Genomic DNA, 115,343 nt, shown 5'->3' with positions numbered 1-115,343 from the left:
CTTCGCACTGCCTGTGAAAAGTAATCCATCGATGTCAGCATCTAACAAGGCTGCGCCTGTCTCACGTGCGCCTTGAACAAGGTTCAGCACGCCGTCTGGCAGTCCGGCTTCCGTCCAGCATTGCACCATAATATCGGCGACTTGCGGCGTCAGCTCGGAGGGTTTGAACACAACCGTATTCCCCGCCAAAAGCGACGGAATGATGTGACCATTGGGCAAATGTCCAGGAAAGTTAAACGGGCCGAAGACTGCCATCACGCCGTGCGGACGATGGGCCAAACGCGTCGCATCCGTGATGACCGTCGGCGTACGTTCATTATAGGATTTGATCGAAACAGCGACTTTACCCGCCATCGCGCCCGCTTCCGTACGGGCCTCCCAAAGCGGCTTGCCCATATCCCGCGAAATGGCGAGGGCAATGGCCTCACTATGCTCACGCACGCGCTCCGCATAAGCCAGCGCAATATCTGCGCGAAATTGAAACGGACGTAGGGACCAGTCTGCAAATGCGGCACGGGCCTTGGCAACAGCCGTTTGAACCTGTGCAGCGGAGGCAGGCGCGCCTTCCCAGACGACATCACCTGTCGCTGGGCAAATCGATTTAAAAGTATCGGACATATTCTATTTTCCCATCAGGGCTTTGATCGCTTTTGCATCGATGCGACCCTCGGCAATACGGTGAAGGATCAGCGTCGCAAGACCCGCCCTTTCAGACAAGCTGTCCGCGACCAAAAATTCTTCGGATGAATGGATGCGTCCACCGCGCACGCCGAGCGTGTCGATATTTGGCGTGCCCGCCGCGAAAACGTTGTTTCCTTCGCACACACCGCCAGTATCTTTGAATTGAATAGTTATGCCTAAGGCTTCAGCTGTTTCGGCGACGTCGCCAAATAATTTATTCTGCGCGGCATTGCGAGGTTTGGGGGGGCGGTAGAATCCGCCATGCGTATGAGCGGTAATTCCGTCACGTTTCAGAACTTCAGCCAGCGCCGCATCTACTTGGGCCTGCGCCCAATCAGCCGACGGAGCATCAGGCGCGCGTGCTCCGAGACGCACGACACAAAGCGCGGGCACCACATTCACAGCGTCTCCGCCATCAATTGAGCCAATGTTGAATGTCGTGCCTTCGCGCGCATCCGTTAAAGCTTCAATGCGTAAGGCGAAATCAGAGGCCGCCATGAGCGCGGAGCGGCCCTTCTCGGGCTCGCGGCCCGCGTGAGCGGATTTACCTTGGAAGATGACGTCCCAAACTGCGCTGCCTTTACGCGCGCCAGAAAAACTGCCGTCTTCCATACAGGGCTCAAATGTTAGGCCCAGATGCGCTTTGCGCGCCGCCTCCATGATCATATCATTGGACGCATGATTGCCTGTCTCCTCATCGGGGGAGAGAACAACGCAATAGCCAAGTTGGTCTTTTAGCGGTCCGGATTCAAAGGCTTTCAGCGCCTCCAACATCACGCAAATGCCGCCTTTCATATCCGTCAGGCCAGGACCGTTAAATCGCCCGTCGCCAAGGTCTGTGACCTCGGTGAATGTGCCTTTTGGGAACACAGTGTCGTAATGCCCTGTCATGACAATTTGATTGGGCGCGTCAGGGCGAGCCGTGGCCCGCAAAACAGGCCCAGACTGGAAGCCCTGCATATTGCCCTTGGCATCGACTTTCTCAATCGGAGCTGTCGGAACCAGCTCAACGACGGCTTCAGTTTCGCCAAAGACCTCGGCGAGAACTTTTGAGAAATCATTTAATCCCGCGGCATTCCAGCTGCCCGTATTGATCTTGGACCAGCCAATTGTCCGCGCCAACATGTCGTCTTGGCGCGCGGCAATTTTATCTAGCGCAACTTGGTCCGTTTCGGTCAACTTACCGAGGGGAATGTGATCGACATTCATGTGCCGCTCCTTTGGAAATCATACAGGTTGGGCAGGTTCAAGATTTGCGTCAATGCGTCAAGCGCGTCGCGGCTTTCCTGTAAGAACTTAGGATCGCCCAAATCATCACATGCAAGGCGGTCGCGATAATGCGCTTTCACCCAATTTTCTAAATGCGTGATCTTGTCATAGGTCATGATGACGCCCTCTTGAACAGCGGCAAATTGCGCGGGGTTTAACGCGACGCGTAAACGCAGACACGCGGGGCCTCCGCCATTGGCCATAGACTGCCGCAAGTCCAGATAATGTGCCTGCGTAATCGGATTATCCCCCGCCAGCGTTTGATCGACAAAGGCTTTGGTTGAGGCCGTCTCTTCGACTTGGCTAGGCAGGATCAGCGCCATGCCACCGTCGGGCAGAGTCACGAGCTGCGAATTAAACAAATAACTCGAAATCACATCAGGCAATGGAACGGCGTCTGCGCCTGCCATTAGGAAATAAGGGTCAAACCCCAATAAGTCTGTCTGCGCCGTGATTTTAGCTTTCAGCGCAGCTGGGTCATCAAAGGCGTTTTCATGGAAGAACAGAACCGTCTCATTCGAGACGCACACGACATCATTATGAAATGCCCCTGCATTGATGGCGGTGGCACTTTGGGGATGGAACACAGCGTTTTTAGCGTTGAGACCATGAAGCCGCGCAACAGATTCTGAGGCCTGCAATGTCTGCCGCCCCGGAAATTTGAGATCAGTTTTTGGCCCCAGCGCGTCGCGTCCATAGATAAAGACCTCAACGCCAGCGGTTCCATGGGACGCAGACAACCGATTATGGTTAGCGGCCCCTTCATCTCCCAATAGCGGTGTATGCGCCAATGGGGCGTGGACGGCGAAATGGTCTCGGTCGGCGAAAATCGCAGACAAGGTGAGACGGGTTTGCTGATCTTCAAGCGCGCGATGCGGCATGGCGGTCAGATTTGCGGGCGTGAAATGCACGCGACCATCGGAACTATCGGCGCTGGGCGTGACCGTCGCGGCATTGGCCGTCCACATGCAGGACGCCGAGCTGTAGTTCGCGACCAGCGCAGGGCTGTGCGCGAAAGCGGATTCTAAAACCTGACCGTCGGTTCCACCAAATCCCAAAGCACGAAGACCTGACACATAAGGGCGTTCTTGCGGCGGCAAGACGGCTTGAGGGATGCCCAAGTCTAGGAGCCTCCGCATTTTCGCCAACCCTTGCAAAGCGGCTGCCTTTGGATTGGCGGCATTGCCTTGATTGGAAGATGACGCGATATTCCCGTGGCTCAGGCCTGCATAATTGTGGCTAGGTCCAACGAGACCATCGAAATTCATCTCTACTGTTTTTGAAGTCGAAGACATAAACTAACCTCGACGATTCTGCGCGAGCGCAACAAGTGGTGTAATGGTGCCCAAGGCGTCACATGCCTCGCGACCCGCTTTCTCGGCACCGGGATAAGCCGCCCCAATTGCAGCGCGGAAATTTTTTCCCTCCCCCGTGAAATGCAGATACTTGCATTCGGACTCTGCGACGCCGCCGCCTGTGGCTTGATAAACAGTTTGAGAGATCAGCGTGCGATCCGTGCGACAGCGAATGGCCGGGCCGCCATCAAAAATGTCGCAGAGGTCTGTGTCTTGAAACCCTGCGGAAAGAAGCAAATTCATCGCGCCCGCTGAGAGGTCATGGGGCTTGCCCGCACAATTGGCAGCGGCTTCTGGTAGGAGGTTCATGAGGATTGGCAAAGCCGGGAGCAACTCGACGATAAAGGCGGCATCGCCAGCAGAATGATGATCGGCCTCATCGAAATTGGTTTGAATAAATCGCGACGTTAAATGTTTCCAGAATGGAGAGACACCGTCCTCATCGACCCAACCGCGAATATCGGCCATCAAGTCTTTCTCAAACCGATCACGATGAGCATGAATAAACCCAAGACGCCCGATTGAGAGCAGCCGCCCTGCGCCTGACCCTCTAGACTCGGGGTCGATAAAGATTGTCGCCAGTTCGGTGTAATCATCGAAATCTGTCGTGAGTTGCAGCGTGTCATAGCGGACAGACAGATCAAGCTGAGACGCTTTGCGGGCATGACGAGAGCGTTTGAACGAATAGAACGGGCGATCGACGCCCAACCGCGGGATAATGCCAGAAATTCCCAAGATTTTACCCTCACGCTCGGCAACGAACAGCAAACGGTTTGCACCAGGTTTGTGCGCGAGAAAATCCAAAGACTCCGAGACATATTCGGTCACGGCTTGTTTTGTTTTCGGAACGGTGGTCAGGCCAGAATCAGCCTTTGAGGTAAATTTGTAGATCGCCGAAATATCTTCGGCGTTCGCTGGTCTAAAGAGAGCGGTCACGGGCGGCCTTTCAAGATTAAAAGGTCCGGCAAGCCGTCCGCCCGATGCGCCAGCAGTTGCCGTGTAGGGCCAGTCTATAGCCAGACCCCATACCGAGTTCAAGACGAGAGCGCTCACCCCCAATTTCGATGTTGCGGTGAGATGGTGACACCTCTTACAATATTATGTGGGCGTCACAATTATGTGGGCGTCACAAAAAATCGCTTCCCAAAAACACATAACATGGTGTAATTTGAATTCGTGGCCCAGCTCTCAGGGGCCTCGTCGACGTATTATGGAGGCAATTATGTCCAAGCGTCATCGTAAAACTAAAGAGTTTATGTCCAGCCGTATGATGGCTTCGGACGGTCTGTCCCTCATGGATGCAGATGATTGGTATGAGGCCCCGAAGGGTCGCAAACCAAAAGGCCGCGAACGCCGCCGTATGCAAAAGCCCGCCTTTTACGACATGTAATGATCTTTTGGGATGAAGAGGAATCGAGTCCTTATGGCATTCCAGCAAGAGAATTTAGGTCAAAACCAAACCTAGCAGGTGTTCTCGCCTGCTAAGTCATCGGTGTGCGCAAGTGTTATATCCGCAGAGAATTTTTACAGATTCTCTGATCGGGTACTCTAACATTTGTTTTCGGTCGTCAGGGGAACCGTCATTCAAACACAGAACCGCAGCTATTGCCCGTTATCGGATGTTTCAGAAGACGACTTGTTAAGTGGTACGGGCGGTCGGAATCGAACCGACACTCCAAAGGAACGGGATTTTGAATCCCGCGCGTCTACCAATTCCGCCACGCCCGCATACCATACAAAACTCATGACGATGAGTAGTGAGCAGCCTTCTATTCATTTGGACGGGGCCGTCAACTGTTTTGGCCATAAAGCTGCCCTTAACCTACAGCAGATACAGCCCCCTGATGAAGGGTAAACTTGCATTTCTTGAAAAGTGGTATGACGCCACAAAACGGGCGGCTGGGCACAAGCGTGCGACGCCGATCTTGTGCGCGGTTTCCTTTGCCGAAAGCTCCTTTTTTCCTATTCCTGTGGACCTTATGTTGATGCCCATGGTGCAGGCGCGCCCTAAAGCGTGGTGGCGTCTGGCGCTGATTGCGAGTTTCTTCTCGGTTCTTGGCGGTATCTTTGGCTATTTTTTGGGCATGTTATTTTTTGATACGATTGCCGGCCCCGTTCTGGAGCGAATGGGGAAGCTCGATAGTATGAACACATTTAGTGATAAAGTGAATGAAGACGGGGCGCTTTGGGTCTTTGGCGCAGGATTTACCCCCTTCCCTTATAAAGTCATTACAATCATGAGCGGAGCCATCCCCGTTAGCTTTGGCATCTTCGTCACAGCTAGCGTTTTATCACGCACGTTACGGTTTTTGGCTGTGGCTGGAATCGTTCGCCTGATGGGCGAAACGGCCGAGCGGTGGATGAAAGAGCATTTTGCGATCTTCACATTTGGGCTGTTTGCCGTGCTGCTCGTATTATATTTCGGACTAAAAGCCGTCATGCCGCACTAGGCATTATTGGGGCAATAAGCCAATCGTGCGGTGGAACCCATAATCAGAAAATGCTTTCGCCCGCGCATCATCTGTGTCTGGGCCAATGAGAAAAGCAGTTTCTGGATGGTCTGGTAGTGTGCGCGCCACTATTTCAGACAGCACCGCGCTTAGGCGACGCGCGATGGCGGCGCCGCTATCGATCCATTTGACACTTTGTGTGACGCTGGCTTGCAGGTCCTCTCGCAGCAATGGGAAATGCGTACACGCCAGAACAACGGCATCCACATCTGCACCGATGCGACCCGCAAACAGCGGAGCGATTTCTTCGCGCAAGACCGCCATATCCACAGCTTGACCCGAAAGTTTCTTCTCAGCTTCCGCGACCAAACGCGTCGAGCCTTGCAACAGCACGTGGCATTCCGTGGCAAAATCCGCGATCAGCGTATCAACATAGGCGCGCCGTACGGTTCCGGGCGTACCCAATACCCCGATCGCCCGCGTGGCAGAGCGTTCAGCCGCAGGCTTGATCGCGGGCACAACCCCGATAACAGGTACGGACAGCGCCGCGCGGATAGGCGGTAGCGCTGTCGTTGATGCCGTGTTGCAGGCCACCACGACCGCATCGACGTCCAACATTTCAACAAGTGTGGCCAAGAGCCCTGGCAATCGCGCGCGCAATTGCGCTTCAGACTTATTGCCATAGGGGCGAAAGACATCATCGGCGACATAGGACAAAAAGGCGTCGGGCTGCCGCGCACGGATTTCCGCGACAACCGACAAGCCGCCGACGCCAGAATCAAAGACTAAAACATGATGGCCAAGAGGGGACATGTGTCAGCTTTTGCCAAGACAGGGTGAGGAAAGTATGAAGGGATTGCGGCGAAGCGGTGTTCAATCGCGTTTATCCGGCGCCGTGATGGGGTTTTAGGTTCCCTTTTCGATGCGTCTCGCCTATCCGCGCGCGCATGGCCCCACCCTTACTCACCTTAAAAGACATCTCCTTGACCTTCGGTTCAACGCCTTTGCTGGAGCGTGCCGATTTAACGGTTCACGCGCGGGATCGCATTTGTCTGGTTGGGCGAAATGGGTCGGGAAAATCAACTCTGCTGAAAATCGCGGCGGGGTTAGTGGAAGAAGATGGCGGTGAGCGTTTCATCAAACCGGGCACAAGCTGGCGTTACCTGCCGCAAGACCCCGATCTCTCGGCTTTTGCTAATGTAGATGCCTATGTGCGTGACGGGCTTGAAGGCGCGGATGATGCTTATCGCATTCCTTACTTGCTAGATGCCCTCGGATTGAACGGCACTGAAAATCCTGCGACCATGTCTGGTGGTGAACGTCGGCGCGCGGCCTTGGTGCGCACGCTTGCGCCAGAACCTGATATTTTAATGTTGGACGAGCCAACAAACCATTTGGATCTTCCGGTTATCGAATGGCTGGAAGGCGAGTTGGGCTCCATGAGCGCCGCGCTAGTTTTGATCTCGCATGATAGGCGTTTTCTGGAATCTTTGTCGCAAAAGACACTTTGGATGGATCGCGGCGAAACGCGAGAGCTCGACAAGGGCTTTGCTCATTTCGAAGATTGGCGCGACGAATTCTTAGAGCAGGAAGAACTCGACCGACACAAGCTGGCCCGCCAGATCGTGCGCGAACAACATTGGGTCGTCCATGGCGTCTCTGGTCGTCGCAAACGCAATGTCAAACGTCTCAAAGATCTTGGGAATTTAAAACAAGAACTAAAGTCCGCGAAAAAGGTCCAAGGCCTTGCGGATGTGACCGTTACCGAAGGTCGCGCCTCGGGCAAGCAGGTCGCAAAACTCACGAATGTTTCTAAAGCTTTTGACGGCCGCACCGTCATTGACGATGTAACGCTGCGCATTGGACGCGGTGACCGCATTGGTTTGGTTGGCCCGAATGGGTCAGGCAAAACGACGCTCCTGAAATTGATCATGGGAACGCTCGAAGCGGACTTGGGTCGTGTTGAACTGGGGACAAATCTCGACCCCTTGGTCATTGATCAGAACCGCGAAACATTGGACCCCGATTGGACGCTTGCCGACGCGCTGACAGATGGGGGCGGTGATAGCGTCATCGTCAATGACCAACCGCGTAATGTTATCGGCTATATGAAAGATTTCCTCTTTGCGCCTGAGCAGAAACGAACACCCGTTCATCGCCTTTCAGGCGGAGAACGTGGCCGTTTACAATTGGCCCGCGGTTTGCGCTTGCCCTCTAACCTGCTGGTTCTCGATGAACCGACAAATGACTTGGACTTGGAAACGCTCGACCTCTTACAAGAGATCGTTGCGGATTACTCTGGCACAGTCATTGTTGTCTCGCATGATCGAGACTTTTTGGATCGCACCGTGACACGTACCCTCGCCTATGAGGGTGACGGGAAATGGCAGCTTTATGCGGGTGGATACTCCGACATGGTCGCCCAACGTGGCGTAGGTGTGCAGTCGCGGAAAGCTGAGAAGCTCAGCGGAAAAGGTTCGAAAAACAAATCTAAATCTGGTCACGTCGCCCCGACGCCAGCCGGGGGCAAGCTCTCTTATAAGCATAAATTTCGTTTGGAGAGCCTTCCCAAAGAGATGGAAGCGATCAACGCGAAGATTGACACGTTGAATGTGGCGCTGACTGACCCTGATCTTTATGCGAAAGACGTGGACCTGTTTATGAAGAAATCCGACGCCTTAGTCGCCGCGCAAATGAAGCTTGGCGAATTAGAAGAAGAGTGGCTGGAACTCGAAGAGATGCGCGAAGCAGCAGGCGAATAATTCCTGCCGCAACGGCGGCCTTAACCCGCCAGCATCTTCTCTTTTGTCAAAACACGCGTCATGTCCCCATCGACATTAGCCAGCACGAGCGGATCCATGACGCGACGGAAGAGCGGCGGGAAATAGGCCATGAGGAACATCGCGCCATATCCCATCGGCAGCTCCGGCACGTCAGGGAAATTTCGTAGCTTCTGATAATGTCGCGACGGGTTCGCGTGATGGTCCGAATGACGCGCGAGATTATAGGTGATGAGGTTGGTCATCAACTTGTTGCAATTCCAACTATGTTCGGGCTGCGCGGGCAGATATTTCCCATCGGGTCGCTGATCACGCAGTAGACCATAATGGGCGACATAATTTTGTAGCGACAGGCTGTGCACGGAGAATATCCAAGCGAACAGCAAATAGGGCAGAATAACGAACCCAAAAATACTCAACATCACACCCCAAGCGGCGAGACCCAGCAAAGTTGCCGCGACGACTTCATTGCGCAGTGAAAAGCGTGAATACCCCTTTCGCGCCGCGCGTTTGGATTCGATCCGCCACGCCCGCTTCCAAGCGCCAGGGACTTCGCGGCCAATGAAGTGCCAGAAGCTTTCCCCGAAATAACTTGTCGCACTATCGCGCGGGGTCGCAACGTCGGAATGATGGCCGACATTATGTTCGATCCTGAAATGCCCATAGAGGCTCGGCGCGAGCATGAGCAATGACATCCATTTACTGACGCGGTCCGTTTTGTGGCCGACCTCATGCCCTGAATTAATGGCAAACCCTAGACCTAGACCGTGACCAATGCCGACCCCGATGAGTGTCAACAGGCTTGGGTTTTGCGTGGCGACATAGGCTGCGCCTAAAATCCAAGTCAAATATATGACGGGCAGTAGGCCATGGACCATATATTTATAGAAGGGCGACATTGCTGCCTCGGCATCCATTTGACCTAAGAGGTCTGTTGTGTCGTCCCCAGCCAGAACATCAAGAATGGGAAGGATCAGATAGGCCACGACGACGGTCAGCCAGACCCAGGCCCCATGTCCTGTGAACCAAGCCAGACCCGTCCCCGCCAAGGGAAACATGGGATAAGCGAGCGAAACCAGCCATAAATGACGTTTACGCGTCGGGTGTGCCGCGAAATGTTCCGATAAAAAGGCCATATTATTTGTCTCGTTTGAAATCCTTTGACCTTTAATGATAATATTGTCAACAACGTATCATGTCTTGTAGTTTTGGACATAAAGTCGCATGAGAACGCAATGCACGTCACCGATCCTTCCCCGGCTAAAACCCATGACGCCGATGCTGATGCACCACCACGACGGCGGTTGGATCCTGACGCCCGCAAAGCCCAGCTACTTCAACATGCGATATCAGCCTTTGCCGAAGGGGGCATTGAACGCGCCGTTCACGCCGATGTGGCCCAACGCGCAGGCGTTTCAACGCCGACAGTTTTCAAATATTTCCCGACCCGCGAAGCCTTGGTGGATGCGGTTCTGAGTCAAGTCGAGGTCAAAATCTTTGATCTGATCAAACAAGTGCCAAACCCGACCACGCTAAGGCGTGAAGAACTCATGCATGAATGGGCACTTAAACTATCTGCTCTCTGCGAGACCGACCCGGATATTATGAAGGTGTTGTTATCTTGGTCAGTTGCCTTTTCGTCTATTCGCGGCCGTTACCAAGCGTTTGAAAATCAGAAACTAGCCATGATGACGTCCAGCATGATCAATCCAGGACCCGATAAATCAGACGCGCGCATATTATTGGGGAGTGCAATGCTGTATATTCGATTGCATTTTGACGGATCGCCCAAGGACGTCAGACTCCGCTATGCTGACCGAATGGCCCAATTAGTCGCCGCTGCGCCCGACTATTAGTTAGAAATAAGTATTAAACCGGAACCTATTCGACGAGGCGGACACCATCATCAGCGCGCGGTTCAATCGGCGGAATTCCCGCTTTCACATGATCCACCGCCAATTCTACACGTGACCCACGCGCACCACGGAAACTAATTGTGTCAGCAATTAATCCGACCGCAGGCGATGAAGATCCAATATGGGTGTTCTCACCCGTGATGATGAGTGTTTGCTCTGGGAAATAAGCTGTACCGGACATAGACAGCTGCCCACCGCTTGCGATGCGATTGACGCCAGCCTCTGGCGCGCGATTACCCGCCGCGGATTGGTCGATCATTTGCATGAAGGCTAAGCCTTTACGGGGCCCATCCGTAGCCGCTTTAATCTTTAAGCTGGAACCGCTTTCAATGCTCATGGTGGCGCCACTACCCGTGAATCCGAAAGTCACATTGCTCGCTGTGGCTTGGCTTTCGTTCAAAAAGGTCAGCGGTCCGTCTTTAAAGATATAATCGCCGGCCGAGAAACGGACATTTAGTCCATCCACAGTCAAACCGCCGCAATAAGTACCTGGCGAGAGCAAGATGTTGCCGCCCGTCAGGTTGGCGGATACTGGCACAAGTTCGTTATCAATATTGTTGCGGCTGTAGAGCTGTCCATTGATCAGCTCGACAAGGCCCGTCGTCACAATTTCTGGCTCTGCCACGGGCGCTAAAAGCGCTCCATAGGAAATCTCAAAAATTTCAGCAACAAGCCCCACGGCTGGTACTTCCCTGAAACTGGTATTGAGAAACGGGTTATCAAAGCCATAACAAACGGGTTTTGGGTTCTCTAAACACTCCATCCACTCCCCATAAGGCTCGTAGGCCTCGAGGAGTTTCCGCATATCTTCGCCGCCCAAATTGGCGACTTTTTCAAGCGTGACCCGCTGCTCATCAATTGGACCTTTGTCAGTCCCGAATTGTGGGCCTGTATGAGTGAGTTTAAGTTGTGCGAGAACATCGTCTACCGGAATAGGGTTTATAGACGGCAGCGCCTGCACAATGTCACCAAGGGGAATGAGGCCGTTTAGGAGCGAGGTGTTTTCAACCAAAAACTCGCGTTTACATTCGCCAATCGCAGCGGGAGCAACGGAAACGTAAGGGTCCGCAATGGGGCTACATTCCCCTTTGGCATGGGGCTCAACCTCGCCTTTGATTCCACCAACGGCGCAGAAAGACTCAGCCGTCGGTTTATACAGATTTTTTTCCGCAAGAATGGCGCTTCCCGATGTCGAATTGGACTGAACAGAACAGCCATTGGCGACAAATTCTAGATCAGAGTCATAGGAAACCGCCCCATCGACCGTTTCTGAAAGCGCGAGAACACAAATCGTATTTTCGGTCATGAGTGTGGCGGCACTGGCTTCCTCAATGACTTGATCTTTAATTCCGATGACGTTCCCAAAGGTCAGCGGCAGTTCGCCTTTGGCGACGAGACGGACTTTTTCAGTCGTGACAGAGGATGTTAAGCCCAACACCAAATCACCATTATAATTCGAACGGAAATGTGTCGCCGCATAGGCGTCTTTTTCTTCAACTGGGATCGCATTGTTGTTTGCGGCAGCCAAGACAGCCGCATCCAGGGCGCTGGAAATCGAACTGCGCTCTTGGGTGACTCGCGAATAATCAATTGCGGCCGATGTCAGCGCCAATAGCGGCACCGCCATCAACGCAAAGATCACACCGATCTGCCCGCTCTCATTGAGGAGGAATTTTTTGCGTAAGTGTCCCATAGCAAGCACGATAACATCTAGCGAATTGACATTCCTTCAAGATTTAATGTGAATCAGACGTTACTATCACCTACGCTTGGCCGTCACTTTAATGTCCAATGTGACACTCCGAGAGACCCATTCATCCGTGTCCCAGGGGGACGACCCAACATCCCAAATGGTACGATCGATTGTGACGGTTCCGTTCATTACGGCGCGGTCGCCATCAACTTCTAAGGTAAACGGCAGCGCCACGGGCGCGCTCTTTCCTTTTAGGGTCAAGCTCCCTTTTGCAAGATAGCCTTGACCATCGCGGGAAATTTGATCCGATGTAAACACGGCCGTTGGGAAGGCCTTGGTCGAAAACCACACTTTTGCTGGCAAGGTCGAATTGCGATCTTTTGATCCCGCATCAACACCGCTTAAGGGAATAGAAATTGAGACTGACCCTGCTTCTGGTGCATCAGGGTCAAAAGCAATGTCACCTGTAAATTCGGCAAATGCACCTGTGAAATCCGCGCCCTCTTGTTGCGCTGTAAATCGAATATGAGATCCTTCCGCAAGGATGTCCCAGTTTGGTTGCATCATGGGAGTTGCGACACTTTTTTGCGTGGCTACCTGCGCGACAGCTTGGGCTTCGGTTTGCGATAGGCTTGGAGCTTGGTCCGACGATTGCGCGTCGGCACATCCACTAAACAGGACAGCGGCTGCCGAAACAGAGGCGATGAGGTAGGGTTTTAGAATATTTTTCATGCTTTTTATACGCATGATTTATGCACAAAGCGCAAATTAACTTCCCGTGATGCACCTTTTTTTAGCGGAGCGCATCCATTCGCGGCACCCATGACGTCTATAGGGTATAGAGATCAAAAGGAGACCTCATCATGGAAGACACACTCGTACCCATCGCATTATTTGCAATTGCCCCCCTTATCGTTTGGGCGGTTGTCGCCTATCGATATAAATCGAAAAAAGCCGTCATGACCGTTTTGGAGGCCATGACCAATAAGGGCGAAACGATTTCGCCGGCCACCATTTATGCGCTGGGCATTCGTCCCCGCAATCGGCACGCCGATTTACGGACCGGCATCATTCTCATCGCGCTGGCTTTGGCATTTTTCCTTTTCGGCGGCATCATCGGGGAAGAAGACGCTATTCGCGGCCTGAGTGGGATCGCAATGTTCCCACTATTAATTGGCGCAGCCTATGTTGGACTTTGGGTTTTTATTGGACGCAAAGCCTCTGATCCGCTGCTCTGACCCTTCGGTATTTTCAGAGAGCCAACATTTGATAAAATTGTCCGCACCCATCAGGGTGCGGTCCGTGCCTTTCTGCGCCGACTTTGCGGCAACCAAGCACTCGCAGATGATCTTGCGCAGGACACATTTATTAAGGCCCATGGGGCATTGAACGATTTGGCTGAGCCCGAGAAAATTCGGAGTTGGTTGTTCGGCATCGCCTATCGCAGGTTTTTAGATCACGCTCGCAAAGCCAAGCGGCGTCGTGAACTCTCGCAACATCAGGTCGTGCCAGACCTTGTTGCGGGAGGAATTGCGGCACCAAACGGTCAAGGCCTGGATGTTGAACGCGCAATGGACACGTTAACACCAGAGTGCCGCGCCGTTGTGATGCTATGTTTACTACACGGCCTGACGCACCCAGAAGCCGCCACGGCGACAGGCTTGCCATTGGGGACCGTCAAAAGTCACGTAAATCGCGGTAAAGCCAAATTGCGAACTGTGCTGGCAGATTATGCCCCGCGGCAAAAATCTGATACACGCCTAAGCCATAGCAAAGGATTGGTATGAGCCACGATCAAAATGAAGACATAGAATTCGCCGCGCTCTTGCAAGGTTACGCGGCGCCTATTGCTGATGGAGGATTTACTGTCTCGACCTTGGCGCGCATTGAAGCACGCTCCAAGCTGCGTCAGCCTATTCTGATCGGCGCAGCCTGTATTGGCGGCGCCATCGCGCTTAGCCAGATGCCGAGCCTTCTCACACTCGTGGACACGTTCGTCGTGCCAGAGGTGCAACCTTTCATTTTGACCGCTGTCGGTCTTTTTGGCTTTGTTGGATGGGCCGCACTTGATAGAGGTTGGGCCGACGCTGTTTGAATGACCTATTTAAACGGCATGGTTGACAGGAGCCCTCATGCCATCATCTGACTTGCCTCATTCGGAGTTTCTCGCGCCCACAAGTGGCGATTTTACTTTGGCCGACTGCTCAACGCGCGTGGATATTTACCGCGATAAATCTGCGGCGAAAGCGGCAATAAAAGAAAACGCCATCGCAATCTCCGACCTCGCTCACCGCTTTTATGGCGAAGCTGAGCGCAAGATCCTCATCGTTTTACAAGGGATGGACACTTCGGGCAAAGATGGCACCACTGCGGCCATCTTCCACCGGACTCCACCCCTCAATGTGAATGTCGCAAGTTTTAAAGCCCCGACAAAAAACGAACTAGCGCATGATTATCTCTGGCGCGTCCATAATGTCGTGCCGAAAAAGGGACAGATCACGGTCTTTAACCGCAGCCATTATGAGGATGTGTTAGTCGTCAAAGTTAAAAATTACGCCGATGCCGAAACCGTTGAACAACGTTATGCCCAGATCAATGACTTTGAACGTCTACTGGTCGAAAGTGGCACGACCATTCTGAAATTCATGCTTCACATCAGTCCAGACGTGCAGGGCGAACGCTTGCGCGACCGTCTCATAAATCCTGAAAAAAAATGGAAATTTAATCCCGCTGATCTGGACGATCGCGCTTTATGGCCTGAATTTATGGCGGCTTATGAAACGATGGTGCAGCGGACCTCGACCGAACACGCGCCCTGGTATGTTATTCCATCCGACCAACGTAAAACACGCGGGGCCATCGTTTCAGGCATCGTCCGCCGAACGTTGGAAAACATGGATCCGCAATATCCGGACCCGGGTTACAGGCCTGAAGACTTTGACATCCAATAAGCCCGTTCAAACAACAGAGATCGCCTTATCGCCAGGTGATATTAACGGTCCTGTTCCACGTGGAACGTCAAAATCGCATTTTGCCAAAATTTTGCGCAGAGGCTTTAATGGGCTGATCTGGGCGGTTTTGGCTGTGCACCTCTACGCGCTGGCCTTGCGCGTGGTTTTCGTGCCTGGGACTATTTTGATGGTGCAACGCGCAATCGCGGGTGAAACCATTCGCAAAGACTGGACCCCATTGGAAGATATATCCCCTTACCTGCCCCGCGCCGTCATGGGGGGTGAGGATTCCAAATTTTGCGAACATCGCGGCATTGATTTTGAAGCGATTGAACAAGCCCTGACAGACAACGCCCAAGGTGGTCGCCGCCGCGGCGGATCAACCATCACGCAGCAGACGGCCAAGAATGTCTTCCTTTGGAATGGCGGCGGATACGCCCGCAAAGCCTTAGAAGCGTGGGGCGCCCTTTATATCAACACAGTTTGGGGCAAGCGACGCACGATGGAGGTTTATCTGAACGTAGCGGAATGGGGGGACGGCATATTTGGCGCGGAAGCCGCGGCCCAAGCCCGATTTGGCAAAACCGCAAAGGATTTAACCGCGCGGGAAGCCGCGCTTTTAGCCGCTGTCTTACCCAGTCCCAACAAGTGGAAAGTCAACCCTGCCGGCCCCTACGTCAGTGGTCGCGCCAGCACATTGGCACAACGCGCGGAGGTTATTCGCACGAGCCAATATGATCACTGCCTTGCGCCGTAAGACAGGCGTCTAAAGAACGGATAAGATCGCTTCGGCCAGACGTGGGATATTTGTCTTATTCGCGCCTGCAATATTAATGCGCCCGCTATCGGTCATATAGATCGAGAATTCTGAGCGCAGCTTGCGCGCCTGATCAACAGATAAAGGCAATGTTGAAAACATCCCGTTTTGATCTACGACGGCGGCGGCCATGGTTTCGCCGCCCTGCACGTTTAGGGCTTCGGAAAGTTGCTTACGCAAATCGCGCATACGCTCACGCATTTCGGTCAGTTCCGCCACCCACATCTCGCGCAGAGATTTGTCACCGAGAATATCAGCGACGAGCTTAGCACCGTGATCCGGCGGCATAGAAATGATGCGGCGCTGAATGGAGCCAAGTTGAGAGCGCGCAATGGTCGCTGTGTCGGTATCTTTGCAAACAACGGCAACCAGGCCGACACGCTCTTTATACAGAGCGAAGTTTTTGGAGCAGGACGCTGCGATCAGAACTTCGGGACAAATATCAACGACTTTGCGTAGACCATAGGAATCCTCGCTCATGCCGCGACCCAGGCCGAAATAGGCCAGATCAACATAAGGCGTCAGCTGTTTTGCCAACATAAAGTCCGCCAATTGATCCCACTGCGCAGGCGATAAATCCGCGCCTGTCGGATTGTGACAGCACCCGTGGAGCAGAACAACATCGCCCACTTTGGCATGTGCGTCCAAATGGGCGATCATATCGTCAAAATCGACGCCCAAGGTTTCGCGGTTGTAATAGGGATATTTTTCCATCTTCAGGCCTGCGGAACTGATGAGGGGAATGTGGTTCGCCCATGTCGGCGTGGATACCCAGACGGTCGCATGAGGCGCTGCCGATTTGATCAGCTCCGCGCCCAGACGCAACGCGCCAGACCCACCTGCGGCTTGGGCGCTAGCAATACGGTCAAGCAAGCTATCGTCGATTTTGCCAGCATCACCCCCTAGAATGAGGTGCAACATGGCGTGGCGGAAATCATCATTGCCACGAATGCCGACATAAGATTTCGTCGTCTCTGTTTCCCAAAGCTGTTTTTCGGCGGCTTTGACCGCGCGCAAGATCGTCGTCCCGCCTGCCTCGTCTTTATATACGCCGACACCCAGATCGATTTTATCGGGATTCGTGTCAGCTTTACATTGCTGCATCAACGCGATGATAGCGTCAGGTTGGAGCGGGACGAGATATTCGAACATGATGAAAATGTGTTCCTGTGAAAGTAATGGCGCCCCGTTAACGGATTTTGTGCGGTTCCGCCACCACTCACACTGATTCTATGAGAAATTTTCCGTTGCCTTTCGGTTTACGGCGCGGAACAAGGCGCGCAGACAGAATTTCGTCCGAAAACGGGCAAGGGGAATACCTATGGAAAAGTTCAACTCGTTGATGGAAGCCCTGAATGGCTTCGTCTGGGGCCCACCAATGATGGTCCTTCTCCTTGGAGTTGGTTTCTTTCTCACCGTCGGATTGCGGTTCATCTCGCTAACCAAAATCGGATATGGCTTTCGTCAACTATTCAAGAAACGCACGGGTGAAGCCCATGAAGGTGATGTTTCTCCTTTTGCGGCCTTAATGACGGCGCTGTCCTCCACTGTTGGCACAGGCAACATCGCGGGTGTTGCCGCCGCCATTGCAATTGGTGGCCCCGGTGCAGTCTTCTGGATGTGGATCACAGCGATCTTTGGCACAGCCACCAAATTTGGCGAAGGTGTCTTGGCGGTTCGCTACCGCGAGATTGATGCCAATGGTAACCGCGTTGGCGGACCAATGTATTACATCAAAAATGGTTTGGGGCCAAAGTGGCTCTGGCTGGCAGGTGCATTTGCCCTGTTCGGCATTATTGGCTCACTTTCGACAGGTAACGCCGTTCAGGCCAACTCCATCGCGGATGCGTTGAAAAGTGAATATAATTTCGACCCACGGATTGTCGCGGTCATTCTTTCAATCCTCGTTGCGGGCGTGATCTTTGGCGGCATTAAGCGCATTGGCGCAGTGGCGTCCAAACTCGTTCCCTTCATGGCCATCATTTATATCTCTGCAGCCCTCATCGTGATTGCTGCAAATATCACAGCCGTACCGGCCGCATTTGGTCTGATCTTCAAAGGCGCATTTGGTCTGCAGGGTGCAGGTACAGGGATTACCATCGGCCTGATGATGCTCGCGATGCAGAAGGGTGTCGCGCGCGGCTTGTTCTCAAATGAAGCGGGTCAAGGCTCCGCCCCGATCGCACATGCGGCAGCCCAGAATAATGATCCCGTCAACCAAGGCATCATCGCCATGTTGGGCACAATCATTGATACGCTGATCATCTGCACGATCACCGCATTGGTTATTTTGACTTCGGGTGTGGTGTCCTCAGATTGTTTGGCCTCACCGGGTATCCTCTCCATTCTTGAATCTGGGACAACCCCAGCAGGATGCGAAACCGGCGTGCCTCTGACAGCGCAGGCTTTCGATTCTGTCCTGGTTGGATTTGGCGCGGACATCGTCACGATCTGCCTCTGCATCTTCGCCTTCACGACGATCATTGGCTGGTCTTACTACGGCGAGCGGTGTGCTGCGTTCTTGTTTAAAGAAAAGTCCATTCCCGTCTTCCGCATCTTCTGGATCTTGGCCGTATTTGCTTCGACCTTCGCAATGTCTTTCGAAACTGGCGAAGATAACTTGGTGGTCAACACGTTCTGGCTGATCGCGGATAGCCTAACAGGGCTAATGGCGGCTCCAAACTTGATTGCACTCATCTTGCTCTCACCTGTCGTGTTTAAATTGGCGAAAGAATATTTCGACAAGGACAAAATCGCGAGTGACGGCTTGGTCGATCAAGACGATCTGAAATAGGCCACCCCTATATGACTGAAGAAACACTTCCTCCAGCGGTCAAGCTGGAGGGCAAAAAGAAACTTCCGTTCTGGATTGATTTCGGTCCATTGCTGATGTTTTTCGCCGCGTTCCATTATTTAAAACGCAATAATCCCGATGACGCTCTGATATGGGCGGCTGGCGTCCTTGCCGTGGCCGCCGTGGCCGCACTGGGTTACGCTTGGCTTAAATATAAGCACACGTCACCGATTTTGATTTTTTCGACTTTTGTCATCGGCATTTTTGCGCTGGCGGCCTTTATCTTTGATGACAAGCGTTTCGTCTTCATGAAGCCAACAGTGATGAACGCCATCTTTGGCATGGGTATTTTGGGCGGTGTAGTTTTCAAAAAGAACGTCATAAAGATGTTTATGGGATCAGCCTTTGAGTTGCCCGATGATAAATGGAAAATCTTAGCCATACGTTGGGCGATATTCTTCTTTGCAATGGCCGTTTTAAACGAGGTTATTTGGCGGAATTTCTCGGAAAATTTCTGGGCCAATTTCAAAGTCTTCGGATTTCTTCCACTTACCATTCTCTTCACGGCCTCTCAAATTCCATTCATGACAAAATATGGTCACATGAAAACGGATGAATAGGTCGGTATAGCAGACTTTTCCCGACCGGCTTGATTTGACGAAAATTTTCTGCGACAGGCCGCAGCGGTCGAGGGGATTTCGGCTAAATGTCGACGACGTGGTGGGGCAATGCATACAAATTTACCGTTGAGCGGTTTTCCAGCCGTGGATGCCGTTCGGCAAGCCATAGAGAACGACTCTGATTGGGATGTCGCGGAGTCAGCAGAGAAACTGCACTTCTATATTCTTCTTGCGGCTCAAAATGTGGGTAGGTTTGAGCCCTTCACCGAACCCGAAATCGCGCTAAATGCTTATCTAACCGCTCGCATGGCCGGAAAGCGGCTGTGCGACTACGCTTGGCGCTTGCTCGCTGCGAGTCAAATGACGGTATGCGTCCGCAATTAACTGCGATTGATTATTAACTGGCTATGCAATTGGCTTTGCACGCTATCCATGTCTTCCGTCATTATCTGACATTGAAAAACGAGCCGCTCTTTGCCATAAGCCCCCCACACTTAGACCCCTTTTTTGAGGACCCCATCTGACATGGCATCATTGGACAGCTTTAACTGCGAACGCGAGATGGAAGTCCGCGGCGGCACATACACTTATTACGACCTGAAAGTCGCAGAGAAGAACGGCCTGAGCGGCGTTTCCAAACTGCCACGCTCCCTCAAGGTTCTTCTCGAAAACTTGCTGCGTCACGAAGACGGCAACACGGTCAAAAAGGAAGATATTCAAGCCATTGCAGACTGGCTCGGCCCGAAAACATCAACACATGAAATTGCCTATCGTCCAGCCCGTGTGCTGATGCAGGATTTCACAGGCGTTCCCGCCGTTGTGGATTTGGCCTCCATGCGCGACGCCATCGTGAAGCTCGGTGGTTCTGCCGAAGCGATTAACCCGCTCAACCCTGTTCACCTGGTCATCGATCACTCTGTCATGGTTGATTATTTCGGCACACCTGGCGCGGAAGCCAAAAACGTAAAACGCGAATATGAGCGCAATATGGAGCGTTATGACTTCCTCAAATGGGGTCAGACAGCCTTTGAAAACTTCGCTGTTGTGCCTCCCGGAACAGGTATTTGTCACCAAGTAAACTTGGAGCATTTGGCCCAGACCGTTTGGACTAAAACAACCGACGGCAAAACATATGCCTTCCCTGACACACTTGTCGGGACAGACTCGCACACAACCATGATCAACGGCCTCTCCGTTCTAGGTTGGGGCGTTGGCGGTATCGAAGCCGAAGCGGCCATGCTCGGCCAGCCGATCTCCATGTTGATCCCTGAAGTTGTCGGTTTCGAACTGACAGGTAAATTGCCAGAAGGCTCAACCGCAACTGACCTTGTCTTGCGTGTTGTCGAAATGCTCCGCATCAAAGGCGTTGTTGGTAAATTTGTTGAATTCTACGGTTCGGGTCTGGATCACTTGTCTCTCGAAGATCAAGCGACCCTTGCTAACATGGCACCGGAATATGGCGCGACATGTGGTTTCTTCCCTGTCGACCAAGACACATTGAACTACCTACAGGCCACTGGCCGTGACGAAGCCCGTATCGAGCTCGTCGAAGCCTATGCAAAAGCCCAAGGCTTCTGGCGTGATGACTCCACACCAACGTTCACAAGCACGATCAGCTTGGACATGGACAGTGTTCGCCCTGCAATCTCTGGACCCAAGCGCCCACAAGACCGCTTCGACCTGAAAGGGTCTAACGTTCAATTCGCAAAAATCTTGCGCGATGAGTTCAAGAAAACACCAGGCGGCGACAGCGCGATTGAAGTTGAAGGCGCAGGTTATGCGCTCGACCACGGCGATGTCGTTATCGCGGCGATCACCTCGTGTACAAACACTTCCAACCCATCCGTTATGATGGCCGCTGGCCTCGTGGCAAAGAAGGCGCGGGAAAAAGGTCTTCAGGTTAAACCTTGGGTCAAAACATCGACCGCACCGGGTTCCCAAGTTGTTGGGGAATATCTCGAAAAATCAGGTCTGCAAGATGACCTAGACGCGCTAGGTTTTGATGTTGTTGGCTATGGCTGTACGACATGTATCGGTAACTCGGGCCCACTCGCTGCGCCAATCTCCAAAGCGATTGCGGATGGCGATCTGGTGTCTTGTTCGGTCCTTTCAGGTAACCGTAACTTTGAAGGCCGTATCGGTCCGGATATCAAAGCTAACTTCCTTGCGTCCCCGCCACTCGTCGTCGCTTACGCGCTGGCTGGCTCTATGCATCATGATTTTGATGCCGATCCGCTGGGCGTCGATAAAGACGGCAATGATGTCTTCTTGAAAGACATCTGGCCAACATCTGCCGAAATCGCAGAGGTCGTCCGCAAGATCATCACACGTAAAATGTTCACCGAGCGCTATGCCGATGTCTTTAAAGGCGACAAGCAATGGCGCGACATCAAAGTGTCTGGCGGCAAGACTTATGACTGGAAACCAAAATCCACATACGTCCGCAACCCACCTTACTTTGACGGCATGAGCGCAACGCCAAAACCCGTCGAAGATATCCAAACTGCGAATATCCTCGCTCTTCTCGGCGATTCCATCACGACCGACCATATCTCGCCAGCTGGCGCGATTAAACATGACGGCCCTGCAGGTGATTACCTGACCGATAACGGTGTGCCGAAGAATGAGTTCAACTCCTTCGGGTCCCGTCGCGGTAACCACGAAGTCATGATGCGCGGCACATTTGCCAACATCCGCATCAAAAACTTGATGGCACCGGGTACAACGGGCGGCGTGACGAAATACGTCCCAACCGGCGACATCATGTCCATCTTTGCAGCGGCAGAGAAATACGCCGCCGACAAGAAGGACCTCGTGATCTTCGCGGGCAGCCTCTACGGAAACGGGTCCTCCCGTGACTGGGCCGCTAAGGGTACAATCCTTCTGGGCGTGAAAGCCGTTATCGCATCGAGCTTTGAGCGTATTCACCGTTCAAACTTGATCGGTATGGGTGTCCTACCTCTCGAATTCCAAGAGGGCGACAGCTGGGAAAAACTTGGCCTGAAAGGTGACGAGACCGTCTCTATCTCTGGCATCGAAGGCCTCAAGCCCCGCGGTACGCTGGATGTGAACATCACTTACCCAGACGGAAAAGTGAAAATAGTCACAACCAATGTTCGTATCGATACAGATAATGAGCACGAGTATTACAAAAACGAAGGCATCCTGCACTACGTCCTACGTAACCTCGCAGCAGAAGCCGCAGCTGCATAAGCTTCGGAACATATGATAAAGAAAAGGCCGCTTGGTGCATTTGCACGAGGCGGCCTTTTTATTTGGGAATTAAGGAATTTCACGCATACCGTCGAAATGAACGACAAAGGTGAAATAGAAAAACGAGAACCCATTAAAGTTTACCGCGTTGAAGACATTGAAAAATCCAAAACAACGGAAGGTAAATTCACGCTAGCGGATTCGGTTGCCTTATTGATTTCAAGACGGCCAGAAGATGAACGCTTTACCTATCGCTCGGAGGGTGGGTTAGAGTTCATGCAACTGCGGTATGTATCCCGCGGTACCTATGAAGACCCGTTTCAACTTCTTTTCAAACGTTGTCCTGAACTCAAGCCCTATTACGCTAAAATACGATCTTGGCTAAAGGACGAAAAAGTTGATTGGCAAGACATCGTCATAAACGGTGATAAATTCATTTGCGCACAATTGAATGCTTCAGAAAATGAAGTCATCGAAAAATTAGAACGCATACAACAAGAAGTCTTCGGTTTTGAAAACATTAAAATCCATACCCCAAACCCACGTCTTAGCATCGCGGTACATGGGAACCGCCATCCGTTGATAGGCGTTGTAGCGGGGTTTTCTTTCGTTATTTCCATCGTCGCGCTGGGTCTTTATGACCTCTATAAATTGCCAAGATTTTGCATGCCAAGTATCCTGAACTTAGAGTGGGTAGAGGCTTTCCTAGCTATCACCTTCTTCACTAGCCTAGCAGCAGTGCGCTATTGCATGAACTCATCTCTCAAAAAGAGAAGAGAAAAAAAGTTCTCATTTAAGCAAGTTTCAATGGGACGTTTGGCGTTTCTCATTATCCTAGTTATCCCGTTGTTCACAGCCTAAAGATTGCGCGTCGGGCGGTTACTCTCCACCGCTAGCGAGTGGGCGATTTTACGACCCAAATTGTCACCGATATTGTTTATTTACTGGCGCGCGGTTCAAGCGTAGCATTTCCGCCAAGGAGAAAACAATGGAACCACAGAGCTTATTCGTATTCTTAGTCATCGGCGCGATTGCGGGTTGGCTGGGATCGGCAATCGTAAAAAGCGAACGCTTAGGCTTGTTGGGGAATATTGTTGTCGGGATCGTCGGCGCATTTATCGCAGGCTATCTTTTGCCCATCGTGGGTTTTGCGTTTGGCAACGGGATTATCGGATCAATCCTAAACGCAACAATCGGCGCGATTATTCTGCTGGTCCTAATCCGCGTCATCAAACGCGCCTGACGCATTCCATCCGTTAAAGCCCATTCAAATAACCTTCAGAGAGCTTTTAGTCTTTCTTGCGATTTAAATAATCAGACGCGCTGGTTCGTCCGCCTGTATCATCACGTTCGATGGGATCGTTTTTGAGGCGTTCAAGCGGGCTCATAGTTTGATGATGTGCGGCGGCTTCGGCGGCCGCATTCGGCGCGGCGGCATCTGGAGCCGCGATTTGCGCTTGGTTCCGTGCATCGGCTTCTGCCGCAGCTTGTGCTGCAGCCTCCATATTCGCCTTCGTATCCGTTTGCGTTTCAGCCGCTTGGGGTTGGCCCGCTTGGGATTGACCTTGTGGATTTTCGGATGAACTTGGCGGTGTTCCCGACTGTGGTGCGCTGCCGCCACGACCTTTAATGCGGTCTAAAATAGAGGACGCAGAACTGGCCGACCCACCGCGTAACGGCGAGCTATTTGGACGCGTTTGCGAGTCGCCTTCTTGGCCAGCTTGACCCGTGCCTGATGGTCCAGAACCAGATTGACCAGATGCGGCTTGGTCAGACGCGGATTGGTCAGGCGATTGACCTGGATCGCCCGCGGGCTGGCCTTGGCCGCCACCTTGCCCACCACTTTGGCCTGTCGCCTCTGAAAGACCGCTATTGGCCTCTTCCATCATTTCTTTCCACGCATTGGCTTCCTGCCGCGCGGTATATTCATCTGTTTTGGCCGCTTCGGATGGCTCATAAGCCGCATCAATCGGTTCGCCGGGTTCGGCTTCAGCCAGCGCTTTGGCGCGTTGTTTATTCAGGTGACGACGGGATTCTTGGTCCAAGCGATCAATCGCCTTGACCTCGCGGCCTAATATGCCGCCACTGCCTGTGCTACCTTGATTGATACCGATATCTTCAAAAATATCGCCCGTATCACGGCGGCGTTGCGAGCGACGGTAATCGTCTTCGGACTGATCTGTCTGGCGTGTTTGCGGGTTCGTCGCAGGCGGTGTTTCTGGGTCAGAATCCTGCGCATAGGCTGGCGCAGCCATGACGGCCAAGAGGAGAGAAACTGTCAACGCACGTATCATCATGTCCTCCGCCTAGCACAAATGGCCTGAAAGTGGGATGAATGGCGCGTTTATCTCACGCTAGTTCCGCACGACCCGAAAGCCTGTGAAATCATTGGTATCGCCGCGACGTTGAACCGCTCGGGCCGAATAGCGCAGATCATCGGGCCCAGAGAACCACGATCCCCCGCGCACAATCCGTTGCGAACAAGACCCCCGCGCATCGGCGGAGCCATCAACTGGCGCATCCCGCAGGTTCAGCGTGTTACAATCCAACACCCATTCTCCCACATTCCCCAACATATCCGCGACGCCGAATTTATTCTTGGACAACGACCCCGCAGGCAGAGTGCGATCTCCCGCCAAATCCGTACAGGCCTCATTCGCCCAAGGGAGTTCTGACTCCTTGGCGGCGCCGTTGGCGAAGGCGCAGAGCGCTTTGGCAGAGCCGCCCGGATAGAGCCCTGTATCGCCGCCACGTGCCGCATATTCCCACTGCGCATCAGAGGGCAGGCCATAACGTTTACCCGTGGTGGTGGACAGCCACTGTGCATAGGCAACGGCATCGGACCAACTGACATTAATGACGGGGCGGCTACCCTGCCCCCAGCCATTGTCGGACGGCATGGATTTACAGCCGCCCGCGCTGACGCATGCGCCATATTGATCAAAGGTGACTTCGGTCACGCCAATCGCAAAGAGATTGGTAAAAGTAACAGGCCGTGCTGGCTTTTCATTCGGTTTCGCGTTGCCGTCCGTTTCCGCCGCGCCAAGTTCGGCTGTCCCCGCAGGGAGTGTCACCATCGTCGGACAAGCGGCGCAATCTTTGAAAGTTTTTCCTGGGCCTGGACGCAAAGTTTCAATTCGCGCAATGGCCTCGGCGACATGCGCGCCTTGTGGGAAGCTAGTGAGATATTGCTGATAGGCATCGGCGCTATCGACGGCCTTGGCCGCGGTCCATGCACCTTCATCAGCGGCGCTGGCGCGCAGGCGATCAATGCGGGCTTGCGCTTCTGGCGCGTTTTTGCCTGACGAAAATTTAGAGAGATAGCCCTCATAAGATGGAATTGTATTGGCTTGAGCCGCCGCTTTCCACGCAGCCGCTTCTTGGCGTGCGGCTTCGGCTGCGTTTTTGCGACGCGCCTCTTCTTCGGCCTTTATTTTCGCAATCCGGTCGCGGGCCTCGGTCGCGTGTAGGCCTTCTGGCCAGCTCGCGAGATAGTCTTCATAACCTTGAACCGTGTCGCGTTCCTCGGCCAATTGCCACGCGTTTTCGTCAAATTCATTGAGCAAGCGCTGCGCGTCTTCGACATGGCGACCATTCGGAAACGCGGCCAGATAATCACGATAACCTTCGACCGTGTCAGTTTCGAGCGCTTTCACCCACGCTAGATCATCGGCGGATTTCGGGGCTTGGGGTTGTTCAACCTCGGAAGGCTTTACATCCGAATTATCCGTCCGTTCGATCGTCGGCACGTCATCGGCGACAACCACTTTTGAGGCCAGCCAAATTGCCCCGCCGCCCACGAGAAGGAGGGCAAGGAGACCAACAGAGTATTTCAGCCAAGGCGCGCGTTCTTCGCGAACCGCAAATTGATCACGTTCATGCGGGGCTTGCCAGCCGTCATTGGGGTTAGTCATGATGTAACGTCCTGATCCGCGAATATCGCGTAATTTTTCTCTGACTCTTCAAAGAGAGCATAAGCGCGGTAAGTATTAAAGAGTTTTGCCAAATCAGCGGCCGCGTATCCAAAAGTGGCGTCAAAAGTTTTCGTCTTCTCATGCGTGTCAGACAAAAGGTCAAAGGACACGCTGGGACGCCCTTTTGTGAATTTACTGACGCGAAATTCAGAAACATCTAACCACGCATGGGAATAGGATTTCAGCGGATACCTAAACGCGAAGCCCGATGGGGACAGCTTGAGAGACGGAGAAAACAACATCATTGCAAAGCAAAAAACAGCCCCCAGTAATCCTGCAACGACAAATATCTCTGGGTTCCCAGCGCCGACGTCATTACCCTCTCTCGTCGGGACCGCCATGAATGCGGCATAAGTTAAGCTAATCAGCATAAACCCTGGCCAGAAATAACTCGCATGCTTCAGCTTTTGTATCGGAGGCCGTTTCATTCAGACGAAGTATTCGTATTGGCATCTGGCCCAGTGCCCAAACGCAGAATTAAATTATCGAGACAATATTGGCCGGCTTCATTTAGGGCGCGTTCTTCTTTGCTCTGCACAAGCGATTGGATGAGCACCAGTACGGCGGACATGATCAACGCAAGCAAGGTTGTCGTGAAGGCCACGCCCAAACGTGAGGTGACTTGATAGAGGAAATCATCAGCTTCGGCATTGGCGGGAACACCCGCATATTGCAGCGCGAACATAATCCCCATCACGGTCCCGATAAATCCAAGAGACGGGATCAACCATGTGAGGTAGCGCAACATGGAATAGCGCAAATCAATTTCGTGCATGTAAAGTTCCAGCGAGGAATTTAGAACGCTGATGGCTTGGTCTTCATTCCCGCTCATGCGGTATTGATCAATAGTTCGCTCGATCATGCGCGGCAGGAAAGCGGCGCGACCAAAGCGGCGGTCGGTAATACCTGTCTTGATCCGGCCTAATGTTTCGCCATCCAGCGCGCGCCCATCTGTCGGAAGGTAGCCGCGCTTGAGCTGGTTTTCTTCATCACTGGCAGCTGACCAACGTAAGAAAATTTCCCCGAAACCAATGAATAATGCGACCCACATCACATTCTGAACCGTGAACGGCCAGAAATCCGCATCCGCATCGAGGAGAATTTCTTGCAGCGCAGGAGATGCGGCCACGCGGATAATTCCGATGGTAACAATCGCGCCGACAAGGGCGACAAGGAAGACAAATAGTCGACGAATGAGAGAGGTATTATTCATGAGGTTTCTTTCTAATCCCAATCTTTAATCACAGACGCCAGCGGAAGTCGAAGCCAAGGCCATAAATTGTCCATTGTTCTTCGCCGCAAGGTTTTCCATGAATTCAACAGTTCCGCGAAAATCGAAATAATTGCCGACAACAACCGCGTGGATTTCTTTCCGTCCGGCGTTCCTGCGGGTGATCTCAGAGATCAAACGGTTTGGCGACAAGCCATCATTGGCCCGTGGATTTGGCAAGCCGTCACTGATCAAGAAAATCGCTTCGCCAGGCCCAGATAGCATTTTGTCAAACGCGTCCAACATAGAGGCTGAGCCCCCAAATTGCCGCGTTAGACCTTTGGCAAAATCAATCGCCCCCGTCTTTGTGCCGCCCGCATTAATTTGGCGAAGGCGTCCATTGGCCGGCCATTGACGGATACGTGGTCCCGCATCGGTTTGCTGAAAGCCTAAGACTTTGACGGCGTGATTATCCTGTAGGGAAAGTATGACGCGCTCCACGGCTTTATTCACCGAGGCCTCGTGACCGCCCATGCAACGGCTCATATCCAATGCGACAACAATGTCATCGGCCGTGGTATTCATGCCGAGAAAGCGGAAAGAAACCGTCGCCGGTTCAGGCAATGGCCCGGGGTCTTCTTCAATCGGCTCAGGAACAACAACAGCCGGTGGCGGGGTTGCGGCAGCCTGCTTCTCGAGCAGACTTTGTTCAGCGGCGCGCAACTTATTCAGCAACTCTTGTGCCTCGGATTTCACATCAGAGACATTTTGCGCCATCGCCGAGCGCTTAATTTCCAACGCTTTTTTCTTCTCTTCCGTTTCAACGGAGCTCTCTTCAGCTGCGCGCAGCAGCTCCGCAATCGCATTATCAGGTGTCTTTTCACGCAACTCATTCTGGTAATAGGGCAGCAAGATAATTGCGATCAGCGCGAAGGCCCCCATCGCCGCCGCGAAGAGATCAATCGCCGACATAGAGAAGACTTCGATTTGTCGATCAGAGCGGCGCTTCATCGGGACCGCCCCACAAATTCACCCTGATTCCGATTGGCCAGCTCTTGCAAAAAAATCGTCAGTTTTTTGTCTGACGTATAGTCGCCAATAGCCACGGTATGAATCTCAGCGCGACCGCGATTTCGGTTGGTAACATTGCGAATAATCGCACCGGGTTGTCCATCATCTGGCGCACCGTCACTGATCAGAATAATAGCTTCGGGCTTTAAATTGAGCGTTCGGATGAGCGCACTTTGGGTTGGTGTGCCACCACCAAAACGACTGGGCAGACGATCTACGAAATCTCGCGCACGCGCCAATGTTGCCGCATCGGCCCGCACCAATTGGCCATTGCTGGGAAAGCTGTCATAGGTTGGCCCACCTCGATACCCGATGATCGCAAAGCGGTTATCGGGTTTCATCTGCGAGATAATCTCGTTCAGAGCTTGCGTGACTTTGGACTTATGCGCCTGCATCGACCCTGACATATCGACCAAGATGACAACTTCACGCCTATCGGTTGCCAGACCCAAAATAGAAAATGGGACGCCGCGATTGATAGAACGAGGCGGCTCTGGTGGTTCAGGGCGCGGCGTCGGCATCGGATCGGGAATCGGCTCAGGTTGGGGTTGAGGATCGGGAATTTCAACTTCGGTGATCGCCTTCAACACTTCGGCAAGCTTGTCCTCTGTCTCGCTCATTTCCGTCTGCGTTGTGAGATACTGCTTATCCAGCAAGCGAATTTCGCTTTGTAAGGCGCGGATAACGGACATATCTGTGCGAACGCTTTCGGCCGCGAAACGCCGCTTGCGGACTTGCTCCTCAAGCTCTTCCATCGATACATCTGTGCCGCCCAATTTATAATAGGGGAAGAGCACCAGCACGATGAGAATAAAGGCCCCCAGCGCTGCGGCAAATAAATCCAACGCCGAGATAGAAAAAACGGCAATATTGCGCCGACGAGACTTCATCTGACCCTAGCGTCCGCCGCCGAATATTCTCAGCAAGCGATAGAGACGATCTTGGCGCGCTTGTTTCATCGCTGCTTCATTCATATCATTGGACAACTGCACAGAGTCGCCCAAAATTTCTCGGTCCATTTCTGAATTTATAACATCATTTGACCGCGCCAAGCGTCCATCCAGATCATCCATGAATAAGGTTTCCAGCTCGGCGATCTCACTTTCGAACGCCGCAAATTCGACGGAATCGCGTTGCGTGACGAGGCTTCGGCTATATGCACGCGTCGCGCCCGCCCAAATGGGGTCACTATCGGCACCAAGGCGGGAGAGGCTTTCGGACAGAATTTGACGCAAGAAAAGCGCGTCTTCGGCAATGGCAGTATTTAACTCTGGATTGGCAAGTGTCGGGTCGAACGCCGTCAAACTCTCTGTTTGGCCGGTTATATAGACATCGCAGGTTTGCGCAAAATCAACGAGATGGTTCATGCTCGCCACCACGATTTCAGGCGCGGCCTGACGTAGGACGGGGTTCGCGATGTCTTCAATAACTGACAAAACAGGGGTCCCTATTTCGACACTTGGCTGACCATAATGATTAAACAGCTGACGTGTTTCGACATCTGCGCCGAAACCAACATCACTGACCAATCTGAAAAACTGATAGCGCGCCGTTGGGTCATCCGTTGGGAAATCCGACATTTGCGCAATGCAGCGGTCTTGATTCTGCGCCGCGACGGGCACAGACGAAATTGCTGTCGCGCTATCGTCACCTGCATAAGCAAATGTCGGCAACAGCAAAGCCGCACTTATGAGGGCTGTGCGCAACATCAGTTAACAGCCCCGCCCGTTGAACCGGCAAAAGGTGAGGCCGCCGTTTGCGTTGACGCGCCACGGTCCATGCCATCGACATAAATACGTGTTTGATCTTCGCGACCAGATTGGCTGACGCGGACGGTTCCATCGGGGCGTCCCTTCGCAAAACTGCCCTCATAAGAGATGCTGCCCAGCGCCGTATGACGGATCATCAAGCCCGGACCATCCGCGAGACCCGCGCGGGCATAACCGTAATATTCCATGACATCGGCTTCGGTTTTCAACACGCCTGCCCCTGACCCATTGGCTAATCCATTTTCACAAACGCCCATCCAAGTGCCACGCTTTGTTCCGTCTTCGCCAACATAAGCACATTGGGTCGCGACAGTATCGAGGGCGCGTTGGCGAGAACTATAAAGCGACTGCAATTTGGCCTGTAAATCCTCATAGCGAATGGCCGTGATCGTCTCATTGGAATCCAGCAAATCCACTGTGACGGTTGTTTGCTGCTCTAGAGCCGGCACAATTGAATTGAGGTAATTGGTCCCAACTTGCTGTGAGAGCTGCGCCTTGGAATAAGCTTCAGTCGCAGCAAAGATACCCGCCTGCACCATGGCCGAACTGGCGGCGGTACGGGCGGTTTGACGCCGCATACAATCATCATATTCGCGTTGGCTGCTGGCACCGCGACAGTTTGTACTGCCACCTGCTGTCGCTGCGCCAGCCGCAACGCTAGCAATCGCCAGCACAGTCGCAAGGTTCTGCTGACGCGCCAAGGTGCGCCGCTTTTCCAAAACCTGATGTTCAGCGGCGATCATATCACGGACCTGCGCGCCCAACTCGCCATTGTGAATTCCATCGAAAATACGCAGGGATTGAACAGATAAATACTTCCGCTGCGCGTCCAAAAGGCGTGAGGCGTAAGCGGCGCGGGCGGCATAATCATCGTCATCGGAACCAACAAATGTTAGTGCGGCGAGGCTGGGGTCGAAATCTGCAATAGACGCTGCCTTGCCCATCATGATGGCTTTGTCGGGGTCGATTCCATTGATCAATGCGATGATGCGATTGGACAGCGCCTCCGTGTAAATGTCGTCAATGGGATCAACCGTGCCATCGCTGGCCCCGCGCAGCAGTGCCATTTCGGTCGTAGGAATGCGGATTTTTTCGACGGGCAAGACCATCGTTGAATTTGTATCCGAGCGGATAGACAAGCCTTCAACCGACACGGCCTGCGGTGTGTCATTGGTGATATAAGACACAAAATCTAGCTCAGGAATTACGGGCGATAAATCGCCTGACTGCATGGCAGTAATTGTTTCTAATGCTGCCTCGCGACCTTCTGCGGCCGCACGAGAAACAAGCGGACGTGAGGCGAGCAACAAGCCCTGCGTCGGCGCAGACGCGCGATGATCTGTGCGCACAGTGATCAGCGGCGTAACTAAATCCCCGAAGGTGAGCGGAACATCGCCCATCATCTTACGGCTATCGGGAAAGCTATACGTCGCAAAATCAATAGAAACGACAGAGGGCAAATCCTCCGCAGCGGTAATCGGTTCCGAGGTCAGCTCTCCGCCAGGGCCTAATTTGATGGCATGGGGCGAGAGCAGGACAGAATGTTCAGGCAAGCGCGCGGCGAGCTCCTTATAAAGCGAGAGCGCAAAGTAGTTAGATTTGACGATCGTGCTATCTGCGACAGCAACCGTTTCAATCGTATTGGTCACGCCCCTGCCCGTCTGACCCCCAATCGCCCGACTGGCATAGGCGCGATGGTAAATATCTTTGGCATCGGCTTCGACAATGGCGGGATAGCGGATGACAGCCAATACACCCCCTTCGGGAATTTCACCGCGCAAGTCTTCCGTCGGGACAGAGGTGGTCAGGACAGAGGCCTTCATACCTTGAGCGGTCGAAGCGCAGCCCGTGGTCAGGGCTCCGAGAGCTAAAAGGGTGGAGGCCAATAAAACACGTCTCATCATAGCGTCCCCTTATAGAATTGCGGATTAACCTTTGCTGAAGGAATTTCCACGCTCTGGCAAGCACTGGACTGTGGTCGGCGGATATCGACTGTTGCTCAAGCCGCTAGCTCGGCGCTTTAGCCTCTAGCGAAAACGCATGCAGACGGTCCACTTCTTCTGCGACCGCCGCCAGAACCGCACGATGTTTCGCCAATGTGTTCATGCCCGCAAAAACATCAGAGGTGATAACGACATGTACATGGGTTTCATCCGTCATGTCTTTTTCGGGAAAGGCCGCTTTATGTTCGGCTGCGCCCCCATGTGCAGCGTGTAAATGGGACTGGTCGATGACCTCCAACTGCGACGGAGTGAACGCTTCGGTCAGTTTTCCCTTGATTGCCTCTACCAAAATGCCCATCTTGCGCGGTCCCAACTCTTCAAACACGTTTCTACAAGATCTTATCTATGGCGTCCGGCTTCGAATACAAACCCAAAGGCATCGATATTCGCGCGGCGAAGTCGAAAAAAAAGAAAAAAGCGAAGGAGCTGCCCTGCGAATGGGCCGGCTGCGTAAGCTTGGGCGGGTGTAAGGCGCCAAAGTCCCAAGATCGTCTGCGGGATTACTTCAATTTCTGCACAAAACACGCGCGCGAATATAATAAGAATTGGAATTTCTTCTCTGGCAAGACCGATGAAGAAATTCAGGAATGGCAAATCGGCGCACGTCATGGTCATCGTCCAACTTGGGATGTCAAAAAGAATACGGGCGAACGCGCGTCGGCACAGAAAAAGCGCCGCGCGGGTGGCACGGCAACAACCGAAGAAGGGTATAATATCTTCGGCGATGGTGCAGAGCCGCAACAAAAAGCTATCCCGACGCGCCGCTTATCCAAGCTGCAACTTCGCGCCCTTAACGATCTAGGTTTGGATGACACAGCCTCTAAATCCGATGTGCGCAAACGTTACACGCAACTCGTCAAACAACTTCATCCTGATGCCAACCAAGGCAAGCGGAACACGGAAGAAAGTTTCCAGCGCGTTGTTAGTGCCATGAAAGTGCTCAAGACAACAAATCTCGGCTAATTTTTGCATGGAGGCGTGTTGGTTCTGTCGCTTGGCAAACGCATCGCGCCTTGGCATCGTAACAAACTCCGATATAGCTGACAAAATTCTACTCAAAGACCGGATAGCTCCATGACTGACGATAAGTTCCCCCTGTTCCAGCCGGACACCACAGTGTCGGCTCGCGAGGTCTTTGACGTTGATTTTGATATGGAGCTACCCGCCTTTTCCAAACGCTCCGATTATGTGCCTGCGATTGATGAAGCTTACCGTTTTGACGACCGTACAACCCAAGCGATCTGTGCGGGTTTTGCCTTTGACCGTCGCGTGATGATCCAGGGTTATCACGGTACGGGTAAATCAACCCATATTGAACAAGTTGCCGCGCGGTTGAACTGGCCCTTGGTGCGGATCAACCTCGACAGCCATGTCTCGCGCATGGATTTGATCGGCAAGGACGCGATTGTTATCAAAGACGGACAGCAGATCACAGAATTCCGCGAAGGCCTTTTGCCTTGGGCGTTGCAAAACCCTGTTGCGCTGACTTTTGACGAATATGATGCGGGCCGCCCCGATGTGATGTTCGTGATCCAACGCGTGCTTGAGGCGCAAGGGCGCCTGACCTTGCTCGACCAGAACAAAGTCATCACGCCGCATCCGTTCTTCCGTATCTTCGCGACGACGAACACGGTCGGCCTCGGCGATACAACAGGTCTGTATCACGGAACCCAACAGATCAACCAAGGCCAGATGGACCGTTGGTCAATCGTCTGCCAGCTTAACTATCTGGCCCATGACGAAGAAGAAAAAATCGTTCTTGCCAAAAGCCCAGATTACGACACGCCCGAAGGTCGCGATATCATCGCGAGCATGGTCCGCGTCGCCGATATGACGCGCAAGAGTTTCGTCGCTGGTGATATTTCCACCGTCATGTCACCTCGAACTGTCATGAACTGGACAGAAAACACACGCATTTTTGATGGCGACATCGCACAGGCCTTCCGCCTGACCTTCCTGAACAAATGCGACGAACTCGAACGTCCAATTATCAGCGAATTCTTCCAACGTGCATTCGGAAGCGATTTGGAAGAGAGCGCTGTGACGGCTGTCTTTGATTAGTCGCCAAAAGTGACTTCGCCGAGACAAGCCTGTCCAGACATAGCTTTCATGTCGATTGGATGGAGAATGGCCCCTGGCAAAGACTATGGGCACGAATGTTAGTCTTGGGTGAAGGGCTCGGCCAATTGACCGAACCCTCTGGTTACGCTCTCTAAGGCGTCGGCAGTTTGAACGCGGTGCGGAGGTAGTTCACGCCTTTGCTATTCTCCGCTTGCAACCCCGTTTGAATGGCCGCGTACATATCTTCATAGGCGGCCCAATGACCCGCTTTGAGAGGGGCCGTCTCAGCAGATGGACAATTGGCGGTGAAGCTGTGCAGCGTTCCTGAATAGCCCCCTTTGATCCCCATCATGTCATTTGCGACCGTTTGCACGGCATAGGGCGTGTAAATCAACTCGCACGGTTGGGACGTCCCAGTCTGCGTTGAGGCCCATCGCCAAAGCGTCGGAGCGTTCAATCCCGCCGAATTGAATATTTGCTGGCTGACTGTATTGGTTTGGGTCGTGACGCAATAGTCTTCCATGCACATGCCGCTGTCTTGGCCATTGGTGCCCGCGATGGGGGTATAGCCATAGCCAAACAAAAAAGCGAGATCGATGCCGATGTCTTGCGTGAGCGCGACAGGCGTCGCGCTGTTTCCCACACGGGTTGGCGCATAAGAATAAGTTTTCTGCACATTGTCAAAAGCCACAATTTCGAAGGGCACAGATGACCTATAATTGGCTTGGTGGAGCATCACCGAATGGGCGACCCCTGAATTATCCAACGCGCCGCCATCGGCGATTTTGATAATGCGGTTTTTTGCATTGTGATTAATATCCGCCCTTGGCGATGCCGCGCGGGTAACAGCTTTTGACGCCCCATTCGGATCAGGTAGATTGACGAAGACCGACAGATCGTCAGCTTCATAGGACGCATCCCAAATAACCCCTGATGGCAGTTTGAGAGCAGCCGCGTTTTTGGCGTTAATGGTGTCACTGGACAGAAATCCAATCGCGGCGCTAGAGCCAGCAGCTGCATGGATCACATTGATGCTGTCAGCATAGACTCCGCGCAAATTATTAGGTTCCTCTTGCGTGATGATGTCGCCTGTTTTTCCGTAGCTCAGGGTGAAGGACCCTGTGCCGCCCGAGAAAAACTTCGGTGCCGTCACATTGGCCTCGGCTGCGCTCCCGAAGGTCACGGGAACAATGTTGAGGGCCCCTAAATCTGGCGCATCGTAATAGAATTTTTCGTGTCCGCTGAGAAATCCATTTTCACCCAAAACCACGTCCCCCGTCAGCGCCGTCGCGGCCAACGAAATAGTTTTACGGTCGGTCCAAGCCTGCTTACCGTTCAAGCTGGTTCCAGCCAGATCGTTCGACATGGACAAGGGGCCAAAAACAATATCTTCAATTAAATTATCCCAATTCAAATCGGTCATGCAGGCAATGGCGAGCAGGTTCGAAAATTCATTGTCCACGCTGCACAGCAAAGACAGAGACTCGCCTGACAGCGTATTAAACAGCGTTTTCTCATTGATGTAATAGGCCGACGGATCCGTCAGATATTTCGTTGCGGCGGCAGGCTTTTCCAGACCCGCTCTGAAACTGTCAGAGTAAGATAGCATGACATTAAACCAACTGCCGCCCGAATTGGACGAGATCGCCGACACATTCGTAAATGCTTCATCCAAGCTCATATGTTGCGCCGCGATTGGTGGCGTATCTGGATCATTATCCAATAGCCCCACCATCCAAGCCGTGTGCCCCGTATGGGCGCGCCATCCGCCGCCCGCGAAAGCGACATAGATATCCTTGTTCGCATTTGTTGCCGTGAGCGTGTCGTCTTTTACAACGTCGGTTTTGGGTTTGGTTTCGGTCGTGCAGGCACTCAAAATCGCGAGCGTCGACACAGCGAGAAGGCCATGTCGCAGTTTTTTGGATGTTATTTTTAAACGTGAAAAAATGTCTACGTCTTTCACAGACGAATTAATTTGGGTTTGCATGGAAATGCCCCTTTAGTGTTGCCCCGTTAACACAAATTGGCTGTTAACGGCGTCACCCTATCAGAAAATCCAATCCAACGGAAATTTTTCCGAGAGCCTCGGCTTTGGGCTGTTAGATGCGACTGAACATCACGGCGTTCTGGGCTCACGGCGGGCTTTACCTCGCCTGCGGGCGGGCTTACATCACCCCATGACTTCTACGCCGATTGACAATTTTAAGCGCGCCCTAGGGGCGGCCACCAAAGCCATTGCAGGTGAGCCCGAGTTAGAGATTTCCTTTGGTGGAGATGTCGCCGGTATCGTGCGCGATCAAGTCATGTTGCCATCGCTGCCGCCTAAACCAAAGCCGCGTCTGATCGCCAAAGCGCGGGGCGAAGCGGACGCTCTGGCCTTGCGGCTCGCCCTTCATGACAAAGATATTCATTCTGGCAATATGCCCCAATCGGGCCCTGCGCGTCAGGTGTTCGAAGCGATGGAGCAAGCCCGCGTCGAAGCGCTCGGCGGACGGCATTTATCCGGATTGGGCGATAATCTGATGGCGGCGCTGGATGCGCGCGCTTTGAAACGCGGATTTGATAAACCCGATATCGCCAAGGACGACACAAGCTTTGCCGAGGCCGTGGGCCTTTTCGCGCGCGAACAACTGACAGGACGCAAACTGCCAAAGTCCACCAATGGTATCATGGGTGCGTGGCGCGAAGAGATCATGTTAAAAGCGGCAGGTCGCTTTGACGATCTGAAAACCGCGGTCGACGACCAAGATACTTTCGGAAAATTCGTCCAAGATTTAATCGCCGATTTCGACATGGCCGATGAACGCGCCAATTCCGAAGAAGAAGACAACCAAGACGACGAGTCCCAAGAGAACGAAGATGATCAGCAGAATGATCAAAGCTCAGAGGACGACCAAGAAGACCAACCCGGGCAAACCGAAGTTTCTGACGCCGACGCGATTGAAGACGAAAACTCCGAACCGCAGGATATGGTCGATGCGGAAAATATTGATGGCGAGCAGGATGATTCAGAACAATCCCCCGACGCCAACCCGCAACGTCCGCAGCCGACCAATATGCCCGATCCTTACACGGTCTATTCCACGGCGCATGATGAAGTCATAAAGGCCGAAGACCTGTGCGATACTGAAGAGCTGGAACGTCTGCGCGGCTATTTAGATGGTCACATGCAAGGCCTTTCAGGGGCGATTTCACGTCTGGCCAACCGCTTGCAACGTCGCCTGCTGGCCCAACAACAACGCTCTTGGACCTTTGAACTTGAGGAAGGGATGCTCGACACGGCGCGCCTGACCCGTGTGATCACCGACCCGATGTCAGCGTTGACGTTCAAGGAAGAAAAAGAAACCGACTTCCGCGATACGGTCGTCACGATCTTGATTGATAATTCAGGGTCTATGCGTGGGCGGCCGATTATGGTCGCCGCCGTCACCGCCGATATTATGGCGCGGACGTTGGAACGTTGCGGCGTGAAAGCCGAAATCCTCGGCTTTACGACACGCGCGTGGAAAGGCGGCAAGAGTTTCCAAGATTGGATGGCGGCGGGCAAACCTCCGCGTCCCGGGCGCCTAAACGATCTGCGCCATATCGTGTATAAGGCCGCCGACATGCCGTGGCGTCGCGCGAAACGAAACCTCGGCCTGATGATGCGCGAAGGTCTGTTGAAAGAGAACATTGATGGCGAAGCCCTAGACTGGGCCTATCGCCGCCTGATGGCGCGGCCCGAACAGCGCCGTATCCTGATGGTTATTTCTGACGGCGCACCGGTAGATGATGCCACGCAAAGCCAGAACAAATCCGGCCTCCTCGAAAGTCATTTGCGCGTGATGATCGACAAAATCGAAAACCGCTCAGAGGTCGAACTCGTCGCCATCGGCATCGGTCATGACGTCACCCGCTGGTACAAACGTGCCGTCACCATCATGGATGTCGAACAGCTCGGCGGGGTGATGACAGAAAAGCTGGCGGAATTGTTTGATGATGGCGGGCGGCGTTAAGATGATTGAACAACGGCTAGAATTTGAGGACTCATCGAAACAAAGAGCATTGATTCAAAGAGTGGTTTCAACTGTGCCAGACCGTGAGAAAGAAGCCCTTGTCTACTGGGCCGAACAGATGCTCGCTCTCAAACGATCAGATTTGAGTAAACGATCGAAAATTCGTGAATCCATTCTCGTCACCCAACGTGGTAAAATTATCGTACCTATACTCAAGATTTTCGCGCGCGAATTGAAACTTGATCAACTGAATATTTCGAAAATAGATACCTCTTCAGCAAATAAGTGCCTCTCTTTTATAAAAGGTTTTTGGCTTAAACGCTCGTTAGCTGCTCAAGTAGGTATGGGAGCCTCTGCGATTGGTCTTGCGGTTTTCGGAACTCAAGGGGCTGGCATCGCTGCATTAGGGACCGCCATTGGCCTACCGCTATGGATTGTCTTTGGGGCTGGCGCGATGTTTGCAACCAACTTGATTCAAGAAATCACTGGAAAAAAGCCCGACCTATCCATCTTATACATTATTCCGCGTAAGAGTAAGAAGTAGGTTTCTTCGTTTTAGTTCGGCATAGTTATCCTTGCACCGCACTGAATCTGTCCAAGAGTCCTATATTTCTGCCCTCTGTTTCACAGTCAGGCGGCGTTTTTGGGTAAGGGAGTTGAAATGAGTCCCGCATGACCAGTCATTGCCCTACCTAGAATTCACATCGATTTTTCCCCGATGTTTGCAACTTTATGGCCCAGATGCTGCTGATCTTTGTATTCGCGCTCTGGGTCTTTTTTTGCCGCCCACTCAGAGCCTCGGCTTATCTCTTGAAATCGAAATCCTTTGCAAATTTCAATCCTACCCGATCAGCGTAGCTGCTCGGCGCTTCACTGCATTTGATTCACAGGATCAAATGCGGACGTTGCGCGTCCACCGATGTTTGCAATTTTATGGCCCAGATGCTGCTTATCCTTGATCAGCGCTCTGGGTCTTTTTTTTGGGAAACTTTTTTCTAACACCGCCAAATTCTTCTCGTCATTGCGAGGCTAGCCCTTGCAAGCCACCTGTAGCGTCTCTTGGATCACACGGACGGGCCTTGTGATAACGAGGTATGTAGCGCTGACTTGTCACTTCAATTCGCGCTTCCGCCCCAACTTACCTGTTCATTTTCAACACCTTATAAAAATAACAAGAGATTGATCCCCGCCGCCTATTTTGCCCCTATATTTAAATGGTTCTCTCGGACATGGGACAGGCAAGTATACGTGGCTGGCTGGTATCGAGGGACGGTGTGCTTATCTATATGCGGTAACGCGGATATAGAGGGGCCTGAGGGTGTGAGCTGAACTGTCTGGAACGACAGGAAATAAATTCCGGCCGCCATCTGAGAAACACCGCCGCAGGATTTTTACTTGAGTAAAACATTTTTCTACTTCGGTATTCCGTCGTGAGTGCCGATCCTGCGGACGTCCCATTTTCGGAGGGCCGATGCCCCGTTGAATTGACCAACGGTTAGCCTCCACTTGATGGGCGGCAGCAGCCTTCGTTCGCCTGCGATTTGGCCTGTGCGCGACCACTTGATTTTTGAGCGCACAAGCATGATATAGCGCCCAATCCAATTTCGGATGCAGCAATAAGGTTTTCCATGATCCCCGGCCAGAATTTTAACGACCGCTTGAAAGAGCAAAAAGAGGCGAAACTCGCCATGCTTAAGCGCGCCAAGGAAAAGCAGCTGGACCCAGCCGAAAAGGCTCGCATCATGGAAGAACGCGCCAAGCGTAACGCCGCACGTGAAGCGCGCGACGCCGAACGTCGCGAAGAGCGCAAGCGCAAAGAGGCTGAAGAAGCCGCGGCCAAGGCCGAAGAAGAGCGCAAAAAGCTGCTCGCCATCGAAGCGCAAAAGAAAGCTCAAGAAGAATTGGTCCGCGCACAAAAGGCGCGTCGTGACGCGAAATATGCAGCCCGGAAAAACAAGCGCCGTTAATCGCCTTTGGGTTCCTAGCTAGATATGAGGCCGGCTCATTTGAAGCCGGCTTTTTTGTGGGGACTGCACCCTGAGAATCAGCGCGCGTTTTAGAGCTTCCAGCCCGTGTGCAAGGCCGCAATGCCGGTGCTGTAATCCTGATAGCTGACTTGGGCAAAGCCCGCTTCGCGGATCATCTCGGCGAAAACTTCCTGACGCGGAAATTTGCGAATAGATTCGACAAGATATTGATAGCTATCACGATCGCCTGTCAAAATCTGGCCCAAACGCGGGATGACGGCAAAGCTATAGGCGTCATAAAAGGCTTGGATAAACTTAGCGGGCGGCGTGGTGAATTCCAAAATGCCCAAACGCCCGCCAGGTTTCAACACGCGGCGAAACTCACGAAGGGCTTCCATGCGGTCCGTCACATTGCGAATACCAAAGGAGATCGTCACAGCGTCAAATTGACCATCCTCGAAAGGCAGGCACTCGGCGTTGCCACAAATACGCGTCAGGTTCAGGCCACGATCTTTTTCTGGGTCGATGCCTGCCAGCAACATTTGGTCATTGATATCGCAGACGACGGCCGATGCAGGCTCGCCCCCGCGACGCATCCGAACCTCATCCGCGGCACGAATAAAACGGCGTGCGATGTCGCCCGTGCCGCCAGCAACATCCAGTAAGCGCTCGCCGGGCTGCGGGTTCAGACGCGTGATTGTCATGTTTTTCCAGACGCGGTGAATGCCGACACTCATCGCGTCATTCATCAGGTCGTAATTGGAGGCTACAGAATCGAAGACACCTTTGACCCGACTGATTTTCTCAGCTTCGGGAATGGTTTCAAAACCGAAATCGATAGTTTTGTCAGACATAGCTAGCCCTATTGGCGGCAGGATTGGAGAGCAAAAGCTAGATCAACTTTTACTCCGCAACGATCTGCAGACCTTTATGCCGATGCACGCGTGGAGACAACATATTGTGCCCGCCGTTTTCGTCGCAGGCATCGCAATCATAATTGGAAGCGCTCAAACCTTGGAAGAACTCATCATCTTCGCGGAACGCCCCGACAAGATAATCGAAAACGGCCCGAATGCGCATGGAGCGTTTGAGGTCTTGATGCGCCACCAAATATAGAGATTCCATATGGACGATTTCTGGTAGAACACGAACCAAGCCGAGCGCCTTTGCATTGACGCCACACATGGGCAACACGCCGATTCCATATCCATGGACTAGCGCTTGGTCGAACGCCCAAATTGAATTGGTGTTAAAAGTCACGCGTTTTGGCTTGTAAATCATCTTGCCATCGTCATCCATCAACCAAAGCGACTTGCCGTCCATGATCTGCGCGAGAACGCCATCATGTTCGACAAGGTCTTCGGGTGTCGACGGCGACCCGCGACGCGACAGATAATCAGGAGACGCGAAGAGACCAAATCCCACCTCCGCAACTTTGCGGCCAATGAGTGAGTTTTGCTCACCCGGGCTACGCCAGCGCAAAGCGATGTCGGCTTCACGTTGGGCCAAATTAAAGCTTTGAAATCCGATGCCGATATCAATCAACACATCGGGATGCTCAGCACGAAATTTTTGCATCACGCCTGGCAACCAACTGGTTCCAATACCTTCCGTTGCCGAAAGGCGGACAACGCCGGACAAGGAATCTTCGAGCGTTGCAGAGGACCGATCAATCGCAGACGCCTCTTCTTGCATCCGTCGAATATGATCCAACATGGATTGCCCAAAGTTGGTGGGAACAAGCTGACCGTTCTCACGTTTCAGCAGAGGCGTTCCGAAATGATCTTCCAGCGCGCGGATGCGGCGACCGACTGTGGGTTGGCTCATACCCAAGGCGCGGCCTGCTGCCGTTAACGAGCCAGCCTCCGCAACTGCTAAAAAAATAGGATAGTCTGACCAATTCTTCATACATTTACGTATATAGGCATGACTGAATATGTCAATTTCATTCGGTTTTGTTTGAAATTAAAGACCAAATGTCAAACACAAAGGATACTGACATGACGATCCATCCCCTCAGAGTTGGGATTATCGCAGCCACAATATTTGCCGCATTAGGCCTCAGCGCGGCGCTATTGCCAGCGGGCGCGTCGGTTATTCAACCCAGCCAGACAATAATTGAAACCCCCACTGAATTTGTCGTCACGACGGCCTCTGGAAAATATGTAAAAGAAGGGATCGCAGCTTTTGAAAAACGCGATTACCCGAAGTCTGTTGCCATGAACAAGGCATCCCTTCGCCTGAAGCCTAAGGGTAAAACGGCAGCAGCAGCCTTGTCCAATCTTTGCGCAAGTTGGGCCATGCTAGATGAGGCATTCAGGGCAGAGGCGGCTTGTCAGGCGGCACTGACGATCAAGCCAAATTATGGTCCCGCCCAATCGAATCTTGAACGACTGGAATCAAAACGCGCGACGGAGTAGCCGCGCGTTAACAGTCTCAGATGGCCGTGGGCGCTTAGGCGCCTTGTTCAATCGCAAAGGTCAGACCCGCATGAGATTGTAGTCGACCTAGCAACGCTTCGCCCATGGCTGGCGCAGATGTCATGACGCCCCCTGAACCTTTGACGTCCTGAACAAGTGCAAGCGCCGCCTCGGCGATCATCTTTGACGTCGAGCCATAGCCTGGGTCTTTATCCCCCTTAACGGAGGAGATAATGCGGGTGCCATCTGGCGCATCGCCGACGAACATGACGTCATAGGAGCCATTCTCACGCTCTTCTTTGGACGGGCCTTCACCCGGCTTTGGCGGATTATCACCAAATGCATTGGATTTTGCCATGCCTCTGGCGAGTTGTTCACCTTTTTCACCTGGGCCCGTCAGAACCATCTCGCCATATTTGAAGTCCCGTCCGTACCGGTAATCGAGCAAGGCATTGGAGCGGTGGACGTTTTTCGTATTGATGCTGGCCATAATGAACGGCGTTGCCCAGCTGCCTAAATCGGCCTCTTCCATTGGCTTATGGATTGGCGGCTGCGGTGCACCCGATTCAGGCGAAAGTGAGAACGGGTCTTTGAGCCAATCAAGAATTTCCGGCTGTTTCTGCGCACGCTTCATAGTTTCCATAAAGCTGGCGGCTGTACCGCCAGAAAACGTCCCTTTCATCCCGCGCACACGGCACCGAATATTCTCACAGGCGCCGCCGTGTTTGGCAATCGAATGGTTTTGATGGAAGAGAACACCCAGGTCGAAAGGAATGGAATCAAAGCCGCAAGACAGCACAATACGTGCACCACTTTTTTTGGCGACGTCATCATATCGGTCGATCATATCTTTCATCCATGCGGGTTCGCCACAAAGATCAACATAATCTGTGCCGCCCTCGGCGCAGGCTTTGAGGAGTGGTTCGCCGTAAAGCTGATAAGGTCCGACGGTTGTGATCATCGCTTTGGTCCGCGCAGCCATCTCGGCTAGGCTAGCAGGATCATCAGAGTTTGCCGCGATGAGCGCGATGTCTTTTGAAACACCCATTTCATCACGCACCGCCGAAAGTTTTTCGACATTGCGGCCAGCCATTGCCCATTTCAAATTTGTGCCACCATATTCGGCTTGAAGATATTCAGCGACAAGGCGCCCTGTGAAGCCGGAGGCACCATAAATTACAACGTCAAATTCGCGATCGGACATAAATTTTCTTTCTGAATAATGTGTTGGTTTAGTTACGGAACAACGGGTCCAACAGACCGTTCAAGCATGCGGTGCCAGAGGACCAGTATGGGTGCGCCTAACTCCAGCGCCATGCCCAGCATCATATCCGGTGTCGGCGTGCCAACTTGCAAATAGCTGTAGAGACGCGCCAGACCTCCCAAAAATATAGCTAAAACGAGCCATCGAAGAACAGTGCCGCGCGTATCAATGTCGCCTAGGACGTACCAAATAAGGAAAAAAAGGGAGAGATAATAAGCGCTCAAATATCGGAATTGATTGTCCAAACTTGCGGCTACAGTGTCGCTGCCGTTCAAAACGCCAGCGCCGCCCATAACGCCCGTCACCGCAAAATAAAGCGGGATAAGAGAAAGAACAATAAGAACTATTTTGAATAAATTTCGCATAAGGCTTTATCACCGCGAATGGCGGCATGTTCAAGCGCTCTTATTTGGAAACAGGCAAAACTGACGGATCGGACAAACCCCGCATTGGGGCGTTCGGGATTTACAAACCCGCTTTCCAAATTGAAGAAGCCAGAAATGGGCCTCAGGCTTTGCCCAATCAGGCGCACGCTCATCCAACGATACCGCGATTTGCGCCTCCACTTTTCCAGCTGCAAGTCCCGTGCGTTGGCAGACACGTCGAATATGCGTGTCGACAGCGATATGGGCTTCACCAAAGGCAAAATGCGCTACGAGATCCGCACATTTTCTTCCAATCCCGTGTAGCTTTAGCAACTCATCACGCGTGGCAGGCACAACCCCATCATAGTCACGTAAGAGTTGTTCGCAGAATCTTCGGATATTTCGCGCCTTCATATTATACAGCCCGGCAGGACGGATCGCGTCGACAATTTCAGCGTCAGAAAGCTTCAGCATCCCTTTTGGGGAGCGGGCAAGTTTAAAGAGCGCTTTGGTGGCGGCAGCGGTATTCCGATCCAAGGATTGTGCGGATAGCATGCAAGACACGCAGGATCGAAATGGCGACGCGGCGCGTTTTGGGCCCCGTGCAGATTTACTGTCACCCGGCATAACGTCAGACAAAATGCGTAAGACCGCCTCGACATCGGATAACGGCATGAGTGGGGAGCTGGGCGTGACCATAGGCTAGATACGCCCGGCAACTTAAAAAGCTGCGATTTAATTCAATTCGGGATAAGTTCGATAGGCGAGGTCCGTTTCATGCAAACTTGTCACATAGAGAATGCCCTCATGTACAATGGCGCCCGTGGCGTCGTGATACGCACCTGTTGGGTCTTGAAACGTTCGGAGCACATTGCCCCCAGCATCAAGTTGAACAATATGACCATAGTGTTGGGCCTGCGGACGCATAGACGGGGGCAAGCGCATCGCAACTTTTCGCATATTCGGCTTTGCGGCATTTTCATCTAACCACGCCGATCGTGGAGAAATCAGACCTACGAAAAATGTACCCTCTGGGCCGCGATTAATATTGTCTGGAAAGCCAGGCATATTCACGATCCAGTCGGTCATGCGTCCATTGGCGGGGTCGATTTTCAAAACCCGGTAGCGGCCTGTCTCATTAACAAGAACACTTCCATCCGGATGCATCGCCACGCCATTGGGGAAGACCAAGCCATCGGCGATTACTGACGTTTGTTGTGTCCGCAAATTAAAGGCCAATACGCGCCCTGTTCCCCGGCTTTCCATAATTTCTAACAAAGATGCGGCCATGGTTTTGCCATTGGCTTTGGCGCCAAATTTGGTCGACGCATCAGAGAAATAAATCACGCCGTCGTCCGAAACATCGAGATCATCCGCATATAGGATCGGGGAACCATCGACCGTGTCAGTGAGCGTTTTAAGTGTTCCATCTGGTGTCAATGACAACAGACCTTTGTGGGCGTCGGCAATATAGATCACGCTGTCATGTGCTTCGATGCCCAGTGGAACGCCGCCCGTATTGGCAACTACACTGACGGTTTTCGTATTTGGATCAATTCGCGTGATGTCGCCCGTTTGTGAGGTCGCGTAAAGCATTCCATTCAAAACGGTCACATCCTCTGGACCGATACTTTCCCCCACAGCAATAAGGCTCAAATTCGCAAGCTCCGTATTGGGCGCAAAGACGCCTACGTGCCCTTCATCCGATAAGGGCTGCCAACTCACGGGGTCAATTGGGACAGGCGCGAGACTAAGGTATGCCACGCCAATTGCTATCAGAGCGCCCGAGCCAAACAGAATTTTCTTTATCATTTACGCGCTCGGTTCATACGTTTGGCAATCAAATCGTCGACAACCTCTGGATCAGATAATGTAGATGTATCGCCAAGCGCATCGAAACTGTTCTCGGCGATTTTGCGCAATATTCGACGCATGATTTTCCCAGATCGTGTCTTGGGAAGACCCGGCGCGAATTGAACCAAATCAGGCGTCGCAATCGGTCCGATTTCGCGCCGCACATGTTTGATAAGGTCCGAGCGCAAAGCGTCATCATCCGCACTGCCTGGGATAGTGGTCACATAGGCATATATGCCTTGCCCTTTGATATCATGCGGATAGCCAACAACGGCGGCCTCCGCGACGGCGTCGTGAGAGACAAGCGCGCTTTCGACTTCGGCAGTGCCCATACGGTGGCCTGATACATTGATCACATCATCGACGCGGCCCGTAATCCAATAGAACCCGTCTTCATCACGACGGCAGCCATCGCCCGTAAAATAATTGCCAGGGTAGGTCGAAAAATAGGTTTGAACAAAGCGGTCGTGATCGCCGTAGACTGTCCGCATTTGGCCAGGCCAGCTATCCTTGATGATGAGATTTCCTTCAGCTGCACCAAACAATTCATTGCCTTCGGCATCAACAAGGGCGGGTTCAATGCCAAAAAATGGCAGGCTTGCACTGCCCGGTTTCATGGGCGTCGTGCCCGGCAAAGGCACGATCATCGCGCCACCTGTTTCGGTTTGCCACCATGTATCGACAATGGGGCAGCGTGTTTCGCCGACGACGTTAAAATACCATTCCCAAGCTTCAGGGTTAATGGGCTCACCGACCGTGCCGAGCAATCGAAGGCTAGAGCGGGAGGTGGCTTTCACAGGCCCATCACCTTCACGCATCAACGCGCGGATGGCCGTTGGGGCCGTGTAGAAAAGGCTCACTTGGTGCTTGTCGCAGACCTGCCAGAAACGTGAGGCATCGGGATAAGTTGGAACGCCCTCGAACATTAGCGTTGTCGCGCCATTCGCCAGCGGACCATAGACAATATAAGTGTGCCCTGTGACCCAACCCACATCGGCCGAGCACCAATATACGTCATCCTCTTTTAAATCGAAGACCGCCTCATGCGTGAGCGAGGCCCAAACAAGATAACCGCCTGTTGTGTGCAACACGCCCTTTGGCTGACCTGTTGAGCCAGACGTATACAGAATGAAGAGCGGGTCTTCCGCATTCATGGGCTCTGGAGCGCAATCGTCGGAAACAGTCTGAACCGCGTCATCCAGCCAAACATCGCGATCCGCATCCCAATCCACATCAGCACCCGTACGGCGAACGCATAAGACCGTTTTCACGGGTTTGGCCGCTTTGGCCGCGATGTCACAGGCCGCGTCGCAATTGACTTTCAACGGTACGCGTTTCGTTCCGCGCAGACCTTCGTCGGCAGTAATGACGAATGTACTATCACAGTCGACAATGCGGCCCGCCAATGCGTCGGGAGAGAAACCGCCGAATACCACGGAATGCACAGCGCCAATCCGCGCGCAAGCCAGCATGGCGAAGGCCGCCTCTGGAATCATTGGCATATAGATCGTGATACGATCGCCTTTCTTGGCGCCGTTGGCTTTCATGACATTTGCAAAACGGCAGACTTCGCGGTGAAGCTCGCGGTATGTGAATGTCTTTGACTCCTCGGGGCTATCGCCTTCCCAGATGATTGCGACTTTATCGCCACGCGTCTTAAGGTGCCGGTCGAGACAATTTTCTGTGACATTCAAAATACCATCTGCATACCAACGCACATGGAGGTCAGACTTATCCCAAGAGACATCTTTGATCTGGGTTGGCGCGGTCATCCAATTCAGGCGTTTAGCTTGCTCCCCCCAAAACGCTTCTGGGTCCGCGATCGAGCGCGCGTAGGTTTCTTTATATTGCGCGGGCGAGAGATTGGCGAGCGCAGCGAATTTAGAAGGGACAGGATGAGTAATATCGGACATGCAGGCAGGATCTCTTTCTACAATCGGAGTTAAATGCGGAGTTGGCATTTGGATGATAGCATACGCGACGGGCGTCAAGAGAAAGACGCGAAATCTGGGTGCTTGACCCTGTATAAAAATGAACGCTATTCAAAAAAACTGAATAGTCCCTCAGGAGCGCCCCATTCCCGTCTTTTCGTCAAAAGCCCTACCCACCAGTGAAGTGTTTCAGAAAAATCGTGCTGAGATGTTAGAACAAATCGACGCGCTGAACGCCTTGAACGCCCGCGCGCCCGCGCTTTCGGCATCGAAAAAGGCGCGGTTTGAGAAACGCGGACAACTGCTACCGCGCGAACGCTTGGCGCGATTACTGGACCCAGGTTTCCCCTTCCTTGAGATAGGAAATTTGGCAGGATATTTGCTGGACACGCCGCATGAAGAAAAGTCTGTTCCGGGTGGCACCATCATCGCGGGCATCGGATTTATATCGGGAACCCGCTGCGCGATTGTTGTTGACGATAGCGGCATTCGCGCGGGCTCTCTCACAACGGCCGGTGGGTATAGGCTTGAACGTATGCAAGAAATCGCATTGCGTCAGAAACTTCCCTTTATTCATCTCGTGGAAAGCGCAGGCGGAGACCTACTGAATTATACTGTCGAAAGCTTTATCAACGGCGGAGCCCTATTCGCCAATCTCGCACGCCTATCCAAAGCTGGCATTCCCGTCTTGGCCATTTTACACGGATCCAGCACAGCGGGCGGGGCTTATATGCCAGGCCTCTCCGATTATGTCGTCGGCGTTAAGGGCGCTAAAGGCTATGGCGGGCAAGCCTTCCTTGCAGGGCCACCATTGTTAAAAGCCGCAACCGGTGAGATTGCGACTGCCGATGAGTTAGGCGGAGCTGACATGCACGCCTCCACCTCTGGCTTAGTTGATTATCTTGCCGAAGATGACGGCGAAGCGGTTCTGATGATGCGTGAAATTGTCGGGCGCTTAGGTTGGAAAAATCAAACGCCAGACAATGATTATTTAGAACCCGTCTTAGATACAGATGAAATAGCGGGTGTCGTGCCCATTGATTATCGCAAGCCCTATGACGTTCGAGAAGTCATTGCGCGGTTGGTTGATGGGTCCGATTTTACAGATTTTAAAACACGCTACGGCGTGTCCACTGTCTGCGCACAAGCCTCCATCCACGGACAAGCCGTTGGCATTATTTCCAACAATGGACCCATCGACCCCGATGGCGCGACGAAAGCGGCCCAATTTATTCAACTGATGAACCAAGCTGGAACGCCCCTCTTATTCTTGCAAAACACAACAGGCTATATGGTTGGCAAAGCCTATGAACAGGCGGGCATGATCAAACATGGCGCAAAGATGATCCAAGCCGTCACCAATGCCGATGTGCCCCGCATCACGCTAATGATCGGCGCCAGTTTTGGTGCTGGCAATTATGGCATGTGCGGGCGCGGGTATGACCCAGACTTCGTCTTCAGCTGGCCCAACGCACGCAGCGGCGTCATGGGGGGAGAGCAAGCCGCAACCGTTATGGAAATCGTGGCTGACGCCCAAGCCGCACGCGCAGGAGTCACACCTGACCCGGACCAACGGGCCGCAACCCGCGCGAAGCTAACAGATATTTTCGACAGCCAATCTAGCGCTTTTTATACATCTGGACATTTGCTGGACGACGGCGTCATCGACCCGCGCGACACACGGAACCTTCTTGGGCTTCTATTGCCGATTGTCATGGAGGCCAAAACACGGGGCCTCCGTCCAAGTTCATTTGGTGTGGCCAGATTATGATGTTCGATACAGTTCTCATTGCCAACCGAGGTGAAATCGCATGCCGCATCATGCGTACAATTCGGGACATGGGACTGCGGTCCGTCGCAGTTTATTCCGACGCAGATCGTGATGCCCCTCATGTGAGGCTCGCAGATGAAGCTGTTCATATCGGGCGGTCCCCTGCGAACGAGAGTTATCTTGTTGTCGACAAAATCATCGCAGCGGCGAAAACGTCTGGCGCGCAAGCCATCCATCCGGGTTACGGCTTTCTGTCTGAGAATGCAGATTTCGCCAAAGCCTGCGCCGCGGCAGGATTAATTTTTATCGGGCCGTCAGCAGAGGCTATTTCACTGATGGGCGACAAAGCCACAGCGAAACGTCGCATGATAGAAGCGGGCGTTCCGACGCTAAAAGGCTATCAAGCCTTAGAGCAAGATGATGAAATTCTAGTCAAAGAGGCGACTCAGATTGGTTTCCCATTAATGGTGAAGGCTGCCGCAGGCGGCGGCGGGCGCGGCATGCGTTTGGTCCAGAACGACAAGGATCTTCCGCAAGCCCTGTCGTCTGCCCGCGCAGAAGCGCTTTCCGCCTTCGGTTCTGACACGCTCATCTTGGAGAAAGCTGTCATTCGTCCACGGCATGTTGAAGTACAAATCTTTGGCGATCAACATGGCAATATAATCCATCTGGGGGAACGCGATTGTTCTGTTCAACGCCGACACCAAAAGGTCCTCGAAGAGACGCCCTGCCCGATCATGACAGCGGAGCTGCGCACGCGCATGGGTGCCGCGGCTGTCGCGGCGGCCAAGACGGTTGATTATGTCGGGGCAGGCACTGTCGAGTTTTTATTAGATGAAAGCGGGGAATTTTATTTCCTCGAAATGAACACGCGTTTGCAAGTTGAACATCCCGTCACAGAACTAATCACAGGTTTGGACCTTGTCGAATTGCAAATTCGTGTGGCGCAAGGGCGCGCCTTGGGCCTCACGCAAAACGACATCCACTTAAATGGGCACGCCATCGAAGCACGTCTCTATGCCGAAAACCCCGCCAAGGATTTTATGCCTGCGACGGGTCATATCTCTCATTTGGCGTACCCTGAAGGCGTCCGCGTCGATAGTGGCGTGGAAACGGGATCAGATGTGTCACCCTTTTACGATCCAATGATCGCCAAGATCACGGCTTGGGGCGCAGACCGTGACACGGCACGACGGAAACTTGTGCGAGCTCTAAAAGACACAGTGCTGTTTGGTGTTGAAACGAATAGGCGTTTTTTAGTCGACGCGTTGGAAACCCAAACTTTTTCCGCGGGTGAAGCGACCACGGCGTTCATCGCAGATAATTTCTCAAACGAAAACCTTGCACCAACGCCTCTCACGACCGACTTGGCGGCACTTTCCGCCGTCACACAATATGTCGCAGCCCGTGAGGCTTCGAACGCTATCGTGCCGAAAAGTCTTCTGGGGTGGTTCAGCGCTCAGGCCATTTGCACGCCTTTTCAATATAACGACACTCGGGTGGAGGTCACGGCGTTGGGGTCAAACGTTTTCAATGTGAAGGCGGGCGATGAAACGTTCCACATATCACTTGAGGCTTGGGACACCTCGACAGCGCGGTTCAAAGTAAATGATCGGCGGGCGGACCTCTCGTGGATGCGACCCTCACCATCACGCATCCAAATACAAATCGGCGCACAAAACTATGACTTGATCAACGCACTTGCTGTCTCAAAACAAAGTACGAAGACAATTGGCCAAGGTGATATTCGCGCCCCGCTTCACGGGGCTTTGACCGAAATTTTCGTGACGGTAGGGGACAACGTCAAGGTTGGCACGCGTCTGGCGGTGGTTGAGGCTATGAAGATGCAGCATGATATTTTGTCTGATATTGATGGAACCGTCGAAACGGTTCTGGCCACAGCAGGGAGCCAAGTCGCAGCTGATGCACCTTTGTTTAAACTGACGTCTTAGGAGGGGAACCTGCGTCCACGCGGAATACGGTCCGCCACTTCGGATGCTAAATCCACATCAGCCGGGACCAAATCAAGATCACGCAATTTATCGGGCCACACCCAGCGCGTGGCTTGCCCTTCTTTCGGGCGGAGAAAACCGTCCCATTGCCGACATAGATATAGCGGCATGAGCAAGTGAAAATCGGGATAGGCAAAGCTCGAAAAGCTGAAAGGCTGCATGCAGGTTTCGCAGGGCTCGATATTTAATTCCTCATATAACTCGCGTTGCAACGCGCGTTCAGGTGTTTCACCCGCTTCGACTTTGCCACCCGGAAACTCCCATTTCCCAGCATGGTCTTTACCGTCAGGCCGCTGCGCCATGAGAATGCGCCCATCCGTATCGATCAGGGCACAAGCTGCGACCAACAGCGTTTTAGGCTTCGCGTCGGACATATCAGGAACGGTAGTCCGCGTTGATGTCGATGTAGCTGTGGGTGAGGTCACATGTATAAACCGTGGCGGTCCCCTCGCCGAGGCCAAGATCAAGGCGAATAACAATCTCGTCCTGCTTCATATAGCTCGCGCCATATTCCTCTTTGTAACTCGTTGCGAGTTGACCGCCTTCGGCCAACACATGCGGTCCGATCCAGATGGAAAGCGTGTCGCGATCTGCGGGCTCACCCGCCTTGCCGACAGCCATGACAATACGCCCCCAATTGGCATCCTCACCCGCAATCGCGGTTTTGACGAGAGGTGAGTTTGCGACGCTCATGCCGATCTTATGAGCGGATGCGTCAGACACGGCGCCGCTAACCTTGATGGTTACAAATTTAGAGATGCCTTCGCCGTCTTTAACGATCTGCTGAGAGAGGTCGAACAACACATCATGCAGCGCACGGCGAAAGTCGGTCAGCGCAGCGTCGCTGGTATCAGATATTTCGGAATGCTCGGCCGCGCCGCTGGCCAACAAAAGAAGCGTGTCTGATGTCGACGTATCGCTATCGACCGTAATGGAGTTAAATGTTGGTCCGACGTCGGCGTCCAGCAGGTCCTGTAAGACATTTTGCGAGAGTTTGGCATCCGTTGCGACATAAGCCAACATGGTTGCCATATCAGGCGCAATCATGCCGCTACCTTTGGCGATACCATTGATCGTGACAGTCGTGTTCCCAATTTTAGCTGTTGCCGTGGCGCCCTTGGGATGGGTGTCCGTTGTCATGATGGCACGCGCCGCCGCTTCCCAACCATCACCGTCTAAGGTCATATTCGGGAATTGATCGACCAATTTGGACGCTTCTAAGGCCACGCCAATGACACCCGTTGAGGCCAAATGGATTGAACCCACATCCGAACCAAAGACATCAGCCGCGCCTTTCGCCGTTTCTGCCACCGCGTCGCGGCCAGCCTGACCCGCAAAAACATTCGCAGTTCCAGAGTTCACAACCACAATGCGTGGCCCCTCCGTATGCGCTGACAAGGCTTCGCGCGACCAATCGACAGGAGCGCCGGGACATTTGTTTTTTGTAAATACGCCCGCGACTTGGGTGCCTGGTTGACCGCGTAAAACCCACAAGTCCGTGCGACCTTTATATTTCACGCCCGCTTCAGCGGTTGCCATGGTGAACCCGGCCAAAGGTGGCAAAGTTGGAAATCGCGCAGGGGCGAAAGGGCTGATTGTCATGTCACTCATTTTCGGGCGTTTCACCTTGAATCGATTGTTCGGAGTCGGAAGTGTCTACATTCAGTTTAGGCTCAGATGTAACCTTAGCCGACGTTGCGGCGTGATCAACGATCACGACCTCCGCTTCATCTCGCAATTTGGTCATCAAATCCTGAATGGCGTCAAAGGTCATGAAATTTGCGATCTTCGGGCGTAATGTTTCAAAACTAGGCTGCGTCGCGGCACGGCGATCAAGAACTTCCGCGATGTGCCAACCAAATTCAGATTTCACAGGGCCAACATATTCGCCTTTTGCCGTATTAAAGACAGGTTTCGTAAAACGACCATTTAACATATCCCGCGTGAAATAGCCCAATTCACCACCACGATCTGCACTGCCCGCATCAATAGAGTGTTCAGCCGCAAGGGCGGCGAAATCCGCACCGTCTTTGATTTGCTTCAAGAGCTCATCAGCTTTGGCCTTATCCTCGACGAGAATATGTCTGGCCCGCACTTCATCCCCCCGCGCGACCAATTTGGCTTGCTCGTCATACATTCTACGGATCGAAGCCTCGTTCACCGTATCCTGAAGATGGCGCTCAAGTCGCAAATTACCTAGAATACGCTCCCGCGCCGCGGCCAGCCGAATTTTGGCCTCGCGCTCTGCATTTAACCCGGTTGCTTCGGCGTCCAAAGCCAGAAGACGTTGATCAATCAACTCATCCAAAAGTGGACGATACCGTTCATGTGTCGCCGGCAAGCTAACGCCCTCTGCCACCAGATTTTGCTCTTGCGCTGCCAAATCAATGTCGGAGGCGAAAATTTCGGTTCCCGCAACGCGCGCGACAACAATATCGCCACCGGCCCGAGCCACGTTCTCAAGTGCAGGGCGCGTTTCCTTGTCCTGCGGAGCGCAAGACATGACAAGAACAGCAGTGAGAAGGACAGAAATCAGGGTTTTCATGGCCATATCCTACTGCTGGGACCCCTGTTAGACGACACCGCGAAACAGCGTCTGTGCGTTGACTTAGCGCGGTGCCGTACCTAAGTCGACTGAAACCATAGCGGGGCTCGCATCAGGCGGCCCGCAATCGCCTTATCAGGACGTCCAATGCTCGGCATCGCCAAGAAGATTTTCGGCACGGAAAATGACCGTCAACTCAAGAAACTCCGCCCGCTGGTCGAGAAGATCAACAATCTAGAGCCCAAGTTTGAGGCGATGTCTGACGAAGCCTTGCGCGCGCAGACAGATGTTTACCGCGAACGCCATAAGGCCGGTGAGACTTTAGACGATCTTCTGCCAGAAGCTTTTGCAACTGTGCGCGAGGCCGCGAAACGGACTTTGGGCCAACGTCACTATGATGTGCAGCTAATCGGCGGTATCACTCTGCATCGCGGCGAAATCGCTGAAATGCGAACGGGTGAGGGTAAAACACTTGTTTCAACACTTGCGGCCTACCTTAACGCGCTAAGCGGCAAAGGCGTGCATCTGGTCACTGTTAACGATTATCTGGCCAAGCGCGACAGCGAATGGATGGGTCAGGTCTATACTTTCCTGGGCATGACCGTCGGCTGCATCAATAATCACGAAGCCTATGGCCCAGCGCGCAAGACCGCTTACGCCTGCGATATCACCTATGGCACCAACAACGAATATGGTTTCGATTACCTGCGTGATAATATGAAATATTCGGTCGAGGAAATGTCCCAGCGCGGACATGCCTATGCAATCATCGATGAAATCGACTCGATCCTGATTGATGAAGCCCGAACACCGCTTGTGATTTCCGGACCAACAGATGACAAATCCGACCTCTACCGGACGATCGACGCGATCATCCCCGAGATTGACCCGGAAGGTTACGACGTTGATGAAAAAGCGCGCACGGCCACCTTTAACGAAGGCGGTAACGAGCAGATTGAAAACATTCTCCGAGAAAAAGGTCTGTTAGAGGGCGAGAGCCTCTATGATGTGGAAAACATCACGGTTGTTCATCACATCAACCAAGCCCTAAAAGCGCATAAACTCTATACAGCCGACAAAGATTACATCGTCAAAAATGGCGAAGTCATGCTAATCGATGAGTTTACCGGACGTATGATGGACGGTCGCCGTCTATCCGAAGGGCTACATCAAGCAATTGAAGCCAAAGAAAACCTCGACATCAAGCCCGAGAACCAAACGATGGCCTCGGTAACTTTGCAGAATTACTTCCGCCTCTATGACAAATTGTCTGGCATGACAGGTACAGCGGAAACCGAAGCCTCCGAATTTGCAGACACTTATGGTCTTGAAGTTCTGATCATTCCAACGAACCGTCCGATCCAACGGATTGACGATCAGGACGTTCTCTACCGGACAGAGCGCGAAAAGTTCAAAGCCATCGTCGATGACATCGAAGAGGCCGCAAAAAAAGGCCAGCCTATGTTGGTCGGCACAGTTTCGATTGAGAAATCCGAAGCCCTGTCTCGTTACTTAAAAGAACGCGGCATTGACCATCGCGTTTTGAACGCACGTTATCACGAAGAAGAAGCCTCTATTGTCGCACAAGCGGGCGTCCCAGGGGCCGTGACGATCGCGACCAACATGGCAGGTCGCGGTACAGACATTCAACTCGGCGGTAATTTGGACATGCGTCTAGAGCAAGAGCTAACGCCCGAGATGTCGGACCTTGAACGCGAGGCCCGCACAGAAGAGATTAAAGCTGAAATTGCGGATCTGAAGGTCAAAGCCCTTGCCGCTGGTGGCCTCTATGTTCTGGGGACAGAGCGCCATGAATCCCGTCGTATTGACAACCAACTTCGCGGCCGTACGGGCCGTCAGGGCGACCCAGGTCGTTCGAAGTTCTATTTGTCGATGGAAGATGACCTTCTGCGTATCTTCGGCGGTGAAAAGCTGAAGACTATGATGACGAAGTTCGGCTGGGAGGAAGGCGAGCAAATTGAAAACCGTTTCATGACGAAGTCTATTGAGACATCGCAGAAACGCGTTGAGACCCGCAACTTTGACCAACGTAAGAACCTGCTGAAATATGACGATGTCATGAATGACCAGCGCAAGACGATTTTCGAACAGCGCATGGAATTCATGACGGACGAAAATGTCTCTGACGTCATCGAAGACTTCCGTCATCAGCTGGTTGCCGATTTGGTTGAAAAGCATGTTCCGAAAAAGGCCTATGCCGAACAATGGGATATTGAGGGATTGGATAAGGGCGTCAAAGAAGCCATCCTTATGGAGCTTCCGCTGAAAGCTTGGGCGGCCGAGGAAGGCATTGCCGACGAGGAGCTTGAAAAACGTATCCGAGAAGCCACGGATCAGGCCAATGAGCAGCTTACCCAAGATTTGGATCAAGATTCGATCAAGCAGGTCGAAAAACAGATCTTGCTACAAGTTATCGACCGCAATTGGCGCGATCATTTGCAGCAATTGGACGCGCTTAAGTCCGTGATTGGTATGCGGGCCTATGGTCAGCGCGATCCGCTTAACGAATATAAGTCTGAAGCCTTCACATTGTTTGATGGTTTGCTGACCAGTCTACGTGAAGACGTCACAAAAGATATGATGCGCGCTTTGCTAAACGTCCAAATGCGACGTCAGGAACAAGCGCAGCAGGCTCCAACGCCTACGCAAAATCAGCTAGAGCAAGCCCGCGCAGGTCTGGCAAATATGCAGGCCCAAGCCGCACCGCCACGCTCGCCCATGGATATGGTGACGCAGGGACAAGGCGCAGCCTCACAATTGCCAGAAGGCGCTCTCGTCGGCGTCTCGCGCAATAGTCCCTGCCCTTGTGGATCCGGGCTGAAGGTCAAACAGTGTCATGGCAAAATCGCGTAACACATGATATGGTGTGGCAGTTACGCCACACCCTTTTAAAAAATACCCAGATGAGCGATTTTGCATCGCTCGCCCGACGACGCATCATTTTGGTGCATCGCGCGCACTCGTTTGCGTCAAACGGGCCTTTTGATCGTGTTTGGTCCTCTGACGCTTTGCAATACCCTCTCTAGTCAGCGCAATCACGAGTCATCGGATTTCATGAAGCGCGTCGAAAATGACGGGCTGCACTACAGAGGAAAAACCCATGAAGCATCTCACACTTGCTGCCGCACTTCTTTGCGCCACGGCGATGGCACCAACCGCCGCCTTCGCTCAAGACTCTGACTTGTCGGTCAGCACGGGCGTGGATTTTGTGTCCCAATACGTCTTTCGCGGCGTTTCATTGGCTGACGATGCCGTCCAGCCCTATGTTGAAGCCAGTGTTGGCAACTTCACTGTTGGTGGATGGTTCTCAACCGGGATTGGAGAAAACTCCGTCTTCGCAGGCGACGAATTTGATCTGTACGCAGGATATTCCGTACCGCTCGACAGCTCCATCTCACTGGATCTCGGCGCTACATATTATCACTATCCACAAGGTGGCGACTTCTTTGAAACCAAAGATGGCGGAGCCGGGACATATGAGGTGTCTGCATCCGTTGGATTTGGCGATGTCGCCTTATCGCCCTCCGTTTCGGCCTATTATGACCTCACGCTCGAAGCCTTCACCCTAGAAGGTGGCGTTGGGCATTCAATTGCCGTCAGCGACAATCAAAGCGTAGATCTCGGCCTAACAGTTGGTTTGGTAGACGGAGACGGCTTTTCATATGAGTGGGGCACGGCCAGCGCTTCGTTCAATCAATCACTGACTGACGATGTGGGTGTCTATATTGGCGCAAATTATGCGCTCAACTCCGAAGACCTTCTGGATTTTGACAGCGCTCTGAATGGCGATCCAAAGGGTGGAATGTTCTGGCTCGGAACAGGCATTTCTGCTGGATTCTAGGCCACTCAATAAAAATGGGGGGGCGAAACCCGGTCGCTAACGCGGCCGGGTTTTTTTATGCCAGAATGACGGATGGTATAAACCTAACGCTTATTTCGTCAAAAGGGAGCGGCCAATACGCAAGAATTTCTCGCGACGGCTTTTGATCAATTCCTCAGGTGTTTTCTTAGACAACTCTTCCAGATTCTTGACAATGGCTGCGCCGACGGTTTTCATGGCCATATCGGGCGTACGGTGTGCACCGCCAACAGGTTCGGCAATGATCTCATCAATAACGCCCAAGCCCTTCAAATCCTGTGCTGTGATTTTCATGGCCTTAGCCGCGTCTTTTGCGCGGTCCCGCGTGCGCCACAAAATAGAGGCACAGCCCTCTGGCGAGATCACCGAGTAGATTGAATGCTCTAGCATCATTACCTTGTCGGCTGTCGCAATGGCGACGGCGCCACCCGATCCACCTTCGCCCGTGATAACCGATACAAATGGCACGCGCAAAGAGAGGCCTCGGTCAATCGAACGGGCAATCGCTTCGGCTTGGCCGCGTTCTTCTGCACCGCGCCCTGGAAAGGCACCAGCTGTATCTACAAAGCTGACAACAGGAAGATTGAACCGCTCGGCAATATCCATCAGGCGAACAGCTTTACGGTAGCCTTCTGGGTTGGCCATGCCGAAATTATGTTTAAGGCGGGTCTCTGTATCCGTGCCCTTTTCATGACCCATGACAACTACAGACCGACCTCGAATTTTGCCTAGTCCGCCCAGAAGTGCATGATCATCACCGAATTTGCGATCCCCCGCCAGCGGCGTGTAATCTGAAACAAGCGCCTCAATATAGCCCGAATAATGCGGCCTCGCAGGATGTCGGGCGACATGGGTTTTTTCCCACGGACCGATTTTTGCATATAGAGACCCTAGCTCGGCGGCAGCTTTCGCTTGGAGGTCAGTAACGTCCTTACCTTCGGCAAGAGCGTCTTCGATCTGAATATCCAATTCAGCGATGGGGCGTTCGAAATCAAGATAAGTGCGGGCCATAAATTGCCTATAACCGTCCGTGAATAAGAGGCCGCACCATAGCGATGTGCGGGCGGGGGTAAAGAGGCGCGCGCTTAGATATAATAGGTCTTCGTGCTAATTTCATGGCCATAGCGTTGAACGAATTTGCGCTTGATGCGACGCTCCCATGCCGCGCGTTGGCCTGGTAATTCGGTTTCAGCGTCCAAAACAGCATCGGTGAATTTCTTGGACGTAAGGGGTTTTACGCCTTCCAACAAGTCGGCGGCGCGCACGCCTGCGCAAAAATCCCACTCGCGACACAGGTCATCAAGCAAGACGTTCAAATCTTCTGCCAATACGGGGTGCATGCGGCGTTCAAAAGCCATGTCGTCAATTCCTATTTCGTCTACTTCTTCAACGCTGATAGCGGGTGGTGATCCTCCACCAATTGCTGCATCTGCGCATCCAGCACATGGGTATAAATCTGTGTCGTTGCAATATCTGCATGGCCTAGCAATGTCTGCACAGCACGTAAATCTGCGCCTCGCTCCAACAAATGGGTCGCGAAGGCATGACGAAGCGTATGTGGCGACAAGCGCGATGGATCCAGGCTCGCTTGACGGGCAAGGGATTTCAAAAGCTGCGCAAAGCGTTCGCGGGTCATATGGCCTAATTTTCCTGAGCTTGGGAAAAGGAAACCTTCAGCACGGGCGCGTGCAGTGTCACCTTTTGGCAATGTCTCGTCGCGCACGGGCAGCCAATCTGCGATTGCCCTAACGGCGGCGCCAGTCAGGGGTACCAGTCGCTCGCGGTCCCCTTTCCCGCGTATAATCAAGTGCGGGGACGCATCAGCATGAATAACGCGTGAGGCGGCGCCCTGCCTCAGGGATACGAGTTCTGTGACCCGCAAACCGCCTGCATAGAGAATTTCGAGCTGGGTACGCAGACGAATGCCTTTGACAGATGTGTCGCGTTCGACAGCGGAAAATAGCGCGTCAATATCATCGTGAGACAATGTCTTGGGCAGGCCGCGACCTTGTTTGGGGCCACGAAGAGTATGGGCGGGATTATCTTCGCGCAGATTGTCCATTTGCAGAAAGAGACAGAATTGTTTCAAGGAAGACAATTTGCGTGCCGCAGTGGAGGGCGCGAGACCCTCTTTCGCCCAGCGCGCCAAAATAGCTTCCAAAGCGCCCGTCCCGCAGGTCAGAATTGTTTTTCCTGACGCAGTCAAACTGTTTTCCCAGCCTTCAAGATCACGACCATAAGCAGCAAGGGTGTTAGCTGACGCGCCGCGCTCTGCGGCCATCATTTCTAAAAAAGCATCGATGTGACGCGCCGTTTTCATGACGTCGGCTTTAGACCTTCAAAGAAAACATGTGCTGCAATTTGACCGGCAAACTGCGGGAGACCTGCTTGGGTCAGCGCTGAAGTAATCCGCGCTTTATCCGTCACGGTCAAATCTGGCCGCGCCAATAGTGTCGCCACGCGCAAACTGATTTCAGCTCGCGAGTTTGCCCGAACCGCCGCATCCAGCATCAACAGCTGATTTTGCGGCAGTGTGAGCTTGGACAAGGGGGCGTCTTCTAGACCTTCCGCCGCAATGTCAGATAGGCTTGCGCCTAGCGCCAAAGCAATTTGGGCATCTGTCACGGCTTGCGCCCGCAATGTGGGTGCCGATAAGCGTCCCTCAATATCTCGACCTAAACCTTGACCGGCAAAACCACCACCCAACGCATCGGCAATGAGCGCGACCCGGGCCTGCAATGGCCCCTCTGGCAGCGCCGCGTAAATCAGCTGTAAGCTTTCGATATCCCGATTTAAAATCGCTGCCCGCGTGTAACGCATCAGGTTGGTATTCACGCGTCCTTTTGCGGGCAAAGTCTGGATCAGAGGCGCGAGCCGGTTCAACGCTGTGTCTTCTTGGACGCCTGCTGCGATTGCGCGGGTGATGAACGCATCCATCGCCGCGGCATTTCCCGCGCGGCCCAAAATAAAAAGCCGAGCCGTCGCACGCGGCTCAGAGGTGGACAGAGCCGTTTCTAGATCAAGGTCAGGCAGCGTAGCGTCAAAGCTGATGTTGCCAAGTGTGGTTTCCAATGTCGCGAGGTCGATGACATCGAAGTTCCGAAATAGTGACATGAGATCGGCGTCTCGACCAGGCGCAGGAGGCGCCGCAACTATTTTCTCTTTTGAAACGCGACCGGATAAGAACGTGACCAGGGCATCGGTCTGATCTGTTTCCGGTGCCGGACCGCGCCCCGCCAATAGCGCGTCCATTTGGGCGTGATAGGCAGGGTTATCATATCCCGAAGACCGCAAAAAATCACGGGTCACGTCAGCGGCGCTCATTTCACCGCGCAGAGCATGGCACGTGGCGCGCAACCGCGCCCATGCGGGCTTTGCTCTTTCAGTCGTGACTGTATCTGAAATTTCGCAAGCGCGTTGCCAGTTGCCCTTAGACAGAGCTAAATCCACTTGCGCCAACGGCGCGCGTGCCAGCTCGGGGTTACGGGCTAGAAACCCATCCAAGGTCGCCGTATCCCCAGAGCGTCCGGATTCAATCGCTAGAACGGCTTGTAGTCGCGCGGACTCATAGGCTTGCGCGTCTTGGCCTGTTTTGGCTTGGGGCGGAACACCGCCTGACAAAATTACAGTGCGAACAATGTTCCGAATGATGGGATCAGTGTCTTTTAACGGTGCGTCCGCCAAAAGTTGCGCAGCGCGAGCGGCACTCGTGCCTTGCCAAAGATTTGTATCCAGTGCCCCGTCCTTCAAAATCCCAGCATCAAAATCCTGCGCTGCATCCAAGGTCTGCGTTTCGATGACGGGTGGGCCCGCTAATCCAAAATCTTGAATTTGATCTTGGCTTTGCGCCTGCGCCGCAATCGGCAGAACCAACACAGCCGTCAGGAGAAGTGCTACTTTCATCGAATTGACCCTCATAGCTGCGGGCTCACATCAAGTGTCCGAACATCTGTGGGCGCATTGGAGTCAGATGATCCCGATAAGGCCCATAAGAAAAGCCCGATAAATATTACGAGAACGGCGGCAGCGATAAGTCCGGTCTTTTTCATGTCTGCTCTCTTTTCATTCTGTCTGGCGACGGTTTAAGTCGGCGGGCCTAGCCTGAGTGCCTTATGCAAGGCTGGCATTTACACCCAGTTAACCCCAACACACTGTAACACGTCTTGTTAGCGGTTGAGATGTCGGTCAATTGTGACCATATTGCGATTTAAGAGACATAATCACCAAGCCTAAACCACAGTATGCGTGCATTTTTGGGGTAGACTTGGGTAGATTTGCACACATAGATGATGAAAGCGCGCTCATGCCGCTGCAAATAGAGAAACCCATCGCCCTTGTCGGATTAATGGGCGTCGGTAAAACGACCGTTGGACGGCGGCTGGCCAAACGGCTTAGTCGAGAGTTTGACGATAGCGATGATGCCATCGAACAAGCCTCAGGACGGACCGTCGCGGGATATTTTCGCGACCATGGGGAAGCGGATTTTCGCGATGGTGAGTTTCGCGTCATAAAACGCCTGCTTGAAGTTCAACCGCCGCTTATCTTGGCAACGGGTGGTGGCGCATTCATTCATCCTCCCACGCGCGAGCTATTGATGGAGCACGCTGTTGTGGTGTGGTTGAAAGGCGATTTGGAAACGTTGGTTGAGCGCGTCTCGCGTAATGACAAACGTCCGCTCTTACGCGGCGTCGACAAACGCGTGAAAATGCGTGAGTTGATGGAAGCCCGACACCCGATTTACGCGCAAGCCCATCTCAAAGTGAAGATCGCACGCGGTCCGCATTTACGGACCGTCAACCGCGTGATGAGAGCGCTGAAAACACATGGCTCTCAGGTAAATGAAGGCCAATCCACTAGCGCATCATTGGACACCCCAAGCAAATAATATGACGGATACACTCATACAAACTCTCGACGTCGCGCTCGGTGAGCGTAGCTATGATATCGTGATTGGCCCCGGATTACTGGGCAGTTTAAGTCAGCACATAGAGACTGTTTCGCCGACTGCGCGGATCGCGATCATAACAGATGAAACCGTATATGAGCTTCATGGCCAAGCGATCGAACAGGCTTTGGCAGGACGCCAAACCCACATCATCATTCGCCCTGCGGGTGAAGCGCAAAAGTCATTAGCCAATCTTGAAGACATCTTAGACAGCCTTTTTCGCGCTGGATTTGATCGGTCTGATTTACTGATTGCCTTTGGCGGCGGCGTGATCGGTGACCTCGCTGGGTTTGCGGCCTCAATCTATAAACGCGGTATGCCGTTCATTCAGGTCCCCACCACGCTTTTGTCTCAGGTCGACAGTTCTGTCGGCGGGAAAACAGCCATAAATAATCAATTTGGCAAGAACCTAATCGGGGCATTCTATCAGCCCCAAAAAGTTGTGACAGATACGGATCTCCTGAAAACGCTCCCTGCCCGCCAACTGAAAGCTGGATATGCTGAGGTCTTAAAATATGGACTATTGGGTGATCCCGCATTTTTCGATGCCTTAGAGGCCGGACTGGGACAGGATATTTTGGATTTAGATGAAGCTGCACTGACCAAAGCTATCCATGTGTCCTGCGCGACTAAGGCTAAAATCGTTGCACAAGACGAGCGCGAGGGCGGAGTGCGCGCCCTGTTAAATTTGGGGCATACCTTTGGCCATGCTCTGGAACTAGAAGCGGGATATGATGGAGATCTCTTGCACGGCGAAGCCGTTAGCGTCGGCATGGAAATGGCGTTTCGGTTTGCAGTTGAACAGGGCCTCTGTCCCGTCGCAGACGCCGATCGGGTCAGCGCCCACTTAGCGGCGACAGATATGCCGCGCATTTCTGACATGACACATCTCTTGCACGATCCAGCCGCATTATTGAAACATATGGGACAGGATAAAAAGAATGAGAGCGGTCATTTGACACTTATCTTGCCGCGCAAAATTGGTGAGACGTTCATTGAAAAACGCGCCGATCGCGAAGCCGTTCTTCGCTTTTTAACCCAATTGAGGGATGAAGCCTAATGGCCGCGTTTCTAGAACCACATAATCTAATTCTCGTCGGCATCATCCTGATGCTTCTCGTGTTTTCGAGCTTTTTCTCTTCAAGTGAGACGGCGCTTACAGCCGCTTCGCGCGTGCGTATGCATGCGGCAGAAAAAGACGGAGATAAACGCGCGGTCATCGTTCAACGCTTGATGAATGTGCGCGAACGCCTTCTGGGCGGAATTTTGCTCGGGAACAACCTCGTCAACATTTTGGCATCAGTTTTGACGACGACATTGTTCACAAATGTGTTCGGCGCCAGCGCTACGGCTCTTGCCGCCGCAACGGCTGTCATGACCGCATTGATCCTGATCTTTGCTGAGGTGCTGCCGAAAACCTATGCGATCTCACAACCTGATAAATTGGCATTGATTGTCGCGCGGCCCATTAATCTTATCATCAAACTCCTCGGACCTGTTGTTTTAATTGTTCAAGTCATCGTCAATGGCGTGTTGCGGGTTTTCGGTATTGATACAAATGCCAGCGCATGGACGGCTGCAGATGAAATCAAAGGCGCAGTGGATCTGCATTTACAAGAAGGTGGCGTAGCGAAACGAGCGCGCGACCAGATTTACGGCGTTTTAGAAATTGGTGAGCTTTCCATCGAAGAAGTCATGACCCATCGCCGCAACATCGCGATGATTGACGCCGATGCGCCCCCTGAGCAAATTATCAAAGAAGCCATCGCCAGTGGGCATTCCCGCATTCCAGTTTACCGAGAAGACACCGATAATGTGATTGGCGTCTTGCATATGAAGGATTTGCTGAAGGCCGTTACGAAAACAAACGGGTCCATTGAAGCACTCGATATCAAGAAAGTTGCGCGCGATCCTTGGTTCGTTCCAGAGACCACCAGCGCGGTGAAGCAACTACGCGCCTTCCAGCAAAAGCGGGAACACTTCGCACTGGTAGTCGATGAGTATGGCTCTCTGATGGGTGTGATTTCTTTGGAGGATATTCTGGAAGAAATCGTGGGCGATATTCAGGATGAGTATGATGAAGAAATCGTCGGCGTCAAACGCATGAAAACGGGCGCTGCCGTCGTTCGAGGCGACGTCGCCATACGCGATCTAAATCGCGCAATGGACTGGAAATTACCCGATGATGAGGGCCCAGTGACAATCGCAGGACTCGTTATTCATGAGAGCCAGACAATACCCAATAGCGGGCAAGTCTTTGCTTATCATGGCTACCGGTTCGAAATTCTCGCTAAACAGAGAAATCAGATTAGCAGTCTGCGGGTTGAGAAAACCTTTGAGCCAGACATGCGCAGTGAACGGGACTAGTTTGCTGCCGGCACAAAACTGATTAGTGTCGCCCGAGGTCAAGCGGACCTAATTGACGGCTACGCGCTTTACCTGAAACCACCCAGTGAACGAAATGTTCGCAATTGCGGGTCAAAACGCCGTAACGTTGTCCGATTTTGCCGCGCGCCCTTGCGACAATCTCCGATCCAGAGAGCGCTGAGCGAATACCAATGCGGCGTATTGGTTTACCCCGCGCGAATTGCCTCTCGGAGGTTTCCAATACCTGACCATATCGGCGTGACGCATGAATAACTGTGCCGTAGCCAGTCGCAATCCCGACATGACGTATCACGCCATAGGCGTCCGTTTCCAGAATTGTCCCAGCGGGATGAAGGACGGCTACGCGCTCATAGTGAAATCGGCTCATGTGCTAGATATAGGGCCTTTGGCCCAAAACGCAAAACGGCCCCCAATTGGGAGCCGTTTCATCGTAAAATTTGACGAGCTAGTTTTGCGAGCGCAATTCGTAGTTCTCGTAAAAAGTACGCGACGTACCCTTTTCATAGTAATAGTAACGATTGGTCTGATCGTCATAATACTTCGTCGATTTGTCCAATGTCGGACGTTGCACAGTCCCGCCATTGATTTGCTGATCTTTTTTGTTGCCACGCAGAGCCCCGACAACACCACCAACGACGGCGCCTGCAATCGCAGCTTCGCCTGTTTTGACGTCGCCTGAGATGGCGCCAATACCAGCGCCAACTGCAGCGCCTGCGGCAGCACCGCCCGCAGCATTTTTCTCTACATTACCTGTTGTTGTACAAGCGGCGAATGCGAGGCTAGCGAGGCCCAGCGAAGTCATTTTTATCAGATTTTTCATGTTCAATCCTTTCATGGGGGGGAACGCGACAGAGTCCCACACCGAACCTGTCAGCACGATGAATGGACTCTGAATTTTAATTAAGGTGAAAGTTAGGCAGGGCTACTTCAACTCTTCGACGACCTTATTGGTATAGACCTCCCCCTCGTAGCGAATGTCGACTGTATCGATCAAGCGCAAGTCAAGCGTTGGGTCTGGAAGTGTTTCAATAGGGACGAAGCGATTGTAATAAATACGTCCGTCTGGACCTTCAACGGCAACGAGTCCGGCCTCTTTCGTTTCTACGCGCGCTTCGATGATTTGAACGGACTCCATTGGCACCATATCTTTCGCAGGTACAGGCTCTGAGATCACAATTGGGGACGGTTCGTCCGCTGTTGTATCTTTGGCATGAGCGGATGGGAGAAAGGCGCTGGGTCCCAAAGCCAAAGTTGTAGCTGCAACGACCGCGAGGGTTAGGGAAAATTTTGTCATTTTGAACTCCTCCTTTTGCTTTGAAGTTACCTATACAACACGGGAAACGAGGATTTTGTTCCGACATTTTTCTAGAAATGTGTAAGCTTGGGTCATCATTTGTCATCATACGAGGCTCAGAATGTCGCTTGAAACTCTTTTCAGTCTGATCAATCTCAGCGTCATACCCGCTTGGGCGCTTCTGATTTTTGCGCCGCGATGGTCCCTCACTAAAGCCCTTGTCCACTCTATGCTCTACCCTCTTGGTTTAGGCCTTCTATATACGGTCGGCCTTTTTATGTCCGTCTTTGGCGGGATGGGCGGTGAAGGCGCAGGGTTCGGATCGATCGCGGCCGTGCGCGCGCTATTTTCTGCCGACATCGGGATCGTCGTTGGCTGGGCGCATTACCTCTTATTTGATTTGTTTGTGGGCGCGTGGGAAGCCCGCGACGCCCAGAGACGCGGGTTTAGTCATTGGCTTTTGATCCCTTGTCTTTTGCTGACCTTCATGGCGGGACCCTTTGGACTCTTGCTCTATGTGGCTCTGCGCGTCATGACGAAAAAAGGCGGGTGGGGACTGGAAGAAACCGACGCCTAAGCGTCCCTCAAGACCCGTTAGTTACCTTTTGCCGTCTTCCCTTTCAGGATGTGCGCCATCGCGATTGCACTTCACTTTGAATAAAGTTGATGAATTCGATAATGCGCGTCGGACAGTGCCGGTCGGCGGGTCGCACAATGTTTATATCCAATACAGCGCCCGCGATGCCCTCTAGAACGGGAACAAGTTTTCCGCTTTTCAGATCATCGCCGATAAGAAATTCAGGGAAAAATCCAATTCCAAGGCCTGCCAATGCAAACTCGCGTAGATTGTCGCCGCTAGAAGTTTGAACCGGTCCTTTTGGGTGGAAACGCACTTGATCGCCATCCTGTTCGAACTGCCAAACTGGGTTATTTGAATAGATCAAACAATTGTGGTCTCTGAGGTCTGCGACATCTTTGGGGTGACCATGGTTTGCGAGGTAAGAGGGCGCGGCGCACATTTGCATCCGTGTGGCACCAATTTTCCGTGCCAGCAATTCGCTGTCTTTCATCTCACCCACGCGGAAAGCGACATCAATGCCTTCTGCAACAAGATCGACGTGGCGCTCGGAAAGAGAGATATCGAGTGAAATATTGGGGTGAAGCTCCATAAATTTCAGAAAAAGGGGAGTAAGGGTCTTTGTTCCATAGGCGTTAGGAGCGGTCAGGCGAATCTGCCCAGACATGCCTAAGCTTTCACCTCGCACTTGGTCTTCGAGGGCTTGTATATCTTCCAAAACGCGACGGCATTCCGCGGCGTAAATTTGCCCGGCATCTGAGAGTTGAACAGAGCGCCCATCGCGTTGCACCAATTGAAGCCCAAGATAAGCTTCTAAATCAGAGACAGCTTGACTCACAGTCGACTTTGAAACGGATAATTGTTTCGCTGCACGCGTAAATTGCCCGGCTTCGGCAAGCTTGAGGAAAATTTCCATGCGGCGTAAACGGTCCATAACGGGTCTTCCGAGATTGAAACAAGCACTTTGTTCGAAAAATCCGAACTATCTGTTCGGACTAATGACGCTTGCCGCCAGAATGTAAATATGTAGTTTTGACGGCTCGGGCCTTAATAGGTTCGTCGCTCGCTCTTAGACCGCCCCACATCGGAATGAGAGCGGGCACTTTCTCCCACTCAAATATGGTTAATAAATCGTTCGGATAAACAGAACGACTAAGGGTTGTATTTGATGCAGACCAAAATTTAGGCCCCCCAGCACTTTCAGCTATTCGCGCCCACAACCAAAGCCGCATCATAACACTCGGGCGTTACGTAGGCCGAGACGAAAAACCCCTCGGTATCGGAAGATACCCTCAAATCCAGGAGGCCGTTTTTATCGCGAGGCCCTCTATACTTGTTCAGAGTTCGGTAAGTGTACGATTCAGGTTTAATCTTGCCCCGCCCCCATATCGTCACGTTTTTACCCGCGAGGCTCATACTGTAATGAAGTGTCTCACCGCAGTAGAAATTCAAAACGACCTTGTCGTCTAATATAATACACTCTTGATGACCCTGAACCTCGGGCGAATAGTACAGGAAACCACACAAAAAAACGCCCAGAAGAAGTCCAATGAAGACGGTGCGTTTCATATTCTCCTCAAATCTCTAATCGGTCACGCTTAGTGCCTGAAGTGCCGCATTCCCGTGAAGACCATTGCGATGCCCGCTTCGTCGGCGGCGGCGATCACTTCATCGTCACGGATAGAGCCGCCGGGTTGAATGATCGCCGTGGCGCCGGCAGCCGCAGCCGCAAGCATTCCGTCTGCAAATGGGAAGAACGCATCTGACGCACAGGCGCAGCCTTTTGTTTTCGGTGTCGCCCACCCTGCGGCGGCTTGGGCATCTTCGGCTTTGCGAGCCGCGATACGGGCCGAGTCGATGCGGCTCATTTGGCCTGCGCCAATGCCTGCCGTTGCGCCGTCTTTGACATAAATAATTGCGTTGGATTTGACATGTTTGGCGACTTTCCATGCCATACGCAGGTCTGCCATTTCAGCGTCAGTTGGCGCGCGTTTCGTTACAACTTTCAGATCAGCGTCCGCCACATATCCATTGTCGCGGTCTTGGACCAAAATTCCGCCCGCAACATTGCGTTGGGTCAGGGACGGCGCGGTCACGTCAGGCAAGCCGCCAGCAACCAGCAAACGCAGGTTCTTCTTTTTACGGAAGACCTCAATTGCGTCTTCATCTGCGGAGGGCGCGATCACAACTTCGGTAAAGACTTTGACGATCTCTTTGGCTGTCTTGGCGTCGAGATTTCCGTTCAACGCAACAATGCCGCCAAAGGCCGAAACAGGGTCACACGCCAGCGCATTTTTATAGGCCGTAATGAAATCATCCGCTACGGCCAAACCACAAGGATTTGCGTGCTTGATGATCGCAACCGCAGGCTTATCGCCCGCCGCGACAGAACCAAATTCAGCGACGAGTTCATAGGCCGCGTCTGTATCGTTGATATTATTATAAGACAGCGCTTTGCCTTGCAGTTGCTCTGCGGTGGCGACGCCTGCGCGGTTTGACCCGTCGGCGTAAAAGGCCGCCGTTTGATGCGGGTTTTCGCCGTAGCGTAGCTCTTGCTTGAGCGTGCCGCCTTGGGCGCGGTAAGTTGGCGTCCCTTTGACTTGGCTGGCGAACCAATTTGCAATCGCTGCATCATAAGCCGCAGAACGCGCATAAGTCTTTGCCGCTAAGCTTTGGCGGAGCGTGCCCGTCGTCTGGCCAGAATTGGCATCCATATCCGCCAGCACCGCATCTACATCATCGGCATCAGTGCAGACAGCGACATGGGCGTGATTTTTTGCGGCCGCGCGGATCATGGCAGGACCGCCGATGTCGATATTTTCGACACACATCTCATAACTTCCGCCGCCTGCGACGGCTTGTTCAAACGGGTAAAGATTGACGATCAGCAGGTCGATAGACAGGATCCCATGCTCATGCATCGCGTCTTTATGGGACGTTAGATCACGATCGCCGAGCAGACCGCCATGCACCATTGGGTGCAATGTTTTGACGCGGCCATCCATCATTTCAGGAAATTTCGTCAGTTCAGCGACATCTTTGACAGGAATACCTGCCGCTGCGATGGCGCGATGTGTGCCACCCGTGGAGACCAATTTGACGCCACGGTCATGGAGGGCTTGGGCTTGGCGGATGAGCGCAGATTTATCAGAGACCGAAATCAAGGCGCGTTTGACAGGCGCGAGGCGGGCAGGATCAAAAGCAGGAAGATCAGGATTGGGTGCGGGCATGACGGGCGGTTCCTGTAAAGCAGCGGTTGGAATGGCCGCTGCCTATCACGAATAAAAGCCCGTTTCTACGCTATCCCACCGGAGGCTTTGCTGTCATCCACATCATTGGCGACGTCATCTTGGTCTGCGACATTGGGAACAATGGCAAGTTCAGGTTCATCCAACACATGTGCGGGGTCATAGCCCGGAACGAGTTGCGCAATGATCTTCCGTATCGCAGCGCGGTCACGCGAGTTTAGGGCACGGATCAAGTTTTTGACCCGTCGCAAAACCGAGGCAGGATCAAGAACAGCACCATTATAAAGTTGGATACCGTCAATGTCGGTTGGGGCGAGATCTTCATCTTCGTAAGACAGCACTTCAGTGAGCTTTTCGCCTGGACGCAAGCCCGTATAGCGAACCTCAATATCCACATCGGGGACTTTGCCGCGCAAACGGATGAGCTGTCGCGCCAGACGCCCGATGTTGACGGGCTCGCCCATTTCCAAAACATAAATACAAGCAGAAGAGTCGTGACCCTCTCGCGCATCGCTTCGGCGCTTAGAGCCTAGCGCTGCAGATTGTAGAACCAAAGCGGCGGCCTCCTCGAGCATCATGAAGTAGCGTTCAACTTCACGGTGGGTCACCGTCACGGGACCGCCCATGGCAATTTGCTCCTCAAAAAGGTTCACGGCGGATCCATTAGACGACAAGACATTTCCGAAGCGAACGCAAGACGCTTGCAGGCCTGGATTCATGGCCTGGCGAGACAGCGTCAACATTTCCACAATCCGCTTCGACGCGCCCATCATATTGACAGGAGCAACGGCCTTGTCCGTGGAAATCAGAATAAAATGCTCGACCTTGGCCGTATCACACATATCCAAAATATTAGACGTTCCCATGACATTGGTTCGCAAGACCTCGAGCGGGTTTTTCTGACCTAAAGGCACATGTTTCAGCGCAGCAGCGTGGAGTACGATTTCTGGCTTTTCGACGGAGAAAATTTCGCGCATGCGCGGCGCATTGCGGACGTCCCCAATGAAAGTTTTCCAACACTCTACGGCGCCATCTGCAGCATTGGATTTGAGTTTCTTTTCCAAATTGTAGAGATGAAATTCGGAATTATCGACTAAAATCAATGTGGCTGGGTTAAGCTGGGCGATTTGCCGAGAGAGCTCTGACCCAATAGATCCACCCGCGCCTGTGACCAGAACCCGTCGACCCGCGAACAAGTTACGGACGGGCTCTAGATCCAAAACACGCATATCGCGTCCGATCAAATCTGACGCTTCAAACGCTGAGAGACCCAAGCTTGGGTCAGTAGATCGGCGCGACAATGGCGCCCCTAATTCAGCCGCAATTTTCACAAGCTTTGCCGTCATGCGTCGATCTGGATTGGGGTCAACAGCAATGATCTGTAGGGGCTTTTCCTGACGCCCCGTTGTTTTGAGATAGATATCCTGCAAATTATCAGGCCCACCCAACACAGGTACGGATCGAATAGTACGGCCTTCATAGAGGCCAGACGTTTCAATTAATCCGACAGGGTTAAAACCTAAATGTTGGTTCTTTCCTTTTGCGCCCTTGCGAGCGCGGTCCATGAGGTAGTTATAAAGATGCGGCGCGGGACCGACCAGCAATGCATCTTGTCCATAAGTCGAACGTGCACGAAAAAGTGCGCGGAAGTCACCATTTTGGATCAGCATAGCCAATAAACGTGACGCGATAATCAACCCAAAGAAAAGCGCCGCGAACATGACCGGGGCTGTGCGTGGGAAATTGGCCCCCCGATCAAAGAAAAAGTAAAGGACCAAAGGCACGGTTAGCGAAACACCGATAATCCCAAAGCTAATGCGCTTAAAGTCATGAAGCGTTGTAAACCGCCAGATCGACCGATCTTGTCGTAAACCCACCCAAATTATGAGGGTCGCAGCCGCCGCGATATAGGCGGCCTTATGATCAATATTGCCACGTAGCGGCTCATTCAGGAAATCATAACGCCAGCGAATGACCATCATCATAGACGCCAGCGCGAAAAACACGTCGGTCCCGATCAGCCAAAAGCTGCGCCGCATCTTGAAACTAGAGGGTTGTGGCGTTTTCATTCTGTCCCCGCCTCTGTTTCTTCGGGTTTAATATCTGGGGCTTGGTTACTGGCGACGGGAAGGTCCGCAAGCTTTGCAGCTGTATCAGCTTCTGTCTTTCGGGGGCCCTTATCTGCAGGTTTTAATTTTCGGAACGACCAGCGTACACGATTGGATCGACTTTCACCGTCACTATCGCAAAACGCCTGCCCGCGAATGACGATCTGTTGCGTTTTAATCGGAGCGCTACCTTTGGCAAGATAGACAGAATCCTCAAGATGAACTTGTCCACCATCGGTACGGAACCGCCAACCCGCTTTACCATCGACGACCAATAATGCAGAGGACTGATCTTGAGAGAGGCTAACACGGACTTTGGGGTGAACATGAAACCGGATAGCAAAAGGGACCTGGTCGCGACGCAAAGGCACAGACCCCATCGGCGCAAACAGGCTGTCCTCGCCGCGAATATCATGACCGTCTCGCGGCATGAAAATGCGGCGTCGGTGTGAAAGACCGTAGGATCCAAAATAGCCTTCATGGTGACATTCTAACCAGATGCCGCTGTCCTGCTCCTTACGCGTAGCTTTCACCGGACCGGCCAAAAATTCCACGGCATCTCCAACAACGCGACGTTTCCATTCGCTCATCAACAGGCTTCCTGGAGAACGATTATCAAGGATAAGTGTAGAGTGCGCGGCTGCAGCCCGTACAGGACGCCGCCAAATCTCTGGTTGCTCTGGATTGAACCCGCAGGCTGTGATCATCGGCCCCTCAGGAGTCGAGAGGTCCATAGCCAGTGGCGCTAAATGCGCGCCCATATCAAACGGACGAGGTGGGGCCATGCCTGTATCTAAGAGCGCAACGGAACCATTGGCGGCCAGACGCTGATAACCAGAATGCGGACCATAACCGAAAGCCTTTGGTTCGCCGGGGGCAGCCCGTAATAGTTCTACGATGTCGGCGGCGTCCATTTCACCGCCGCCATTGAAAGGCGCCAGTTCGCCTCCCGCGCGTCGGAAAAAAGCGACCATTGGAGCCAAGCGATCAATAGCGCGCGAAAGCTCACGTGAACCCTCCAAACCGCGCTCAGCTAAAAGCGTGTCCAACGTCAAAAGCTGACGCAGCGCTATGGCCGACACTTCGGGCGATCGACTAATATGTCCGCCATCAGGGAGAATTTGCAAAAGTAATTCATCATCTAGCAGATCCAGACCCCGCTCTAGGAATTGGCTTTTCCCATCGGTCATACGCGCACCACCCATCGCGAGGGCGCACCCAGCCGTGATGCGAGAAAGACCAGGCGGCAAGGATTTGAGAGATCCGCGAAGAGCCGTCAGCTGACGCAGAACACTGGCGCGGCGGCGTTCAACGACAGGGCCGCTTCCGCCGCGTGCCATGTCTGAATCCTCTAACCCAGAAACTGAAAGTGCGGGCGACCAAAGCGCCAACCAATTGAATAAACGATCTGAGAGACGGTCTGCGTCGAAAACAAAGTCATTCCCGCGACCGTAAGTTTCGATCCAAGTGTCAATTAGAGTGCGAGCTTTAGCGTGATGGGCCTCGCTATCGACGGCCAACAAATCGTGCAACCAAGCAAAGCGATGCAGCCAATCGGCAAAGTGGCGCGACGGTGCGGCCGTCGTCCATGGACCAACATCCAAGATCTGACCCGCAAAGTGAAACTGTCCCGCCAAAAGCGACGCCGCTTTTTCAGCATCACCCAGCGATAGGCTTGGCTTTGCAGGATGAAAGGCGCCTGGTGCACGCGTTGGTAACGCGCCCGAGGGGCGGGAAGGCAAGATGTCTCGAATTCTCTGCGCCGCGAGGTCAAGAGCCGTACGCGGCGTCGAAACACGCGATCGAAGAGAGATGTGGCTGGTGTTCGCCATTCGGGTGGAACTAAGCCGCTTTTGAGTTAGCCGTGTCACCGCGAAGTGCGGCAATGTTTTCGGCATATGTGCCTGCGCCCTTGAAGACCGCTGATCCTGCGACGAGTGATGTCGCTCCCGCTGCGATGCAGGCTTTGGCTGTGACAGGATTCACACCGCCATCAACTTGAAGCAAAATATCCTGCCCGCCCCGCGCGACATGCGCGTCAATTTTAGCGCGCACAGCTGCAATTTTTTCGAGTTGTGAGGGAATAAAGGACTGACCTCCATATCCCGGATTAACACTCATGATCATAATTTGATCACACAGGTCGATTACTGGGTCGACTTGCTCAACAGGCGCGCCTGGGTTCAAGACAATACCAGCCTTCACACCAGCAGCGCGAATGGATTGCAGCGTCCGATGAAGATGGGGGCCCGCATCAGGATGAACCGTAATGTAATCTGCACCAGCGGCGACAAAGAGCGGCACGAGAAGTTCCGTGGGAGAAATCATCAAATGGACGTCAAATGGCTTGTCGCTATGAGGCCGCAGGGCTTTCACGACATCAGGGCCGATTGTTAAATTGGGCACATAGTGACCATCCATTACATCAATATGGATCATGTCCGCACCCGCCGCGTCGATGTCACGAACAGCTTGTCCCAAAGCCGCAAAATCAGCGGACAAAATGGATGGAGAAATCAAGACTTTGTTAGACATGATAATCACTTAGCGAAAGGGTGGCGGACTCGCAAGGCTCGCCCCGCACCCAAGGCGATGCGACAAACGTTTTGCGCGGGGATGGTGTCATAAAAAAACCCGCCTCCTAAAGGAAGCGGGTCGATGTTCTAAATTATACGGCAGACCTACTTGCGAATTGGCAGATAGTTTGTAGTGCCATAAGATCCGTCAGTCCCGTATCCATAGCTACTTGAACCAGAAGAAGTAGCCGCGTCGCCTGTATAAAGCTCTACAGTAGAGCCTGTGTAGGATGAACCTTGCATACATGTTCCATCAGATTGAGCTGTTGTGCCAGACGGACAAGCCACGGAGGATGTCGAACCATAGCCAGAGCTATAAGACGGAGATGTGGTCGTCGTTGTCGTTGTGCTGGAATAGCTGGAACCCGTTTGCATACAGGTGCCGTCAGATTGCGCGGTTGTACCGGAGGGGCAGTTTACAGGCTCCATAGACATTGTCGGCGCTGTATAAGTCGAACCAGAAGAATATGTCGAAGTGGATGAGTAAGTTGAGCCTGTCTGCATGCAGGTTCCATCCGGTTGGGATGTCGTGCCAGATGGGCAGTTCACAGCGCCCATTTGGACGGAGTGCGTGTAAGACGGTTGCGTGTAAACTGGGGCTGGCTGAGAATAAACAACAGCAGGTTGAGGCGCACATGTACCAGCTTGGACACAATCAACATAGATTGGCGCTGGGTTATACGTTGGGGCGGCAACAATCGGTGCACCGTAACGTGAATTGGCAGGCGGTGTGTGCGTTGCAGGTTGTGCAGGAACACAAGCCTGACCGCAGTTGCGACCACTTTCATAATCATAGACATTGCCGTAGCGGCTCTGCGCATTCGCAGTAAGCGTCAGACCGGCCACACCGACTGTAGCGATCAATCCAGCGCGGATAAATTTTTTCGTGCTCATGGTGAGCCTCCCATTTTGATACATCTTGCAGCAAGTGTTGCAAAGCTTGGACCACATTCAGGTTAACGGGCGATTACCTCAGCCCATATCTGCCGCGATTCACGCCGCACGCCGCAACGCCGCGATAAAAAAGCCATCCAGTCCGCCGGATTTGGCAAGATCACAAGGCAGTGTTCGCACAACGCCCCCGTCAAACCGGTCTTCCGGCAGGTCCAGACCTGGGAGAGATGTGATAGGAATAAGGCTAAAATCAGGCGTGGCCTCTAAAAATTTCGTGACCCGTGGCATGCCTTCATCAGGTTGAAGGGAACAAACTGCATATATTAAGACTCCACCGGGGGCCGTCAGGGTTGCGGCTTTCGGCAGCAGCTTATCCTGCAAACGCACCAAATCGGCGACGGATTTCGGATTTCGGTTATGCAAAACATCAGGATGACGACGGAATGTGCCTGTCGCGGTGCAAGGCGCATCCAGAAGGACAGCTTGGAATGGCTCGGCGTCATATTCCAATGCGTCGCTTTGGACGACTGTTGCGGGCAATTTTGTCCGCGCGAGGTTTTCTTTCAGGCGCTTCAGACGCCCGCTTGATTTATCAACCGCTGTAACCTCCATACCAGCACTGGCTAATTGCATGGTTTTCCCCCCGGGGGCCGCACACATATCCAAGACGCGAACGCCGTCTAATGCTTCGAATTGATCCATCAAAATTTGCGCAGGCAGAGCGGCGGCTAAGTCTTGCGCCCACCAAGACCCTTCTTCGAACCCAGGCAAAGCCGTGACATCGCCGATACTACCCAAGCGCAACGTTTGACGGCCAATCGGCGTACCGCCCGTCGCTTCTGCCATATCTTGTCGGCCCAAACCCGCGTGAGTATGGGAGACACTCACGTCGAGGACGGGGTCTTTAATCAACTGAACAGCAATTTTTGTCATCGGAATTTTGCCGTAGGCGCGTTCCCACTCGCCGCGGATCCAGCCGGGAATATTCGCTTTAGGCGGTGTAGCTGCGGCGGTGTGTTTGCCTTGCTCCACAACGCGCCGTAGGACCGCATTGGCGAAATTCGCAAAACCCAGCGTCGACTTACTAGATTTCAAGACATCCACGGTTTCACTAACGGCTGCGTGCGGCGACACATCCATAAAGACGATCTGCGCGACAGCCGTTTGCAAGACAGCTTTCACAGGCGCGGTAGGGGCTTTCCGCACAAGCGGTTTGAGAACGGCTTTGATCTGGCCAGAGCGGCGGAAAACTGTGGCAGCAATCGCACGTGCGAAGGCGCGGTCGCGCGCTTCAAGGGAATTGTAATCTGGCGTTTCAGCCAGCGCCAACTCTAGCGCCCGCCCATTGGCAGTGACGTCCATCACAGCCAAAGCTGCGCATCGGCGCGCTTTCACAGAATCTGATAGATTTTTATCAACCAGTGCCTGGCGAGACTGGCGGGAAGGATGTTCAGTATTTGTCATAGGGCGGCGCTTAGGCCGATCTACGCAATTGGTAAAGGGGCGCAAGCGGTGAACGCGCCACCTACAGACCAATCCCTTACCTAGCATGGTAAACAATACCCAAACGCGGGATTCACGGAATCTTATCGCTGCTCTTGTATCACACTGGTTCATTGAGCGGCAATTTGCGCGTTTGACGGGATAGGATCGACAGGGGTATCGGGGGCGCTATGAGCGATCCTGAAACTGACACACCTGAAGTTCCGAAAAAGGTTTTGAGCCCTGCTGCAAGGCGGGCTTTGGCTGAGGCGGCAGAACGGCGCAAATTGCGCGAGGAAGCCGACGCCCTCGAACGTGAAAAAGGCGGCCCAAAAGGTGTCGAACCCACGCGCTATGGCGATTGGGAACGCAATGGGATTGCCTACGACTTCTAGGCAAGCCTTTTGATTTCGGCATCGGAAAAATTTTTTGACCGGTGCGGGGCCCGTTTTTGACCCCCACCTTCAACACGTGGGAGTGAGGCGCATGCCGACCAAATTTATTTCGAAAGCCCTTTTGGGCGTTCTGTCCGCAACTGTTCTGGCGGCGCCTGCTTTCGCGGGTGGAAGTTGCACGAACGGCAATTGCGACATGCCTGTTCAAGTCATGCCAAGCTACGCCCCAGAATTTGGTCCGATGACCATTCGTACGCAGCAACCGATGGGTCACCTTCGCTCTGTTCAGTTTCAACGCGCTCCCAATGTTTCCATCACCCGCGTGCATGGTATGATGCCAAGCGCTGATTTATCTGACGCGCCATCCGGATTTACAGGCGGATGTCACCCAACCAGCACAACATATTGCCGCCAAGATGCCGGTCGTCCGGTCCAAGTCGAGCTGGAACAATCGGTTCCTTTGGCGCTTTACAGCCCGCCAGCCCCTGTCGTTGTCGCGCCGAGCGAACCCCGCGTCGTGCGTATCGGCGGCGGATATGATCCGTCCAAATTTACACCTCGCGTTTATGGAGATCCGACCTTCGTTCCAGGCATCGCGCATGTCCCGACATCCATTGTCGATCGTGACCCTGTCCGTGCTCAGCAAGTCCTCGATACGGGCCGCGCCGTGGCGCAACCTGTCGTCGTTCCAGGTACGGGCACAGTGCCGCAATTTGGATATCGTCAGATGGCCCCTCAGATGCAGCCGCGCATGATGCCGCAACACATGATGCAACGCCCTATGGGAATGCAAAATCTGATGATGCGCGCTCCGACGATGCAAGCGCCTATGATGCAGCAAGCCCCGCGATTTGGGCAACCGAGCGCCCCTGTCCTGCAACAATCTGGCCCGATGGCAGGTGCTTATGGGTCGTCCGTCGCAGGTGATGGGACCTACTGGGAAAAAGTCTCTGGTCCGACAACTTTTGGGAACACGGTCGCGACGTCTGTGATTTGTAAACGTCAGTTGCCAACCCGCGTTGTTCGTCCCGTTGTTGGTGTGCCGGTTCCTGTGCCTGTCGCCGTTCCTGGCTGTGGACCCGTTAAAAGCGCACCACATCATGCGCCTGCGCCACGAGGCCATGCACAAAGCTCAGAACGATATGGTCAACCTGCGCCGGGTCGCTGGACTCATTAGCCCCGAAAAATTTCAAGCGCATCCCCGTTAAATGCGGGCAGATGTGGGAGGAAGCCCTGCTTCTCTGTTTGCAGAGATGGTGGGGCTTTTTCGTATCGGACCCGATACTTTTCTCCTGTTACGCGAATCCTATCGTCGACTTGGCATAGAGATTGCTAGGTTAGGTGTTGAAGCGCCACTTTGGTGCGAATGAAACAACACAGGTGCGTTATGGTATCCCGAATTTTTAAAGGCACAGCGGCCACGCTTGCTGCACTGTCCTTCGCAAGCTTGGCCTCGGCCAATTGCGGAAACTCTCTTTATTGCGGTCAGTATGGTGATGCCCACGCAGGGCACGTCAGCAGCCAATCGACACTGCCGCCGCTCTCAAGTTGGTCCGCAAGTTCCGCAACAACGGGCGCATCTTATTCTATGAATGGCACGTCATCACGTTACAGCCCATCGACGGCTTACAGCTCAACGATGAGCTCTACAGAGGCCGATGCCCATTACGGATCAGGTTCGATTAGCCAAACTTATTCTTCCTACGACACGCAGAGCTTTTATGGTTCGACCCAGTCTGTTCAGGGCCTGGGCGCAAATGAAAGCCTGCAGGCCACAAATTGCCCTGTAAACGTTCACGGCGCAGGCGAAGGCCGTGTGGTTGGCTGTTACAACGTTGTGAAACCTGTTCCGCAGACAACTTACTACCGCGTTGTCCGTCCAGTTATTTACGTGCGTTATCCTGTACCGGTCGCCGTTCCCTACACATCGCCTTGCCTGACCGTAAAACATTATTCGCGCTATGGTGATTGGCACACAGGCGGCTACCGAGCTGGCTGCCGCTAAACCTATTTATCCTCCCAGATAAGAAAACCCGCTCTAAGTCAGAGCGGGTTTTTTTGTTCTAGGCTCAGGCATCCTATTTAAATGAAATGCCGCGCATTTCAGTTGCGATACCCAAAGCCGCCGCCCGTGGTTCGAGTGCTTGAGTAATCGGACGGCCAATCACAAGATGTGATGCCCCAGATGCCAGCGCGGTCGCAGGCGTCGCAATCCGCTTTTGATCGCCTGCATCCGCTCCCGCAGGACGCACGCCGGGCGTCACAACCAAAAAGTCTTGAGGCACTGCCGCCCGAATGGCCGCCGCTTCCAAGGGTGAGGATACAACGCCATCAATGCCAGCGTCCATAGCTTGCTGCACGCGGCGCATCACCAAATCTTCCGCATTGTCATTATAGCCAATATCCCGCAACGCTTGGCGATCCAGAGACGTCAGAACTGTCACGCCCAGAATTTTCAACGACGCATCACCGCGCCCTGCGACGGCCGAAGCCATCACGTCGGGACGGGCATGTACCGTAAGCAAGTCAGCATTTAATCCCGCAATAGAGCGAGTGGCTTTTTCAACAGTGGCGCCGATGTCGTGAAATTTGAAATCATAGAAAACATTCTTACCCAAAGCCTTTAGCCGTTGGCCAAACTCAACACCGCCAATCGGGAGGAGTTGCAATCCGATTTTATAACTCTGAACGGCATCCCCCAAGGTTTCCACCATGGCTTCCGCTTCGGGAATGCTCGGCAAATCCAGTGCAACATAGAGCCTGTCATCGGCCGTCGCTGTGGTTTCTTTAATTACCATGGCTAGTCAGCCTTTCTATACCGAGACGAACTGGAGTTCATGACTTTGCGACCCAGCCAAGGTGCCCAGCGGTTCAAGCGTGCGAGGAAGCGATTCACACGCCCCGAAATAAAGACCGCTTTGTCGGCCTCTAACGCGTCTGCTGCCAATTTGGCGCAAACATCCGCTTTCATGATCATAAAATCAGGCAAGCTATCAATACCCTCGCGCGTGCCATTCACATCGTGAAATTCTGTCAGTACAAATCCGGGACACAGCGCGGAGACATGAACACCGCTTCCCGACATTTCTGCATTCAGGCTTTCGGAAAATTTAATGAGATAGGACTTAACGGCACTATAAAGCGTATGTCCTTTTGACCCCGGCATGTGTCCTGCCAGAGATGCAACTTGCATGACCCGTCCAAATCCACGCTCCGCCATTGCAGGAAGCAGCGCGCGCGTGAGCTCGACAGGCACAACGGTCATCAGGTGATTGAACTTGCGGTGGGCTTCCCACTCCGAGGCCAGAAAAGTTCCCGGGTGACCATAGCCGGCATTATTAATGAGACCATCGACCTGCAAATCGCCCAGAACCGCCATCAAATCGGGAACAGCGGTTTCCGAAAACAGGTCAGCGCCGAACACATGACTCTCAACATCGTAACGGGCCTTCAATTCTTCTGCCAACGCGTGCAACCGCTCCTCGCGCCGCGCGACTAGGACAAGGTTCCATCCGCGGCTGGCATATTCACGCGCCAAGGCCGCGCCGATGCCTGCGGAGGCGCCTGTGATCAACATTCTATGTGCCATGAAAAGGTCCCGACCTATTTCTATCCATATTCTCATTTGACCTAGCGGAGTAAAAGACGTTCTAAAACCCTTATGACAAAATCTTTCTGGCTCGCTCCCATTCTTATTTTTACGCTAGCGGGTTGCGCGTCGTCTTCTGACCCGCAAAACTATGCCGCAGAAGATTGCAAATCTTTGCGCGCACTCGTCCAAGCTCAAGATGAGGCCGCTTCAGTTCGCGGCATAGAATTAGTCAACGATCGGGGAATGGAGGAAACACGCGCGACGTCCGACTCCCCTTGGACAGGGCGGACCCGGACGCGCGATGAAGAGAATTTGCGCAAAGAGCGCGTGGCGTTGCGTGAAGCCTATCGCCGAAAGGGTTGCACCCGCTAGGGCTCTGGTTCTATGTCGGACCTATGTCTGGTCTTATCATTACACTTATCCTCCTCGCCCTCCTCGCAGGAGCGGTCATTTTCATCTATAATGGCCTCGTTCAAAAACGTGCGCTCGTAAACAACGGTTGGTCCGATATAGAGGTCCAACTGAAGCGCCGGGCCGATTTGATCCCACGCCTCGTCGACGCCGTCAAAGGCTATGCTTCGCATGAAATCAAATTGTTCACCGAAGTTATCGCGGCGCGAAACTCCGCTTTAGCGGCGGGGGACGACGTCGCCCAACGCGGTGATGCCGAAGGACGCTTATCAGGTCCGACAACACGATTGCTAGCTCTCAAGGAAGCCTATCCCGAGTTGAAATCTGATCAGAACTTTCTCGACCTGCAGAATGAACTCACCGAAACGGAAGACAAAATTGAAATGGCGCGTCGCTTCTATAACGGCGCTGTTCGGGAAATGAATATAGCTGTCCAAAGCGTGCCCTCGAACTTTGTTGCTGGGCCATTCGGGTTTCTCAAACAGCCCTTCTTTGAAATTGAACCTGCGGATGCCTTAGTCCCAGATGTGGATTTCCAAAAATGAAAACCTTGGCTTTACGGGCACTCCTCTTTGCTACGCTTCTTTGGTTTTGCGTTGGATTTGCGCAAGCCCAGGACAGCGTAAGCGAACATTTTGAGCGCGCCGATATAACAGTGCGGGTCGCGAAAGATGGAAGTGTCACCGTCCGCGAAGAATTAGATTATTATAAACCGCGCGGCCTTCAAAAACGCGGTATTTTTCGCGAACTCAATAACAAGGTCCGAGAAGGGGCTATCACACATAAGAAAACTTTCAGACTGACGCTTGCGACCAGAAATGGACGGTCCGAGAGCGTCACCTATATGAGCAACCCAGGGACAACCGTGTGGCGGTTTGGCGACGCGGATGTCTTTCTCGAAGACGGGCTTCAGCGCTATGTCATCGAATACACCTCCAAAGATTGGTTATTTTATTATGACGACCTTGACGAAATTCGCTGGAATGTTTGGGGTGAATATTGGGATTTTCCAGTCAAGGATTTAACGGGGCGGATTATTCTGCCTGAGGGGAGCACGGCGAAAGAAACCGCATCTTACTCGGGTCGATTTGGAAGCAAAGACACGGACCTGAAACTGACCACTGAAGGCAATGTTGTAAGTTTTGCCTCAAACCGCACTTTATCTTCTGGTGAAGGCGCAACAGTCGCTGTGGGAGTAGAGAAAGGCGTTTTTGATCCGCTGTCTGCTGCGGAGATGCGCGCGCGGTGGTGGCGTGCGAACGGAGCCCTGCTCGGCATGGGCCTCGTTACACCTGCGGTCTTATTATTTTATTTGCTGGGTTGGAAAAAAGTCGGACGTGATCCTGTCAAACCTCCTGTGTTTGCCCGCTATGAAGCGCCAAAGGATTATTCGGCGGCGGCAGCTCATCGCATCTTAAAGCGGGGGGTTCACGGAGACACGCCGCTAATCGCAACGCTTCTTAGCCTTGCTATCAAAGGCCGAATTAGGATTGACGTTACCAAGAAGGAAACGGTGCTGACGCCCTTACCTCTGGGAGACCACAAGGGCACCCTAAACACAGAAGAAGATATTTTGTTCGGAAAAATATTCGGCAGCCGTGTTAGCGAAGTTATATTGAAGAAGAGGACGCCTAATAGCCGTTTTCACACGGCGACGCTCGCCTTTAGGAGTCATCTGAACTCAGCTTATTCCACGGATTATCATAAGGTGAATTTTAAATATATCTTTGGTGGGATAGCCCTGACTGGCCTCGGTCTGTTCGCGGTTTTTAATTCATTCCACACACCTTCCACGGAAGTGTTCTGGTTACTCGTTGCAGGCGTTATCCTTTTGAACTTTGTGTTTATGTTCCTAATGCCAGCGCCGACCAAAAAGGGGGCGCAGATCACGTCTGAGATAGAGGGTTTTAAACTCTATTTGGAAACGGCAGAAAAATTGCGTTTGAATGCCGCTAAGGTCGGGACAGATGATGTGCCGCCTATGACAGTCGAACGCTATGAAGCTTTCTTGCCCTATGCCGTTGCACTGGACGTTGAGAAGCCTTGGACCAAGCATTTTGAGAAAACGCTGCCGATTGCCGCGAAGGATTACCAACCGAGCTATTATAATAGCTATCGTGGCGGCGGCTTTGGCAATGGGGGCGTTGGGTCCATGCAAAAAGATATGGTCAAAGCCCTTTCAAGCGGCGTGGCATCGGCCCGTCCTGTGCAAACCAGTAGCGGCGGTGGGAGTTCATCAGGCCGCAGTTTTTCTGGCGGCGGGGGATTTTCGGGCGGCGGCGGTGGCGGCGGTGGCGGCGGAAGTTGGTAGCATCGTCGATGCTCGACTGACCCGTCGACGTCTCAGTCTTAGTTGAAGGTCTGAGCTAAGAAGCGGACACCTGTCGTCTTGTGGAGATAGGCCAGGGCTTGCAGGAGTTCCCCTTGGCGGACGGGTTTCATCAGAAACAAATCCGCGCCTGCAGCCATGCAGTCGGCATTTATGCTAGGGGCGCTATCAGCTGTTAGTGCCACAACGGGGATGTTGGAATAGTCTGACCGACCGCTACGGATACGTTTCAAGGTTTCGATCCCGTCCATGGGAGACATATGTACATCCAAGATCATGAGATCATATCGATTTTCTTCGAGTCGCCGAAGCGCAGCACTGCCGCTTGAGGCTTCATCGCAATGATGGCCTTTAGTCTCTAACATCAATCGTAATATGTCGCGGTTGGGTTCCATATCATCCACGATTAGGATTTTAAAACCGCTCTCTAGTGGCGCGGAAGAAACGTCCCTCTCAGCTTGATGCAGCCCAAGGGTCCCGACGGCTGGCTTCATTAGGTCAATAAGCGGTGCCTTTGGGGCGACATGGGTATCCAGAATTGGAGGTCCCAATTTAATCGTAGCTGGGGGCGGTAGGATGGGTTCTGCTTTCGGAACAATTTTTGTCTCGGGCGTCTGCAATTCTGTTTCTTGGCTGACAGGGCCAAGCTTCACCGAAAGCTTAAACTCCGAACCGCGGCCCTCTCGACTGACAACGGTTATTCCGCCGCCCATCATAACCGCGAGTGCATAAGCGATGGCTAAATTCAGGCCTGTACCCATATGATTTCGCTTACGGCTGGTATCGGCCTGCATAAAGGGCGTGAACAAACGCGACTGGACAAGGTCGGTCATACCGCGGCCCGTGTCGGCAACGACGGCGTTCAATCCGACAACCTCTCCAACCGCGTTGGACTCCGCAGTGATGTGAAGATGCACTCGCCCCTCTTGGGTAAATTGCACAGCATTTGACAAAATCACATCGATACATTGGATCAACCGTTTGTGGTCAATGTGGTGGGAGGTAATCGCAGGGTCTATGAAGTGTGTGAAGGTCAGGCCTTTGGCTTCCGCCTTTTCAAGCCAAGGTTCGGGAATTCGGCTTAAGGCAGCAGCGAGGTCAACATCATTTGCATCCAATGACATCTGATCGGCATCAATTCGCGCCATATCTGTCAGGGACTCAACAACGGAAAGAAGATCATTGCCGCCTTTCAAAATAATGGACGTCTTTTTACGGGTATCCGCATCGCCATGATACTGGGTTAAGAAATCCGATATACCAATGATGGCGTTGAGGGGTGTCCGCAACTCGTGCGAAATCATTCCCAGAAATTCGGTTTTTAATTTTTCGGCGGAGGCCGCTTCCTGTGTCTTCACCTCTAATTTCTCTGCCATTTTTGAACGAAATCTAGCAAAGAAAATGGCGGCAACGGTGGCCATAGCGAAAAGAGCGGTAAGCCCGATTAATGCCCGGTTTAATTTACGCTGTTTTTCAATCGTTACCTCATGAAGGTGGGCTTCGCGTGCCGCGGCGGCTTCGCGCTCAACCTGACGCTCACGGGAATTCTCAAGATCCGCCAACATGGCTGTTGTGGCACGTGAGTTAATTGCCAAGAATTTTTGAGACGTGACATCAATCTGACGGTTGAACATTTTTGTTGCAAGGCCCCGATCTTCTGTTTGAGCCAGTAGAAAACCAAGATAAAGGCGATCTCGGCTTGTTTCTTCGGTCAGCAAGTGCTGTGGGGAAAGATCAATTTGAGCGTCTTCAATCACTCTCAACGCTTCTGCTTTGCGACCCAGGCCCATCAAAGCAATCGCTTTGTTAGTTTTAGCTTGTCGGGTCACCATAGGATGTGTGGATTTTTCAAGCGAGGCATTGGCATAACTTAAGCCGGCCCCAAAGTTTCCCGTAGAATTCATAACTTGTGAAATTCGAAATTCGGATAAGCCCGAGACGCTTGAATTTCCAGACTTCTCAATTTTGAGAAGCTGCTCACTTAAATAGATTAAAGCATCATGGTCTCGACTCATGCTGTGGGAGAAAATTAGGTTATTAATCAGGTCGATGCCAGCTATCACATCTGGATCTTCTTCGGTCAGGCGTAGATATTCTAAGGAGTTTAGGATCGCGAGATCGGTGTTACCTTGCAGATTATGCAGTTGGGCAATCACCGACGTGATTTTCCCTTTTGCATATCGAACATACGGGTCTTGATCGCCATTTTCAGGAATTTCAGCCATAGCGGCTTGAGCATATTGCAATGATAATTGGCGCTGTTTGTTTTCGCTTAAGAGTTGCGCAGAAAGAGAGAGGGCGAAGTATCTTTCAAACCAACTGCCACCTTCGATAAATTCTTTAATTGAAGTGACTTGCTGCTCACTACTGGCATCGTCGGCAAGCATTTCCGCTTGCCGGGCGTAAAGGTCAATCACTCGGGACATGGAAGGCCCCTCGCCAGTCATAGGGAGCTGCTCGTAGGCCGAAATAGCAGCCCGAATATTGTCAGGGCTTTTTGAATACTCAGAAGCTCGCACATCATTTATAGCAGTGATGACTTTTTTCACACCTTCATTAGCTTCGACTGGAGAACTAAGCGCTACGACATTAGTTTTTTTGCCGGCTCTCTGTTTGACGATCTCGACAATCTCAATAAGTCGGGGGTCTATAGATGGTGAATTTTCGGTCATTTGTGCCGATGCATTTAGATGCAGGGATACCACCGCCAGAAACATGGCGAATCTGATCGCGAGACGACCCGTGATATTATTTTGACGCAAATAAAGCATAGTCTTGGTGTGGCAGTATGCGAAAGGTCTTAAAATTTAATGCAAAGCCCACCGTCTCAAAGAATTTCTTCATAAAAAAACCCGCCTGTCGGCGGGCTAGTTTTTCAGTATTTTAAGATAAACCTAAAAGTCGATTACGATGGGGTTGCCACCAACTACGACGTCAAGTTCTTCTAAAGATAGTTCACGCATATCTTTGTTCCTTTTGTAAGTTTCAATTTACACAAAGTTCCACAATACTTTGCAGCACAGCTCCCCACAGTCTGCACCTACTTCTAAACGCGAGTTTCATGCCAGATGGCAAGGAAAATGTTTCAGAACGGCGCATTTTTTGGTTAATGCACTATTAAGTACGCGTTTAATACACTTTAGGTTGTACTTGTCGAGTCATTTGTCGGCGGCGCGACTTTGGATTGTGTAAATCGAGTAAAAATAGCGTCTGATGAGGATTATCCGATACGGATGACGCGGTCACTTGCCTCTAAAAAAGCGGGGCGGTGTGCCACAATGATACGCGTGATGGGTAAGTCTCGAATAATTCCAACGATTGCGGATTCGGTTTCGACATCCAAATTGGCTGTTCCCTCGTCCAAAAACAAAACCTTTGGGTCCTGATAGAGCGCGCGGGCAAGCAAAACGCGCTGACGCTGTCCGCCTGACAAGACCGACCCCATATCGCCAATCTGGAGTTGGTAATTCATCGGAAGCGCCGCGATCGTTTCGTGAATTTGAGCAGACATCGCGGCCCGATAGACCCGCTGCATATCTATCTGCGGATCAAAAAAGCTAATATTATCTGCGAGTGTCCCAGAGAGCAGACGGTCATCTTGCATCACGACCCCGATACGTGATCGCCAATCGGCCATATCGATAGTTTGCAAATCCTGCTCATCAATCCGTAGTGTGCCTTTAACAGGCGCATAAAGCCCCAGCATCATTTTCATGAGCGTGGTCTTTCCACCGCCAGACGGTCCGGTCAGAGTCACCATCTCGCCAGCGGCGATATCTAGATTAAAGTCCGAGATAACCAGCGGATCGGTTTCTGAATAGCGAAAGCTGACATCCTCCAAGGTCACACGACCTTGTAGACTATCAAGGGTCGCATCCCCTGATTGCGAGGCGTCGGTTTCTTCAAAAATGATGTCGGACAAACGGTCCAGATGCAAAGAGAGTAAATTGAACTCAATGCCCTTTTCCAAAAGCTGCACAACCGCATCCGTGAAATATTGGCGATAAGCCAAAAACGCGACCAGCATACCGAGCGTAAAACCGCCCTCACCCGCTGTCAGTCCGTCACCCAGCATCAGTGTCACGGCCGCCCAGACGACACCGACAACTTGTATGCCCGTCATCAGGGTCTCAAAGAACTTCCGCGCGACAACCCATTTGCCGTAACCCACATTCGCATTGATAAAATCCGTATAAAGATTTCGCCAAGCGGCTTCGCGTTCAGCTTCTCGTCCAAACATTTTTACCGTCGTGATCGCCCGGATGCTTTCGATGACATGGGAGTTTTCAAGCGCCTTTGCATAGATGCTTCCTTCCTGCGTGCGACGCAGGTGTGGGTAGATCTGCCAGGTTGCCAGAATTAGACCCAAGACAGAGGCTAAAACAATTGCGCCCAGCAAAGGAGAATAGGCAAACATAACGACTAACATCAAAACCGCCATCGCCCCGTCGATCAGAACCGCAGGCACGGATTGCGTCAACGCCTCTTGGATGGGCACGGTACTGCCCATGCGGCTGATAATATCACCGACATGTCGGCGTTCGAAATATCGCGCGGGCAAACGAATGAGGTGACCGAAGACATTGCCGACCATCTGCAAGCTCATTTGATTGCCATAGACAAGGATCGCCCAACCCCGCACGGCCTCAGAAACGGCCCGTAATATGACGAGGCCGCCAAACCCAATAGCCAGCGCCAGCAAGAGAGCATGGTCCCCACGTGGCAGGACAGCATCGACAACCAGCTGTAGGTAAAAAGGCGAGAGAAGAACGATGGCCTGTAAAATCACCGACAGAATTAAAATCTGCACGACAGCCCGTTTGAGCCCAATAAGGCGCGACCACAGCAGGGAGATGCGGGGCTTTATGCGGGCTTGAACAGCTTTAAAATCCGCCTGTGGGGTAAATTCTACGGCGATACCTGTAAAATGGTCTGACAGCTGCGACAGCCTTATCTTTCGTAACCCAACCCCGGGGTCCACAATTTCAGCCATCTCACCCTTGATGGACTTTAGGACCACATAGTGGTTAAGGTCCCAATGCAACATAGCGGGAAGTTGTAATTTCTTGAGATGATCCAAATCAACGCGCAAGGGTCGAGAGGAAAGTTGCAGACCGTCGGCGATCGCGATCACCGATTTCAGGGACGCCCCCGTCATTGAGACGAGATGTTTGCGGCGCAACACGTTCAGATCAATGTCATGACCATGATAGCGTGCGATCATAGCCAAGCACGCCAGACCGCATTCCGTCATCTCTGTTTGCAGAATAACGGGTAGCTTGCCTCTATTGAGTTTCGCCACAGCTAGGCTCCGAACAACCAATCGATTAAACGCAACGGCCCTTCATCTGTTTGAACTTGCAATAAAAATGCGCCCGCAAAGACAATCGCCACCAAGACCAACAGTAACGCAGTGATCAACCACGTCGCAGGTGGCGCCTGTAAACGCACGTCGCCAAACAGAGCGCGGGAGCGGTGAGCGAGGGCTTCTTTTCGATAGAGATCTGACATGTTGTCGGGGTTAGGTCCGCAACAGAGATGGGTCAAGCTAGACCCATAAATTTAGGGGTCAAACGAGATCTTCCGCTAGGCTGCAACAGTCTTAAACAATCCGAAAGAGCTATCTCCGACCCCAACGCGCAGGTCGACCGCGGGCGTCAATATGAACGAATGGCCCATGCACCGCGTTTGCTTTATAAGACCCCAACCCCCCTTCAATAAGTTGTTCGGCGTCAAAAAGGTCTTGGGCGTAGTCATACAGGAAATCGGCGTCCGCTTTCGTGATTTTGCCGTCGCGATTAAGGTCGTCCATCGTTCCGTTGTGAGGCTTGGTGTCGACATACACATCTGCCGCGTCGCCATACATATGACGCGAGAATTTAGCGGAGCCAATTGCCGAATTATAAAACGGAGTTCGATACCCACTCATTACAAAAAGCGTATCCGCTTGGGTGTCTCGCTTTTCGTTCAAATCCTCTAAAAGTGTTTCAAGGCGCTCTAGATTATCCGACGAGACCAAGAGATACTTCGGCCAAACTTTCGGTTGCTGTTTGCATAAAAATTGACCGACTTTGAAATTAGGGGAAACTGGTAAGGACACATCTTTCTTGTCCAAACGAATAAACCCTTGGGGCGTATTCCGTGGATATTTCCCAATTCTATATTTTCCGATGTAACCCTTTGACGAAATTTCCGAGCTTGGGGTCAATACAAAGAGCGTAATTTCGGCTGTCTCCATGTCTTCCGAATTCTTTATAGTTAGGCTGTGCACGCCCGATGTCATAGGGGCGACCCAATTCTCACCAATAAGTTGGCCATCGACGTAGGCTAAGTCTGTCGCTTCCGCGGATATGTTCACAGTCTCGCCCGGGAGTACGCTGTAGTGCCAGATGCTGTCTGGCATTTCCTCACCATTGAGCAAGATTTGCGCAAAACTTGCCGATGGAACCAAACACGCGGAGGACAAACCCAACGCGCAAATCATACGGGTAAAATATTTCATGGGGAAGCTACGCGTCTCTCTGCCGAAAGTTCAAAACTATCTATTTAAATTACACGGGAACCCTCTCGCAATTGTCGCGTAGCTTTGTGCAAGAGGAAAACACCATATGAGAACTTTACTTTACAGCTCAATCGCAACCATCGCCTTCACAACCACGGCATTTGCTACTGAGCCTTTGCCCAAAGACCTGATCAATCACACGGCGGATTTAGGTGTTGCCACAGCCGCGCTGGGCGAGCCAAAAACAGAAGCGTCTGCCCATCTTGAAAGCTACATCGCAAAGCCGAAGCGAATTGAAAAAATACGTGACGAATTTGGAAATATCGGCGTCGATATTTTCCAGAGGGCTTATGCTGCAAAAATTAATTCGCCGATTTGGACCGCTGAAGGCGCTAAGAATTTGCAGCGAACAGTGGATGATCTCTTCGTCCACGGCATTCTTGCAGATGATGTTTTAAATGGCGATCTTGAAAAAATCATTGATCAACGATTTGGGTCAATGGAGACACGCAAAACAGTCAAAGCAGACGTTAAGCTAACCCTAGCATGGATGCGCGTTGCACAAGCCATGAGCGGCGATCTCTCGGAAGAACGCGGCATGACGATCAGGCGCGGTTCCCCCGTTGTTAGATATAGCCTTCCCACGTCGTTGCTAAAATCTGCACAAGGGGACGCAGAACGAGAGCTGTTGTCTATGGCACCAGAGGCTCCTCAATATGTCCGTTTAAAAACAACACTCGCTGATTATCGCCAGATTAAACGTAACGGCGGCTGGCTTGCTATTCGTGACGGCGATGCCATTGAGTTGGGCGACACGGACAAGCGCGTCCCAAAGCTACGCCAGCGCTTACGAGCGGAAGCCTACACGGTGGAAGATCCTGCCAGCGAATCCGACCCGCAGCTCTTCGACGAAAACTTGAGTGCCGCACTTAAACTCTTCCAAACCCGTCACGGGCTAGAAGACGATGGTATTCTTGGTGGCAACACCTTGGCGGCGCTGAACGAAAGCGTTGAGTCCAAAATCGATCGCATCGCCGAGTCAATGTATCGGTGGCGCACTCAGGGCGATTTGGGTGAACGCTATATCTGGGCCAATATTCCGTCCTATTCAGCAGAGGGCTGGAACGATGGCGTTATGGAAATTCGTCAACGCACGATTGTCGGCAAGGAGCGCTTTGCGACACCTGAATTTTCAGATGAAGTCGAATATGTCGTCGCAAATCCAAAATGGTATCTTCCGGTCAGTATTGTTCGGCGCCAAAAAGTCCCGAAGCTGAAAAAAGATCCCGGATATGCTGCGAAATATGGGTATAAGATCTTTGATCGTTCATCGGGCGCACCCATTAATGCCTTTGATGTAGATTGGACGGAACCTGGGGTTTCTCGCAAATATCGCTTCGTTCAAGAAGCCGGGGAAGGAAATGCATTAGGTGAAATGAAAATTATTTTTCCCAATCAATATTCGATTTATTTACACGGCACGCCGGGCAAACATTTGTTTGATAGGGCGGAGCGCGCCTTTAGTTCAGGCTGTGTGCGTTTGGAAGATCCAGTTGCAATGGCAGAATGGATCGCACGTCATGATGAAGAAGCCGAAGTTTCTGAGATCGTGACCGCGATGGTGACAGAGGAAAATACGCGTCTCGACCTCGAAGATAACGTCCCTGTCCACATCACTTATTTTACCGTCACAGTTGGGGATGACGGAGAGCCAAGGTTCTGGCGAGATATTTACGATCGCTACGATGGCGGGATTAAGTATGTGAAACGCTACGAGAGAAAACTGGACAAAGCAACGGCAGCTCGTTTGGTGGTTTCTTCTCTCTAAGGTTCGGGCCCAAAAAACTATTCCAGCGCACATTTATAAGCCGTCTCCTTCACCGCCGATTTTAACGGTGAAGATAAGTGGTAGAGGATTAGGACTTTCCCACTGATGCGACGCAGGTTAACGCTGCGATATGGAAAATACTGTTGGTCTGCTCTCACTTCTGCCCCCCGTTCTCGCCATTGGATTGGCCCTGTGGACGCGGCAAGTGTTTCTGTCGCTAGCGGCAGGGCTCTGGATTGGCTTTGTCATTCTGGCGAGCGGCAATCCGTTGACGGGGACATTTGATGCGATGGACGGCATCGTCGGCGTTTTTGCCGATGCAGGAAATACGCGCATCATACTCTTCACCTTAATTGTCGGCGCGCTGATTGCGCTCATCCAGCGCTCTGGCGGCGTAGCAGGATTTGTGAAGGTCTTGATGCGAAAGCTTGATCGCATGAGCGACACCGCCGAAACACGCGGTCAGCGGAAGCTTGTCGAACTGCTCGCGCTGGGAACGGGGCTATTACTTTTCATCGAGAGTAATATCTCAATCCTCACCGTTGGCACGCTTTACCGTCCCGTCTTTGACCGCTTAGGCATCCCCCGCGAAAAGCTAGCCTATATCGCCGATAGTGGCTCTGCCCCGTCCTCTATTCTGATCCCTTTCAACGCTTGGGGCGCATTTATTATTGGCTTAATCGGCACACAGCAAGCGGCTGGCTTTGATCTGGGCGGCACGGCTTTCGAAGTTCTCATCGGCGCCACGCTGCTGAATTTCTATCCCATGCTCGTGATCTTAATTTTGGTTTTTGTCATTCTTTCGGGTCGGGACGTCGGCGGTATGAAAACCGCCGAACTGCGCGCGAAAGCAACGGGCCAACTCAACCGACCCGACGCGCAGATCATGATGGGTGACAATACCGAGACCGAAGCCAAAGACGGCGTTACCGCCAAGGCCCGAAATATGCTCATTCCCATCGGCCTGATGGTCGGACTTATGTTAGTCTTCCTCTTCATGACAGGTAACGGCGATATGAGAGCGGGGTCTGGGTCCAAATCGGTTCTTTACGCGACATCATTGGCAGTCATTGGCGCGATGGTGCTTTATAAAATTGGTGGACAACTCGGCATTCGCGAGAGCTTTGAGACGACGCTATCTGGGATGTCGGGCATGGTGCCTTTGGCCATCCTCATGGTCTTGGCATTTGCCCTCGGCAGTCTTTGTAAAGATTTGGGCACTGGTCTCTACGTCGCCGAGACGGCAAAAGGCTTTGTCTCGCCTGCAATTGTGCCTGCCATGATCTTCTTAGTGTCCTGTTTCGTCGCCTTTTCCACAGGGACGAGTTGGGGCACCTTTGCGATTATGATTGCGATTGCTGTTCCCCTCGCAAGCGGCATGGGCGTGAACACAACGCTGGCCATTGCAGCCGCGCTAGGCGGCGGGGTGTTCGGCGATCACTGCAGCCCAACATCCGACACGTCTATCATTGCGTCCATGGCAACAGCCAATGACCATATTGATCACATTCGAACGCAACTGCCCTATGCGCTAATTGGCGGAGCGATCACGACCGTACTATATTTAATTCTGGGGTTTTTGAATGTTTAGACATTTTGCATTGACTGGCGCGCTGTTGCTTTCGGCCTGCGGGGCGCAGGCGCAAAATGCAGAACCTGAAAGCCCAGTTGCGGAAGTTGCTGGAGCTTGGGTGAATGAACGCGGGTCGTCCGTGACATTTACAGAAAACGCAGGCTTGCTTTCGGGATATTACAATACCCAACTCGGCAATCCTGATCCTGCCTCACGCTTTCCCCTAACCGGATTTATTGAAGGCGATCAATTGACCTTCACCGTCAACTTCAAGGGTTATGGCAGTCTAACAAGTTGGACAGGGCAAATCAGCGAAGACGCGGAAGGCGTCTATATCCGGACACTCTGGCATCTCACACGCGACGTTCCGGACGCGCAGGAGGAAGACGATCTTTGGTCCTCTATCATCGCAGGCCCCGCCACATTCCGTCGGGCAGACAACCTACCTCCACAGTAATCTGCATTAGGCGCGCAGTCACAAGTGAGCGTCGCTCTAATCAGTCGGAGATAGACGTTGCTGAGGCGCGAACTTGGCGACCAAAACCCCTAAGCACGCACTCGCAATGACGGCCAGTAGCGACGCCTTTGTCGCGACTTCGAATGTTAGAAAGCCGGTCTCTATCGCGCCAATAAAATTTCCCAAAACCGACCCTATAAGCCCTGTGTCGCCTACGAGACGATCTGACATGACTCCATTTTTTAAAGTGGACGCGAAAACAGGCAATGGCACGATTACAAGGGAGGTCAGGAGACCGGCCAATCCCCCCGTTAACAGATCTGCCCGCCAAGAGCGTAGCGCCGTCCAAACGACGTAGCTAACCAAAGCGGTTCCAATGGCAATGACGCTGCCGATTTTAAGGAGGTCAAACACAATGTCGGATTGACCGCCGATTTGGAGCGCGGCCGTCACGCAACCAAAAACCGTCGCTAAATTCGTCATCGACGCCGTGAACACAGATCGTTGCGATGTCGGCATGATTTTCAACATAATGGGGCTTAAAGCCATCTAATCGACGAGGTCATCCCAAAAAGCTTTTGCCTTATCAAAGAAATTCTTCGACTCGGGCGAGATAGAGCGCTCTCCGCTTTCGGCGGCAAATTCGGCCAGAAGTTCCCGTTGGCGTTTGCTCAGACCAGACGGTGTTTCGACAGCGAGTTCAATATACATGTCGCCACGCTTGTCGGACCGCAAAACGCTCATGCCTTTGCCACGCAAACGAAGACGTTTGCCCGTTTGGCTGCCTTCACTGACTTTAATTTTAGAGCGTCCGCCATCAATTGTCGGGATTTCAATATCTCCGCCAAGGGCCGCGACCGTCATCGGCACAGGGGCCCGGCAGAAGAGATTGGCGCCGTCACGTTCAAACAGATCATGCGGCTTCACACCGACAAAGATATAGAGATCGCCGCGTTGACGCCGACCGTCTGACCCACGTTTTGGCGCAGCGTCGCCTTGGCCCGTCAAACGAATGCGCGTGCCATCTTCGACGCCCGCCGGGATGGACACGTCCAATTCGGTTTCTTGGCGCGTCTGTCCGACGCCATCACAGGCGTGACAAGGATCAGAGACATATTCGCCTTGTCCACCACAGGTCGGGCACGCCCGTTCCATTGTGAAAAAACCCTGCTGTTGGCGTACGCGTCCCGCACCTGCACAGGTCGAACAGGTTTCGACGGTAGCACCAGGTTCAGCCCCAATGCCGTCACACCGTTCGCAATCCTCTGCAATAGGCACAGTTATATCGATGTCTTTTCCCGCGAAGGCTTCTTCGAGCGTTATATCGAGTTCATAGCGAAGGTCGGAGCCGCGTTGAACAGTTTCGCGCTGGCGGCGTGCGCCACCGCCGCCGAACATATCGGCAAAGCCGCCACCTCCGCCGCCACCGAACATTTGCGAGAAAATATCGTTGAAGTCTTGGAAGCCACCGGCGCCACCACCGCCGCCTTGGGCAAAGGCGTCATGCCCCATGCGGTCATAGGCGGCGCGTTTTTGCTCATCGGACAAGATGCCATAGGCTTCATTTAGTTCTTTAAACCGAGCTTCCGCCTCGGGATCATCTGGATGACGGTCGGGGTGACATTCCATCGCCTTCTTGCGAAAAGCTGACTTCATTGTTTTCGCATCGGCGGTTTTGGTAACGCCTAGAATTTCGTAATAATCTCGTTTTGACATGATCTAAGGGTCTCGTTTCGCGACCACGACATTCATACGTGTGCGTGTTCTAATTAAATAGTTATGGGTTTGCGTGAGTTCAATGAGAGGGTCTGCAGAGGTCTCGTCCAATTCTAAAATCATCATGTGAGGATGCAGGCTTTCAGGGGCTTGCTCAAAAAACTGCGTGAGGACAGCCAAATCTTGGCCTTCGATATCCAATTTCAAAGCCGCGATGCGATCTAACTTTTTCAACTCGCATAATTGCAGCAAGGTCATAGCTGGAACGGATTCGCCCTGAGCAGATATTTTGCCTTCGCCGTGATTGCCATTGCCATCAGACAAGAACACCTCGCCAGCTTCCGTTGAAATCGCAGAGCGGACTAATTCAATATTCGTATTTGAGGCGGCAGCGTTTACAGTCAAACGTGTGCTCATTTCTGCACTGGGTTCAACCGCGATGAGACGGATATCCCGTCCTGCTATCTCGGCTTCAACATTGATGAATAGGGAATAAAGCCCGACATTCGCGCCGACATCGAGAAACACGTAAAGCTGCTCGGGTGGATATCCACTGACGTGGCCCCCAAGAGCCGCGCGTTCTTCATGATCCCAAATTTGCACACCGCAAAGTGCACGTTTTTCACAGCGATTAGTAGAAGGGTACAGGCGGGCGCGAACACCCGGATAGTCAATATGGACATCCACATCGAAAGGTTCACTCAGACCTCTAATTGCGCGTTTCCGAGCCCACGAGATCCGCCAGCGACCCATGCGGGTGTCAGGATGGTATTCCGCGCTTAAGCGAATGCGTTCCCGCCTTGCGGGCAGCGCATAGGTCCCGAATGGCGGGTCGATATGTGGTGTATTCCCCATTTGAAAAAGGCCCCGCGCTATAAACGCGGAGCCCTTGAGCTCTTTAGACGCGACGCGCCTTAGGCGACGTTCTCGTCATCCACATCTTCGAATTCAGCATCGACAACGTCGTCTTCGTCATCAGCGTCTTCTGCTTGTGACTTTGGACCTTTGTCAGCTTCGGCCGCAGCCGCTTCGTACATGGACTCGCCAACCTTCATCAGGGCCGCAGACAAGACTTGGACCTTATCAATGATAAGGGCTGTATCTTCGCCTTCGGAAACTTCTTTGGCTTCAGCCAATGCTTCTTCAACCGCAGCTTTGTCTTCTGGCGTGATCGCTTCGGCGTGTTCAACCAAATCAGTCTCAGCCTTATGGATCAGCGCTTCAGCTTGGTTCTTCGCTTCGACCAATTCGCGGCGAGCTTTATCGCCTTCTGCATTGGCTTCAGCATCTTTGACCATAGCTTCGATATCATCATCGGACAGACCGCCAGAGGCTTGGATGCGGATCTGCTGCTCTTTGCCTGTTGCATTGTCTTTGGCCGATACGTTCACGATGCCGTTGGCGTCAATGTCAAAAGTGACCTCGATTTGCGGCATGCCGCGTGGTGCGGGTGGGATACCGACCAGATCGAATTGACCGAGCAGTTTGTTATCCGCCGCCATTTCGCGTTCGCCTTGGCTGACCTTAATCGTCACAGCTGCTTGGTTGTCAGTGGCTGTTGAGTAGACCTGCGACTTCTTCGTTGGGATCGTCGTGTTACGATCGATCATCCGTGTGAACAATCCACCTTCAGTTTCGATACCGAGCGATAGTGGCGTAACGTCAAGCAAGAGAACGTCTTTAACGTCACCTTGCAAAACACCAGCTTGGATCGCCGCGCCCATGGCAACAACCTCATCTGGGTTCACGCCCTTATGTGGCTCTTTGCCGAAGTATTTAGTCACGGCCGCTTGGACAGCTGGCATACGCGTCATACCGCCGACCAAGACAACATCGTCGATGTCTGCCGCGGAAAGGCCTGCATCTGCAATGGCCTTTTTGATCGGTGCGATCGTGCGTTTGATCAAATCATCGACAAGCTTTTCGAGCTTGGCGCGCGAAAGTTTCATATTCAAATGTTTCGGGCCCGTCGCATCCGCCGTGATGAACGGTAGGTTCACTTCGTAGGACGAGGCTGTGGACAGCTCTTTCTTGGCTTTCTCTGCTTCTTCGCGGAGACGCTGGAGGGCAAGCTTGTCTTTTTTCAGATCAATGCCGTTCTCTTTTTTGAACTCTTCCGCGAAATATTCAACGATACGCATATCGAAGTCTTCACCGCCGAGGAATGTGTCGCCGTTTGTGGATTTCACTTCGAAGACGCCATCGCCGATTTCGAGAACGGACACATCGAATGTACCGCCGCCGAGGTCATAAACCGCGATCGTTTTGCCGTCTTCTTTGTTCATGCCGTAAGCCAGCGCCGCAGCGGTTGGCTCGTTGATGATACGAAGAACTTCGAGGCCCGCGATCTTACCGGCATCTTTTGTGGCCTGACGCTGGGCGTCGTTAAAGTAAGCTGGAACCGTGATAACGGCCTGCGTAACAGTCTCGCCGAGATAGTCTTCAGCGGTTTCTTTCATCTTCGTCAATGTCATGGCGGAGATTTCAGCCGGGGACAGAACTTTGTCACGGCCTTGCACATAGGCGTCGCCGCCTTTGCCGCTGACGATTTTATAAGGAACGAGTTTCGCGTCTTTCTTGATCGCCGGGTCTGTGAAAGGACGACCGATCAAACGTTTAACGGCGAAATAAGTGTGCTCTGGGTTTGTTACCGCTTGGCGTTTGGCTGGCGTACCGATCAGGCGTTCGCCATCTTCAGTAAATGCAACAACCGATGGGGTTGTGCGCTGGCCTTCTGCGTTTTCGATAACTCTTGGCTTATCGCCGTCCATAACTGCGACACACGAGTTGGTGGTGCCGAGGTCAATGCCGATCACTTTTGACATAATATACTCCAAATGCGGTGCAGACCCGAATCTCGGCATCTGCGATACGTGATTTAATGTTTCAGGTTAGCGCGCACCATTACAGTCGCAGGACAAACCTTTATTCTGGGTCCGATATGGGGCGGCAGAAACGACTCGCAAGGGTAAAGAGTCACATTTTTGTGTGGGAGGGCCCCTAGAGCGTAGATTCTGGCGTGAATCGGAAATGACCCGTGATTGAATGGTCGAAAAGCATGTCGCTTTCCTCTGGCCCTCGGCCAATGTTGTGGATGATCAGCGGGGTTCCAGATCGCCCAAGGCGGTCTGAGACAATCCCGATATGCGGCAGGCCGCCGCCGCCCGCACCACCGTCCAAACGCCAGCTGACAATGTCACCAGGTAAATAGTCTGCGGCGACCGCTGAAATGGGCAGATTATGACCTGCGCGGGTCAACCATGTCTCCATATTTGGGACCCTGCGGTGATCAATATTCTTGTCAGGGCGGGTTAACCCCCAAGTGGTGAGGTAGAGCTGAAAGTTCTGGGCCATGTCCTCATGCACGGCTTTTTGGAAATCAAATCCATAGGCGGCGCGGTAACTCCGAATAATGACATCCGTGCAAACGCCGATGGTGGCAGGGACATCGCCGCCGGGATAGTCGAGGCCGATATATCGCCCGTCATAGACAACTATAGCCGAGAGACGGTCACGTGCCGCCGCAACCAAAGGCGCCGCTAAAATTGAGGGCCGTACGGATTGCGGTGGGGGCAAAGTCTCGCGCTGAATGGCGGCAAGGGCCCGCTCGGTTGCGGGCGCTGTGGCCTTAATTTGTGGCTCCCCCTTTGGCGAATTCAGGTCTTGAGATGCTGATTTTTTTGGAGCCGACACTTCGGCGTCTGGCTCCGTTTCCGCACACGCTGTCCAACCAAGAGGCAGGATCAAAAACGCCACGAGACGCGCGGCAAACGTCATGAAAACGAACCCAAACTGGGGACATCTGTCATGAAAGTGACACAAAACTACGGGTATTTGTCATAAAAGTGCTATAAACGCGTCAACGTGACGTTTCACCTGAATTTTCTGTCACATCCGCGACTTAAAAAAGGGGTTCGGGGCTGGACTCGGGCAAGTCGGCAGGTCAGGGAATTTTCAGAAGTTCCTTTTTGATGAGACGACGAGATGTCTAACCCCCTTCCGACTTCCCAGCGCAAAATTGCGCCTGCTGATATTTTCCGCCTCTTGGGCGCAATCTTGTTCCTCGTTTTGGTTTATGTCTTCGTCCAACGCGAATTTGGAGCGCTTTCGGGTGACCCAAGCTTTTTGATTTTTGGCGCTGTTGTCGGTGGCTACATGGCCATGAATATTGGCGCAAATGATGTCGCCAACAATGTGGGGCCTGCAGTGGGCTCCGGAGCCTTAGGCCTTGGTGCTGCGATCATCATCGCCTTTATTGCAGAAGCCAGCGGCGCTTTGATTGCTGGCGGCGATGTCGTTTCGACGATTAAAGGCGGCATTATCGACCCCAACTATTTTAAAGACGAGTTGGAAGTCTTTGTTTGGGTCATGGCATCAGCGCTTTTGGCGGCGGCTTTGTGGTTAAACTTGGCGACCTTTATCGGCGCGCCTGTCTCCACCACCCACTCCATCGTAGGCGGTGTCATGGGCGCGGGTATTGCCGCAGGTGGCTGGGCCATTGCGGATTGGTCTGTTGTCGGCAAAATCGTGGCAAGTTGGGTCATCAGTCCCGCCATGGGTGGCGGCATCGCAGCGCTCACGCTTTATTTTGTGCGACGCACGGTCCTCGACCAGTCCGATATTGAAGGGTCTGCCAAACGTGTTGTGCCGATTTTGGTCGGCGTTATGGCGTGGTCCTTCTCGACATATTTGATCCTCAAGGGCCTGAAAAAAATTATCAAAATTGAATTTGTTCCCGCTCTGGGGATAGGCTTCATAATCGGCTTGGCGGTTTTGGTCATCACGGGTTGGCTGCTAAGGCGTGCGCCTGATGTGCGTAAGAACACAAAAAAGGGCGTCGATCACTTGTTCATGATCCCGCTAATCGTGGCGGCGACATTGTTGTCTTTCGCGCATGGTGCGAATGACGTGGCCAATGCCGTTGGCCCATTGGCCGCGATTAACACCGCCATTCAATCGGGTGAAGTGGCCTCAAAAGCGGGCATCCCAATTTGGGTCATGTTAATTGGTGCCGTGGGTATTGCGGTTGGCCTTGCACTTTATGGCCCAAAATTGATCCGTACCGTTGGCTCCGAAATTACAACGCTAAATATGACACGCGCCTTCTGCGTGGCTCTCGCGGCGGCGATCACAGTGATCATTGCCAGCCAGCTCGGCCTGCCCGTGTCGTCGACACACATCACAATCGGCGGAATTTTCGGGATCGGTTTCCTGCGCGAAGCGCTAGCTGCCCATGAGAAAGCGCGGGATGATTGGATCGCGCAAGCCGTTACTACCGCGACTGATTTTACAGCGCGTTACGAGGCGGCTGTCTTGAACGAACGTCGCGGATTGATGAAGGAGGTTGCCGCGCAAACCTCTGGTCCATCCGCTAAGGACTGGCGCGCTATGAAAAAGAAGCATCGTCCTCGCCTCGTTGAACGTTCGCTTTTGATGAAAATCGTAGCGGCGTGGGTCTTGACCGTGCCTTTAGCGGCGATCCTTTCCGCGGTCGTCTTCTTTATCATGCGCGCATTATTTGGCTAAATCGACGGACTTCCCCGAGGGCTTTGCCCATTATCCGCTCTATTTTTCACCCGAAGAGCAGACGGCGTTAATTGACGCCGTCAAAGCGGCCACGCAAACAGCGCCATTTTTCCAACCCCGAATGCCTCGCACGGGCGCCCCGCTCTCCGTGGTGATGAGTAATTTCGGCACATTGGGTTGGGTGACTGATAAAGAGGCGGGGTATCGATATGAGCCGACGCATCCGATCACGGGTGCGCCTTGGCCACCTTTACCGGATTTGCTCACAAAGCTTTGGCGGGAGGTTGCGGATTGGCCAGACCTCCCTGAAGCCTGCCTTATCAATTGGTACCGCGCCGAGGGCGGGAAAGATGGGGCCAAGATGGGCATGCATGTCGATTCTGATGAATTGGCAGTCAACGCGCCCGTCGTCTCGATTTCATTGGGAGACCCTGCAATGTTTCGGATCGGCGGGCCAAAACGCGGCGGACCCACACAAGGTGTCAAACTGATGAGCGGTGATGTCGTCGTCCTCGCGGGCGCGGCGCGTCGATGTCATCACGCCGTCAGCAAAGTCTATTATGGCGAAAGCGCCCTTGTCCCAAAAGGGGGGCGGCTCAATCTGACCATGCGGCGCGTAAACGTCTAAGGCGTCCACCCACGCCCCTCTTTTGTCGGGTTGCAACGCTGTCTTCCACATAGGAGGGTCACAGCATGTTAAATCGTCTAATCTCCATCTCTGTTTTCATCGCGCTTTTATGCGCTGCCTCGAGCGCCACCGCGCAGGATTATGTGGAGGAACGCGCAGAAGCGGTGAGGCGCGGTTTATTGCTTTATGAATTTGATTCTTCGGCTTGGGTCGCGACGGATGCCTTGCGTGACAAAAAATCGGCGTGGAAGCTGTACACTGAAACTGCCAAGCCTAAGGGCTGGGTTACGACCGAAGTCGGCAAGGGGCGGCTCATGACATCTTTTGTGGCCGAGTTGAACGGCGAGATTGTTTCCGTTTTTGATGCGGTTACGAAAGGCCGCAAGGTTAAAAAGAAAACGACTTATCCCCTCGGTCGCGCTCTGACGGATCAAGAAGCCTTGCAATTGCAAGCCAAGGCCGCGCTGCCGCTAAGCCAGATCGAACCCTGTCGGGATTTGCTGCCAATGAATACAATTGCCATCCCGACAGGCCAAGCGGATGAAGTTTTCGTCTATCTCATGTCGTCGACGCAAAAGTCTAACGAGATCGTTTTTGGTCGCCACTACAGGTTCAAGATCCGTGGCGATCAGCTGGTCGAAACTGTAAAGTTCTCAAACTCATGTTTGACCATACCCAAGGCGCCAAATGGAGTTGGCGCGGTCGTATCGCATGTCTTGACGCCCTATCCGCAAGAGCATCATGTCTTTGCAGCCCTCTCACATGATTTGCCGGTCTATGTCACAACCCCAAAGACGGGTACGCTTTGGAGAATTAAAGACCAAAAGATCACCGCTGTAGAAAGATAGCGGGTTAATAGGTCCCACCTTGACCCGAGCGAGCGACGCGCCCAAAGGCCGCCGCTATGACATTCGACGCCCCCACAATTCCAGATATCATCGGCCTGATCGGTGTTGGTTTCATCTTGCTGACCTATGCGGGTTTGACGCTGGAGAAGATCAACCCAAAGGGTTGGCGCTATAGCTTAGGTAACGGCCTCGGCGCTATCCTGATCTTAATCTCGCTCTTTTATAGCTTCAACCTCGCTAGCTTCGTCATCGAGATTGCCTGGCTAGCGATTAGCGTGATTGGTTTGTGGAAAGCGTGGCGTAGAGATTAGGGAAGATTTTGGATCTTTAACACGTCCGCACACGCTTTGACGATAACGCGTTTATCTTGCCAGTCTAAACCCTCTAATTCATCCGCGTGTCTGATCTTGCAAATCTCATCGCGTTGATCTGGTAGAAACCGCGTTTCATTTTGAAATGCATGAAGGTCTACAACGCGAGTCCCCAACAAACATGTCGCCGTCGCACCGTTGCGTTTCCAGATCGGGGCTTGGTACAAACCGTCTATCTCTGCGTTTTCTGAAACAACCTCTGCCTGAAATTCCGCTTTTCGGGCATCAGACACAACGTCATCCTCATCGACATAATCGTTCAAAGTTACGTAGAAATCGGGAACATTTACCTCAACAGGGTCAAGAAATGATATGTCTTCCAACGGCTCCTTATTTTTACGTTTTGGGTCATTTTGAACATAGGCATCTCCGCAAGCCGCCCAATCGCCGTCCGCCGTCGGGTAGACGCTATAAAAATTGTACTTGCTATGTACGCGACCATGAGGACCGTCATGGATGAAGACGAGAATCGCCTCGTCACCTTTAGAAAATCGAGGCTCTCCATAATGATCATAAGCCTCAAAATCGATAACGGGCGCGTCAAAGTCTCCACTTACAACTTTTAAAACACCATACCGCGCCTGATATCGGCTATCCATGTGAATGATATTCTCATCATATTCGGGACTTCCTCGCTTTGGCGGGAAATTTTGATCCCGCGCCACAAAGATTTTTTCCGCGACAATTGAGATAATCTGATGTTCACTTCGCTCAGAGCTCGCATCAAAAGGCACCTCATTCCCCGCCCAACTCGCTACAGAAATGCAGAATGAGGTCGTCAAAAAGACAGGAAGCAGGACTGTTGGCAAGGAACGCATAGTCGGCCTATAGCAGGGATTCATAATTTTGGAAATTGTCATGACCGCCCCTCTCTTTTCCCCCCTCACATTGCCCAATGGCCGTGTCGTTCAAAATCGCCTGTGCAAAGCCGCGATGGAAGAAAACATGGCCGATGCGGGCCAAGTTCCCGGTCAAGCGCTGGTCAATCTTTATACGGCTTGGTCCAATGCGGCCGCCGCCGCCGATGCCGGTCCAGGGATTGTTTTGTCTGGCAATGTTATGGTTGATCCCACCGCAATGACGGGCCCAGGTGGTGTGGTGTTACAAGCCGGTACATTGGATGACCCAACCGTGCGCGCACAGTTTGAACGCTGGGCCGAGGCCGGCAAAGCAGGCGGGTCTAAATTCGTCATGCAAATCTCTCACCCGGGACGACAGCTTTATGCCGCGATGGGGGTTGAGCCTGTTTCACCCTCTGCGACCAAAGTCTCGCTGCCGGGCATTGCCGCTAAAATGTTCGCACCGGCTCGCGCCCTCACGGCCGATGAGGTGCGCGGTCAAATTCGGCGCTTTGGGGAAACGGCATTAGCGGCCCAAGCGGCTGGCTTTGACGGTGTTCAAATTCATGCGGCACATGGATATTTGGTGGCCCAATTCCTCTCGCCCCTCACCAACCAACGCGACGATGAGTGGGGCGGCCCGCTAGAAAATCGCGCGCGCTTTTTGCTCGAAATTGTGCGCTCCATTCGAAATCGCGTGGACCCCGACTTCATTGTTGGCGTAAAATTAAATAGCGCCGACTTCCAAAAAGGCGGCTTCGACATCGTGGACTCAGAGCAAGTTGTCGATTGGCTGAACGCCGAAGCCGTTGACTTTATTGAGGTCTCAGGCGGCAGCTATGAAAGCTCCGCGATGATGGGAAATTCCGCAGACGGACGGATGGAAACGTCCACCGCAAAACGCGAGCTTTATTTCTTTGATTTCGCAAAACGTATTTCAAAAATCGCAAATATGCCCGTCATGGTTACGGGTGGCGTAACCAAGCGGGAGACAGCAATTTCTGCCCTGACCGATGCGGGCGTCGCCATGGTGGGGATTGGGCGCGCCTTTGCTTATAATCCGACACTCATTGCCGATTGGCGTAAGGATCGTGCCACTGAAATCACCATTGGTCGTGCAAAATGGAAAGACAAAGCCCTCGCCTCCCTCGCGGGGATGGCCCTTACCAAGCAGCAACTCTACCGTCTCGGCGACGGCCTTGGGATTAAGAAAAAGCAAAACGCGCTTTGGGCGACGCTCGGCCAACAGCTCAAAACCAGCAGGCTAACGAAACGCTATAAGGCGTGGCTGGCCGCGCAGAACGGTTAGAGCGGTCAAACCCATTTAAAGATATTTGGGAGTCGGCACCTAAAAGCGCGTGCCGCCCTTCAATTGCAGGCCGCGCCAGATCAGCAATAGCAATGCGCCCAGCCAGACAAAGCAAGCCATGATGAAGAGCAAGTTGCCTTCTGCCAAAATCGTCTGACCATCTGCGCTCCATTCCGTGGGCGTTGCAATGCCCAGCGGCGTGAACAAATGGAAGACAATCGCACCACTCATCGTGCCCAGCGCAATCAACGCTCCCAGAAATTGACTGCGCGCGGCGTTGCGCGGGGATGATTTCAAGGTAAAAACAACGGGCAGCACAAGCACCAAAAGACTGGCGGCAAGTTCAGCCAAACCAATGACCCAAGGTCCTGCGGGGTAGAACAGGCCAATGCCAGACCAGTCTCTCAACGTTGTGAAAATGTGCTCTGGGGTCGGATGACCCGTAAATTTATACCGCAAACTATCAACGAAAATAATAGTAATAAATAAAGCGATGGGCCAGCTGGCCCATTTCATAAATTTCGACATGTTGGCTCTCCTCCAATTTGGGACAGAGTGTCTCACCACGTGCAGATGTGTCAAAGAAATTCGGAACACTTTCCCGTGTCAGGCCGTTGCTTAGGTACATTCGCCCACCACAGGAGACACATATGGCCGACCTAAAGGACTTTAAAGAAAACCCACAAAAGCAATTGTTGGAGCACCTCAAGGATGCGCGCTGTGTCATGCTTGGTTCACCAAACCCGGGTGAGCATATGCAGCCGATGGCGCCCCAGCTTGATGATGACATGATCGAAAACGACTCTGGCGCGATTTACTTCTTCTCCGACCGGACCTCAGACCTCGGCAAAGCCGTGCTGAATATGGATAAGGACGTGATGATGACATATATGGAAAAAGACTATCAAGCCTGCGTTCGCGGTCGACTTTTTCCCAATACTAACCCCGCCGTCATTGATCGTTTTTGGAACTCAATCGTGGCCAGCTGGTATCCAGGTGGAAAGACGGATCCGAAAATGCTCGTCTTGCGTTTCGAAATGAAAGACGCCGCGCTATGGGCCAGCACAGGAAATCCGATTAAGTTTTTCTACGAAACCACGAAAGCCAATATGACCGATACGTTACCTGACGTTGGCGACAAGGCACATATCAAAGTCTCATAAAATCCCTGACTAAAAGCGGCCATTTTGCGTGTTCCCCTACGCAGGCCGTAATTGTGAAAACCCGATCCGGTATCGCCGTGATCGGGTTTTTACGTTCTTAAAAGTCTTTCCCTTCGATGGAGAAAATAAATCGCAGCTGTTTCAGGTCTTTAGAACAAATAACAGGAGATGCGTCCTCCGAACTAAAACCTGTGTCATCATAGGCCTGTCTTCTTTCAACGGGCGGTCATGTGCACATTGATCTGACTGGAAAGAAGCGGCGCTTGTCATTGGGAGAGACCGGGTAATGTCGATCAATCTGGGTGGCCTAACGCGAGCTGATTACCCCACGACTGGGTTGTTCGGCCGATTCGTGCATTTCTATTTTCACAAAAATAGAACCATCGAAAAATGGGCAGCCTTTGCCCAATTTTCGATTCCGAATAAACAGAATTGCACCAGGAAAAAGGCGTCGTCGCGAGTGTCCCTTCGGGGTCGAAAACCAAAACCAAGCTTTTCCAGTTCCGCTGGACCCTAGAATACACTCGCGAACATCCCGACCTTCGGGGCATTTTTCCAGAGAAGAGATACAAAAAGCCAAAGGGAGACGACCTAGGCTTTTGAGGGATGCGAAAGCTGAGGCAGTCTGCTTGGCCAACCTACATTTCAGGATGGCAGATCAGCATCGCACAAATGGCTATAGCCCAATGCTGCGGTAATGCAGAGCGATGTCGCTAATGGCGACATAAAAGGCGGCTGTACGCAGATCTTCTAGCTCGGGCTTTTCTTTGAGCGTGTCGCGAATATTGCGATAGGCCAGACGCATGGTATCATCCAAACCTGCCCGCACGAGATCAAGTTCATCCGCGCCATCGAGATATTTCGATTTAAAGCCGCGGGTGAACTTCATGCCCTGCTTTTCGAGCGCTGTGATCAAGGCATTGTTACGGCCTTCTTCATAACGGCGCTGCAAACGACCGAAACGGATTTGGTTGATATTTTTCACCCACTCAAAATAGGACACGGTCACACCGCCCGCATTAGCAAACATATCAGGAATAATCGTGATTCCGCGGTCACGGAGAATTTTATCAGCCTTCGCGGTGACAGGACCGTTCGCGGCTTCAATAATCAGCTTGGTTTTGATGTCATGGGCATTGGTCATATTGATGACCGACTCCAGCGCCGCAGGGATTAGGATATCGCATTGGTCGGAGAGCGCGTTTTTATCTTGCGAGACTGTGCCGCCTTCAAATTCGGCCAACGGGGCGCCCGACATCATGTGGTCTTTCAACTTTTGAATATCAAGACCGTCTTTATTCCGGATTACGCCGTCTCGTTCGATGACCGTGATGATTTTGGCTTTGTCTTCGGTTTGTAGGAACAACGCTGCATGGAAGCCCACATTGCCGAGACCTTGGACGACAATCTTCTTGCCTTTGAGGTCGCCGCGGAAGCCTGCAGCTTTAACGTCATCGGGATGGCGGAAAAATTCTTGGAGCGCATATTGTACACCGCGTCCGGTGGCTTCGGTGCGGCCCATGATGCCGCCCAAATGCACAGGCTTGCCCGTCACACAGGCGATGGCATCAATATTTTCATTGTTCAGGCGACGATATTCATCGGCCATCCACGCCATTTCCCGCTCGCCTGTACCCATATCTGGGGCAGGGACGTTGAGGGACGGATGGATCAGGTCGCGACGCGCCAATTCAAAAGTAAAGCGGCGCGTAATGCGTTCTAACTCTTCCTCGTTCCAATCTTTTGGATTGATGCACAATCCGCCTTTGGAACCGCCAAAGGGCACGTCTACAAGTGCGCATTTATAGGTCATGAGCGCCGCTAGCGCCTCAACTTCGTCTTGGTTCACGCCCAGTGAATATCGAATACCGCCTTTGACGGGCTCTTTATGTTCTGAATGCACAGACCGATAGCCGGTGAACGTATGGATATCGCCACGCAATTTTACGCCAAAACGGACCGTATAGGTGGCGTTGCAAACACGGATTTTTTCAATCAGTTTGGGGGAAATATCCATGAAACTGGCGGCACGGTTGAACATGAGTTCGACCGATTCACGGAAGCCGAGTTCTTGAGTTGGTAGGTTGGACATCACGTCACCTCTTGAAAGAAAATCCGTCTGTATAGGTAAGCCGCCCTAACGCGGGACGGGCGCAATTGTAACTCTATTTATTCAGCGAACGCACAAAATTTAGCCCTAACCTTAACTGTTATCGGTAGATCTCGCTTAACGGGGTTTTAGGTTTTAGGCACCATAATTCGGACATGCCAGAGGGACGAAACGATGAATAAACCTACGCCGCCAACAGCCGTGCCAACCCCAACGGCTGTGCCATGGACGCCCGATATGATGGGCCAACCTCAAGTCAATGCGCAGGCTGCCGTACAGACGTCACTGCCTCCACTTCCCTCGGCAGGGGCTCCAACGCCTCAGGGGTTTGGTCAACAAGCGATACCGCCGCAAATGACGCAACCGCACGGTTTCCCGCCTCAGCCTCCTGCGCCCATGCCGAAGTCGGCCCCGCAATCCTATGCGCCGCCTCAACCCCCTGTATCCGCGCCAGCGTCCGCACAAGAATTCTCAGCGCAACAGCAGATGCATCCACGCCCTCAAGCTCAAGCTCAAGCTCAGCCGCATTATCAGGCCCAGACTTACGGGCAGGTCAATCCGCACGCTGTGCCGCAAATGGCTCCGCCGCCTTTGATGGCCGCCCCGCCACATCAGATGCCTCCGCAGATGCAAAATCGACCTCCTCTTGCGGCACAAGGACAGCCCCCTGCGGCACCTGCCCCAGGTTCCGCCGCTCAACCTGAGGCAAAGAGCTTGCTTTCGAAACTTCTAAAGCGGAAGCCCAAAGCCAACCTCGCAAGACCCGCCGCGCCCACAGAGGCGGCCGCAAAGCCAGAGTCGTTGTTGAACAAGAATTTTGCGCTGGGTGCGCTGACGGGTTTGGTGATCGGCGCCGTTGTCTTGCCAATGCTCATGGGTGTGTTGTTCGGTGAGGCCCCAACGGCAGCGCAAGTTCAAGCCGCGGCGCAACCCCTTGCGCCTGTCGAATTTGTGGAATCTGCGGCGCTAGCCGTTGAAGGCGAAACATTCGTCGACAATGCCCTAAACGCCGAGACACCTTAATTTCGGCAAGGCAAATTTTGGTCGCGCGAATGTCTTCGGCGCGACCTATATTTTGTTAAATATTCTTTCCGGCCTTACGATCGCGGGCTTTGAGCAGGCGTAAGCGTAAGGCGTTGATCTTGATAAATCCGCCCGCATCCGCTTGATCATACACATCGTCCTCTTCGAATGTGACGTGTTCTTGAGAGTAAAGCGAATATGGGGATTTACGGCCCACAATATCGACATTGCCTTTGTAAAGCTTGAGGCGAACGGAACCTGTGACCAGCTCTTGCGATTTATCAATCGCGGCCTGTAGCATTTCACGCTCTGGTGAGTACCAATATCCGTTATAGATGAGCTCGGCATATTTCGGCATCAATTCATCTTTTAGATGGCTGGCGCCTTTATCCATTGTGATCTGTTCAATGCCGCGATGGGCCATGAGCAAGATTGTCCCGCCTGGCGTTTCATAGACGCCGCGCGATTTCATCCCGACGTAACGATTTTCCAAGAGGTCAAGACGACCAATACCGTTGGCGCCGCCCAGCTCATTGAGCTTTGTTAGAATTGTTGCCGGCGACATGTCGACGCCATCGATTGAGACAGCGTCGCCGCGCTCAAATCCGACTTCGATAAAAGTAGCTTTATCTGGCGCATCTTCGGGGGAGACTGTGCGCTGATAGATGAATTCTGGAGCTTCCTGATAGGGGTCTTCGAGGACTTTGCCTTCGGAAGATGTGTGAAGCAGGTTCGCATCGACAGAGAACGGGGCTTCACCGCGCTTATCTTTTGCGATTTCGATATCATGCTTTTCAGCATATTCGATGAGCTTGTTACGCGAGTTCAAATCCCATTCACGCCACGGCGCAATGACTTTGATTTCTGGGTCGAGCGCATAATAGGCAAGTTCGAAACGGACTTGGTCATTCCCCTTGCCCGTCGCGCCATGACATACGGCATCGGCACCGACTTGATGGGCGATTTCGATCTGACGTTTAGAGATGAGCGGACGCGCAATAGACGTGCCCAGCAGATAAAGGCCTTCATAGAGCGCATTGGCGCGGAACATTGGGAAGACGAAATCGCGAACGAATTCCTCGCGTAGGTCATCGATGAATATTTCTTTGACCCCTGCCGCTTCGGCTTTGCGACGCGCGGGTTCGAGTTCTTCGCCCTGGCCTAGGTCAGCGGTGAAAGTGACGACTTCGCAGCCCTTTTCTTCCTGCAACCATTTTAGAATAATTGAGGTGTCGAGACCGCCGGAATAGGCAAGGACGACTTTCTTGGGTTTACTCATGACTTAGGACTCCATTTCGGGGCGACATAACCCAAAACCGTTTACAAAAGCTAGTGTGAGTTCTACTGCGGCTGGGAAGAATGAAACGAGGGCAATTGTATCATGTTCAGGCTAAGGGTTTTAGCATTAACTTTACTCGCGCTGATTTTCAGCTCCTTGTCTGGTTGGGCCCAGACCAGTGAGGTTGAACCCCCCGCCGCAGCTCCGGAAAATGTTGTTGAAATTCCTGCCGCTGTCCCCGTCGTTGATCTAGACGACCCCGCCATCAGAGCCGCGTTGGAAGCGAGGGAAGCCGCAGACGCCGCACTGGCTGAGGCTGTGAGGAAGCAAGCGGAAGAAGCCCAGAACCTTGAGGGGAAAGGGACTGGTGAGGGTGAGAAGAAAGAGTCCATCATCCCTTCCAGTCCTGAGGATATAAAAGCGCTGGCAGCCTCCATAGGCGATAAAATTTTGGGATGGCTCAAGAGTCCGTCCTTTCTGGCGCAAGTTGGGGCCATTATTTTCGCTTTCATCGTTTCTCCGTTGGTCGGGCGGGCATTGCGAAAGAAAGTTTTTCTCTTCAGAGACCCACCTGTCGAGGACGTGAAATTTCGTCTCATTCGAGATTATATTTATCGTGCGCGAAACCTACTTCGCCCCATTGTCTTCGTGGGCTTGCTGGCGGCTTTTGCTGCCATTCTCACGGCGATCCCAGCGGCGGGTCAAAGTTGGCTCGTTAAATTAGTCCAAAGTCTCGCCGTGGTATTCTTACTATATAAGACCATTACAGAATTCGTGGGTAATGAACTGATCCGAAAGATCGCGATCTGGACGGTCATCCCGCTCGCGTTGATTATGACATTTGGATATTTTGACGATCTGATCAATGCACTGAATGGCGCACAAATTATGGCGATCGGCGACACGCCGATAACGTTGATGACGGTGATCCTGCTCCTTATTTTTGGGTCTATCTTTTTCAAACTTGGAAACGTTGCTAATGCCAAAGGGCAATCGGCGATCCGCTCTCAAGAGGGGTTGGATGCAGCGACACAAGAGGTTGTTGGGAAACTTTTCCAAATGGTCCTGTTCACCATCATCTTTATTTTGGTGATGGGCGCCGCAAAAGTGCCGCTGTCGGGGCTCGTGGTGATCTTCTCGGCTTTGTCTTTGGGGATTGGTTTGGGCCTACAACCCATTGCGGCCAACTTCGTATCGGGGCTGATAATTCTATTCGATCGGTCTGTGAGGGTCGGGGATTATGTGGTGCTTCCGGATGGGCAAGAAGGCTTTGTTGAGGCCATTAACATGCGCAATACGGTGGTGGAGACCCCTGATGGTAAGGACATCATGGTGCCAAACACAAAGTTCACGGAAGAGGCCTATGAGAACTGGACCCACAAAGACCCACGCCAACGATATGAGGTTCATTTTAGCGTAGCCTACGACACGGATATCGACACTCTGGAAGACATGCTCATTCCAGAAGTATTGAAACACCCGCAAGTTTTGCGCGAGCCTGAAATGCCGGACCTAGAATTCCGCAGCTTTGGCGACAATGGGATCAATATGGCGATTGAGTTCTGGTGCGACGGGATTGACGATGGGCCGAATAAGTTCACGTCAGACTTGAACTTTATTGTGTGGCGGACTCTCCGCGATAACAAAATCGAAATCCCGTTCCCACAACGTGTCACGCATGTGAAATCTGTCTAGGGATATTCAGCTCGGTTTCCCACAGACATAACGCCGCCCAGAGAGGCGACGTGTTGGCTGTCAGTTTAGAGCGTAGCGCTAGCGCGGTGGCATGCGGGCGCCCGCGTCTGTCCGGATGTACTCGCCATTAATATATGCATGTTCACACATGAAGAGTGCCACTTCGCCAAATTCGTGCGGCTGGCCGAAACGGTTCGGGAATTGGACATGCGCGCGCAAGGATTCTTTCACTTCGGGTTTCATCTGCTCGTAAATAGGCGTCTCGTAGAAGCCAGGGAGGATGGTATTTACGCGGATGCCTTCGCGCCCCAAATCCCGGGCCATTGGAAGCGCCATTGAGAGAATGCCGCCTTTAGATGCCGCGTAAGCCAATTGACCAATCTGACCATCTTGGGCCGCGACGGACGCCGTATTGATAATTACGCCACGTCCACCGTCAGGATCCGTCGGGTCCAGCGCCATCATCGCAGCGGCAGATTTGGACGCGCAAAGGAAGCTGCCGAACAGGTTGATATCGATCACGCGCTTAAAAGCGGCGACATCATGGGCGATGATTTCACCTGTGTCGCGTTTGCGGCTGACCGTTTTCATACCGAGGCCGATTCCAGCACAGTTGACCAAAATACGCTCTGTGCCATTTGCGTCTCGAACAGCGGCAAAGCCGGCGTCAACGCTGGCTTCATCCGCCACGTTTACTTTGGCAAAGGTTCCGCCGATGTCTTTTGCGACCTTTTCGCCACGTTCGGCATTCATATCGAAAATTCCGACTTTGACGCCTTTGGCAGCTAGCGCGCGCGCGGTCGCTTCGCCGAGACCCGAAGCGCCGCCCGTAACGACGGCTGTGATTTCGTTTGATAATTTCATGACGCTCTCCGAATGAGGTGTTGGGTATGTTTCGTTGGCGCAGACCTGCCGATTTGCAGCGAGGCAATCAAGTCTCGTTTTCGACATACGCTGAAATGACTTTGCATAGGCGGATCGAATGCAATATAAGTGATCAATCACTTATATCTCACCCGCCATTCGTAAATGAAGGTCGACAAACTGAAATACCTCCCGCTTAAAGGTCCTCAACTGAGTAGCGAGTGATTAATCACTCATTTATACTTTGAAGGTAGATTCAGATGCAGGCCGAATATCCGCAAGGGTACGCGGAGCAGAATGAGAGGCGAGTTTATGGAGATGGTTTCAGACGAACGTGGCGTAACCGCCGCCGCCGGAACGGCCAAAGCCCGGATTGAACGGGCTGCGCTCACGTTATTTGTTGAACGCTCCATAGAGGGCGTCTCGACCAAATCGATCGCCGCCCAAGCAGGCGTTAGTGAAGGCCTGCTCTATCGGCACTTCAAATCCAAAAGTGATCTGTCGCGCACCTTGATGAAAGCAATCCACGACCAGCTCACCATTCTTGTTCGGGCGCACTCAGGACAAAGTCTAGAGGCCGCCGTGGCCGATATTGTGCGGGATTATGCCGCTTTGGCCGATAATGATTGGCCGCTTTTCGCTTATCACCTGCTCTACATGCACCGCTTCCCAAACCTTGCAAGCGATGGACCTTTGCGCGCGGCGGCGGAGCTTGTGGCATTTAACCAGAGCGCGGGACGCC

107 protein-coding genes and 1 tRNA gene (2 of these 108 only partly in view) are annotated in these 115,343 nt (G+C 52.8%); 47 read left to right on the top strand and 61 right to left on the bottom strand.

Annotated features, from left to right (window positions below; genetic code table 11):
• The 4 genes in view from astD to IE073_RS08900 are tightly spaced (at most 3 nt apart) and all read right to left on the bottom strand, a layout consistent with a single transcriptional unit that may run on beyond the window.
• A protein-coding gene (astD, locus tag IE073_RS08915) for a succinylglutamate-semialdehyde dehydrogenase (protein WP_189584519.1) crosses the window boundary here: on the bottom strand, positions 1-618 show its 5' portion. It extends 768 nt beyond the left edge of the window; the window shows 618 of its 1,386 coding nt (coding positions 1-618); it begins with the start codon at positions 616-618; the stop codon falls past the left edge of the window.
• A 3-nt stretch (positions 619-621) separates the two neighbouring features.
• The gene (locus IE073_RS08910; protein ID WP_189584516.1) at positions 622-1,890 is read right to left on the bottom strand and encodes a hydrolase; all 1,269 of its coding nucleotides are present in this window, start codon (positions 1,888-1,890) and stop codon (positions 622-624) included.
• Positions 1,887-3,245: an N-succinylarginine dihydrolase gene (gene astB / locus IE073_RS08905; RefSeq protein WP_189584513.1), complete on the bottom strand. Its 1,359-nt coding sequence runs from the start codon at positions 3,243-3,245 to the stop codon at positions 1,887-1,889. The genes IE073_RS08910 and astB overlap by 4 nt, the downstream gene beginning before the upstream one ends.
• Positions 3,246-3,248: 3 nt before the next feature.
• Positions 3,249-4,358, bottom strand: a complete 1,110-nt coding sequence (locus IE073_RS08900) for an arginine N-succinyltransferase (protein ID WP_233349951.1) — start codon at positions 4,356-4,358, stop codon at positions 3,249-3,251.
• Between the two features lie 169 nt (positions 4,359-4,527).
• On the opposite strand from IE073_RS08900, the gene IE073_RS08895 reads away from it, so the two are divergent.
• On the top strand, positions 4,528-4,695 hold the full coding sequence (locus IE073_RS08895; RefSeq protein ID WP_189584508.1) for a hypothetical protein: 168 nt from the start codon (positions 4,528-4,530) through the stop codon (positions 4,693-4,695).
• Between the two features lie 254 nt (positions 4,696-4,949).
• On the opposite strand, the gene IE073_RS08890 is transcribed toward IE073_RS08895, so the two are convergent.
• Positions 4,950-5,033 (bottom strand) — tRNA-Leu (locus tag IE073_RS08890).
• A 116-nt stretch (positions 5,034-5,149) separates the two neighbouring features.
• Here IE073_RS08890 and IE073_RS08885 point away from each other — a divergent pair.
• A complete protein-coding gene (locus IE073_RS08885) occupies positions 5,150-5,755 on the top strand; it encodes a YqaA family protein (protein ID WP_189584505.1) in 606 nt (201 codons plus the stop codon).
• Positions 5,756-5,758: 3 nt separating this feature from the next.
• Here the strand turns inward: IE073_RS08885 and murI are convergent, their stop codons facing one another.
• Entirely contained in the window at positions 5,759-6,568 is an 810-nt protein-coding gene (murI, locus tag IE073_RS08880; RefSeq protein ID WP_189584502.1) for a glutamate racemase, read from the bottom strand.
• Between the two features lie 134 nt (positions 6,569-6,702).
• On the opposite strand from murI, the gene IE073_RS08875 reads away from it, so the two are divergent.
• On the top strand, positions 6,703-8,517 hold the full coding sequence (locus tag IE073_RS08875; RefSeq protein ID WP_189584500.1) for an ABC-F family ATP-binding cassette domain-containing protein: 1,815 nt from the start codon (positions 6,703-6,705) through the stop codon (positions 8,515-8,517).
• Between the two features lie 20 nt (positions 8,518-8,537).
• Here IE073_RS08875 and IE073_RS08870 read toward each other — a convergent pair whose 3' ends face one another.
• Positions 8,538-9,671, bottom strand: a complete 1,134-nt coding sequence (locus tag IE073_RS08870) for an alkane 1-monooxygenase (protein WP_189584497.1) — start codon at positions 9,669-9,671, stop codon at positions 8,538-8,540.
• 99 nt (positions 9,672-9,770) lie between these two features.
• Here IE073_RS08870 and IE073_RS08865 point away from each other — a divergent pair, with 99 nt between their 5' ends.
• On the top strand, positions 9,771-10,391 hold the full coding sequence (locus IE073_RS08865; RefSeq protein ID WP_189584494.1) for a TetR/AcrR family transcriptional regulator: 621 nt from the start codon (positions 9,771-9,773) through the stop codon (positions 10,389-10,391).
• 25 nt (positions 10,392-10,416) lie between these two features.
• Here IE073_RS08865 and IE073_RS08860 read toward each other — a convergent pair whose 3' ends face one another.
• Together IE073_RS08860 and IE073_RS08855 are read right to left on the bottom strand one after the other, a co-directional pair.
• Positions 10,417-12,144, bottom strand: coding sequence for a TadE/TadG family type IV pilus assembly protein (locus tag IE073_RS08860; RefSeq protein WP_189584491.1), 1,728 nt, complete (start codon positions 12,142-12,144; stop codon positions 10,417-10,419).
• A gap of 66 nt (positions 12,145-12,210) precedes the next feature.
• Positions 12,211-12,876 carry a YceI family protein gene (locus tag IE073_RS08855; RefSeq protein ID WP_189584488.1) on the bottom strand — a complete coding sequence of 222 codons (666 nt, stop codon included), beginning with the start codon at positions 12,874-12,876 and terminating at the stop codon, positions 12,211-12,213.
• 131 nt (positions 12,877-13,007) lie between these two features.
• Here IE073_RS08855 and IE073_RS08850 point away from each other — a divergent pair, with 131 nt between their 5' ends.
• From IE073_RS08850 to mtgA, 5 genes are read left to right on the top strand one after another with little or no spacing between them, the layout of a single operon-like run.
• Positions 13,008-13,382: a DUF6249 domain-containing protein gene (locus IE073_RS08850; protein ID WP_189584485.1), complete on the top strand. Its 375-nt coding sequence runs from the start codon at positions 13,008-13,010 to the stop codon at positions 13,380-13,382.
• A gap of 9 nt (positions 13,383-13,391) precedes the next feature.
• The gene (locus IE073_RS08845) at positions 13,392-13,931 is read left to right on the top strand and encodes an RNA polymerase sigma factor (RefSeq protein ID WP_189586215.1); all 540 of its coding nucleotides are present in this window, start codon (positions 13,392-13,394) and stop codon (positions 13,929-13,931) included.
• The gene (locus IE073_RS08840; RefSeq protein WP_189584482.1) at positions 13,928-14,239 is read left to right on the top strand and encodes a hypothetical protein; all 312 of its coding nucleotides are present in this window, start codon (positions 13,928-13,930) and stop codon (positions 14,237-14,239) included. Before IE073_RS08845 ends, IE073_RS08840 begins: the two co-directional genes overlap by 4 nt.
• A gap of 37 nt (positions 14,240-14,276) precedes the next feature.
• Positions 14,277-15,095: a PPK2 family polyphosphate kinase gene (locus tag IE073_RS08835; RefSeq protein WP_189584479.1), complete on the top strand. Its 819-nt coding sequence runs from the start codon at positions 14,277-14,279 to the stop codon at positions 15,093-15,095.
• A gap of 40 nt (positions 15,096-15,135) precedes the next feature.
• Positions 15,136-15,852 carry a monofunctional biosynthetic peptidoglycan transglycosylase gene (mtgA, locus tag IE073_RS08830; RefSeq protein WP_373298705.1) on the top strand — a complete coding sequence of 239 codons (717 nt, stop codon included), beginning with the start codon at positions 15,136-15,138 and terminating at the stop codon, positions 15,850-15,852.
• A gap of 9 nt (positions 15,853-15,861) precedes the next feature.
• Here mtgA and IE073_RS08825 read toward each other — a convergent pair whose 3' ends face one another.
• Positions 15,862-17,064, bottom strand: coding sequence for an amino acid aminotransferase (locus IE073_RS08825; RefSeq protein ID WP_189584476.1), 1,203 nt, complete (start codon positions 17,062-17,064; stop codon positions 15,862-15,864).
• Positions 17,065-17,233: 169 nt separating this feature from the next.
• On the opposite strand from IE073_RS08825, the gene IE073_RS08820 reads away from it, so the two are divergent.
• The 6 genes from IE073_RS08820 to IE073_RS08795 all read left to right on the top strand — a co-directional run bounded on the left by IE073_RS08820 (position 17,234) and on the right by IE073_RS08795 (position 23,782).
• Positions 17,234-18,706 carry an alanine/glycine:cation symporter family protein gene (locus IE073_RS08820; protein ID WP_189584473.1) on the top strand — a complete coding sequence of 491 codons (1,473 nt, stop codon included), beginning with the start codon at positions 17,234-17,236 and terminating at the stop codon, positions 18,704-18,706.
• A gap of 11 nt (positions 18,707-18,717) precedes the next feature.
• Entirely contained in the window at positions 18,718-19,326 is a 609-nt protein-coding gene (locus IE073_RS08815) for an inner membrane-spanning protein YciB (protein WP_189584470.1), read from the top strand.
• Between the two features lie 108 nt (positions 19,327-19,434).
• The gene (locus IE073_RS08810) at positions 19,435-19,710 is read left to right on the top strand and encodes a hypothetical protein (protein ID WP_189584467.1); all 276 of its coding nucleotides are present in this window, start codon (positions 19,435-19,437) and stop codon (positions 19,708-19,710) included.
• 141 nt (positions 19,711-19,851) lie between these two features.
• Positions 19,852-22,539: an aconitate hydratase AcnA gene (acnA, locus tag IE073_RS08805; RefSeq protein ID WP_189584464.1), complete on the top strand. Its 2,688-nt coding sequence runs from the start codon at positions 19,852-19,854 to the stop codon at positions 22,537-22,539.
• Positions 22,540-22,551: 12 nt separating this feature from the next.
• Positions 22,552-23,400: a hypothetical protein gene (locus tag IE073_RS08800; protein ID WP_189584461.1), complete on the top strand. Its 849-nt coding sequence runs from the start codon at positions 22,552-22,554 to the stop codon at positions 23,398-23,400.
• A 127-nt stretch (positions 23,401-23,527) separates the two neighbouring features.
• Entirely contained in the window at positions 23,528-23,782 is a 255-nt protein-coding gene (locus IE073_RS08795) for a GlsB/YeaQ/YmgE family stress response membrane protein (RefSeq protein ID WP_189584458.1), read from the top strand.
• Positions 23,783-23,828: 46 nt separating this feature from the next.
• Here IE073_RS08795 and IE073_RS08790 read toward each other — a convergent pair whose 3' ends face one another.
• From IE073_RS08790 to IE073_RS08750, 9 genes are all read right to left on the bottom strand, one after another.
• Positions 23,829-24,836: a hypothetical protein gene (locus IE073_RS08790; RefSeq protein ID WP_189584455.1), complete on the bottom strand. Its 1,008-nt coding sequence runs from the start codon at positions 24,834-24,836 to the stop codon at positions 23,829-23,831.
• 57 nt (positions 24,837-24,893) lie between these two features.
• A complete protein-coding gene (locus IE073_RS08785) occupies positions 24,894-26,453 on the bottom strand; it encodes a formylglycine-generating enzyme family protein (RefSeq protein ID WP_189584452.1) in 1,560 nt (519 codons plus the stop codon).
• On the bottom strand, positions 26,450-26,884 hold the full coding sequence (locus IE073_RS08780) for a hypothetical protein (RefSeq protein ID WP_189584449.1): 435 nt from the start codon (positions 26,882-26,884) through the stop codon (positions 26,450-26,452). Before IE073_RS08780 ends, IE073_RS08785 begins: the two co-directional genes overlap by 4 nt.
• A gap of 53 nt (positions 26,885-26,937) precedes the next feature.
• Positions 26,938-27,726, bottom strand: a complete 789-nt coding sequence (locus IE073_RS08775) for a MotA/TolQ/ExbB proton channel family protein (RefSeq protein ID WP_189584446.1) — start codon at positions 27,724-27,726, stop codon at positions 26,938-26,940.
• A gap of 24 nt (positions 27,727-27,750) precedes the next feature.
• Positions 27,751-28,734, bottom strand: a complete 984-nt coding sequence (locus IE073_RS08770) for a vWA domain-containing protein (protein ID WP_189584443.1) — start codon at positions 28,732-28,734, stop codon at positions 27,751-27,753.
• Positions 28,731-29,684 carry a vWA domain-containing protein gene (locus tag IE073_RS08765; RefSeq protein ID WP_189584440.1) on the bottom strand — a complete coding sequence of 318 codons (954 nt, stop codon included), beginning with the start codon at positions 29,682-29,684 and terminating at the stop codon, positions 28,731-28,733. Before IE073_RS08765 ends, IE073_RS08770 begins: the two co-directional genes overlap by 4 nt.
• Positions 29,685-29,690: 6 nt before the next feature.
• Positions 29,691-30,503, bottom strand: a complete 813-nt coding sequence (locus tag IE073_RS08760) for a hypothetical protein (RefSeq protein ID WP_189584437.1) — start codon at positions 30,501-30,503, stop codon at positions 29,691-29,693.
• Positions 30,503-32,467: an MORN repeat-containing protein gene (locus IE073_RS08755; RefSeq protein WP_189584435.1), complete on the bottom strand. Its 1,965-nt coding sequence runs from the start codon at positions 32,465-32,467 to the stop codon at positions 30,503-30,505. The genes IE073_RS08760 and IE073_RS08755 overlap by 1 nt, the downstream gene beginning before the upstream one ends.
• A gap of 103 nt (positions 32,468-32,570) precedes the next feature.
• Positions 32,571-32,864 carry a BolA family protein gene (locus IE073_RS08750; protein WP_189584433.1) on the bottom strand — a complete coding sequence of 98 codons (294 nt, stop codon included), beginning with the start codon at positions 32,862-32,864 and terminating at the stop codon, positions 32,571-32,573.
• Positions 32,865-32,911: 47 nt separating this feature from the next.
• Here IE073_RS08750 and IE073_RS08745 point away from each other — a divergent pair, with 47 nt between their 5' ends.
• Together IE073_RS08745 and cobS are read left to right on the top strand one after the other, a co-directional pair.
• Positions 32,912-33,529 carry a J domain-containing protein gene (locus tag IE073_RS08745; protein WP_189584431.1) on the top strand — a complete coding sequence of 206 codons (618 nt, stop codon included), beginning with the start codon at positions 32,912-32,914 and terminating at the stop codon, positions 33,527-33,529.
• A 111-nt stretch (positions 33,530-33,640) separates the two neighbouring features.
• Positions 33,641-34,627 carry a cobaltochelatase subunit CobS gene (gene cobS, locus IE073_RS08740; protein ID WP_189584429.1) on the top strand — a complete coding sequence of 329 codons (987 nt, stop codon included), beginning with the start codon at positions 33,641-33,643 and terminating at the stop codon, positions 34,625-34,627.
• Positions 34,628-34,778: 151 nt separating this feature from the next.
• Here cobS and IE073_RS08735 read toward each other — a convergent pair whose 3' ends face one another.
• Positions 34,779-36,614, bottom strand: coding sequence for a hypothetical protein (locus IE073_RS08735; protein WP_189584427.1), 1,836 nt, complete (start codon positions 36,612-36,614; stop codon positions 34,779-34,781).
• 190 nt (positions 36,615-36,804) lie between these two features.
• Between IE073_RS08735 and cobT the strand changes: the two genes are divergently transcribed.
• The 3 genes from cobT (at position 36,805) to IE073_RS08720 (ending at position 40,589) form a co-directional block, all read left to right on the top strand.
• Positions 36,805-38,622 (top strand): cobaltochelatase subunit CobT, encoded by a 1,818-nt coding sequence (cobT, locus tag IE073_RS08730; protein WP_189584424.1) that lies wholly within the window; start codon positions 36,805-36,807, stop codon positions 38,620-38,622.
• Positions 38,603-39,166: a hypothetical protein gene (locus IE073_RS08725; protein WP_189584422.1), complete on the top strand. Its 564-nt coding sequence runs from the start codon at positions 38,603-38,605 to the stop codon at positions 39,164-39,166. The genes cobT and IE073_RS08725 overlap by 20 nt, the downstream gene beginning before the upstream one ends.
• Positions 39,167-40,250: 1,084 nt before the next feature.
• On the top strand, positions 40,251-40,589 hold the full coding sequence (locus tag IE073_RS08720; protein WP_189584419.1) for a DUF6481 family protein: 339 nt from the start codon (positions 40,251-40,253) through the stop codon (positions 40,587-40,589).
• A gap of 89 nt (positions 40,590-40,678) precedes the next feature.
• On the opposite strand, the gene ubiE is transcribed toward IE073_RS08720, so the two are convergent.
• Positions 40,679-41,443 carry a bifunctional demethylmenaquinone methyltransferase/2-methoxy-6-polyprenyl-1,4-benzoquinol methylase UbiE gene (gene ubiE / locus IE073_RS08715; protein WP_189584416.1) on the bottom strand — a complete coding sequence of 255 codons (765 nt, stop codon included), beginning with the start codon at positions 41,441-41,443 and terminating at the stop codon, positions 40,679-40,681.
• Positions 41,444-41,492: 49 nt separating this feature from the next.
• Positions 41,493-42,497 (bottom strand): LysR family transcriptional regulator, encoded by a 1,005-nt coding sequence (locus IE073_RS08710; RefSeq protein ID WP_189584413.1) that lies wholly within the window; start codon positions 42,495-42,497, stop codon positions 41,493-41,495.
• A gap of 68 nt (positions 42,498-42,565) precedes the next feature.
• Here IE073_RS08710 and IE073_RS08705 point away from each other — a divergent pair, with 68 nt between their 5' ends.
• Positions 42,566-43,009 (top strand): tetratricopeptide repeat protein, encoded by a 444-nt coding sequence (locus IE073_RS08705; RefSeq protein WP_233349947.1) that lies wholly within the window; start codon positions 42,566-42,568, stop codon positions 43,007-43,009.
• 34 nt (positions 43,010-43,043) lie between these two features.
• Here IE073_RS08705 and IE073_RS08700 read toward each other — a convergent pair whose 3' ends face one another.
• From IE073_RS08700 to acs, 5 genes are read right to left on the bottom strand one after another with little or no spacing between them, the layout of a single operon-like run.
• Positions 43,044-44,213 (bottom strand): saccharopine dehydrogenase family protein, encoded by a 1,170-nt coding sequence (locus IE073_RS08700; protein ID WP_189584407.1) that lies wholly within the window; start codon positions 44,211-44,213, stop codon positions 43,044-43,046.
• 32 nt (positions 44,214-44,245) lie between these two features.
• Positions 44,246-44,638: a DUF4345 domain-containing protein gene (locus IE073_RS08695; protein WP_189584404.1), complete on the bottom strand. Its 393-nt coding sequence runs from the start codon at positions 44,636-44,638 to the stop codon at positions 44,246-44,248.
• 30 nt (positions 44,639-44,668) lie between these two features.
• Positions 44,669-45,313 (bottom strand): endonuclease III domain-containing protein, encoded by a 645-nt coding sequence (locus IE073_RS08690; protein WP_233349946.1) that lies wholly within the window; start codon positions 45,311-45,313, stop codon positions 44,669-44,671.
• Between the two features lie 60 nt (positions 45,314-45,373).
• Positions 45,374-46,402 carry an SMP-30/gluconolactonase/LRE family protein gene (locus tag IE073_RS08685; RefSeq protein ID WP_233349944.1) on the bottom strand — a complete coding sequence of 343 codons (1,029 nt, stop codon included), beginning with the start codon at positions 46,400-46,402 and terminating at the stop codon, positions 45,374-45,376.
• 44 nt (positions 46,403-46,446) lie between these two features.
• Positions 46,447-48,405, bottom strand: coding sequence for an acetate--CoA ligase (gene acs / locus IE073_RS08680; protein WP_189584395.1), 1,959 nt, complete (start codon positions 48,403-48,405; stop codon positions 46,447-46,449).
• A gap of 226 nt (positions 48,406-48,631) precedes the next feature.
• On the opposite strand from acs, the gene IE073_RS08675 reads away from it, so the two are divergent.
• The gene (locus IE073_RS08675; protein WP_189584391.1) at positions 48,632-50,194 is read left to right on the top strand and encodes an acyl-CoA carboxylase subunit beta; all 1,563 of its coding nucleotides are present in this window, start codon (positions 48,632-48,634) and stop codon (positions 50,192-50,194) included.
• The gene (locus IE073_RS08670; protein ID WP_189584388.1) at positions 50,191-52,146 is read left to right on the top strand and encodes an acetyl-CoA carboxylase biotin carboxylase subunit; all 1,956 of its coding nucleotides are present in this window, start codon (positions 50,191-50,193) and stop codon (positions 52,144-52,146) included. Before IE073_RS08675 ends, IE073_RS08670 begins: the two co-directional genes overlap by 4 nt.
• Here the strand turns inward: IE073_RS08670 and IE073_RS08665 are convergent.
• Genes IE073_RS08665 through IE073_RS08655 form a run of 3 tightly spaced genes read right to left on the bottom strand, consistent with a single transcriptional unit; the run spans position 52,143 to position 54,751 of the window.
• Positions 52,143-52,580 (bottom strand): (deoxy)nucleoside triphosphate pyrophosphohydrolase, encoded by a 438-nt coding sequence (locus IE073_RS08665; RefSeq protein ID WP_189584385.1) that lies wholly within the window; start codon positions 52,578-52,580, stop codon positions 52,143-52,145. The two genes, IE073_RS08670 and IE073_RS08665, sit on opposite strands and share 4 nt — an antisense overlap.
• A 1-nt stretch (position 52,581) precedes the next feature.
• A complete protein-coding gene (argJ, locus tag IE073_RS08660; protein ID WP_373298704.1) occupies positions 52,582-53,808 on the bottom strand; it encodes a bifunctional glutamate N-acetyltransferase/amino-acid acetyltransferase ArgJ in 1,227 nt (408 codons plus the stop codon).
• A 1-nt stretch (position 53,809) separates the two neighbouring features.
• On the bottom strand, positions 53,810-54,751 hold the full coding sequence (locus IE073_RS08655; RefSeq protein ID WP_189584379.1) for a peptidylprolyl isomerase: 942 nt from the start codon (positions 54,749-54,751) through the stop codon (positions 53,810-53,812).
• Between the two features lie 147 nt (positions 54,752-54,898).
• On the opposite strand from IE073_RS08655, the gene secA reads away from it, so the two are divergent.
• Both secA and IE073_RS08645 read left to right on the top strand, forming a co-directional pair.
• A complete protein-coding gene (gene secA, locus IE073_RS08650; RefSeq protein ID WP_189584377.1) occupies positions 54,899-57,625 on the top strand; it encodes a preprotein translocase subunit SecA in 2,727 nt (908 codons plus the stop codon).
• Between the two features lie 247 nt (positions 57,626-57,872).
• Complete coding sequence (locus IE073_RS08645; protein ID WP_189584375.1) at positions 57,873-58,613, top strand: TorF family putative porin; 741 nt, start codon at positions 57,873-57,875, stop codon at positions 58,611-58,613.
• Positions 58,614-58,703: 90 nt separating this feature from the next.
• On the opposite strand, the gene IE073_RS08640 is transcribed toward IE073_RS08645, so the two are convergent.
• The 5 genes from IE073_RS08640 to IE073_RS14215 form a co-directional block, all read right to left on the bottom strand.
• Positions 58,704-59,642, bottom strand: coding sequence for an acetyl-CoA carboxylase carboxyltransferase subunit alpha (locus IE073_RS08640; RefSeq protein WP_189584373.1), 939 nt, complete (start codon positions 59,640-59,642; stop codon positions 58,704-58,706).
• 74 nt (positions 59,643-59,716) lie between these two features.
• Entirely contained in the window at positions 59,717-59,989 is a 273-nt protein-coding gene (locus IE073_RS08635) for a hypothetical protein (RefSeq protein ID WP_189584371.1), read from the bottom strand.
• A 20-nt stretch (positions 59,990-60,009) separates the two neighbouring features.
• Entirely contained in the window at positions 60,010-60,951 is a 942-nt protein-coding gene (locus IE073_RS08630; RefSeq protein ID WP_189584370.1) for a tyrosine recombinase, read from the bottom strand.
• Positions 60,948-62,534, bottom strand: a complete 1,587-nt coding sequence (locus IE073_RS08625; protein WP_189584369.1) for a hypothetical protein — start codon at positions 62,532-62,534, stop codon at positions 60,948-60,950. The genes IE073_RS08630 and IE073_RS08625 overlap by 4 nt, the downstream gene beginning before the upstream one ends.
• Positions 62,535-62,545: 11 nt before the next feature.
• Positions 62,546-62,680 (bottom strand): hypothetical protein, encoded by a 135-nt coding sequence (locus tag IE073_RS14215; protein ID WP_267905569.1) that lies wholly within the window; start codon positions 62,678-62,680, stop codon positions 62,546-62,548.
• Positions 62,681-62,934: 254 nt separating this feature from the next.
• On the opposite strand from IE073_RS14215, the gene IE073_RS08620 reads away from it, so the two are divergent.
• The 3 genes from IE073_RS08620 to IE073_RS08610 are packed head-to-tail and all read left to right on the top strand — an operon-like array spanning position 62,935 to position 65,943.
• Positions 62,935-63,516, top strand: coding sequence for a shikimate kinase (locus tag IE073_RS08620; protein WP_189584368.1), 582 nt, complete (start codon positions 62,935-62,937; stop codon positions 63,514-63,516).
• Between the two features lies 1 nt (position 63,517).
• Positions 63,518-64,636, top strand: a complete 1,119-nt coding sequence (aroB, locus tag IE073_RS08615; protein WP_189584367.1) for a 3-dehydroquinate synthase — start codon at positions 63,518-63,520, stop codon at positions 64,634-64,636.
• Positions 64,636-65,943, top strand: coding sequence for an HlyC/CorC family transporter (locus tag IE073_RS08610; RefSeq protein ID WP_189584366.1), 1,308 nt, complete (start codon positions 64,636-64,638; stop codon positions 65,941-65,943). Before aroB ends, IE073_RS08610 begins: the two co-directional genes overlap by 1 nt.
• A 22-nt stretch (positions 65,944-65,965) precedes the next feature.
• Here the strand turns inward: IE073_RS08610 and IE073_RS08605 are convergent, their stop codons facing one another.
• The 3 genes from IE073_RS08605 to IE073_RS08595 all read right to left on the bottom strand — a co-directional run bounded on the left by IE073_RS08605 (position 65,966) and on the right by IE073_RS08595 (position 67,258).
• Entirely contained in the window at positions 65,966-66,331 is a 366-nt protein-coding gene (locus IE073_RS08605; RefSeq protein ID WP_189584365.1) for a lecithin retinol acyltransferase family protein, read from the bottom strand.
• Positions 66,332-66,409: 78 nt separating this feature from the next.
• Positions 66,410-66,784, bottom strand: coding sequence for a YMGG-like glycine zipper-containing protein (locus IE073_RS08600; protein WP_189584364.1), 375 nt, complete (start codon positions 66,782-66,784; stop codon positions 66,410-66,412).
• A 102-nt stretch (positions 66,785-66,886) separates the two neighbouring features.
• Positions 66,887-67,258: a hypothetical protein gene (locus tag IE073_RS08595; RefSeq protein WP_189584361.1), complete on the bottom strand. Its 372-nt coding sequence runs from the start codon at positions 67,256-67,258 to the stop codon at positions 66,887-66,889.
• A gap of 121 nt (positions 67,259-67,379) precedes the next feature.
• On the opposite strand from IE073_RS08595, the gene IE073_RS08590 reads away from it, so the two are divergent.
• Positions 67,380-67,835 (top strand): ABA4-like family protein, encoded by a 456-nt coding sequence (locus tag IE073_RS08590; protein ID WP_189584358.1) that lies wholly within the window; start codon positions 67,380-67,382, stop codon positions 67,833-67,835.
• A 43-nt stretch (positions 67,836-67,878) separates the two neighbouring features.
• On the opposite strand, the gene IE073_RS08585 is transcribed toward IE073_RS08590, so the two are convergent.
• The 7 genes from IE073_RS08585 to IE073_RS08555 form a co-directional block, all read right to left on the bottom strand.
• Positions 67,879-68,769 (bottom strand): LysR family transcriptional regulator, encoded by an 891-nt coding sequence (locus IE073_RS08585; RefSeq protein WP_189584355.1) that lies wholly within the window; start codon positions 68,767-68,769, stop codon positions 67,879-67,881.
• Positions 68,770-69,433: 664 nt separating this feature from the next.
• Positions 69,434-71,065: a bifunctional phosphoribosylaminoimidazolecarboxamide formyltransferase/IMP cyclohydrolase gene (gene purH / locus IE073_RS08580; RefSeq protein WP_189584353.1), complete on the bottom strand. Its 1,632-nt coding sequence runs from the start codon at positions 71,063-71,065 to the stop codon at positions 69,434-69,436.
• Between the two features lie 65 nt (positions 71,066-71,130).
• Entirely contained in the window at positions 71,131-73,152 is a 2,022-nt protein-coding gene (locus IE073_RS08575) for a polysaccharide biosynthesis protein (RefSeq protein ID WP_189584350.1), read from the bottom strand.
• Entirely contained in the window at positions 73,149-75,023 is a 1,875-nt protein-coding gene (locus IE073_RS08570) for a heparinase II/III family protein (RefSeq protein ID WP_189584347.1), read from the bottom strand. The genes IE073_RS08575 and IE073_RS08570 overlap by 4 nt, the downstream gene beginning before the upstream one ends.
• A gap of 10 nt (positions 75,024-75,033) precedes the next feature.
• Complete coding sequence (gene rpe, locus IE073_RS08565; RefSeq protein WP_189584344.1) at positions 75,034-75,726, bottom strand: ribulose-phosphate 3-epimerase; 693 nt, start codon at positions 75,724-75,726, stop codon at positions 75,034-75,036.
• A gap of 146 nt (positions 75,727-75,872) precedes the next feature.
• Complete coding sequence (locus IE073_RS08560) at positions 75,873-76,661, bottom strand: hypothetical protein (RefSeq protein WP_189584341.1); 789 nt, start codon at positions 76,659-76,661, stop codon at positions 75,873-75,875.
• 99 nt (positions 76,662-76,760) lie between these two features.
• The gene (locus IE073_RS08555) at positions 76,761-78,125 is read right to left on the bottom strand and encodes an RsmB/NOP family class I SAM-dependent RNA methyltransferase (RefSeq protein WP_189584338.1); all 1,365 of its coding nucleotides are present in this window, start codon (positions 78,123-78,125) and stop codon (positions 76,761-76,763) included.
• A 209-nt stretch (positions 78,126-78,334) separates the two neighbouring features.
• On the opposite strand from IE073_RS08555, the gene IE073_RS08550 reads away from it, so the two are divergent.
• The 3 genes from IE073_RS08550 to IE073_RS08540 all read left to right on the top strand — a co-directional run bounded on the left by IE073_RS08550 (position 78,335) and on the right by IE073_RS08540 (position 80,543).
• Complete coding sequence (locus tag IE073_RS08550) at positions 78,335-78,538, top strand: DUF1674 domain-containing protein (RefSeq protein ID WP_189584335.1); 204 nt, start codon at positions 78,335-78,337, stop codon at positions 78,536-78,538.
• A gap of 91 nt (positions 78,539-78,629) precedes the next feature.
• Positions 78,630-79,715: a hypothetical protein gene (locus tag IE073_RS08545; RefSeq protein ID WP_189584332.1), complete on the top strand. Its 1,086-nt coding sequence runs from the start codon at positions 78,630-78,632 to the stop codon at positions 79,713-79,715.
• Between the two features lie 210 nt (positions 79,716-79,925).
• A complete protein-coding gene (locus tag IE073_RS08540) occupies positions 79,926-80,543 on the top strand; it encodes a hypothetical protein (RefSeq protein ID WP_189584329.1) in 618 nt (205 codons plus the stop codon).
• Positions 80,544-80,616: 73 nt separating this feature from the next.
• Here IE073_RS08540 and pyrF read toward each other — a convergent pair whose 3' ends face one another.
• Both pyrF and IE073_RS08530 read right to left on the bottom strand, forming a co-directional pair.
• Positions 80,617-81,336, bottom strand: a complete 720-nt coding sequence (gene pyrF / locus IE073_RS08535; protein WP_189584327.1) for an orotidine-5'-phosphate decarboxylase — start codon at positions 81,334-81,336, stop codon at positions 80,617-80,619.
• Between the two features lie 2 nt (positions 81,337-81,338).
• Entirely contained in the window at positions 81,339-82,127 is a 789-nt protein-coding gene (locus IE073_RS08530; protein WP_189584324.1) for an SDR family NAD(P)-dependent oxidoreductase, read from the bottom strand.
• A gap of 72 nt (positions 82,128-82,199) precedes the next feature.
• Here IE073_RS08530 and IE073_RS08525 point away from each other — a divergent pair, with 72 nt between their 5' ends.
• Genes IE073_RS08525 through IE073_RS08515 form a run of 3 tightly spaced genes read left to right on the top strand, consistent with a single transcriptional unit; the run spans position 82,200 to position 84,852 of the window.
• Positions 82,200-82,502 carry a hypothetical protein gene (locus tag IE073_RS08525; protein ID WP_189584321.1) on the top strand — a complete coding sequence of 101 codons (303 nt, stop codon included), beginning with the start codon at positions 82,200-82,202 and terminating at the stop codon, positions 82,500-82,502.
• A 23-nt stretch (positions 82,503-82,525) separates the two neighbouring features.
• Complete coding sequence (locus tag IE073_RS08520) at positions 82,526-83,086, top strand: LemA family protein (RefSeq protein WP_189584318.1); 561 nt, start codon at positions 82,526-82,528, stop codon at positions 83,084-83,086.
• Positions 83,083-84,852 carry a DUF2207 domain-containing protein gene (locus tag IE073_RS08515; protein WP_189584315.1) on the top strand — a complete coding sequence of 590 codons (1,770 nt, stop codon included), beginning with the start codon at positions 83,083-83,085 and terminating at the stop codon, positions 84,850-84,852. The genes IE073_RS08520 and IE073_RS08515 overlap by 4 nt, the downstream gene beginning before the upstream one ends.
• 38 nt (positions 84,853-84,890) lie before the next feature.
• On the opposite strand, the gene IE073_RS08510 is transcribed toward IE073_RS08515, so the two are convergent.
• From IE073_RS08510 to IE073_RS08495, 4 genes are all read right to left on the bottom strand, one after another.
• A complete protein-coding gene (locus IE073_RS08510) occupies positions 84,891-87,296 on the bottom strand; it encodes a response regulator (protein WP_189584311.1) in 2,406 nt (801 codons plus the stop codon).
• A gap of 794 nt (positions 87,297-88,090) precedes the next feature.
• Positions 88,091-90,172: a peptidase domain-containing ABC transporter gene (locus IE073_RS08505; RefSeq protein WP_233349942.1), complete on the bottom strand. Its 2,082-nt coding sequence runs from the start codon at positions 90,170-90,172 to the stop codon at positions 88,091-88,093.
• 2 nt (positions 90,173-90,174) lie between these two features.
• The gene (locus IE073_RS08500) at positions 90,175-90,381 is read right to left on the bottom strand and encodes a hypothetical protein (RefSeq protein ID WP_189584308.1); all 207 of its coding nucleotides are present in this window, start codon (positions 90,379-90,381) and stop codon (positions 90,175-90,177) included.
• A 109-nt stretch (positions 90,382-90,490) separates the two neighbouring features.
• Entirely contained in the window at positions 90,491-91,372 is an 882-nt protein-coding gene (locus IE073_RS08495) for a D-Ala-D-Ala carboxypeptidase family metallohydrolase (RefSeq protein WP_189584305.1), read from the bottom strand.
• A 106-nt stretch (positions 91,373-91,478) separates the two neighbouring features.
• Between IE073_RS08495 and IE073_RS08490 the strand changes: the two genes are divergently transcribed.
• The 3 genes from IE073_RS08490 (at position 91,479) to IE073_RS08480 (ending at position 95,230) form a co-directional block, all read left to right on the top strand.
• The gene (locus IE073_RS08490; protein WP_189584302.1) at positions 91,479-93,200 is read left to right on the top strand and encodes a L,D-transpeptidase family protein; all 1,722 of its coding nucleotides are present in this window, start codon (positions 91,479-91,481) and stop codon (positions 93,198-93,200) included.
• Positions 93,201-93,330: 130 nt separating this feature from the next.
• Positions 93,331-94,791 carry a Na+/H+ antiporter NhaC family protein gene (locus IE073_RS08485; RefSeq protein ID WP_189584298.1) on the top strand — a complete coding sequence of 487 codons (1,461 nt, stop codon included), beginning with the start codon at positions 93,331-93,333 and terminating at the stop codon, positions 94,789-94,791.
• Entirely contained in the window at positions 94,784-95,230 is a 447-nt protein-coding gene (locus IE073_RS08480; protein WP_189584295.1) for an avidin/streptavidin family protein, read from the top strand. The genes IE073_RS08485 and IE073_RS08480 overlap by 8 nt, the downstream gene beginning before the upstream one ends.
• 36 nt (positions 95,231-95,266) lie before the next feature.
• On the opposite strand, the gene IE073_RS08475 is transcribed toward IE073_RS08480, so the two are convergent.
• From IE073_RS08475 to IE073_RS08455, 5 genes are all read right to left on the bottom strand, one after another.
• Positions 95,267-95,761 carry a hypothetical protein gene (locus IE073_RS08475; protein WP_189584292.1) on the bottom strand — a complete coding sequence of 165 codons (495 nt, stop codon included), beginning with the start codon at positions 95,759-95,761 and terminating at the stop codon, positions 95,267-95,269.
• An 18-nt stretch (positions 95,762-95,779) separates the two neighbouring features.
• Positions 95,780-96,946: a molecular chaperone DnaJ gene (dnaJ, locus tag IE073_RS08470; protein WP_189584289.1), complete on the bottom strand. Its 1,167-nt coding sequence runs from the start codon at positions 96,944-96,946 to the stop codon at positions 95,780-95,782.
• A 3-nt stretch (positions 96,947-96,949) separates the two neighbouring features.
• Complete coding sequence (locus IE073_RS08465; RefSeq protein WP_189584286.1) at positions 96,950-97,801, bottom strand: FkbM family methyltransferase; 852 nt, start codon at positions 97,799-97,801, stop codon at positions 96,950-96,952.
• 59 nt (positions 97,802-97,860) lie between these two features.
• Entirely contained in the window at positions 97,861-99,771 is a 1,911-nt protein-coding gene (dnaK, locus tag IE073_RS08460; protein ID WP_189584283.1) for a molecular chaperone DnaK, read from the bottom strand.
• 175 nt (positions 99,772-99,946) lie between these two features.
• Positions 99,947-100,723 carry a DUF1287 domain-containing protein gene (locus IE073_RS08455; RefSeq protein ID WP_189584280.1) on the bottom strand — a complete coding sequence of 259 codons (777 nt, stop codon included), beginning with the start codon at positions 100,721-100,723 and terminating at the stop codon, positions 99,947-99,949.
• Positions 100,724-100,930: 207 nt separating this feature from the next.
• Between IE073_RS08455 and IE073_RS08450 the strand changes: the two genes are divergently transcribed.
• From IE073_RS08450 to IE073_RS08435, 4 genes are all read left to right on the top strand, one after another.
• A complete protein-coding gene (locus tag IE073_RS08450; protein WP_189584277.1) occupies positions 100,931-102,472 on the top strand; it encodes an inorganic phosphate transporter in 1,542 nt (513 codons plus the stop codon).
• Positions 102,465-103,100 carry an alpha-ketoglutarate-dependent dioxygenase AlkB family protein gene (locus IE073_RS08445; protein WP_189584274.1) on the top strand — a complete coding sequence of 212 codons (636 nt, stop codon included), beginning with the start codon at positions 102,465-102,467 and terminating at the stop codon, positions 103,098-103,100. Before IE073_RS08450 ends, IE073_RS08445 begins: the two co-directional genes overlap by 8 nt.
• 65 nt (positions 103,101-103,165) lie before the next feature.
• Entirely contained in the window at positions 103,166-103,948 is a 783-nt protein-coding gene (locus IE073_RS08440; protein ID WP_189584271.1) for a hypothetical protein, read from the top strand.
• A 56-nt stretch (positions 103,949-104,004) separates the two neighbouring features.
• Positions 104,005-104,259: a CBU_0592 family membrane protein gene (locus IE073_RS08435; RefSeq protein WP_189584268.1), complete on the top strand. Its 255-nt coding sequence runs from the start codon at positions 104,005-104,007 to the stop codon at positions 104,257-104,259.
• On the opposite strand, the gene IE073_RS08430 is transcribed toward IE073_RS08435, so the two are convergent.
• Complete coding sequence (locus IE073_RS08430; RefSeq protein ID WP_189584265.1) at positions 104,256-105,137, bottom strand: hypothetical protein; 882 nt, start codon at positions 105,135-105,137, stop codon at positions 104,256-104,258. The two genes, IE073_RS08435 and IE073_RS08430, sit on opposite strands and share 4 nt — an antisense overlap.
• Before the next feature lie 40 nt (positions 105,138-105,177).
• Here IE073_RS08430 and IE073_RS08425 point away from each other — a divergent pair, with 40 nt between their 5' ends.
• Positions 105,178-106,467, top strand: a complete 1,290-nt coding sequence (locus IE073_RS08425) for an NADH:flavin oxidoreductase/NADH oxidase family protein (RefSeq protein ID WP_189584262.1) — start codon at positions 105,178-105,180, stop codon at positions 106,465-106,467.
• 39 nt (positions 106,468-106,506) lie between these two features.
• Here IE073_RS08425 and IE073_RS08420 read toward each other — a convergent pair whose 3' ends face one another.
• Positions 106,507-106,995, bottom strand: a complete 489-nt coding sequence (locus tag IE073_RS08420; protein WP_233349939.1) for a hypothetical protein — start codon at positions 106,993-106,995, stop codon at positions 106,507-106,509.
• Positions 106,996-107,117: 122 nt separating this feature from the next.
• Between IE073_RS08420 and IE073_RS08415 the strand changes: the two genes are divergently transcribed.
• Positions 107,118-107,630 carry a pyridoxamine 5'-phosphate oxidase family protein gene (locus IE073_RS08415; RefSeq protein WP_189584259.1) on the top strand — a complete coding sequence of 171 codons (513 nt, stop codon included), beginning with the start codon at positions 107,118-107,120 and terminating at the stop codon, positions 107,628-107,630.
• A 676-nt stretch (positions 107,631-108,306) separates the two neighbouring features.
• Here the strand turns inward: IE073_RS08415 and IE073_RS08410 are convergent.
• Complete coding sequence (locus tag IE073_RS08410) at positions 108,307-109,722, bottom strand: Glu/Leu/Phe/Val family dehydrogenase (protein ID WP_189584257.1); 1,416 nt, start codon at positions 109,720-109,722, stop codon at positions 108,307-108,309.
• 192 nt (positions 109,723-109,914) lie between these two features.
• On the opposite strand from IE073_RS08410, the gene IE073_RS08405 reads away from it, so the two are divergent.
• Positions 109,915-110,763, top strand: coding sequence for a polyadenylate binding domain-containing protein (locus IE073_RS08405; protein WP_189584255.1), 849 nt, complete (start codon positions 109,915-109,917; stop codon positions 110,761-110,763).
• A gap of 55 nt (positions 110,764-110,818) precedes the next feature.
• On the opposite strand, the gene IE073_RS08400 is transcribed toward IE073_RS08405, so the two are convergent.
• The gene (locus IE073_RS08400) at positions 110,819-112,042 is read right to left on the bottom strand and encodes an argininosuccinate synthase (protein ID WP_189584252.1); all 1,224 of its coding nucleotides are present in this window, start codon (positions 112,040-112,042) and stop codon (positions 110,819-110,821) included.
• Between the two features lie 156 nt (positions 112,043-112,198).
• On the opposite strand from IE073_RS08400, the gene IE073_RS08395 reads away from it, so the two are divergent.
• Positions 112,199-113,737: a mechanosensitive ion channel family protein gene (locus tag IE073_RS08395; RefSeq protein WP_233349937.1), complete on the top strand. Its 1,539-nt coding sequence runs from the start codon at positions 112,199-112,201 to the stop codon at positions 113,735-113,737.
• Between the two features lie 78 nt (positions 113,738-113,815).
• On the opposite strand, the gene IE073_RS08390 is transcribed toward IE073_RS08395, so the two are convergent.
• Entirely contained in the window at positions 113,816-114,601 is a 786-nt protein-coding gene (locus IE073_RS08390; protein WP_189584246.1) for an SDR family NAD(P)-dependent oxidoreductase, read from the bottom strand.
• Positions 114,602-114,913: 312 nt separating this feature from the next.
• On the opposite strand from IE073_RS08390, the gene IE073_RS08385 reads away from it, so the two are divergent.
• A protein-coding gene (locus tag IE073_RS08385) for a TetR/AcrR family transcriptional regulator (protein ID WP_189584243.1) crosses the window boundary here: on the top strand, positions 114,914-115,343 show its 5' portion. The gene runs 158 nt beyond the window's last position; only the first 430 of its 588 coding nucleotides appear in the window; the start codon lies at positions 114,914-114,916; its stop codon lies beyond the right edge, outside the window.

Source organism: Litorimonas cladophorae (assembly GCF_014652455.1).
In the GTDB taxonomy this organism is placed as follows: Bacteria; Pseudomonadota; Alphaproteobacteria; order Caulobacterales; family Maricaulaceae; genus Litorimonas; species Litorimonas cladophorae.
This window is presented reverse-complemented; position numbering and strand designations above follow the sequence as displayed.

Bases quoted from the DNA above. Each gene is read 5' to 3' on its own strand.
- IE073_RS08510 (WP_189584311.1), bottom strand. From the start codon at position 87,296: ATGTCCCGAGTGATTGACCTTTACGCCCGGCAAGCGGAAATGCTTGCC.
- IE073_RS08390 (WP_189584246.1), bottom strand. From the start codon at position 114,601: ATGAAATTATCAAACGAAATCACAGCCGTCGTTACGGGCGGCGCTTCG.
- rpe (WP_189584344.1), bottom strand. From the start codon at position 75,726: ATGTCTAACAAAGTCTTGATTTCTCCATCCATTTTGTCCGCTGATTTT.
- IE073_RS08750 (WP_189584433.1), bottom strand. From the start codon at position 32,864: ATGGGCATTTTGGTAGAGGCAATCAAGGGAAAACTGACCGAAGCGTTC.
- secA (WP_189584377.1), top strand. From the start codon at position 54,899: ATGCTCGGCATCGCCAAGAAGATTTTCGGCACGGAAAATGACCGTCAA.
- IE073_RS08820 (WP_189584473.1), top strand. From the start codon at position 17,234: ATGGAAAAGTTCAACTCGTTGATGGAAGCCCTGAATGGCTTCGTCTGG.
- purH (WP_189584353.1), bottom strand. From the start codon at position 71,065: ATGCCCGCACCCAATCCTGATCTTCCTGCTTTTGATCCTGCCCGCCTC.
- IE073_RS08480 (WP_189584295.1), top strand. From the start codon at position 94,784: ATGTTTAGACATTTTGCATTGACTGGCGCGCTGTTGCTTTCGGCCTGC.
- IE073_RS08695 (WP_189584404.1), bottom strand. From the start codon at position 44,638: ATGCGAAATTTATTCAAAATAGTTCTTATTGTTCTTTCTCTTATCCCG.
- IE073_RS08885 (WP_189584505.1), top strand. From the start codon at position 5,150: ATGAAGGGTAAACTTGCATTTCTTGAAAAGTGGTATGACGCCACAAAA.
- IE073_RS08420 (WP_233349939.1), bottom strand. From the start codon at position 106,995: ATGTCGAAATTTATGAAATGGGCCAGCTGGCCCATCGCTTTATTTATT.
- IE073_RS08585 (WP_189584355.1), bottom strand. From the start codon at position 68,769: ATGGACCGTTTACGCCGCATGGAAATTTTCCTCAAGCTTGCCGAAGCC.
- IE073_RS08590 (WP_189584358.1), top strand. From the start codon at position 67,380: ATGTCGCTTGAAACTCTTTTCAGTCTGATCAATCTCAGCGTCATACCC.
- IE073_RS08790 (WP_189584455.1), bottom strand. From the start codon at position 24,836: ATGATGATACGTGCGTTGACAGTTTCTCTCCTCTTGGCCGTCATGGCT.
- IE073_RS08745 (WP_189584431.1), top strand. From the start codon at position 32,912: ATGGCGTCCGGCTTCGAATACAAACCCAAAGGCATCGATATTCGCGCG.
- dnaK (WP_189584283.1), bottom strand. From the start codon at position 99,771: ATGTCAAAAGTGATCGGCATTGACCTCGGCACCACCAACTCGTGTGTC.
- IE073_RS08895 (WP_189584508.1), top strand. From the start codon at position 4,528: ATGTCCAAGCGTCATCGTAAAACTAAAGAGTTTATGTCCAGCCGTATG.
- IE073_RS08705 (WP_233349947.1), top strand. From the start codon at position 42,566: ATGTCAAACACAAAGGATACTGACATGACGATCCATCCCCTCAGAGTT.
- IE073_RS08720 (WP_189584419.1), top strand. From the start codon at position 40,251: ATGATCCCCGGCCAGAATTTTAACGACCGCTTGAAAGAGCAAAAAGAG.
- IE073_RS08570 (WP_189584347.1), bottom strand. From the start codon at position 75,023: ATGGCGAACACCAGCCACATCTCTCTTCGATCGCGTGTTTCGACGCCG.
- IE073_RS08560 (WP_189584341.1), bottom strand. From the start codon at position 76,661: ATGAGCACGAAAAAATTTATCCGCGCTGGATTGATCGCTACAGTCGGT.
- pyrF (WP_189584327.1), bottom strand. From the start codon at position 81,336: ATGGTAATTAAAGAAACCACAGCGACGGCCGATGACAGGCTCTATGTT.
- IE073_RS08850 (WP_189584485.1), top strand. From the start codon at position 13,008: ATGGAAGACACACTCGTACCCATCGCATTATTTGCAATTGCCCCCCTT.
- IE073_RS08735 (WP_189584427.1), bottom strand. From the start codon at position 36,614: ATGCAAACCCAAATTAATTCGTCTGTGAAAGACGTAGACATTTTTTCA.
- IE073_RS08795 (WP_189584458.1), top strand. From the start codon at position 23,528: ATGGAACCACAGAGCTTATTCGTATTCTTAGTCATCGGCGCGATTGCG.
- IE073_RS08545 (WP_189584332.1), top strand. From the start codon at position 78,630: ATGCCGACCAAATTTATTTCGAAAGCCCTTTTGGGCGTTCTGTCCGCA.
- IE073_RS08645 (WP_189584375.1), top strand. From the start codon at position 57,873: ATGAAGCATCTCACACTTGCTGCCGCACTTCTTTGCGCCACGGCGATG.
- IE073_RS08405 (WP_189584255.1), top strand. From the start codon at position 109,915: ATGAATAAACCTACGCCGCCAACAGCCGTGCCAACCCCAACGGCTGTG.
- IE073_RS08665 (WP_189584385.1), bottom strand. From the start codon at position 52,580: ATGTCCGACGCGAAGCCTAAAACGCTGTTGGTCGCAGCTTGTGCCCTG.
- IE073_RS08610 (WP_189584366.1), top strand. From the start codon at position 64,636: ATGGCCGCGTTTCTAGAACCACATAATCTAATTCTCGTCGGCATCATC.
- IE073_RS08835 (WP_189584479.1), top strand. From the start codon at position 14,277: ATGCCATCATCTGACTTGCCTCATTCGGAGTTTCTCGCGCCCACAAGT.
- murI (WP_189584502.1), bottom strand. From the start codon at position 6,568: ATGTCCCCTCTTGGCCATCATGTTTTAGTCTTTGATTCTGGCGTCGGC.
- IE073_RS08515 (WP_189584315.1), top strand. From the start codon at position 83,083: ATGAAAACCTTGGCTTTACGGGCACTCCTCTTTGCTACGCTTCTTTGG.
- IE073_RS08430 (WP_189584265.1), bottom strand. From the start codon at position 105,137: ATGCGTTCCTTGCCAACAGTCCTGCTTCCTGTCTTTTTGACGACCTCA.
- IE073_RS08640 (WP_189584373.1), bottom strand. From the start codon at position 59,642: ATGGCCCGCACTTATCTTGATTTCGAACGCCCCATCGCTGAATTGGAT.
- IE073_RS08860 (WP_189584491.1), bottom strand. From the start codon at position 12,144: ATGGGACACTTACGCAAAAAATTCCTCCTCAATGAGAGCGGGCAGATC.
- IE073_RS08490 (WP_189584302.1), top strand. From the start codon at position 91,479: ATGAGAACTTTACTTTACAGCTCAATCGCAACCATCGCCTTCACAACC.
- IE073_RS08675 (WP_189584391.1), top strand. From the start codon at position 48,632: ATGTTAGAACAAATCGACGCGCTGAACGCCTTGAACGCCCGCGCGCCC.
- IE073_RS08725 (WP_189584422.1), top strand. From the start codon at position 38,603: ATGATGGCGGGCGGCGTTAAGATGATTGAACAACGGCTAGAATTTGAG.
- IE073_RS08620 (WP_189584368.1), top strand. From the start codon at position 62,935: ATGCCGCTGCAAATAGAGAAACCCATCGCCCTTGTCGGATTAATGGGC.
- IE073_RS08710 (WP_189584413.1), bottom strand. From the start codon at position 42,497: ATGAAGAATTGGTCAGACTATCCTATTTTTTTAGCAGTTGCGGAGGCT.
- IE073_RS08755 (WP_189584435.1), bottom strand. From the start codon at position 32,467: ATGATGAGACGTGTTTTATTGGCCTCCACCCTTTTAGCTCTCGGAGCC.
- IE073_RS08700 (WP_189584407.1), bottom strand. From the start codon at position 44,213: ATGTCCGATCGCGAATTTGACGTTGTAATTTATGGTGCCTCCGGCTTC.
- IE073_RS08780 (WP_189584449.1), bottom strand. From the start codon at position 26,884: ATGCTGATTAGCTTAACTTATGCCGCATTCATGGCGGTCCCGACGAGA.
- IE073_RS14215 (WP_267905569.1), bottom strand. From the start codon at position 62,680: ATGAAAAAGACCGGACTTATCGCTGCCGCCGTTCTCGTAATATTTATC.
- cobS (WP_189584429.1), top strand. From the start codon at position 33,641: ATGACTGACGATAAGTTCCCCCTGTTCCAGCCGGACACCACAGTGTCG.
- acs (WP_189584395.1), bottom strand. From the start codon at position 48,405: ATGTCCGATATTACTCATCCTGTCCCTTCTAAATTCGCTGCGCTCGCC.
- cobT (WP_189584424.1), top strand. From the start codon at position 36,805: ATGACTTCTACGCCGATTGACAATTTTAAGCGCGCCCTAGGGGCGGCC.
- IE073_RS08520 (WP_189584318.1), top strand. From the start codon at position 82,526: ATGTCTGGTCTTATCATTACACTTATCCTCCTCGCCCTCCTCGCAGGA.
- IE073_RS08815 (WP_189584470.1), top strand. From the start codon at position 18,718: ATGACTGAAGAAACACTTCCTCCAGCGGTCAAGCTGGAGGGCAAAAAG.
- IE073_RS08425 (WP_189584262.1), top strand. From the start codon at position 105,178: ATGACCGCCCCTCTCTTTTCCCCCCTCACATTGCCCAATGGCCGTGTC.
- acnA (WP_189584464.1), top strand. From the start codon at position 19,852: ATGGCATCATTGGACAGCTTTAACTGCGAACGCGAGATGGAAGTCCGC.
- IE073_RS08555 (WP_189584338.1), bottom strand. From the start codon at position 78,125: ATGACAAATACTGAACATCCTTCCCGCCAGTCTCGCCAGGCACTGGTT.
- IE073_RS08670 (WP_189584388.1), top strand. From the start codon at position 50,191: ATGATGTTCGATACAGTTCTCATTGCCAACCGAGGTGAAATCGCATGC.
- dnaJ (WP_189584289.1), bottom strand. From the start codon at position 96,946: ATGTCAAAACGAGATTATTACGAAATTCTAGGCGTTACCAAAACCGCC.
- IE073_RS08910 (WP_189584516.1), bottom strand. From the start codon at position 1,890: ATGAATGTCGATCACATTCCCCTCGGTAAGTTGACCGAAACGGACCAA.
- IE073_RS08450 (WP_189584277.1), top strand. From the start codon at position 100,931: ATGTCTAACCCCCTTCCGACTTCCCAGCGCAAAATTGCGCCTGCTGAT.
- argJ (WP_373298704.1), bottom strand. From the start codon at position 53,808: ATGACAATCAGCCCTTTCGCCCCTGCGCGATTTCCAACTTTGCCACCT.
- IE073_RS08870 (WP_189584497.1), bottom strand. From the start codon at position 9,671: ATGGCCTTTTTATCGGAACATTTCGCGGCACACCCGACGCGTAAACGT.
- astB (WP_189584513.1), bottom strand. From the start codon at position 3,245: ATGTCTTCGACTTCAAAAACAGTAGAGATGAATTTCGATGGTCTCGTT.
- IE073_RS08485 (WP_189584298.1), top strand. From the start codon at position 93,331: ATGGAAAATACTGTTGGTCTGCTCTCACTTCTGCCCCCCGTTCTCGCC.
- IE073_RS08855 (WP_189584488.1), bottom strand. From the start codon at position 12,876: ATGAAAAATATTCTAAAACCCTACCTCATCGCCTCTGTTTCGGCAGCC.
- IE073_RS08435 (WP_189584268.1), top strand. From the start codon at position 104,005: ATGACATTCGACGCCCCCACAATTCCAGATATCATCGGCCTGATCGGT.
- IE073_RS08465 (WP_189584286.1), bottom strand. From the start codon at position 97,801: ATGGGGAATACACCACATATCGACCCGCCATTCGGGACCTATGCGCTG.
- IE073_RS08630 (WP_189584370.1), bottom strand. From the start codon at position 60,951: ATGAAAACGGCGCGTCACATCGATGCTTTTTTAGAAATGATGGCCGCA.
- IE073_RS08840 (WP_189584482.1), top strand. From the start codon at position 13,928: ATGAGCCACGATCAAAATGAAGACATAGAATTCGCCGCGCTCTTGCAA.
- IE073_RS08825 (WP_189584476.1), bottom strand. From the start codon at position 17,064: ATGTTCGAATATCTCGTCCCGCTCCAACCTGACGCTATCATCGCGTTG.
- IE073_RS08575 (WP_189584350.1), bottom strand. From the start codon at position 73,152: ATGAAAACGCCACAACCCTCTAGTTTCAAGATGCGGCGCAGCTTTTGG.
- IE073_RS08440 (WP_189584271.1), top strand. From the start codon at position 103,166: ATGTTAAATCGTCTAATCTCCATCTCTGTTTTCATCGCGCTTTTATGC.
- IE073_RS08410 (WP_189584257.1), bottom strand. From the start codon at position 109,722: ATGTCCAACCTACCAACTCAAGAACTCGGCTTCCGTGAATCGGTCGAA.
- IE073_RS08655 (WP_189584379.1), bottom strand. From the start codon at position 54,751: ATGAAAACCCTGATTTCTGTCCTTCTCACTGCTGTTCTTGTCATGTCT.
- IE073_RS08600 (WP_189584364.1), bottom strand. From the start codon at position 66,784: ATGAAAAATCTGATAAAAATGACTTCGCTGGGCCTCGCTAGCCTCGCA.
- IE073_RS08400 (WP_189584252.1), bottom strand. From the start codon at position 112,042: ATGAGTAAACCCAAGAAAGTCGTCCTTGCCTATTCCGGCGGTCTCGAC.
- IE073_RS08415 (WP_189584259.1), top strand. From the start codon at position 107,118: ATGGCCGACCTAAAGGACTTTAAAGAAAACCCACAAAAGCAATTGTTG.
- IE073_RS08500 (WP_189584308.1), bottom strand. From the start codon at position 90,381: ATGTCAGATCTCTATCGAAAAGAAGCCCTCGCTCACCGCTCCCGCGCT.
- IE073_RS08595 (WP_189584361.1), bottom strand. From the start codon at position 67,258: ATGACAAAATTTTCCCTAACCCTCGCGGTCGTTGCAGCTACAACTTTG.
- IE073_RS08865 (WP_189584494.1), top strand. From the start codon at position 9,771: ATGCACGTCACCGATCCTTCCCCGGCTAAAACCCATGACGCCGATGCT.
- IE073_RS08455 (WP_189584280.1), bottom strand. From the start codon at position 100,723: ATGACGTTTGCCGCGCGTCTCGTGGCGTTTTTGATCCTGCCTCTTGGT.
- IE073_RS08495 (WP_189584305.1), bottom strand. From the start codon at position 91,372: ATGAAATATTTTACCCGTATGATTTGCGCGTTGGGTTTGTCCTCCGCG.
- IE073_RS08770 (WP_189584443.1), bottom strand. From the start codon at position 28,734: ATGAAGCGCCGCTCTGATCGACAAATCGAAGTCTTCTCTATGTCGGCG.
- IE073_RS08525 (WP_189584321.1), top strand. From the start codon at position 82,200: ATGACAAAATCTTTCTGGCTCGCTCCCATTCTTATTTTTACGCTAGCG.
- IE073_RS08810 (WP_189584467.1), top strand. From the start codon at position 19,435: ATGCATACAAATTTACCGTTGAGCGGTTTTCCAGCCGTGGATGCCGTT.
- IE073_RS08785 (WP_189584452.1), bottom strand. From the start codon at position 26,453: ATGACTAACCCCAATGACGGCTGGCAAGCCCCGCATGAACGTGATCAA.
- IE073_RS08530 (WP_189584324.1), bottom strand. From the start codon at position 82,127: ATGGCACATAGAATGTTGATCACAGGCGCCTCCGCAGGCATCGGCGCG.
- aroB (WP_189584367.1), top strand. From the start codon at position 63,518: ATGACGGATACACTCATACAAACTCTCGACGTCGCGCTCGGTGAGCGT.
- IE073_RS08475 (WP_189584292.1), bottom strand. From the start codon at position 95,761: ATGTTGAAAATCATGCCGACATCGCAACGATCTGTGTTCACGGCGTCG.
- IE073_RS08690 (WP_233349946.1), bottom strand. From the start codon at position 45,313: ATGCCGTTATCCGATGTCGAGGCGGTCTTACGCATTTTGTCTGACGTT.
- IE073_RS08635 (WP_189584371.1), bottom strand. From the start codon at position 59,989: ATGGCTTTTGAACGCCGCATGCACCCCGTATTGGCAGAAGATTTGAAC.
- IE073_RS08775 (WP_189584446.1), bottom strand. From the start codon at position 27,726: ATGAATAATACCTCTCTCATTCGTCGACTATTTGTCTTCCTTGTCGCC.
- IE073_RS08540 (WP_189584329.1), top strand. From the start codon at position 79,926: ATGGTATCCCGAATTTTTAAAGGCACAGCGGCCACGCTTGCTGCACTG.
- IE073_RS08765 (WP_189584440.1), bottom strand. From the start codon at position 29,684: ATGAAGTCTCGTCGGCGCAATATTGCCGTTTTTTCTATCTCGGCGTTG.
- IE073_RS08605 (WP_189584365.1), bottom strand. From the start codon at position 66,331: ATGAGCCGATTTCACTATGAGCGCGTAGCCGTCCTTCATCCCGCTGGG.
- IE073_RS08800 (WP_189584461.1), top strand. From the start codon at position 22,552: ATGATAAAGAAAAGGCCGCTTGGTGCATTTGCACGAGGCGGCCTTTTT.
- ubiE (WP_189584416.1), bottom strand. From the start codon at position 41,443: ATGTCTGACAAAACTATCGATTTCGGTTTTGAAACCATTCCCGAAGCT.
- IE073_RS08760 (WP_189584437.1), bottom strand. From the start codon at position 30,503: ATGTTGCGCACAGCCCTCATAAGTGCGGCTTTGCTGTTGCCGACATTT.
- IE073_RS08550 (WP_189584335.1), top strand. From the start codon at position 78,335: ATGAGCGATCCTGAAACTGACACACCTGAAGTTCCGAAAAAGGTTTTG.
- IE073_RS08875 (WP_189584500.1), top strand. From the start codon at position 6,703: ATGGCCCCACCCTTACTCACCTTAAAAGACATCTCCTTGACCTTCGGT.
- IE073_RS08625 (WP_189584369.1), bottom strand. From the start codon at position 62,534: ATGAAAGTAGCACTTCTCCTGACGGCTGTGTTGGTTCTGCCGATTGCG.